The following is a 115,343-nucleotide window of genomic DNA, read 5'->3' on the forward strand; positions in this document are numbered from 1 at the left end:
GCGCTCACCAACAACTGGTGTAACACCCCATACTAGAGACAGACGACGTGCAACAGAATCGTTTGCTGCAACAGCTACGATTGGAGATTGCGGACGATATTTAGAAACGATTTTCGCTGTATAACCACTTTCTGTTGGCGCTACGATTGCACTAGCGTTTAAGTTAAGCGCTGTGTGTACAACAGATTGTCCAATTGCATCTGTAATAGATGGTCCAACTTGCTTGCTGCGCTGTTGTAAAATCTCAGAGTAGTTTAGAGCTTGCTCAGCACGAGAAGCGATTGAATGCATTGTTTGTACAGCTTCAACGGGGTAAGAACCTGCAGCTGTTTCACCAGATAACATAATTGCATCTGTACCATCAAAGATAGCATTGGCAACGTCACTTGCTTCCGCACGAGTCGGGCGCGGGTTGCGTTGCATTGAATCAAGCATTTGTGTAGCTGTAATAACTGGTTTGCCAAGCGCATTACATTGTTTGATTAGATCTTTTTGTACTAATGGTACTTCTTCAGCAGGAATTTCTACTCCTAAGTCACCACGAGCAACCATTAAGCCGTCTGAAACTTCAAGAATTTCTTTGATGTTATCTACGCCTTCTTGGTTTTCGATTTTTGAAATGATTTGAATGTGAGCTGCATTGTGTTTTTCTAGTAGTTCACGAATTTCCAATACATCAGATGCGCGACGCACGAAAGAAGCAGCGATAAAATCAATGCCTTGTTCGATACCGAATACAATATCGTTTGCATCTTTTTCAGTGATACCAGGAAGGTTTACACTTACGTTTGGCACGTTTACACCTTTTTTATTTTTTAATGTACCAGGGTTAAGTACTTTTGTTTTGATTTCACCATCAGTTTTATTGATGTCTAGTACTTCAAGACCGATTAAACCGTCATCTAAAAGGATTTTTGATCCTACGTGTACGTCATCAATTAGACCTGGATATGTAATTGAGAATTTTTCAGTTGTTCCCACTACTTCTGTCATAGACACAATGATTTCAGAGCCTTCTTCTAGCTCAATTGCACCATTTTCCATTGTGTTTGTACGAATTTCAGGTCCTTTTGTATCAAGTAAGATACCTACTGTTTTACCTGTTTGTTTCGCAGCTTCACGAATGTTAACAATACGTGCGCCGTGCTCTTCAAAGTCACCGTGAGAGAAGTTTAGACGACAAACGTTTAAGCCTGAGTTAATTAGTTCAACTAATTTTTCTACACTTTCACTCGCTGGTCCAATAGTACATACAATTTTAGTTTTACGCATTCAAATTTCCTCCTATATATTTACTATTTACTCTTTAGGTAAAGCAAATAGCTATTTCTTTTACTAACCTTTTACTAGCAGGCTGTGAACAAGTATTGTGTTGCCTTACCTTGTCCACCTTGCTTTACGTGTAACTTATGAAATACCTACGTAGCGCTGAATCAAATAGCAAACAAATACACAGCACTTTAACGATGAATTTCTTCATCGTTTGCTTCATATTTTACTATTCCCTGCAATTCATACAGCAATACTTGCTGCCTGGTTTGTCTTATATATCTCACGTTTTAGAGAAAAGACAAACGCTCGCACAGCTGCCAATAACCATAGGAAATTAAAAAAAACACTCTTTTTTCTACTTCTACTTAAAGGTTTTTGCTGTCTATAAAATACCACGAAGAACTTGTAAACACAATAGAGAAGGGCTATACAAACAGCATAAAAACGCGCACCCTTATTTTTCAAGAGTGCACGTTTCTTTATTTTATAGTAATGGCATCGTTTTCAGCTGCAAATTGTCCGATTTTTTTGTATTTTAAATAACGCTCTTCCACTAGCTCGTCTTTTGATAAATTAAGCAGCTCTTTTAATGATTTCTTGATAACGCCCTCCATGTATCCAGCTTGTGCATCGATATCTCGGTGCGCTCCGCCTTTTACCTCTGAAACCACTTCATCTACAATACCAAGTTCTTTCAAATCTGGTGCTGTAATCTTCATCGTTTCAGCTGCTTTTTTCGCAAGAGAAGAATCTTTCCAAAGAATGGCTGCCGCTCCTTCTGGAGAAATAACTGAATACGTGGAGTTCTCAAGCATATGAAGGTGATTTCCTAAACCTAATGCTAAGGCTCCTCCGCTTCCTCCTTCTCCAATCACAATGCAAATAACGGGTACAGTTAAGCCAGCCATTTCGAAAAGGTTTTTCGCAATAGCTTCACTTTGTCCACGTTCTTCTGCCGCTTTCCCTGGATAAGCTCCTTTTGTATCAATAAAGCAAATAATTGGGCGGTTAAATTTCTCCGCTTGCTTCATTAAACGCAGCGCTTTACGGTAGCCTTCTGGATGAGGCATACCAAAATTACGACGAATATTTTCTTTCGTATCTTTACCTCTTTGATGTCCAATCACCGTAACAGGCACGCCATTAAACTTGGCAATTCCTCCTACGATTGCTTCATCATCTCCATAAAAGCGATCTCCATGACACTCTAAAAAGTTTGTAAACAAGCGAGAAATATAATCGAGTGTTGTAGGACGTTCAGGATGACGCGCAATTTGAACACGGTTCCACGGGCTTAGATGGTTGTAAATATCGTTTTCTACTTTTTCTAAGCGATTTTCCAACTTATCAATTTCGCTAGATAAATCCACTTCTGTATTTTTAGCAAACTCTTTAAGCTCTGCAATCTTGTTTCGCAACTCAACAATTGGACGTTCAAATTCTAATTCGCTTACCACTCGATGTCACCTCCTGCTACGTGTATATCTAAAATAGTTGTTAACGTTTCTTTTAAATCATGACGGTCAATAACTCCGTCTAGCTGACCATGCTTCAACAGAAATTCCGACGTCTGAAAATCTTCTGGAAGCTCTTCTCTAATTGTCTGTTCAATAATACGTCTTCCAGCAAAGCCAATTAACGCGCCAGGCTCGGCTAAATTATAATCGCCTAGCGAAGCAAAGCTTGCTGATACTCCTCCTGTAGTAGGATGTGTCATAATCGAAATGATTAAGCCGCCTTCATCACTGAACATTTTAAGAGCTGCGCTAGTTTTAGCCATTTGCATCAAGCTCAGAACACCTTCTTGCATACGTGCACCGCCTGAAGCTGTGAAAATAAGGAATGGAACATGCATTTCCTTCGCTTTTTCAATGGCGCGAGTAATTTTCTCGCCGACTACAGAGCCCATGCTTCCCATACGGAAGTGTGAATCCATAACAGCAACTACTACTTTAATGCCTTCAATATCTCCTTCACCCGTAACAATCGCTTCACTCAAATTAGTTTTCTCACGATCTTTTTCGAGCTTTTCAAGATAATCAGGGAACCCAAGAGGATTTTCTGACGTCATATCTTTGTCGTATTCAACAAACGTTCCGCTGTCGATCAAGCTTTCGATACGCTCTGGTGCTGTCATTTGATGATGATATCCACAGTTTAAGCATACTTTTAAGTTTTTATTTAACTCTTTCGTATACATTATTTTTTTACACTTTTTACACTTGGTCATAATTCCTTCAGGTACATCTTGTCTCATATGCTCAGAAGGAATCGTAGCATATTTTCGTTTTTTTGGAGTTTTTGTGTTTTTTGTAAATAAATCTCGTAACAAGGTGTAACCTCCTTTTGGTTCTTTTCTTTATCATAAGAACCTTTATTCTTCCTCTTCTTCTACTATTTACAAGTTGTGAAAATCCGCCTCAAATACAAATCAAGTGACGGATAGACAAAAATTGGACGAATTGTTCGCTTCACTTTATTAGTTACTATTTACTTTACTAGATGACTGTTTGATTTTGTGTAGAAAGATGGCATGTCTCTTTCGACAAATTCCTTCTTTCACACTTGTTTGTAGCACTGATGGTGAAGATTTAATACAGCTGCTTCATCTTTTTTAGCTAACGCCTCTACTAATTCACTTATCAGAGTGTCGCTTGGCGCTGAGTTTTGTTGAAAAGTTTGAGAAAAACGGCAAATAATCAGCCAGATTCGGTGTAATAGTCGATTAGGCTGCAAAGAAAACAAATAGTCAAACAAGTTCTTCAAACAATCGTCATTCTGCTTTTGAACTGCTTTCGAAACATTGATTTCGTCCTGTTCCGCTAAAACAAAATACAAACAGCTCTTTTCAAGAATATATCTCGTCTGAATTAAATCTGATTTTGTTTTACCGTCTTGTACTAAAAAAGTAGCTAATAAATCAATAAATTGATGATCCCCTACTTCTTTAATAAACGTACCTTCACCTCTTCTAGTTTCAATCAACCCAATTAGCTCTAACGCTCTGAGCGCTTCTCGAACGGAAGAACGTCCTGCGCCTAACCGTTCAGAAAGCTCTCGTTCTGACGGGATTTTATCCCCCGTAGTTAAACGATCGTCTTCCATTAGCTGGCGAATTTGTTTTAGAATTTCTACATATACTTTTGAACGTTCATTCTTCAAGTTTACTACCACTCACTTTACATTACTTTAACAGGCATGCTTGAAGCATCATGCCTGTCAAAGAACAGTTGATGTAACCTTATTCAATAATCGCTAAGCGACGTGTGTTTTCAGCTACGGTTTCTGGCTTTACTTTTATTCGGGCAACCCCTGTTTCCATAGCTGCTTTTGCAACAGCGGCGGCTACTGCCGGAGCCACTCGTGCATCAAATGGACCTGGAATCACATAGTCTGTATTCAAGTCCTCTTCCGTAATTAAATTAGCAATGGCCTCAACTGCAGCCATTTTCATTTTTTCATTAATATGAGTAGCACGCACATCTAGTGCACCTCGGAATATCCCCGGAAACGCTAAGACATTGTTCACTTGATTAGGAAAATCAGAACGTCCGGTGCCGATTACTTTCGCGCCAGCTTTTTTAGCTTCTTCTGGCATAATTTCAGGCACGGGATTTGCCATTGCAAAAATGATTGGGTCTGGATTCATCTTTCCAATCATCTCCGGTGTGAGTGCTCCTTCAACCGAAACTCCAATAAATACGTCAGCTTCTTCTAAAGCATCAGCTAACGTACCTTCTACTTTGCTTCGATTTGTATAGGCTGCAACTTCATCTTTTATACGGTTCATGCCGTGAGGACGCTTGTCATAAATCGTTCCTTTGGAATCACACATAATGATATCGCGCACTCCATAGCTGTATAATAATTTAATAATAGCAATGCCAGCAGCTCCTGCTCCATTCGCTACCACTTTGATTTGTGACATCTTTCTTCCTGTCAGCTTCAGGGCATTAAGAAGACCCGCTACCGTAACAATAGCCGTCCCATGCTGATCATCATGAAAAACCGGGATATTTGTTTCCTTTTTCAACCGCTCTTCAATTTCAAAACAGTTAGGAGCCGCAATATCTTCTAAATTAACGCCTCCAAAAGTAGGTTCTAGCAATTTAACAGTTTCTATAATTTTGTCCACATCTGTCGTGTTTAAACAAATTGGGAATGCATCTACGCCGGCAAAACTTTTAAAAAGGACAGCTTTCCCTTCCATTACTGGCAGAGCAGCTTCAGGACCTATGTTGCCCAAGCCCAATACGGCAGTGCCATCAGATACAACAGCTACCATATTTCCTTTCATCGTATATTCATATACATTGTTTACATCATCATATATTTCTTTGCAAGGTTCTGCTACACCAGGGGAATAAGCAAGGCTTAAATCCTCTGCGTTTCGAACAGGAATTTTGGACTTTGATTCTAGTTTACCTTTGTTAATGCGGTGCATATGCAATGCTTCTTCACGTAAAGACAATGAATTTCACTCCCAATAAACAAAATGATAACAAATACTGCGCCTGAACCATGTTCTTTCCCACACTCATATGATGTTATAAATCTAATTGCATTTCATTTCAAGAAAAACGCATCTAATTCGTATATTTCATAAAAAAACGGTGGTCAGACCACTTTTTTAACTATTTTACCATATAACATCACATGAAATCTGTAAAGACTATATCTTCTTGAACACAACGTGCTTCTCTCCTAGCATTGTTTTTAAAGTTTTTATTAACTCGTCGCTTCGTTCAATAGAATAGTGAACGGGAAGCTTGACCAATTGACGTTCTGCCTCATAATAAATTTTCACGGGGATTTTCCCTCTATGAGACTTAAAATGCTGGTAAATAGTATGAAGCAGCTTTTCTGTACCTTGCTTTGTTTCTATACGTAAGTATAATTCTTCCGACGGTAGTTTTTGAACCGCCTCGCTAGCAGCTTCCGCACGTTGACAAACAATTTGCTGCTGCCCATTTCTTTCATCTATTTTTCCTTGTATCAGTAAAACCTTCCCTTGTTCAAACAGCGGACGATTCTGCTCAAATACCCGAGGAAACGCAACAACTTCTCCTTCTCCACTTTCATCCGTGATGCGTAAAAAGGCCATTTGCTCTCCTTTTTTCGTTCGAATGACGCGAATTTCCAACACAAATACTAAAAGAGAGACCGCTTTTCCTGAAGCGTATTCTCTCATATCGTGAAGAGAAACAACAGAATAAAAGGAATTCAGTGCTTCATACTGAGAAGCAGGGTGGCTTGATAAATAAAAACCTAGCATATCTTTTTCATACTGAAGCCGATCTTCTATTTTCAGCTCCTCTTTTTCCATATATTTAGGCTTTAACGAAAATTCATCTCCAAATCCAAAGTCATCATCTGGGAGTACCAAGCTGGCATGTTCAAATGCTACATCAATCGTTGCTAATAAAGTAGCTCGATTTTCTCTAAACTCATCAAAGCCTCCAGACAGAATCAAAGCTTCAAGGGCCTTTTTATTCACAGCTTTTTGTGAAACACGTGCACAAAAATCAAATAAGTCTTCAAATCTTTTTTTCTTTCGCTCTTCTGTTATTTCCTGCATAGCTGCTGCACCAATATGTTTAATGGCTGCAAGGCTATACCTTATACTTTCACCTTCTACGTTAAACGAATACATGCTCTTGTTAATAGAAGGCGGGAGAACTTGTATTTTTTTTCTTTTTAGTTCATTAATATATTGAGCAATTTTTCCTTCATTTCCAATAACGCTCGTTAATAAAGCTGAAAAGAACTGTAGCGGGTAATGTGCTTTCAAATAAGCTAACTGATAGGCTACCATACTGTAAGCAACGGCATGGCTTCGGTTGAAGCCATAATCAGCAAAGCGCACAATAAGGTCATATACTCGATTAGCAACGGATAGGTCATATCCTTTCTTTTCGCTTCCTTGAACAAAATGAGCTCGTTCACGATCAAGCACTGCACGCTCTTTTTTACTAACTGCTCTTCTCAACAAATCTGCTTCTCCAAGAGAAAAGCCAGCCATTTTTGAAGCAATCTGCATAATTTGCTCTTGATACACGATAACGCCGTGCGTGGATTGTAAAATGTCTTTAAGCGTAGGATGATCATATATGACCTTCTCCACGCCGTGCTTGCGCTTAATATAAGTTGGAATATTTTCCATTGGACCAGGTCTATACAGCGCGTTGACCGCTACGATATCTTCTAGCTCTGTAGGTTTTAATTGCTGAAGCACTCTTCTCATGCCATCTGACTCTAGCTGAAAAATCCCTGTCGTATCTCCTTTGCTCAGCAGTTCAAAAGTTTTTTGATCGTTAAATGGTATATGAGAAAGTGACAGCTTTCGATTCATGTCCCGCTCAATTTTCTTTAAAATATGATCTAAAATGGTTAAGTTGCGCAAACCTAAAAAGTCCATTTTCAAAAGCCCAACGTCTTGCAGAGCTTCCATTGGATATTGAGTTAGATATACATCATCATGTCCTTCTTGTACAGCTACAGACTGCGTCAGAGGCTTCTCACTAATCACAACGCCTGCTGCGTGTGTGGAAGTATGCCTTGGCAGTCCTTCTATCTTCATCGCAATGTTATACCATTGTTTTCTGGCTTCATTTTCAGATAAATAGTCTTGAAGAACTCTTGAATCACGAAGGGCGCTTTTTAACGTTGTACCTGGTTTAGTTGGAATCGCTTTGGACATTTTGTTTAGCGCCTCTTGATCATATCCCATCACTCTCCCTACATCACGTACGGCTGCTTTAGCTGCTAATGTTCCAAACGTAATAATTTGAGCTACATGCAGCGCTCCATATTTTTGAGCCACATACTGAATGACTTGATCTCGTTTGTTATCAGGAAAATCAATATCAATATCAGGCATCGAAATACGTTCAGGGTTTAAAAAGCGCTCAAAGAGAAGCTGATGCTGAATTGGATCAACATTTGTAATTCGTAAGGCGTATGAGACCAGTGAGCCTGCCGCTGAACCACGGCCTGGCCCCGTTAAAATACCGTGTTCATGAGCATAATTCATAAAATCCCATACGATAAGAAAGTAATCACTAAAGCGCATATTTTCAATAATATTCAGCTCATAATCCAAGCGTTCCTCGTATTGTTCCGTGATCACTTGAACTCTTTCTTGCAATCCTTTTTCGCAGAGAGTGCGCAAGTAGGCTGATGATGTAACAGACGGAGGAACAGGGTATTTTGGAATAGACATTACGCCTAGAGAAATTTCGAGCTCGCATCGTCTTGCGATTTTTATACTTTCTTCTATTAAAAAATGCTGATCATGAAAGAGAACTTCCATTTCATGAGGTGATTTGAAATAGTACTCGCTGCTTTCTTCTTGCACCTGTTCACCGCTATGTAATTTCTCTCCGTCTCGAATAGCCGCTAAGCAATCATATGCGTCCCGATCTTCTTTTTTTAAATATTTCACTTGATTCGTCGCAACAAGCGGGACATTTTCTTCAGCAGCAAGCTCCGTTAACTGCTGATTTATCAAAGCTTCATCCTGTCCGTGGCGCTGTATGGATATATACAAAGAGTGCGAATATACTTTTTTAAAGAATTGAAGCACTCGCTTTGCATCTTGAAGCTTGTTTTCTGCTAGCAGAGTTTCTACTTCTCCCGTTACACCAGGTGTAATAGCAATCAGCCCGCTACTGTAATGCTGGAGCCATTTTTTATTTACACCTTGTTTTTCCTTGGTTTGAACTAAACTGCTTAGTTTTAATAGATTTTCATATCCCTTATCATTTTCCGCTAACAGAACTAAAGGGTACGCTCGCTCGCTTTCTTCGTGTTCTAGAATTGATAATGTGAGCCCAATAATTGGCTTGATCCCCGCTTTCACGCAGGCTTTATAAAAAGGAATGACTCCGTACATTACATTTTCATCGGTCAAAGCAATCGCTTCATAGTTCATTTTTTTAGCTATTTCTACAAGTTCATGAATACGAACGGAACTGCTTAGTAAGCTATAAGAACTTTGAAGCTGTAAGTGAACAAAAGGCACAGGACTTCCCACCTTTCTTTAATTCTTTATTTTCATTATAAATTTTGTTGCGGGCGTAGACAAATTACATAACTCTGAACGTTTGTCCATATATATGTAGGAAGCATGAGTTATCAATAAAATAGTAAAGGAGGACGCGTCATGACAAAAGAGCCTTTTATGTCTCTTTTCATTTGGAGTTACTTTACTTCATTAGGTATTATTTTAGGCGGTTCATTAATCGGAGCATTTGCGGGGTTTTTAATTGGAAAATCTCCCCTGTACGTCATGCATACCCTCAGCAATAGCTTAAAAATTTGGGCAATTGTCGGAGCTATCGGAGGAACATTTGATACGTTTTACAGCTTTGAGCGAGGACTCTTTGAAGGAGCCACAAAAGATGTATTCAAACAAATCCTTTTAATTCTATCCGCTATGGGAGGAGCTCAGACTGGGGCTCTGATCATCAAGTGGTTAACTCAGGAGCATTTTGTATGAGGGTACCCAGTGAGCGAATGTTCAAGCGCTCCGACTGGCAGCGTTTTTTTGCCGGTATAGTCATTGGAGCAATTGTCAGCTGGGGAGTGTTTTTAACGATTTATGGCGTTTCAAGAGATAGAGAGCTAGAGGAGATTCGAATTGCTAATGATAAGCTAAAAAAAGCAAATTTGCAAATTAGCGCATGGCAAGAAGATGTAAAAGCATTAAACAAGGAAATGAAGCAGCATTTGATTATTCAAAATGTGAAAGTAAAATTAGTAAACGGCCATCGTTATAAAGTAAACTCTGTGGTTGAATACAATATTCAAAAAAGCGTCGACGAAGAAGCGCAGCACTTAATTGCCCAAGATATTGAAAGTGCGTATCGAAGCAGGGATATCTTAAAAAAAGCAATTGAGAATAAAAAATACGAATTCGATAAAACGATTTATGAAGTTGAAGTTCATCAAATTTATTTTTATACAACGCTCTCGATTGAAGTTCGAATTAAAAAGATGGAAAAAGTACTCTAAAAAGCCGCTGATTTAAAATCAACGGCTTATTTTATAGATTACTTCTGACTGCAGAGCTCTTCTAAATCAAGTAGTAAAGGCTCTACTTCTTCCCATGAATAAATGGAAGCGCCGGACGCAAGAGGATGACCTCCTCCGTTGTATTTTCTAGCAATTGTATTAATGACAAGCTCTTTTGAACGAAGGCGAACACGAATTTGATTTTCTTCTTCCACAAAAAACACCCACGTTTTTACTCCATCAATTTGCCCTAACGAACCGACTAGCTGAGAGGCATCAGCTGGTGTAACATCATATTTGCGAAGAATTTCATTTGGAATTTTCATATGAGCAACTCCTGCTGGAGACATCGTAAAGTTTTGCAGCACATATCCATGTAAGTGAGCGACGTTTTCTTTTGTTTTGTATAACTGATCATATACATCTTTAAAATTGAAACCATATTGAATCAATTCACTTGCATAGCAAAACGTTTTCGGCTTTGTATTTGGAAATAAAAATCGACCCGTATCTCCGACGATACCGCTGAAGATCAGCTTTGCTCCTTCATCATTCAGAGATAACCCCTTTTCTTTTCCTTCCAAGTAAAATTCATAAATCATTTCGCTTGTTGAAGAAGCAGACGTCTCAACCCAAAGCAAATCACCGTAAGGAGTTTGGTTTGGATGGTGATCAATTTTAATGACCATTTTTCCATTTACGTAGCGCTGATCTGATACTCGTGCTTCATTAGCCGTATCACAAACAATGACAAGCGCATCCTCATAGGTCTCATCAGCGATATCATCCATACGGTATAAAAATTTTAATGACTCCGCTTCTTCTCCCGTTACGTATACCTTCTTCTCGGGAAAAGATGTTTTTAACAATTCCGCTAATCCGCACTGAGATCCGTATGCATCTGGATCTGGACGAATGTGCCGGTGAATAATGATGGTGTCAAACTGCTTAATAGCTTCTAATATTTGTGCTTTCATTTTCTCTCTCCTGTCAATACTGTTCTTGTTTTATGTACGTACCACGTGCACTTACATTTCCACAGCGCTGTATCCATATTATTTATTAAATCATATCTCTTCTCTTTTTTAAAAGAAGAATCAATCAATAGTAGAATTTTCTGTCATCGACCTGTAAAATAATAGATACTACTGTAAACACTTTCAACACTAACGGTTACTAGCATCTAGAAACATTACGGATAGAAATACACCGGACTGGAGGGGCGTTTGTGCCATTTTTTATGATTTTAATCGTTGTGTCCTTTGTTTTCTACATGTATTTAAAAGTAAAATACGTACGTTCGAAACGTCCGATGGAACGAAAGTGGATTTCCGCTAAATCGAGTGTTTGCCTCGGTTCTTTCGTGTTATTTTTCGGCATCAATCAATGGTTTATTTACGAAACAAACCTTTCGCTTATCATCGGCATATTATTTGTATTATTCGGTTCAGGCAGTATAATTGCAGGTGTCAAAGCTTATAAGCACTATCAGCCTTATGCAATAAAAGAAGCAGATCAAATGTAAAAAAGGCTGAGGCATAATGAGAGGAATCCAATCTAAAGACGAACAAATGGGAGACATGAGCTGAACCGCTTGAGACACCGCCGTTGATTTCCGTGCAAGACTTCGCTTTCCGCGGGCGGACGCTGAGCCTCCTCGTCGCTTACGCTCCTGCGGGGTCTCATCTATTCCGTTTTTCCCGCAGGAGTCTTCGTCTTGCCCTCCAATCAACGGCTAGAAGAATCTAAACAGGTGAAACCTACGTTTACCCTAACAAAAAAAACGAACCACTCATCAACATGGTTGATAAATGGTTCGTTTTTCACTTCGTCTAACATACTTTTGTCCCAGCTTCTTTTTTATACCCTGTCCAATAACTGAGCCATCATCATCGCTTTTCCTACTACAACTCCGGCGTTGTAGACTTCTACATCTAATTTAGCAAACTTCCGACCAAGTTCTAGCAGCTTAGGGCGAATTTCAATTACACTTTCAATTTGAACCGGCTTAATAAAATAAACGGTGATGTTTTCAATAACCAAATCACCTTTTTTATATAAGCGAAGAACGCAATTGGCAGCTTCCGTCACAATAGTAGTAAAAACTCCGTATGAAATAGTTCCCATATAATTCGTCATTTGCGGCGTTACTTCACAGCGATAGACCGGTGCTTCCTTTGTCTCTTGTACGTCCATAAATTGATTCGTTACAATGTCATCAATGGTTTCTCCTACCTGCGGTTGACGCTGAATCATTTGCAGCGCTTTTAAGACATCTTGACGGCTGATAATGCCTTCTAGTCGGTGGTAATCGTCCACTACAGGCAGCACTTCAATCCCTTCCCATACCATCATATGAGCAGAAGAAGCGACCGATGTTTTCCCGTGAACGGTCATCGGATTTTTCGTCATAACTTTTTCAATTGAAGTGGAAAGATCATATCCAATAACATCTTTTGAGGTGACCATACCATGAACTTTCATATGCTGATCTACTACAGGAAAACGACTGTGGTGCGTTTGATCGTTACAGTCGTGCCATTTTTCAATCGTATCGGTTAACTGCAGGCTAACCGCTTCAGAGACGGGTGTTAAAATATCCTCTACAAGCACAATTTCTTTTTTTATCAGCTGATCATAAATAGCACGATTAATCATCGTTGCAACTGTAAATGTATCATAGCTCGTTGAAATAATAGGAAGCTTAAGATCATCCGCAAGCTTCTTAACCCATTCTTCCGTATCAAAGCCGCCCGTAATTAACACGGCTGCTCCTGCTTCAAGAGCTAATTCATGAGCGTTTACTCGATTCCCTACGATAAGAAGGTTTCCGGCCTCGGTATATCTCATCATAGCATCAAGCTTCATCGCTCCAATAACAAACTTGTTTAACGTTTTATGCAAGCCTTCACGTCCGCCCAGCACTTGTCCATCCACGATGTTTACTACTTCAGCAAACGTGAGCTTTTCAATGTTTTCTTTCTTCTTTCGTTCAATTCGAATGGTTCCAACTCGTTCAATCGTTGAAACATATCCTTTATTTTCCGCGTCTTTTATTGCTCGGTACGCCGTGCCTTCACTGACATTCAGTTCTTTGGCAATTTGGCGCACTGAAATTTTTTCACCAATTGGAAGCGAATCGATATACTGTAAAATTTGCTCATGTTTTGTCGCCACGTGTACTTCACCCTTCTAAAACGTTTTTACGTTTCATATGTCTTTTCTTTTATTATACGGGGGAAGTGAAATGGATTCAATCTAACCTCTTTGACGCAAAGGCTTTCTCGCACTATTTTTTTGAATACCTGCCTTCTTGCGGCGCGGTGTATAAAGCAGTGATGACAAATTGCCTCCAGCTACAAAAAGAGCAAAAGTAAGCCAGCTTATACTAAAAATTCCTTGCAAACTCGAAGTTGTTAACACTAAGTGCGGCATTGCATAGTAAAGCATCCCCCCGCATAGTAAAAGCGATAAAATAACTCGATTTTTTTCCATAGCTCTCCCTCCTTATTATTACTATCGTATGCGGGAGAGTAAAAAAAGCAGAACGCTTCTTTGCAAATAAAAAGAGATTAAGACATATCTGCATCGATTCAATCTAAAGACGAACAAATGTGAGACATGAGCTGAACCGCTTGTGACACCGCAGTTGATTTCCGTGCAAGACTTCGCTTTCCGCGGGCGGTCGGTGAGCCTCCTCGTCGCTTGCACTCCTGTGGGGTCTCACCTATTCCGCTTTTCCCCCAGGAGTATTCGTCTTGCCCTCTAATCAACAGCTAGAAGCCGCTACATATACGAAACCTACGTTCACCATAACAATAAAAAAAGAACGAGTGATCGATATTATCGATTACTCGTTCTTTTTTAACTTTCAACTGAAATCGTTTTGTCCCAGCCTCTATTTAGGATTAAAGTTCCAATCCTTCTCCAGCTTTTAATACTTTTCCTTCAATACCGGATAAAGACTCAACAAATTGATGAGGATCTTGCTTAATTACAGGAAATGTATTGTAGTGAATTGGCACAACAAGCTTTGCCTGCACCCATTCCGCTGCGATAGCCGCATCTTCAGGTCCCATTGTAAAGTTATCTCCAATTGGAAGAAATGCTACGTCAGGCTCATGGCGACCAATTAACTTTAAATCAGAAAATAAAGCCGTATCTCCAGCATGATAAATTGTCTTTCCTTCAATCGTTAAAAGCAAGCCAGCTGGCATTCCTGTATAAATAATTTTCTCATTATTTTCTGTATAACTTGAACCGTGGAAAGCTTGGGTCAATTTCACCGTACCAAAATCAAATGTATAGGCTCCACCTATGCTCATTGGATGTACGTTTAAGCCTTGCCAGCTAAGATATGTAGCTAATTCTGCTACTGCCACAACAAGTGCACCGCTGCGCTTAGCAATTTCCACCGTGTCGCCTACATGATCATTATGGCCATGAGTCAGTAAAATCACATCTGCTTTTACATCTTCAGCATTTAAATCTGTTAATTCATTTCCAGTGATAAACGGGTCAATTAAAATTGTTTTTCCTTTTGTTTCAATTTTAACAACAGAATGTCCATGATAAGAAACGTGCATCATATATTCTCTCCTTTTACACTAACCTTTTCTGTATTCTACCCGTCTGTTTTGGTTACAAAACAAGTGAATACGCGGCTATCATATCACAAACTGCGCAAAAACATGCCTTATTATGCTTGCTCTAATAAAGTTGTTGCATCAGCGTAAGTTAGACCGTGTGCATCTGCTACAGCCGCGTAAGTGACAAACCCATTTAGGGTGTTGATGCCTTGAAGAAGAGAAGGGTTTTTTAAGCACGCTTTTTTATACCCCTGATTTGCTATTTGCAAAGCATAAGGCACCGTTACGTTGGTCAGCGCTAAGGTCGACGTGCGGGGAACAGCTCCTGGCATATTAGCAACAGCATAATGCAAGACCTCATGCTTCGAATAAGTCGGGTTATCGTGAGTGGTAATGCGATCAGTTGTTTCAAAAATTCCACCTTGATCAATGGCAATATCAACTACAACTGACCCTTTTGACATCGTTTGAACCATTTCCTCGGTGACAAGCTTTGGCGCTTTAGCCCCTGGTATGAGAACCGCTCCTATCACTAAATCTGACTCCTTTACAGATTGTGCGATATTGTAGTGATTTGACATTAATGTTGTCACTTCTTTACCAAATAAATCATCCAGCTGGCGAAGGCGATCAGCGTTTAAATCAATTATTGTAACATCAGCCCCTAATCCGACCGCAATTTTAGCAGCGTTGGTTCCCGCTACTCCTCCTCCAATAATTGTTACTTTTCCTCTTTGCACGCCTGGCACTCCACTTAACAAAATCCCTTTGCCACCTTTGGTTTTCTCCAAAAATTGAGCTCCAATTTGAGAAGACATTCTTCCTGCAACTTCGCTCATCGGCGTTAACAGAGGCAAGCTTTTATTTGGAAGCTGTACCGTTTCATAAGCGATACCCACTACCTTTTTATCAATCAATGCTTTCGTTAACGCTTCTTCAGCTGCCAAATGTAAATACGTAAACAAAATAAGTCCTTCACGAAAATATCCGTATTCTTCTGAAATCGGTTCTTTTACTTTCATAACCATTTCAGCATCCCATGCTTCTTTTGCAGTATTTACAATAGAAGCTCCTGCATTTGTGTAATCTTCATCATGGAATCCAGAGCCTTCTCCTGCCTGTGTTTCAATATATACATCATGCCCACCGTTAACTAAAGCTGTAACACCAGCTGGAGTAATAGCCACGCGATTTTCATTGTTTTTCACTTCTTTCGGCACTCCAATTTTCACCTTTATCCCTCTTTTCTTATATCAGTGATTAACTGAAAAAAGAACGCCACACCAAATCCTTTAGAAAACCGGATTTACTATGACGTTACCTTTCGATAGAGCTCAGCATAATCCTGCTTTTCTTAGTTTATATACAGTATATGCATGTAGTTATTCATATAGTTCGTTATCACTCTGTGCTTCTGGATTTTCAACTACAGAAGCCATAGCATCGCCAATAACGCCGCTTGAATAAGAATCCATTAGTTGTCTTGATGTCTCTTTTTCTCCTTCAAAATCATATTCATATACATGCTGCGGATGTTTTTTGTCTTTCATATGTCACTTCTCCTTTTTCACTCTATTTTCTTTACGAATGTGAACTTTATTTCATAATCCCTTACATGATCTTTTCTATTTTCTTCTTAATTGCTCTAGTTATACCATTTATCTCACATCAAAAAACGTCCGCAGAATTTTCTGCGGACGTTTTGAGAACTGTTTTATATTGAAGCTTTTTCATGCAATTCATCTTTAGCTAGCTGAATTGCTTTTTTCACTTGTTCAAACCCTGTTCCTCCCGCGCTGTTGCGGCGATTAACAGCTGTTTTTGGACTTAATACATGGTAGATGTCTTCCTCGAATAAATCTGACGCTTCTTTATATTGCTCGAGCGGCAAATCCATTAGGTAGATATTTTTCTGAATACAAACGAGAACCAGTTTCCCAACCACTTCATGTGCTTCACGAAACGGCATACCTTTTGCAGCAAGATAGTCAGCTAACTCCGTTGCATTTGAAAAATCTTGTTTCGTAGCTTTTTCCATAACATTTGTTTTTACTGTCATTGTTTCAATCATGCCAGCAAAGATCGTTAAGCAGCCTTCAATCGTTGTAACCGTATCGAACATGCCTTCTTTATCTTCTTGTAAGTCTTTGTTGTATGTTAAAGGCGTGCCTTTTAACACAGTCAATAAGCTAAATAAGTGACCATATACTCGTCCTGTTTTACCACGAATTAACTCCGCCATATCAGGATTTTTCTTTTGAGGCATAATACTGCTGCCCGTTGCGTACGTATCGTCCATTTCAATAAATTGAAACTCTTGACTAGACCATAAAATTAACTCTTCACAAAAACGAGATAAATGCATCATTAAAATAGAACTGTTGCTTAAAAACTCTAAAATAAAGTCACGGTCGCTGACAGCATCCATACTGTTTTGATAAATTCCATTAAAGCCTAGAAGCTCCGCGCTGTAATGACGATCAATTGGAAATGTCGTACCAGCTAAAGCTCCTGCTCCTAAAGGAGATAAATCAATACGCTTTAGTGATTCCGCATAACGCTCAGCATCACGCTTAAACATTGAAACATAAGCCATTAGATGATGAGCAAAAGAAACCGGCTGCGCGCGCTGTAAATGTGTGTAGCCTGGAAAAATTGTTTCGACATGCTGATCTGCTTTTGTAAGCAGCACATCTTCTAGATTTTCGATCAGTCCTACAATTTGTTGAACATGCTTTTTTAAATATAAGTGCATATCTGTAGCAACTTGATCATTACGGCTTCGACCCGTATGAAGCTTACCTCCAACCGGACCAATTTCATCAATTAATAGCTTTTCTAAATTCAAATGAATATCTTCATATTGAGCAGAAAATGTTAATTCTTTCTTCTTAGCTTTTTCAAGCAGTGTTTGAAGGCCTTTTTTAATTTGTGACGCTTCATCTCCAGAAAGAATGCTGCATTTCTCAAGCATTGTTACATGTGCTAAACTGCCTTCAATATCTTCTTCTACAAGATGCTGATCAAATGAAATGGACGCACCGAACTCGTCAATCCATTGTTCAGGGCGTTTCGTAAAACGCCCTCCCCAAAGTTTGGTCATACCGTTGTCACCTTCTTTTGATTTACCATGCTGCTCACTTGTGTTGGAAGACCCCATAATGAGATAAAACCAACTGCTGCATTGTGATCAAATTCATCTTCTTTTGTATATGTTGCAAGTTTTTCATTGTATAAAGAATTAGGAGATTTACGTCCCTCTACGATAGCATGCCCTTTAAATAGTTTTACTCTCACTGTTCCGTTCACATATTGCTGCGTGTCTTTTAAGAATGCAAGCAGGGAATTTGTTAATGGAGAGAACCATAAACCTTCATAGATAACTTCTGTTAATTTTTTCTCAATCACTGGTTTGAAGTGCGCTACTTCTTTCACTAATGTTAAATCTTCAAGCTCTTTGTGTGCTTTAATTAATGTCATAGCAGCTGGACACTCATATACTTCACGTGATTTGATTCCCACAAGACGGTTTTCTACATGGTCAATACGTCCCACTCCGTGCTTACCTGCAATTTCATTCAATTCTAGAATTAACTGAGCTAGCGTATAAGATTGACCATTTAATGCTACTGGAACACCTTCAACGAATTCAATTTCTACTACATCGGCTGTGTCCGGAGTATTTTCAAGAGAAGCCGTTAGGTCATATGCTTCTTCAGGTGGAGCTGCCCAAGGATCTTCAAGAACGCCGCACTCGTTACTTCTTCCCCATAAGTTTTGGTCAATTGAAAATGGGCTGTCTAAGTTAATTGGAATTGGAATATTCTTTTCTTTTGCATACTCGATTTCTTCTTCACGAGACCATTTCCAGTCACGAACAGGAGCTAAAACTTCTAAGTGTGGATTTAATGCTTTAATTGATACTTCGAAACGCACTTGGTCATTTCCTTTTCCCGTACATCCATGTGCGACAGCTACTGCATTTTCTTGTTCTGCTACTTCTACAAGCTTTTTAGCGATTAGCGGTCTAGATAGTGCAGATACCAATGGATATTTCCCTTCATATAATGTGTGTGCTTGAAGTGCTGCTAATGCAAATGTATTAGCATATTCTTCTTTTGCATCAATCACATATGACGATACCGCTCCAACTGTTAAGGCTTTTTCTTTAACGAACTTTAAATCTTTTCCTTCGCCTACATCTAAACAGCAAGCTACCACATCGTACCCTTTTTCCTGTAACCATTTAATTGCAACTGATGTATCTAAACCTCCAGAATATGCTAAAACAACTTTTGGATTACTCATTATCTATTCCTCCTACAAATTATATATATATTAATACAACCGTTTTAATTTTTATTCATTTAATCTACTATTACTTTAACAACTTTTTAATCTATTTTCAATAGTTATTCAAAAAAAAGTATATAAATTCACATTTATTTTAATTAAATAAGATAAAAACTCTTAAAATACTATAAAAATGAACACAACTGAATATTTCTAACTTAAACGCTGTGTATATTTATATGCATAAACTAGGTATAAATGATTTATTTTTTCACTTACAGTAGCTCTGGCTTTTATCATTAAGTAAAATGGAGGGAAAGAGGTGAAAAAATGGAGCGCTTTTTTACTTATAACAACAGACTCGGTATAAAAATTCCTGCTCTTGAAAGAGAATGGACATTCTATTCTGAAAAAGTTCAGCAGGATATCCTCCTAACATGGGAATCCATTCGGGGGCAGATTCCAGACAAAATTCAATCTTTAGAAAAGAGTATTAATCAAAAACAAGCAGCGTTAGAAGATGAGACTAATTTTATCCGCTCCTGTGAATTAAATAGCGAGATAGGAGAACTTGCTTCTATTATTAATGATTTGTGGATTTGGTATCGAACAAATGAGGAAATATCAAAAAAGGTTCACGGATAGACAAAAAGACGAGTCTCATGAAAATTAATGAGACTCGTTTTTCTTATCCAGTAAATAGCGGTATTGGTAAAAGCGCTTCGCATAATCTGTCACTTGTTTGGCCATTCGATAATTCATCCCTCCGCCAACCATCATACTCACAATTGGCAAACGATTATAAACTTTTCGCTTCGCAGCAAATATAGCTAGCGTTTTCCCAATTTGCACAACGATTTTTTGCAGCCACGTTTTATCTACAATTTGATCAACACCTTCATAAAAATACGGGTCAAATTCTTGGCTTAGCTCACTCTTTAATTGATGCCATCCCTCAGCCTGAAGGTGTCTAGGTAACGTTGCTGCATGGAAAACTTTTAGCGTTAGCATAAGCTCTGAAGGAGTCTGGATATGATAGCCGTAGCTCATTGCTGCCTGTTGCACCGCTTGAATATTCATGCATAAAACAGCAGGTATATCAATACCGACTAGCAGCGATTGTCCGGTTCCTGAAAGTGCTCCTTGACTCAGCGCATACAACCGAAGCTTGGCCATTTGCTGTTCGCATATATAAGAAAGCTGATCTACTTGAAGGGTATTCATTTCTGACAGATCTGTGATATCTTCTTTGAATACACGGGCGGTTTCAATAATTCGTTTTGTCGCTTGAGTTTGCATTTCCGCACCTTGAATTAATGCAGTTAGCTGAAAGAGTCCCTCATCAATTTTATGTAAATAGGTCTCACGAACAGAAGCAGGAATTAAATTAAGCCCTTTTTCTAACCATTCTTCGTACAATAACTCCATCTCAGTTGCTTCTACGCTCTGTAAGCTCTCTTCCCATTTATAGATTTCTTCTAAAAGCTGTTCTTCGCGATTCGTTAGTATCATCATGTCACCCTTTCAAGAAATAAGTAGTTTTATTTTTATTATAACAAATAATGCATCCGTTACATTTTGCTTCCTATATTATTTCTTTCTTCTATACGTTGTAAACCTTCTTTCAACCGTCAGCTCCTTACGCTATATAAAAAAGCTGATTTCCTAACAAGGAAATCAGCTTTTCGTTAGTTTGCCTGACAATTTATGAGAATTCATGCATTGAAGAGGCACTTTATGAACTTAAATATTCGCTAAACGAGTAACGTCACGTGCAATCATAACTTCTTCGTCTGTAGGAATAACCATAACTTTAACTGGAGAATGAGGGTAGCTAATAAATGCTTCTTCTCCTTGTACACTATTTAAAGCTGGATCCCAATAAACGCCCATGAACTCTAAACCACGAAGAACGCGAGCACGTACAACATCACTGTTTTCTCCAATACCTGCTGTGAAGATGATTGCATCTACACCAGACATACGAGCAGCATAAGAACCGATATATTTATGAATACGGCTAGCAAATACTTCAAGTGCTGTTTCAGCGCGTTCATTGCCTTCAGCGCTTGCTTTGATTAGATCGCGTAGGTCACTAGAAATACCAGATACACCTAAAAGACCACTTTCTTTATTTAATACATTTAATACTTCGTCAGCAGTTTTTCCTGTTTTCTCCATAATAAATGGAATTAATGCAGGGTCAATGTTACCTGAACGAGTTCCCATTGCTACACCAGCTAATGGTGTGAAGCCCATTGATGTATCAATTGACTTGCCGCCTTCAATTGCAGCGATACTTGCACCGTTACCTAAGTGACAAGAGATTAAGCGTAATTGTTCGATTGGACGGCCAAGAAGCTCAGCTGCACGCTCAGAAACATATTTATGAGATGTGCCGTGGAAACCGTATTTACGAACGCCATACTTTTCATAGTACTCGTACGGTAAGCTGTACAAGAATGATTTTTCTGGCATTGTTTGATGGAATGCTGTATCGAAGACTGCTACAGCTGGAACATTTGGAAGAATATCTTGGAACGCTTTAATTCCCACAATGTTTGCTGGGTTGTGAAGCGGTGCTAAATCAGATAAAGCTTCAATTTCCGCTAATGTTTCATCTGTGATTAAAACAGAATCAGCAAATTTCTCTCCGCCGTGTACGACACGGTGACCTACACCAGTGATTTCATCGTATGATTGAATGATGTTTTGAGAAAGTAACTTTTCAACTAAAATTTTAACTGCAACAGCATGGTCAGGGATTTCTGTAATATCCGTTTGTTTTTCACCATTTACCGAGATCGTGAAAACAGCGTTATCTAAACCAATTCGTTCTACTAAACCTTTTGTTAATACCGTCTCACTTGGCATTTCAAATAATTGAAACTTAAGTGAAGAACTGCCGGCGTTGATTGCCATGATTTTTGACATAAAAAAACAGCTCCTTCTTTATTATACGTGCATCATAAACATAACGAACAGAACATAAAAGTGTAATCTCTACAATATTCTATGCATTTCGACACGATTTCTATCCTTATTCATTTAATCATTCACGACAATAGATTTCAAGAGCTATACATCATGAAAACGCTACCGGCAAATATTCATTATTTTCGAAAAAGACTTACTTTTTATTAACGCGAAACCATTGGTCCATTTGAGCCATAATATCACTCATTGCTTCTCGATTACTGAACTTCGGCAAATTCACAAGCAGCGCGTTCTCAGGTGCCGTTACCCCTTCTCCTTGCTTTTGAAGAATGATAATACTCTTAGCAGCCTGCTCTTGTTTGAACATTGAAAGCGGCAGCTGAACGATTCCTTGAACGATTGCTTCCTCTTTTAGCAGCGGCTGTAATAAATGAGACTGTTCAGATTCGAACAAGTTATTTGGAATAAGAGCTACTACGTATCCTCCGTCTTTTACATGGCGCAAGCTTTGTTCAATGAATAAGTGATGAGCATAGGTATGACCTTCTTCAGCTCTTACTTTATAGTCTTTTGCCCCTTCATCGTTTGGATAATAACCAACCGGCAGGTCACAGACAACTAAATCAACAGGATCAATAAAAAGCGGCTGTAAGCTGTCTTGATTAAATAATTGAACGCCGTGCTTCTGTAAGTTTGCATTTACATATGTCAATTGAAGTAATAAATCATCCACATCTACACCGTATACGTGTTCAATTGACGCAGCGTGTGTATTTAAAATGGTTGTTAATAAGTTTCCAGCTCCTACTGCTGGATCTAAAAGCGTATACTTATCTTTTCCTGCCATGAATTTTCCAACTAAGTAGCTAACAAATAGTCCTACAGCATCAGGGGTCATTTGGTGGTTAGGCTGAACTGCTTCTTTCATCCCTTTTAAAATAGCTAGCTGATATGCTTTTCGAATCGTTTCTTTTTCAAAATGATCAAGCGTGATTGAATCGTATTCTTTTTTTAAACGTTTTTTGGTTACCTCATCTAGCTCTTCTTGCAAAATAGTTCCTTGAAACAAGTTTTCTCCCGTTTCAGCTACTGCTTCTAAATATACGCAGTTTAGTTCTTTTCTTAAAATAATAGCTGTTTGATCAATTACACCAAATAGCTTTTCCATACTAGCTAATTGACTCATATTCTGCCTCCTGTGTAATGAAATGATATCTATATAAATGAGTAAACGTCCTATTTGGAACATCATATTTTATCATAAAAGCTTCTTAAAACACAAAGAAGGCGAAAAACATTGTTTTCCGCCTTCTTCCGAACGCCATCGACAATCTTACTTAGCTGTTTTAGCTGCTTCGATTGCTGCTTCGTAGTTCGGATGCTCAGTTACTTCTGGTAAGTACTCAACATACGTTACGTTGTCATTTGAGTCTACTACAAAGATTGAACGAGCCAATAAGCGTAATTCTTGAATAGCTACACCATATGCTTCGCCGAAAGATAAGTCGCGGTGGTCAGATAAAGTTTGAACATTATCAATGCCATTAGCACCACACCAGCGCTTTTGAGCAAACGGTAAATCTACGCTCACTGTTAATACTTTTACGTTATCTAATTTAGCTGCTTCTTCGTTGAAGCGGCGAGTTTGCGCATCACAAACTCCAGTATCAATAGAAGGAACTACACTGATTAGGCGAACAGAACCCTTTGTACTGTCAAGCGTTACTTCTGATAAATCATTTGCTAAAACGGTAAAGTTTGGCGCCTTGTCTCCAACCTTTACTTGATTTCCTAATAATGTTACATCGTTACCTTTAAATTTAGTCACGAATAATTCCTCCTTTAAATAAGTATGTACACTGTTCATATTAGCTTGTCTGTCTCTATATTGCAATTAAATGACATACATAATATAACGCTGTATGCTAGAAAACATGTCCAATAAAAAAGCTTTGCTTGCTTCTTTGAACGTTCAAAGAAGCAAGCAAAGCTTTAGTTTATCCCTACAAATTAAAGTCATTTGCACCGTCATGATGCTGATTTTGTTGATTATGATGATCCTGCTGATGGTTATTTCGCTTGAACATTTGCTGCACGCGTTCAATGGCTTGAGGTGCTGTATCTAAAATCTTTTCGTATAAATGTGTGCTTTCGTTAAGGTGAAGCATTTTAATTCCGTTTCCACTCACAATTAAAAAGGCAATTGGCGTAATTGATACACCGCCACCGCTACCTCCGCCAAATGGATGACCTGATTCTTGCTGATGCTGTCCCGGAGAAGATGGTGCATGCCCTTCTACTCCAAACTCGCTTCCGCCCGCTGCAAAACCAAAACCTACTTTTGAGACCGTTAAAATGACGCTGCCATCAGGTGTTTCTACAGGATCACCAATGATTGTATTAACATCAATCATTTCCTTTAAATTTTCCATAGCTGTCGACATTAAACTTTTAATTGGATGTTCTGCCATTAAGATAACCTCCTTATGTTTTCACAGAGTGTGTCTTGTTCTTATTTGACGACTTCCATCTTTTGCGACGCTTTTTGGACGTATGCCGCCAGTATCTCAAGGTCCGTAAACCTACTAGAATAGCTTGACCAACTCGAAAAGAAATTATGCACTCAAATACCGTTTCTGACCAAAGATGTTGAAATACAGGAGTCACGCTCATGACAGGCATATCTTTTAGTTTCATATAACGGCTGATTATACCGACTATGCCCCCTTTTGCAGACCATACAGCCCCGGTAAGTACGCCTGTTAGCGCAGCATCACCTAAGCCGAAACGGCTGTGCCATCTAATATCCCTTACCGTCACTTTCTGTAAGAAACGACGAAAAATTTTATGAAAACCGACTACCTGTTCAAGGAATTGCTTCGCATTTTCTAACATGCTTAGTCCGTCTTCTACAGAATAATCACTCCATGAATTCTCGTCTTCTTTTCCTTGATCACCCATTCCTTTTTTCTTTTCAACAAGCAAACGTGGAGAATCTTTTTTTACTTTCACTACCGGAATTTCATATGTATAGCGAATAAGACCGAACCAAGCTCTGAGTCTCACTCTGTAATAATCGTTATCTCGGACATGATGAAGCTCTACAAATAGCGTGATTTTTGTCCATACAATAAGTACAATAACAATTAAAAGTGCTAGCAATATCCATAAAAGCCATAGCACATCCTTCACTCCTTCTTAGCTTCACATTATCTCCAAAACAGAGAATATTAAACCTTATGAAAACAATAAAAAGAGGTTGAGACATAACGAAATAAATCCAATCAGCTGCTAGAAAGATCTACATAAATGAAACCTACGTTTACCCTAACAAAAAAAACCGAACCACTAATCAAAAATCTTGATCAGTGGTTCGGTTTTCAATTCGTCTAAATACTTTTGCCCCAGCCTCTTTTTATTATCTGCTTATTGTACCTTCATGTATGACAGTTGTATCTGCGTAGTAATCATGCGCTCCCTGCTTCTTAGGTAAAAACGCAACTAATAAATAGCCAAGTAAAAAAACCGTTTTAGAAATATAACGTCCAACTCCTTCACGAAACAGCACAACAGGCCAAGTTAAGGTGGAGTCTTTCAGCGATACTACTTTAAGCCCAAACACCATCTTTCCAAGCGTTTGTCCAAAATACTTGGTCATTAAAACAAAATAACCATAAAAGATAATAACCGTTACAATCGTATAGGGAGAAAAAAATCCATCTCCTCGAGAAATACCTGCTAAATGGAAAATGGGCTTGATCAGCAGGGAGTTCAAGCTAGCTACCACAGCTAGATCTAAAAGATATGCCCAAAAGCGCATCCAAAAGCCTGCATAATGGAATTCACTACCTATTGGAGTACTTACCGCTGGCTCATGTTTTATATTGTCGTTCGATTCGGTTGAATGAGACTGATTTTCCATGTTCCCACCTCTATTCTGCATATAAATACATCAGACGCGGAGAGCTTGGCTGCGCAAATGTTTTTAACATTGCAGTGACTTGTTCATCTCCACCTATTACTTTTTGCATGCTCATTGAAAGCCAAGAAGGCAGTCCGAATCCTTGATTGTATTGAATTACTTGTGCACCTTTTAACTTATAATCTTTCTCCATTCCCGTTACCGCATCTTCAAAATAGCCTAGTTGATCGACCAGCTTCAGCTCTTTAGCCTGACGTCCATCGTACACTCGTCCATCTGCGATAGAACGCACTTTTTCTTTAGACAAGTGGCGTCCCTCAGAGATAACATTGACGAAACCATCGTACGAGTTGTCTACAAGTGTTTGCATAATTTCTTTTTCTTCTCCGGTCATTTCTCTTGTTGGAGACATAATATCTTTATGAGCCCCGCTTTTAATAACAACAGATTCTACTCCTAGTTTATCAGCCAGCTTGCCGTAGTTAACACTTTGCATAATTACACCTAGTGAACCTGTTAAAGTGTCCGGAATTGCATAGATTTTATTAGCAGCTGTTGAAATATAATAGCCTCCTGAAGCAGCCATTGATCCCATTGAAATATACACTGGCTTTTTCGTTTCTTTCTTCAGCTCTTCAATTTTTTTATGTATTTCAGCACTTTCAACGACGCCGCCGCCCGGTGAATTCACCTTAATAATGACTCCTTTAACTGCCTTATCATTTTTTGCAGCCTCTAGCTGCTTTAAAAATGCTTGGTGGTTATAACCATTTTGGGACATAAGCGGAGAGGAACTGCTTCCTGTATCTTGAATCGTTCCATTGACCTCTAGCACTGCAATTTTCTTAGCTGCATTCCCTTTTTCGATAACTGTTTCTGATAGTTCACTGTCGTCTCCTCCAAATATGCCTGCCAGACCGTCATCTTTTTCTTCTTTGACTGAAAAACCAATATTAACAATCGCAGAAAAAATGAATAAGCAGGCCGCAATTAAAAGAGCAATCCACCTTTTTTTGTTCATGAAAATCCTCCTTTTTAGGTGTCAGAATTAAAAGATTATTCTTTTAATTCTTAAAGCAATAATGCTATAATTATTGTAACAAACTTTTTTTAAAAAGTTTACTTTATCGCTAATATTTTACATATCAGACAAACAAGGGGGAACTATCTATGCCAAATCGTCGCAACGTTTATTTCTTTCATCCAAAAAACCAGGAATCAAAGGCGCTCGTAAGTCCACTTATTGAACTTGCAAAACAATATGACTTTCAAGTAGTAGATCATTTCGACAGCGCTAACATCATTGTAAGTATTGGCGGTGACGGAGCTTTCTTGCAGGCTGTCCGTCAATCTGGCTTTCGAGATGACTGCTTATATGCTGGTGTCACAACTTCAGATCAACTAAGCTTTTACTGCGATTTTCATATCGATGAAACGGATAAAATGATTGAAGCTATTACGACAGAAAATATAGAAGTACGTCGATTTCCCGTTTTACAAACTCAAATTGATCAAGGAACTTCTTTTTATTGCTTAAATGAATGTTCTATTCGATCAGGTGTTATAAAAACACTCAGTCTAGATGTTTTTATTAATGAAAATCACTTTGAAACATTCCGTGGGGATGGGATGATTATTTCAACACCAACAGGCAGTACGGCTTATAATAAATCGGTAAGTGGAGCCGTAGTTGATCCGTTAATTCCTTGTATGCAAGTCAGCGAATTGGCATCGTTAAACAATAATAATTATCGTACATTAGGATCTTCATTCATCCTAAGCGCTGAGCATACGCTCACTTTAAAACTATCCAATGACAACAACCACAGTCCAATTATTGGAATAGATAACGAAGCATTAAATGCACGTCAAGTCGATCAAGTTCAAATACGTTTAAGCGACCGTCAAATTAAAACGGTTAAGCTAAAAGATAACTCTTTCTGGCAACGAGTTAAGCGTACATTTCTATAATAAAAAGCGCCCAAGGGCGCTTTTTATTTTTGATATACAATTTTTCCATTAATAGCAGTCATCTGCACCTGTACCCCTGGAATATCATCTGCAGATATCTCAAACAGATCTTTTTCTAATACGGTAAAATCGGCCACATATCCCTTCTGAACATATCCTTTTTTATGCTCTTGATGAATGGCCTGCGCGCTTCCTAAAGTAAACAGCTGAACAGCTTCAAATACTGTGAGTCGCTCAGAAGGTATGTAAACGACCGAGCTATTTGGAGAAGTTTTTCTAGAAACCGCTGCATGGATCGTTAACATGGGATTGATAGGTTCAATAGGTGCATCCGATCCGCCTGCACACATAACCCCTTCGTCCAATAACGTTTTCCAAGCATAGCAATAATCCAAATGCTCTTCTCCGATTTTTTCAATGACCCATGGAAAATCACTGGCTAAAAACCGAGGCTGAATATCTAGCACAACCGGGAGCTTTTTTACACGATCAACTAAATCTTTTCGTAGAATTTGCGCATGGATGATACGATCTCTTTGCCCTGTTTGAGGAGGATATTGTTCGATGCTTTCCACTACGTATTGAAACGCTAAATCCCCAATCGCATGAATTGCAACGGTCATGCCCAATTCTCTCGCTTTCCTCACTAGCTGCTTTAATTCATCTAGTGATTGAATAGCTACACCTCTTGTAGAAGGGTCGCTTTTGTAAGGAAAGCTTAAAAGCGCAGATTGACTGCCGAGCGAACCATCAGCAAAAATCTTCATTGGCCCTATTTCAATAAAATCGGATGTGTCTTTCTTTTCTTCACAGTATGTATACATATCATCTACAGCTTCATGATGGACAAGTAAATGAGCACGAAACAGCTGCTTTTCTTTATGAATAACGTCTTGGAATGCTTGATATGTACGCAAAAAGCCTCCATAATAATTTAAATCTTCCGTATGTCCACCCGTTAATCCGTGCTGAACACAATCTTTAATGGCTACTGAAAGCGCTTGTCGAATGTATGCTTCTGATACTTGAGGAATATGAGCCGTTACTAATTCTTGCGCTTGATCAGCCAAAAAACCGGTAGGATTTCCAGCTTCATCCCTCTGGATAATACCTCCTTCCGGGTCACGTGTTTCAGCTGTAATCCCGGCTATTTTAAGAGCAGTCCCGTTTACTACTAATCCGTGACGACAGACTCGCTTCAACATAATAGGATGTTCAGTTGAAAGCTGATCAAGATCTTGATACTGAATCAAAGAGGAATCTTCCCACTGATTTTCATCCCACCCTTCTCCAATTACCCATTCTCCTTTTGGCGTACTCTCTACTTTTTTCCGAACGAGCCTTAACACCTCTTCCCGAGAAGTAGCTTGAGACAAATCAAGCCTAAGAAGCTTTTCACCGTGACCAATTAAGTGAAGGTGGCTATCGACAAAGCCCGGATACATTGGGTGTCCTTTGAGGTGTACTTCTTTGTCAATCTCAGCACCCCATTTGATTCTTAGCTCTTCTTCTGCGCCTATATCTTCAATGAATCCTTTTTCAACATATACGCTTTCTACATGCTCACCTTCTTTTAGCATCGTATATATTTTGCCGCCGTAAAATAAAGTCCCCATCGCCAACATCTCCTTTACTTTATAAAGCTTGATCTTGTCTCTATTATACGTGACAAAACAAACAAGACAAAAGAGTGAGGTTTCCCCCACTCTTTTTAGCCATCATTATTTAATTAATATGACTTATTTACCACCAAGTTGTTGCTCAGCCATTTGAACTAAGCGTTTAGTGATTTCTCCACCAACAGATCCGTTAGCGCGAGCTGTTGCTTCTGGTCCAAGATTTACACCGAATTCAGAAGCGATTTCGTATTTCATTTGGTCGATAGCAGCTGCTGAACCAGGAGCTACTAATTTGTTTGTGTTTGCCATGTGTTTTCACCTCCTTGTTGAATATAGATTGTGTCAAAACACATGGCATCATACATTATTTTTTTGGTAATTTTATGAAATTTTACTTTTAAAACAAATCTTCTACGCTGTCTGCGGTATTTGTAGCCGAAGAAGCTGTCATCTCAAGCGTTTCTACATTATTTACCGCTTCTTGAATTAATGTTTCAAAATCATAAAATTGTTCGTATCGATTGATTTTTTCACGCTTTGGCTTAGTTTTTGGTGAGCTTGGCGTAAAAATTGTACAGCAGTCTTCATACGGACGATTCGAAATTTCATGTGTGTCAATTTTACGAGCAATTTCCACAATCTCCGTTTTATCCATTGTCACAAGCGGACGCAAAATTGGCGTATTCGTCACTTCATTAATCGCATACATGCTCTCAACCGTTTGACTAGCTACTTGCCCTAAGCTGTCGCCAGTTACGATAGCTAACGATTCATTTTTTTCACGAATAAGGTCCGTAATTCGAAGCATCATACGGCGTGTAGAGGTCATGGTATAATTCTCTGGAATTTGCTTTTGAATCGCTTGCTGTACAGCTGTAAACGGTACAATGTGAAGCTTTACTTTTTCGTGATAAGCCGTTAATTTTTGCGTTAAATCAATTACTTTTTGCTTAGAACGTTCACTTGTAAAAGGCGGACTATAAAAATGAACCGCTTCTATTTCTAAACCGCGCTTCATAGCTAAGTATCCTGCAACCGGGCTGTCGATTCCTCCAGAAAGCATGAGCATCGCTTTTCCACTCGTACCAACTGGAAGACCCCCTGCTCCGCGATAATCAAAACATGTAATATACGTTGCTTCACTTCTCACTTCTACTCGTACATTTACGCTTGGCTCTTTTACGTTTACCTGTAGATGCTCTGTATTTCGTAGAATATGACTTCCTACTGCATAATTTAATTCGTTTGTATCAAGAGGAAATTGTTTGTACGCTCTTCGAGTAGATACTTTGAACGTTTTTCCTTCTATATCAAATTCTTTCATTGCTTCTAGCGCTGCTTCTTGAATGGCTTCAAGTTCATTTTCAACTTTTAATGCTAAACTAAAACTTTGAATACCAAAGATTTGCTGAAGACGTTCAATGATAGGCTCGTGATTTTCACCATTTAAGTGAATATACATACGGTCTCTTGTGTATTTTACGTGAATGTTTTGGAATGCACTAAGAGCCGTTACAATATTTTTTCTTAGCTGCGCAACAAATTTTTTTCTATTTTGTCCTTTAGTGGAGATTTCTCCGTATCGAATTAAAATATGGTTATATATCATAGTTATTTACCTCATTACTTTCTTTAGATCTTCAATTACTGTGAAAATAGCATTTATAATGGGCGTTACTTCATTATAGTCATTTAATCCTGACAAGCTCAAACGAATGGACTGATCGGCTTCTTCGTAATTTTTACCGATAGCTAAAAGCGTTTTACTTGGCTTTTTTCGTTTTGATGAGCAGGCAGATGTAGTTGATACAAACACTCCTTTTTCTTCAAGAGCGTGAACAAAAACCTCACCTTTAATACCTTGCGCTGTAAAATTTATAATATGGGGAGCTGAATGCTCATTCGGCGTATTAATCGTGATTCTTTCGTGAGCAGAAAGTTTGTCCATCAGTTCTGCTTTTATTTTCTGCATTTTTTGCTGATTCTGAGCTGCATGTTCAAGTGTTAAACGAAGTGCTTTAGCAAATGCTACGATTCCCGGAACATTTTCCGTGCCTGATCGATGCTGCATTTCCTGAGAGCCTCCGCTAAGCAACGGATGAAGCTGAACTCCATTTCGTTTATATAAAATTCCCGTTCCTTTTAAGCCGTGAATTTTGTGTCCTGATAATGTGCATAAATCAATTTTATGATTTGCTAAAGAAAGCGGAACTTTTCCAACCCCCTGCACATGATCGACATGAAAAAGCACCTTCGAATAGTTCGTGAGCATCTGTCCAATTTCTTCAATTGGCTGAATGGTGCCAATTTCATTATTTACATGCATAACAGATACTAAAATGGTTTCATCCGTAATAGCTGATTCAATAGCCGCAGGTGACACAAATCCACTTGAATCTACCGGAACATACGTAACGTTAAATCCTAGTGCTTCTAACTGCTTAAATGGTTCATGAACGGAATCATGTTCAATATTTGTCGTAATGATATGCTGACCTCGGCTTTTATATTGCATCGCTACGCCTTTAATAGCCAAATTATTCCCTTCTGTTCCTCCTGATGTAAAGATAATTTCATTTGACGATACGTGCAGCAATTCTGCTACTTGCTCACGTGAACGGCTCAACAAATTCTCCGCCTGTACGCCAAATTGATGGAGGGACGATGGATTGCCATAATAAGTTGTAGCTACTTTGGTAAAAGATTGTATGACTTCATTATAGGGTTTTGTTGTAGCGCTATTATCTAAATAAATCAAGGATGCGCGCCCCCTTCTTCATTTTTTCGGAACAACGTATTATCATACCACACCTTGGTATTTTTTTAAATTAGGCGTTCCTTTTATTATTAATAAACTATTTAGATTTTTTCAAAAAAACCTATATATGATTCCATAAATGTGGTAGTATGTATCACGTACTTTTAGTTTTTAAAAAGTCAGAAAATTTAATCATCAACATAAGAAACACTAGGAGGCATTATGAAAACCAAAGCACTCACTAACAAAGAAATACTTGCCATCGGTCTTATGCTGTTTGCTCTCTTTTTCGGAGCGGGAAATATGATTTTCCCTCCTTTGCTGGGACAGCAAGCCGGAACACACACTTGGAGTTCCATTATCGGTTTTCTCATTACAGGTGTAGGACTTCCGCTTATGGGGATAATCGCTGTTTCTAAAAGTAATGGAAACTTTACCGAAGTAGCTAAAAAAGTTCACCCTATTTTCGGGATTTCTTTTACTATATTGCTTTACTTAGCAATTGGCCCTTTTTTTGGTATACCCAGAACGGATACGGTAGCGTTTGAAATCGGTGTGACCCCATTTTTATCAGAAAATGCGGTTGCAAGCAAGATTCCTTTAATGGTCTATACCGTTATTTTCTTTGGCCTAACACTTTATTTATCATTGAATCCAACTAAAATTGTTGATCGCATAGGAAAAATTCTAACTCCTTTACTGCTCGCAGTATTAGCTCTTTTAGCTATCAAAAGTTTAATGACACCTATGGGTTCTTTTCAAGAACCTCACGCCAAATATATAGCCTCTCCATTTACGGGCGGCTTTATTGATGGATATTTGACAATGGATACAATTGCAGCTCTCGTATTTGGCATCGTTGTTATCAACAGTATTAAGGAAAAAGGCGTAACGGACGAACGAACACTTGCTTCGGTATGTATCAAAGCCGGGTTGATTGCTGCTGCTGGGTTAGCTATCGTTTATCTTTCTCTCGCGTATGTCGGCGCTTCAAGCGTAGAAGCAATTGGTATGAAAGAAAATGGAGGAGCTATTTTAACAGCTGTAGCTACAACATTATTCGGTTCGTTTGGCACCATTATTTTAGGACTCGCTATTACATTTGCTTGTCTAACGACAGCCATCGGATTAACTTCTGCTTGCGCACGATTTTTCACGCAGCTGGTGCCAAGCATGTCATATAAAACATTTGTTGTCATTTTAATGCTGTTTAGTGCTGTTATTTCAAATGTAGGGCTTACTCAATTAATTTCTATTTCCATACCTATTTTGACCTTTGTATACCCTATTGCCATTACGCTAATTGCTTTATCATTAATTGAAAGAGCCATTTCGTTTGGTCGAGAAGTATATGTGACAGCCGTAATCATTAGCTCGATTCTGAGCATTTTTGACGGGTTAAAAGCAGCAGGAATTATCCTAACAAGCATAGACAATTTTTTCAAAAACTATTTGCCGCTTTATAGCCAAGGCCTTGGCTGGCTTATTCCAACAGTTGCTGCTGCCTTCATAGGCTATATTATTAGTATTGCAAGAGGTACACATCACACAGATAGTATACAAAGAAAAGCGTCATAAAAAAGCTCGTGTCCTTTGGACACGAGCTTTTTAACTCTGTGAAGATACAATACGCTGTATACGATCCAGCGCACCAGGATCTACTTGCTCAATAGCTGCAGATGCCTGTTTTAATGCTTCTTTGTATTCGTAATGACGAAACGCTTCTTCTGCTTCTTCTAAAGACTGTGCAATCGAGTGATGAGTACTTCTATAACGGTTACCGTATTGAATCACTCTTTCAACGAGTCGCGCCTCTTCTAACATTGCCTCTGTTTCATCAAATGTATCCTGAACAAAACCAACAGCATCTTCAAGTAAAGATTGAACAGCTTGAATATTAAGCGGTTTTTCTTTCAGCTTAGCGGTTACTTCATTTAAGATATGAACCGTTTTTTCAAGCTGCACTTTGTATTCTTCAGGAACACCAGGAAGGTTGCTTTTTTGAATAAGGCGTCTTGCTTCAATCAACTGAGATTTCAGTTCTTCTATTTTGTCCTTAGCCGAGAGCTCATCTTTGCGAAGAGCTTGTAGCATATCGCTATAGGATTCCTGAGATTCTTTTAATTGGTTAAGCTGTTTGGAAACGTCTTCGAGTTCTTCTTGGATCACACTGTAGGCTAAATTGTGCTCCGCCACCTTGTCCGAAATATTATAGTACAAGTTAGTCAATCGTTTTAGTTCGCGGTCCATTTTATAATATACGTCTAAATCGCGCTCTTTAAAATGATAGCTTTGCTGTACAAATAGCGTTTCTTCACGAAGTTCACGGTTTCGTTCTTGAAGCATACGAAGGAAGTTAGATACCGTATGAGATTCACGGTTCATTTTATGATAGGAGAAAACCTCATGCTCAAGTGAGTCATATAACTGCTCTAAGCGTTCGTTCACATCATCTAGTTTTGTAATCGCTTCTTCCACATATAATTCTTCAATATCTGCAATAATTTCAGCAGTTTCTTGTTTTAAAAGCTCTACCGTTTCTTCTACTTGCAGATGATCTAACACATATCCCTGCTCACTCATTTCGCGGAACCCGTCAAGCAGTTCGTTGAACTGAACAGGAAGAGTGGTCTGACACTCAACTAACACTTTTGGAATTTGTTCTAAATACGAATCAATAGCTGTTAAATCAGTTTTTAATTGAAGAACAATCTCACGTGCTTGAAGATAGTTTCCGTTAATCGTCTCTTCCTCGTATTTTTTAAACTGCTCTTTAGATGTATTAATTGCGTATTCTAACGTTTTTTCAGCATTTCCATAGGAATACCGATGTGCGAGCAATTTTTTCTTCACGTGGCGGTGAAGCTGATTTAATTCCTCAATATCATATCGATTATCTTGTTCGCTACCAATTAAATTTTGAAGTTCAGTAAGTATGTTTTCAATATCTATCTTGGTTTGTTCTAAGGCTTGATCAATATGTATAGATAACTGCTTCGCTTTTTTAAACCGGTATTTATCTGCTGCTTCTTCCGTTTCAAACAGTTCTTTATCAATTTTCGGGAGATTAGTTGATATAATTTCATCCCACTGCTCACGCCAACGTTCAAATAGCTCTTCAGTTTGACCTGTCATGTTCAATTCTTTTACTTTTGAAATTTCCTCTGCAACTGGCGTATTTGCTAATTCGACTTTGATCGTTTCCAGGCGATCAATTTCTTGATAAATCTTTTTACGTGAAAACATTCCGTACACAACTAATCCGATAATAAGTATGATTAGTGCTATAATGAATTCCATACTAAGCCCCCTTACAGTGCGTTCTACATGACAAGTTTCTTATTTATAAAAAGGGTGAATTTAATCCTTTAAATTTTTTTGCGTCAATGTTTTTATGATACCATGTAAAGTCCAACTTTTGAGCAAAAAATTAAATTTTTTTATACAAAATATTGGCATGGAGTCACTTTGTGTCGTTACAATGGAAAAAGAAGAAAAAAGGAGGCATTTTTTATGAAAGTTGACAAACATATTCATACTCCATTTTGCCCACACGGTTCACCTGATTCATTGCAACAATATGTTGAACAGGCGATTTCCCTGAACTTTGGCGAGATTTCGTTTACAGAGCATGCTCCATTACCAAAAAGCTTCAGTGATCCGACGCCTGATCGCGACAGCGGAATGGATCCTGACAAACTTGATCGCTACATTCAAAACGTACAGCAAGTTAAAAAAGAATTTGAGCGCGATATTCGTATCAATGTCGGATTGGAAGTTGACTTTATTGAAGGATTTGAACAAGAAACAACAGATTTCTTAAACGAGTATGGTCCTTGTCTCGATGACAGCATCCTTTCTGTCCATTTCTTAAAACATGAAGAAGGATATGACTGCCTAGATTTTAGCGCTGACGTATTTGCACATATTGTACAGAAGTTTGGCAGCGTAAGCAAAGTATATGATAAGTATTACAACACGGTATTACGCTCTGTACAGGCCAATTTAGGCGTTTATAAGCCTAAGCGCATTGGTCATATGACACTCATACATAAATTTCAAGCTCAATTTCCATATGAAGACACACTTTCCCCTATTATTTTATCAATACTCGATGAAATAAAAATGAAAGATCTGGCTTTGGATTATAATGGTGCAGGATTGTTTAAGCCTTTGTGCAAGGAAGCGTATCCAGCTCCCTTTGTCGTAAAAGCAGCCCAACAGAAAAAAATCCCTCTCGTATATGGGTCAGACGCCCACTGTGCGAAGGATTTAGGCCAAGGCTATAGAGAGCTTCATTTAAGATAATTGAACGCGAAGTTTGTTTGTCCGTTCATATGGCAAACATACCGTTGTGTGCACCCATCGCTCAAGCTCAATCGCATATTGCTGAACAAAATACGGTTCGTGAGGCAATATATGAAGAACTTCACTTAGGTACTGAGGATGAAGATAAGGCATAGACAGCATGCCCTTAAGCTCAATGATTGTAAAGGAAACGTGCAGCTTTCGAAACTCCTTTTCTTTCATCCCTCTTTCAAGGATTGTTTTTAAGTAGTATTTTTCCTTGGTTAAATACGTAGTCATAACTTCTCGAATTAAAATCGTGTCAAGAGAGATTTCTCTATATACGAGCCGGGCAATATGCCTATTTTCGTGCTGGTAATGTAAGATAGCTCGAATCATTACGATCATACTTTCTGTTGAAGACAGCTTTTTCATTTCTTGGAATGCTTGCTCCAACACCCCAATATAACCTTCAAAATAAGAAATCACTAAACTTTCAAGCAATCCTTCTTTGCTATGAAAATAATATGAAATATTCGCTACGTTCACTTTCGCTTTTCCTGCAATCTCGCGCACCGACGTACCATCAAAACCTTTTACGTTAAAAAGAGAAACGGCCGCATCAATAATTTTCTCTTTCGTTTTTGACTGTACAGCCATCTATCTACACCTCATTTCGATTTATTTTTACAAAACACATATGATTGCAAAATTGTGTAGAAATCGTTACAGTATTTAAAAAGGATTTTAGTAGCCTCTCTACATAATTCGTGATAGGCTTTTTAGTTCCTGTAATCTTTTATCGACAAAGTAGCGTTAAAACTGACGTTTCCTGATAAAAATTCATTAAATCTTATGTTGAATGGAGGAGAATACATTGTTTAATGTCGAAAACTACAGCGGCTCAAAACAAAAGGATTATGAATTAGTAATTAAGCAATTACGCGCCTTATTAGAAGGAGAAAGCAATACGATTGCTAATCTAGCAAATGCTTCAGCTTTGCTAAATCAATTTTTAAATGAAGTAAACTGGGTAGGTTTTTATTTAATGGAAGACGGAGAGTTAGTGCTTGGACCTTTCCAGGGACTGCCGGCTTGCGTTCGTATTCCACTTGGAAAAGGCGTATGCGGTACAGCAGCTCAAAATCAAAAAACAGAGCGAATCGAAGATGTTCACGCCTTCCCTGGCCACATTGCATGTGATGCCGCTTCTCAATCTGAAATCGTTGTACCAATTGTAAAAGACGGTCAGCTTTTAGGTGTTCTTGATATTGACAGTCCAATCAAAAATCGCTTTGATGAAATCGATCAACAGTATCTTGAAGAATTCATAAAAGAACTTACTTCTTTTCTTTAAATATGAATAAGCAAAAAAAACCGCTGCAAATCAGCGGTTTTTGCTTATTAAACAAACGTTTGATTAGCCTATCGCTACCTTTTTCTTATGTTCTTTCTTCTCCCTTTATATTTCAAATGAATATATCCTTTCTTTTACATTCTTTTAATCTTCAATCTTCCTTGACTTTATACGAGGAAACACCTATAATACTCGTTGTGTGAAATATTGCAGCTTATACAATCTTCTTTATGTTTTTTCATTTTGTTCCTCATTAAAAGATTGTTTTACAGAAGTAGCAATCCTTTTAACAAGATGGTGTATCGTGTAACTCTCTGCTGCTAGAGCGATGGTACATGAAAACAAAATGAGCATATCGCTAGAATGTGTCTGTTTTTGTTTTGCATAAAATAAAAACACAAACAAGGAGGAGTCATCATGGCTCGTTATACAGGTCCAAGTTGGAAAATCTCTCGTCGCTTAGGTCTTTCTCTAAGTGGTACAGGTAAAGAATTAGAAAAACGCCCTTACGCTCCAGGTCCACACGGCCCAGGTCAACGTAAGAAAATTTCTGAGTACGGTTTACAATTACAAGAAAAGCAAAAATTACGCCACATGTATGGTGTAACTGAGCGTCAATTCCGTAACTTATTCGTTGCTGCTGGTAAATTAACTGGTAAGCACGGTGAGAACTTCATGATTCTTTTAGAAGCTCGTCTTGATAACTTAGTATACCGTATGGGTCTTGCACGCACTCGTCGTCAAGCTCGTCAATTAGTTAACCACGGTCACGTTTTAGTTGATGGTAAACGCGTTGACATCCCATCTTACCGTGTACAACCTGGTCAAGTGATCGGTGTTCGCGAAAAATCACGCAACCTTTCAATCGTGAAAGAAGCGCTTGAAGTTAACAACTTCGTACCAGACTACTTAACAGTAGACGCTGAGAAATTAGAAGGTACATTCACTCGCTTACCTGAGCGTTCTGAATTATCTGCTGAAATCAACGAAGCACTAATCGTAGAGTTCTACTCTCGTTAATAGTAAAAAGCCGTTCCTTATGGAGCGGCTTTTTTACTGTCTATATATAAAAAAAGGCCTTTCGGCCTTTTTTTATGCGTATTGAATAAGCGTATATTTTTTCTTACCTCGACGAATCACTGTGAATTGACCTTCAATACGGTCGTCTGCACCTACTGTTTTTTGTAAATCTTGCTCGCGCTCACCATTTAAGTAAATTGCACCGTTTGAAATATCTTCACGTGCTTGACGTTTAGAAGGAGAAATTTTGCTTTCTACAAGTAAATCAATTAAACCAATATCTTCACCTGTATGCGTGTAAGAAGGAACGTCCTTGAATCCTTGCTTAATTTCTTCTGCTGTTAACTCTGAAATGGTTCCACTAAATAAGGCTTGTGAAATACGAATGGCTTGCGAAAGAGCTTCTTCACCGTGTACAAGCGTAGTCATAGCTGCCGCTAGTGCTTTTTGTGCTTCGCGTTTTTCAGGAGCTTCTTTTGCAGACGCTTCTAATTCATTAATTTCTTCGTGCGATAAGAATGTAAAGTATTTTAAATACTTTATAACATCGCGATCATCTGTATTAATCCAGAATTGGTAGAATTCGTACGGACTTGTTTTTTCAGCGTCTAACCAAATTGCTCCGCCCTCTGTTTTACCGAACTTCGTGCCGTCTGCTTTTGTTACAAGCGGAACTGTTAATCCAAATGCTTTGGCATCTTCTTCTGATTTACGAATTAATTCTAAGCCAGCCGTAATATTTCCCCATTGGTCGCTGCCGCCAATTTGAAGCTTACAGTTATATGTTTGGTATAAATTCAAGAAATCGTATGACTGTAAAATCATGTAGCTAAATTCCGTAAATGAAATGCCTGATTCGATACGAGATTGAACAGAATCCTTTGCCATCATATAGTTAATACCAAAGTTTTTACCGATATCTCGTAGGAATGTAATAACATCTAACTTGCCAATCCAGTCATAGTTATTCGCAATAACTGCTGCATTTTCACCTTCTTCGAAATCTAAGAAGCGTGAAAGCTGACCTTTAATACGCTCACTAAACAGCGCAACCGTTTCTTTTTCGTTTAACGTACGCTCTGCTTTTTTACCGCTTGGATCTCCAATAAGACCCGTACCTCCACCAACTAATGCAATTGGTTGGTGTCCAGCTTGTTGAAAGCGACGCAAAATTAAAACAGGAAGCATGTGCCCGATGTGAAGGCTGTCGGCTGTCGGGTCGAACCCGCAGTATAAACGAACAGACTCTTTACTCAAAAGTTCACTTAAACCTTTTTCATCCGTTTGTTGGTTAATGAGCCCTCGAAACTCAAGATCTTGTAAAATATCCATGTTATATATTCTCTCCTTTATCTAATTGCTCGTTACAATTTGTTGAACAACATAAAAAACGCCCCTTCTTAAAAAAGAAGGGACGAAAATATCGCGGTACCACCCTATTTGGAAATGAATTATTTCCCACTTAAATGATGTAACGGTCTACCCGTCTTTTGCTACTGTAAGTTCACAAAAGATGCTCAAGGACGTATTTCATATTTGTCTATGTACTGATTTTCAGCAACCATCAGCTCTCTTAAACAGGGAGACAAGTATTACTTCTTCCTATCACTGCAGTTTATTTTATTTAAAAGTTTACACCCCACAATTATGAATGATTTCATTTTAAAATTCAAGTCCAAAAAAAAGTTCAAACAGCTGGCTGTTTGAACTTTATAAAAATCACTTATTTTCCCTACAAAGATTGAAACGTTTACTCCTTAGTCTTCCATAGTCGACAAATCGCCCGTTGGCAAATCTAATTCCCACGCTTTTAAAACGCGACGCATAATTTTACCGCTTCGTGTTTTAGGTAGCTTATCTTTAAACTCGATTTCACGCGGAGCTGCATGAGCAGCTAACCCTTTTTTCACAAATTGACGAATATCTTCAATCAGTTCATCTGAAGATTCATACCCATCTCTAAGTGCGATAAATGCTTTAATAATTTCCCCGCGAACAGGATCAGGCTTACCAATAACACCCGCTTCTGCTACAGCAGGGTGTTCAACAAGCTTACTTTCTACTTCAAATGGACCCACGCGTTCTCCTGCCGTCATAATAACATCATCGATTCGGCCTTGGAACCAAAAATAACCGTCTTCATCCATATACGCCGAATCACCTGATACGTACCAATCACCTGGCATAAAATAGGACTCATACTTTTCTTTGTTGTTCCAAATCGTATGCATCATAGATGGCCAGCCTTTTTTAATTGCTAAATTACCCATTCGATAAGGTGGAAGCTCTTGTCCTTGATCGTCAACGATTGCTGCTTGTACACCTGGAATTGGTTTCCCCATAGATCCTGGCTTAATTTTCATAGACGGATAATTACAAATCGTCTGACCACCAGTTTCAGTCATCCACCACGTATCGTGAATACGTTTTTGGAACACCTTCATTCCCCAGCGTACCACTTCAGGATTTAACGGTTCTCCCACACTTAATACATGTCTGAGATTGCTTAAATCATAGCGTTTAACTAAGTCATCACCAGCACCCATTAGCATACGAAATGCTGTAGGTGCACTGTACCAAACCGTTACGCCAAAATCTTCAAGTGCTTGATACCATGCATCTGGACTAAATCGTCCTCCTACAATCACATTCGTTGCTCCAGCAAGCCAAGGACCAAAAATCCCATAGGAAGTCCCCGTTACCCAACCGGGATCTGCTGTACACCAATACACATCGTCATCTTTTAAGTCGAGCACCCACTTAGCAGTTTGATAGTGCTGAAGCATGGCGTTGTGAACGTGAAGCACGCCTTTTGGTTTGCCAGTTGAACCTGATGTATAATGAAGCAGCATACCATCTGTTCTATCTACCCACTCAATTTCCACCTCTTTATTCGCCGCTTCTAGTCGCTTCAGAAAATCTAGTTGAATGCCTTCTTCTTCTACATTTTCCCCTACAAGGAGAATGTGTTTTAAAGCTGGCAAATCTTTCACCGGAACACGGCTCAGCAATTCAGGCGTTGTAATTAACACTTTTGCATCACTGTCTTGCAAACGATCTTTTACTGCACCTTCCATGAACGCTTCAAATAAAGGTCCAACAATAGCGCCAAGCTTCACCGCTCCTAACAAGGCAAAATAAAGTTCCGGAGAGCGAGGCATAAAGATAAACACGCGATCCCCCTTCTCTACGTCTGCTTGTTTTAGCACGTTTGCGGCTTTGTTTGACCATTCTTTCATTTCTTTAAATGTATATTTTTCATTGCGCTGCGCATCTCGATAATAAAGCGCAACTTTATTTTTACGCGTAGAGTTTGCGTGCTTATCAATTGCTTCATAAGCTGCATTTAATTTACCTGTTTCATGCCATGAAAATTCCTTCTCCACTTGTGACCACTCAAAGGTTTGATACGTTTTATCGTAGTCCTGTAAGTTGTATACCCCTTCAATTACAGGAAGCGCTTCCACCTTCATCACAAACTCCCCCTTATGTATAAAATTTACAAACCTATTATATAACAAAGATAGACTTTTCACAATTTTATAAAAATTATTTGTCGGAATTAGGATAATAGTCTCCCTTGTTATATGACAACCTTTAATATAAACGTGTCGAATTAACAAGAAAATCTTCTAATTTTCTATTCTATCTTTTTTAAAAAACTCCTTTTCTTTTATTTAATTTTTTGAAAACGCTTTAATCTAGAGTTTTTTTTGTATTATAATACAGATAAGACTGCTTGAAGGTGGTGATTCATGTGAAACATTCCCAAACATACAATATGAAAGAAGTAAAAACAGCTGTTGGAGCGATTGTTATTGAAGGACCTGTCTCCTCACATACCTTGCAACAACTTGATTTTCATGAGCAACTAACGGCATTTCGTCCACCTGAACAGCAAAAAGAAGCATTGATTGAGATTGCCAACTTGCCTGAAGGTAGAATTATTATTGCTCGCCATCATCATACAATCATTGGTTATGTAACCTTTTTATATCCCGATCCTCTAGAACGATGGTCGGAAGGAAATATGGAGAATTTAATCGAATTAGGAGCTATAGAGGTAGCCGCTCCGTTTCGTAGCTATTCTATTGGAAAAAACTTGCTTATCGTATCTATGATGGATGATGCAATGGAAGATTATATTATCATTACGACAGAATACTACTGGCATTGGGACTTAAAAGGAACAGGGCTAAACGTGTGGGATTACCGCAAAATCATGGAGAAGATGATGAATAGAGGCGGACTAACGTGGTTTGCCACCGATGACCCTGAGATTAGCTCTCATCCTGCTAACTGTTTGATGGTAAGAATCGGGAGCAGAGTCCCTCAAGAAAGCATGCAAGAATTTGATAGCTTGCGCTTTCGAAATCGCTTTATGTATTAGCTAACCTTTAAGAAAAGGAGCTGGGTTTGATGATTGTTGAAGAGATGATGAAAACGGATCTCGTTACCTTAACCCCCGACCATACGATTGCTGAAGCTATGAAACTTTTAGATACACATAAGATTAGACATATTCCCATCGTTAATGACCTTCATCATGTAGTTGGCATCATTTCTGATCGAGACGTAAGAGATGCAAGTCCATCTATTTTAGATAATACTTATACATCTGCTCTTCTATCCGAACCCGTGAGGATGATTATGCAAACAGAAGTCATTACAGCTCACCCTCTTGATTTTGTTGAAGAAATTGCAAGCATTTTTTATGAACATCAAATCGGTTGTATTCCCGTCACAAAAAATAAGCGTTTAGTAGGCGTTGTGACTGAAAGAGATCTATTACATACGTTTATTCAGCTTACCGGCACTAATAAACCTGGTTCACAAATTGAAATAAAAGTAGAAAACAAGGCTGGCGTGCTCGCTGAAGTTACATCCCTCTTTAGTTCAAAGAGGACAAACATCTTAAGCGTACTTGTCTACCCTGATATAGATGAAAGATATAAGATCCTTGTGCTTCGTATTCAAGCTATCAATCCATTGGTTAGTATAAATACATTAAAAGAAAATGGCTATGAGGTGCTATGGCCTAAATTACCGGAGATGACGTAATGACTAGTAATGCTGTATTTATTTATTCAGATGATATTCTTTCGTACAAATTCAGCAATAATCATCCGTTTAACCAGCTTCGTGTTCAACTAACATATGAACTGTTACGGGAATTTGGCGCTTTAGGCAATCAAGATATTGTATTACCGCGAATGGCATCTGATGAAGAACTTCAGCTTGTCCATGATACTAGCTATATTCAAGCGGTAAAATTAGCAGGAAGCGGCGAGCTTTCTGTTGAAAAAGCAGCGGATTTTGGCCTAGGAACAGAAGATACACCTATGTTTCCTAACATGCATGAAGCCAGTGCATTTTTAGTTGGGGGTACCCTTACTGCTGTAGATTATGTTATGACTGGAAAAGCTAAGCATGCTCTGAATTTAGGAGGCGGATTGCACCATGGCTTTCGAGGAAAAGCTTCTGGCTTTTGCATTTACAATGACAGCGCGGTAGCCATTAAATATATGCAGCAAAAGTACAATGCGCGCGTTCTCTACGTCGATACAGATGCTCATCACGGTGACGGCGTGCAATGGACATTTTATGACGACCCTTCCGTTTGTACTCTTTCCATTCATGAAACGGGACGCTACTTGTTTCCAGGCACAGGAAACGTTAACGAACGCGGGCACAGTGAAGGCTATGGTTATTCATTTAATGTGCCTGTTGATGCTTATACCGAAGATGAGTCTTGGCTCGACGTTTATAAGACCTCTTTAAAAGAGGTAGCTGCTTTTTTTAAACCAGATGTTATCTTGACACAAAATGGAGCCGATTCTCATTATTACGATCCGCTCACTCATTTATGCGGCACCACGAAGATATACCGTGAAATTCCTAAAATTGCTCATGAAATTGCCCATGAATACTGCCAGGGAAGATGGATTGCCGTTGGCGGAGGAGGCTATGATATTTGGCGGGTTGTTCCTCGAGCTTGGTCATTTATTTGGCTTGAAATGATTGAACGAAAGGCAGAAGGTATGCTTCCTCTGTCATGGCTTGAAAAATGGACAAAAATATCTCCTCACCCCGTTTGCACGCAGTGGGATGATGAACTCAATATCTATCAGCCAATTCCAAGAAAACCAGAAATAACAGAAAAAAACGCTCAAACTCTTGAGCGCGCTCTTTATCCTATTCGTTCTCATACATCTCATTCTTAAAAAAAGGCTATACAAGCGTATGGCCTTTTTCACTGTGCTTCGGGATCTGAAATAATAATTTCGACGCGTCTATTTTTTTGTAGATTGTCATTAGACGTATTCGGAACAAGCGGCTTTGTATCTCCGTATCCAATTGCTTCAAAGCGCTTAGCAGAAAGAGAAAAGTGGTTCGTTAAATAACGTATGACGCCGCTAGCACGCGCTGCCGATAGTTCCCAATTAGATGGATAACGATAGGTGTGAATAGGTCGATTATCGGTATGACCTTCTACTTTAATATCATTTGGAATAGTACTGAATAACCTTCCTAATTCATCCAGGAAAGGGGTACCTTTCTTCAAAATGTCTGCCTGTCCTGTTTCAAACAGCACCTGTTCTTGTAAAATAAGCACAACTCCGCGTTCATCTCGCTTAGCAGTAATAAAGTGCTGAAGCTTATTTTCCTTCAGGTAGTCCTGCACTTTCGCTAAAATGTTATCCAGCTTTTGAGACTGCTGGCTCTTTTCTACAGAAGCTACAGAACTACTGCTTGTAAGCGAATTGACAACGGTCTGAAACTTTTGATTATCAACGCTAGACATTGAAAATAGTAAAATAAAAAAAACTAATATTAACGTCACCAAATCAGCAAATGTTACCATCCATTTTGGCGACTGTGCCGAATACCTTTTTCTTCTACGCTTCACGAACGTGCTCTCTCTTTTCTTCCAGCTTTCGTTTTTCAACAGGGGCAAATACTTTTAGCTTTGCTTGCACAAAGCGAGAATTTTGACCCGCCTGCAAGCCGATGACACCTTCAATAATCACTTCTTTAACAAAAAGCTCATGCTCTGTTTTACCAGCTAATTTAGCTGCGATTGGCTGAAAAAACAAGTTTGAAAGCAGCGCCCCGTAGAAAGTCGTTAAAAGAGCAATTGCCATGTTAGGCCCAAGCGATGAAGGGGTATTAAGGCTTTTAAGCATTAGCACTAGCCCAACAAGCGTCCCAATCATTCCCCAAGCGGGGGCATAATCGCCTGCTTTTTCAAACATACTTCGACCTCTCGCATGTCTTTCTTCTACTGCAGCTATTTCAGCTTCAAGCAGCTCTCGAATCATTTCTGGTTCTACTCCATCAATGGCTAGCAAAATACCTTTTTTCACAAATGAATCATCGATTTGTTCAAGCTCTGCTTCTAACGATAGAAGTCCTTCTCGACGCGCTTTTTCCGATAAATGTACAAATGTTCCTACAATTTCTTCTACGTTTATTTCTTTCGATTGAAACGCTTGTTTCCCTACTCTTCCCATATTTTTTAATTGTTTTAAAGGAAAGCTCACGCACAGCGTACCAAAAACGCCTCCCAATACAATTAAAATCGATGGTACATCAATAAAAGCTAAAAAACCGCTCATTCCTCCACTTGAAATAACCCCAAACACAACCATAGAGATACCAATTAGTATCCCTATAGGTGTGAGCATATCAATTTTTTTCATATTCTATCTCCCCGTGTCTGAACTTTGGATTCGTTCTTATTCATTCACAGGTATTATTTTGTTGATTGTCTGAACTCGATGCGGTGAGGAAGCTGTACAATGCTGCTATCTACCGTTTCTTTGTTCATGTATTTCGTTAAGAGACGCATCGCTACTGCACCAATATCATACATCGGCTGTACAACAGATGTTAACTGAGGACGAACCATTGTTGAAAGTCTTGTGTTATCAAAACCGATAACTTCTAGATCGTTTGGTACATTCAACCCGCGATCTTGTGCCCCGTGAATAACGCCTAATGCCATTTCATCCGTTCCAACGAAAATAGCAGTTGGCTTTTCATCTTCTTCTAATAGTTTTTCAACTGCTTCAATACCTGAATCGTACGTGTAGTCTCCTTCTACAATATAAGAATCGCGTACAGGCAATCCGCTTTCAGTAAGAGCACGCTTGTACCCTTTTACTTTTTTCGCATGATTGATTGGTTCTTCTAGCGTACCTGAAACGAATGCAATATTTTTATGACCGCTGTCAATTAGTGATTGCACTGCATCAAAAGCTGCTTGTTCATAATCAATAGTTACAGATGGGATTTGGTTAGTTGATTCGATTGATGCTGCAAGTACAACTGGAACCGGTGATTTTTTTAGTTCTTCTACGTGTTCTTCCGTTACATTCCCACTCATGAAGATGATTCCGTCTACTTGTTTACCAAGCATGTTATTTAAAAGATGAAGTTCTTTATCTTGATTTTGATCGGAGTTACTTAAGATGATATTATACTTGTACATTGTTGCAATATCTTCGATTCCACGCGCTAACTCTGCATAGAAAATATTTGAAATATCAGGAATGATAACTCCTACTGTCGTTGTTTTTTTACTTGCTAATCCACGCGCTACTGCGTTCGGACGATAGCCTAGTCTTTCAATTGTTTCTAATACTTTTTTTCTAGTTGATGGTTTTACATTCGGATTTCCGTTTACCACACGAGAAACCGTTGCCATCGACACGCTTGCTTCCCTTGCTACATCATAAATTGTTACGTTCACAACAAACACTCCTTATCGAAAAACATTTCGTTTATTTTATCCTTATTTCATTTCTTGTATTTACGTATATAAATCCATCTTCCTTTATAGAATGGCTATTTCTAGCTCCTTCACTCTTACATACAGCTTAGATACCCTGTATGCATCTAAATCATTCCTGTTATGCCCTTATTATTACGTGGCAAAGACAATTTTACCAGTTTATATGTAACAATGTAAAAGACGGTGTATAGTAAGTAAATAAAAAAAGTGACTCGCGAATTTATATCATATGCAATCACAGAATGATAGCGAATATCTGTAACTACTATACGATACTATGTGCTTCATCGCAACGTATTTACCGCCTTTTTCCGACAAGTTTCACGAGAATTTCATAAATTCTTGTTTTTTGGATTTGCACTTATTCTTTCCTATTTTGACAAAAGTTATCGACTGTTTTCAAAATACGTGATAATTTCGCTTATCTTTATTATAACGAAAGGCAAACAAGCTTGAAACCATTAAGTGCCTCAAACTTGTCATAAAAGTATACGAATTTTTCATTTTTACGTTTTTTTATAAATTTAAGTTACATATAGGTTTTAACTGCTTCATAAATTCTGTAAATTGCGGGATATCCATTTGCTGAGCTGAGTCAGAAAGTGCTACCGCAGGATCGGGATGAACTTCTGCCATAATTCCATCCGCACCAATGGCAAGAGCCGCTTTAGCCGTTGGAACAAGTAAATCTCGTCTTCCCGTTGAATGCGTGACGTCGACTAAAACAGGTAAATGAGTTTCTTGCTTTAAAATAGGAACAGCTGAAATATCCAGGGTATTTCTCGTTGCTCGCTCATACGTACGAATTCCTCGTTCACACAAAATCAGCTGATCATTTCCTTTTGAAACAATGTATTCAGCAGCATTAATAAACTCATCAATCGTAGCGGCTAAGCCTCGCTTTAATAAGACAGGCTTCTTCACTGCACCAGCTTCTTTTAATAGCTCAAAATTTTGCATATTACGAGCACCAATTTGAATCACATCTACATATTCTACAGCTGTTTCAATATCAGCGGGGTCGACAATTTCACTAATAACGGCTAAATCATATTCGTCAGCTACTCTTTTTAAAATTTGCAGTCCTTCTAAGCCAAGGCCTTGAAAATCATAAGGAGATGTTCTTGGCTTGTAGGCTCCGCCTCTAAGCATCCGCACACCCTGCTGCTTCACGGCTTTTGCTACGGCTGCTACTTGCTCATAGCTTTCAACGGAACAAGGTCCTGCTACAAAACGCTGAAGTCCGTCACCAATTGTTTCTCCTTTTACCGTAACGATTGTATTTTCCGGCTTCTTTTTACGGGATACAAGAAGTGCTTTACGATGATCATCTTCTTGAAGCTCTAAATGAGCTTTGAAAATCTCTTTGAAAATATGTTGAAGCGTCGACGTTTGAAACGGTCCTTCATTCTTGCTTAAAATCGAGTCAAGCATTGCTCGTTCACGAACAGGATCAAACCGTTTAGTTGACTGCATTCCTTTTAACTTTCCTATTTCTTGAACAAGCTCTCCTCGCTCATTAATAAGCTTTAACAGTTTCATATTTACTTCGTCAATTTGAGATCGCAAATGCTGAAGATCTGAATTAGTCATGTACGTCCACCCTTTCACTGATTTTAAAAAATCCGTTTAGCAGGGTTACTACATAAGATGATAGATGATGGAGGATATATGTAAGGGGCTTCTCTGCTTTTATGTGCTAAACTACATCTATTGTACGAAAAAGTGGATGAAACCGCAATCAGCTTATAAAAAAAGAGGTTGAAACATAGCTACATCGCTCCAATCTAAAGAGTACCAAATGGGATAAATAAGCTCCTATAGATTGGTTGTTACAGAGAGGTTGATTTCCGTGCAAGACTTCGCTTTCCGCGGGCGACTGGTGAGCCTCCTCGTCACCTACGCTCTTGCGGGGTCTCACCTGTTCCGCTTTTCCCGCAGGAGTCTTCGTCTTGCCCTCCAATCAACAGCTAGAGGCCGCTACATATATGAAACCTACGTTCACTCTACCAATAAAAAAATCCGAACGATTGATCGTTCGGATTTTCCTTTAACTAACATATTTTTTTCGATTAATGAGCTACGTTTTTCGCTAATTCTTCTTCGTTAATGTTCCAGTGAGAAGCATGCCACTTCACTTTTCCATCTTCAAACAGAAGCGCTTGAGGTGATTCATGCTTCACTTCATACATCTCAGCGATATAGTTAGATACATCACGTGAATCTTGAACATGAAGATAATAAGAAGGAATGTCTTCATGACTAGAAGCAAATGCTGAAAATGCCTCATGACCCGCTGCACTAATTGGACACGTTGTGCTGTGTTTTAAAAATAAAAAGCGATTGTTTTCCTTTACAACTTTTTCGAACTCTTCAACTGTTGAAATTTTTTTCATTTTTTTCACCCTTTCTGTACTTACTCTTAAGTTTACATGGTTTGACCGTTTCCATACAAAAAGAGTGCTCAGCTTTGTGTATGATGCTACTAAATTCATTTATAAGGTGGAGTTTTTTTCTGCAATGAAACGATTATTTACTTGCTGTTATTCAACTTAATTTACATACAAAAAAAGCGTTCACCCTATAGGATAAACGCTTTTGATTCCTTATTATGAGCGTGGCACTGTGCTTTCCACTTCATCTAGTGCTTTTTGAGCTTCTGTTAGCTTCTGCTGAACGTCTTCGTTGCTTTGAGACTCAACTTCATCAGCAAGCACTTCTAAGCTTGTTGGCGGTAATGCTTCGTGTTCAGGATCTACTTTACGGAAGTTTTTCACCTTGTCCACTACTTGTGAAGATTGCTCAGACAGTGTTTGTGATAAACCAGCCGTTTTTTCTTTAGCCGTTTGAGCAAACCCTTGTCCTTTTTCAACAGCGCTGTTTTTCGCTTGCTCCGTTTTTAAACGAACGTAAGCTGCCTGCTCATTTAAATCAGAACGGAACTCTTTACCTGATTTTGGAGCAAGTAATAATGCCGTCGCAGCTCCTACAACTCCTCCGATCACTGTTCCTAATAAAAAGTCTTTATTTGAAGTATTGTTTGATTTGTTTGGTTTGTTTGACATATTCTTCTCCTCCTCTAAAATTCACTTTTATGAAAATGAACGTGAGCGTTGAACCGCTTTTTCTTCCTTAACAGGAACGACGGGTTCTACGCTTGTTTGTTTCTGTTTTCTTGATTTTACACGTTCCCATACGTCTAATGCAACATTGCTCCATTGAACGACTTGAGCAACAGTTTCTTTATTTTCTTCTACTTTCTCTGAAACGCTTGATGACACGCTTTTAATAGACTTATTTAGGTCTTGGATTGAGTCACCTACGCCTTTAACAGAATCCACCACTGTGTTCAGCGCTTCGGATTTACGCTGAATATCTTCAGCTAACAGATTAGTCTTATGTAAAAGTGCAGTTGTTTCAGTAGTGATTCCTGTCATTTGCTTTTCTACACCGTCTAAAGTACCTGCCACTGAATTTAATGTGTGCTGAACGGATTTCAATGTTTTGGACACGGAAACCACCAGGTAAAAAATCGCAATGGCAACAATAGCAGCGCTTAAGTAAAGAATAATAACCATCTGTGCAAGGCACCTCCTATTTTCATCTCTCTTGTTATAACTACTTTCCCAATTTTATAAACAATTAAACCTTCTATTCCCTATAGACTCTTTAACTTTACCATATTCTCTCTGCTTTTATTCATAAAAAGGGAAGATTGCTACATTATTTCGCGATATATGAGTTATTTCCCTTCCTAAAGAAAAAAAGGATTTTAAAGCATAAAAACAAACAAAATAAGCTCAGTGGGGTACAATAGAAAGTGAATCACCAATCATTGTTATTTTAAGGAGGCACTATTTATGAAAGACCCTAGAATTGCAACATTAGCTAAAAACTTAATTAATTATTCTGTTCGCCTTCAAAAAGGAGAAAAAGTATTAATCGAAAACTTTGGACTTCAGCGCGAACTTGTGACAGCACTTGTAGATGAAGCGTACAAGGCCGGTGGCTATCCGTTTGTACTGCTAAAAGATCATTCGGTAGACCGAGCTCTTTTAAACGGTGCACAAGAAGAGCAGTTCAATATGATGGCAGACTTCGAAGCAAATGTGATGAAAGAAATGGATGCTTATATTGGCTTGCGTTCTGGTTCAAACATTTTTGAACAATCAGATGTTCCAGCAGATAAAATGAAAATCCAAGGGAATACGATCGGTAAAAAAGTACATAGAGAAATTCGCGTTCCAAAAACAAAATGGGTTGTTCTTCGCTATCCAAACGATTCAATGGCGCAACTTGCTAAAATGAGTACAGAAGCATTTGAAGATTTTTATTTCGATGTATGCAACTTAGACTATGGCAAAATGAGCAAAGCGATGGATGCTTTAGTTGAGCTGATGAACCGTACGGACAAAGTGCGTTTAACAGGTGAGAATACGGACTTAACGTTCTCTATTAAAGATATTCCTGCAGTGAAGTGTGCCGGAGAAATGAATATTCCGGACGGTGAAGTATACACGGCTCCTGTACGTGATTCTGTAAACGGAACAATTTCTTATAACACTCCTTCTAACTATCAAGGCTTTACGTTTGAGAATGTATCCTTAACATTTAAAAACGGTAAGATTGTTGAAGCAACCGCTAATGATACAGAACGCATCAACGGCATTTTTGATACGGATGAAGGCGCTCGTTTTGTTGGCGAATTTGCGATTGGCGTAAATCCGTATATTCAACATCCAATGCAAGACATTTTATTTGATGAAAAAATTGACGGAAGCTTCCACTTCACTCCTGGCGAGTGCTACGAAGATGCATATAATGGAAACAAGTCAAATATTCACTGGGATATGGTGATGATTCAGCGTCCGGAATACGGCGGCGGTGAGATTTATTTCGATGACGTGTTGATTCGTAAAGACGGGCTATTTGTCATTGAGGAATTAAAAGCGCTAAATCCTGAAAATTTAAAATGAGTTTTGAAATAAAAAAAGGCACTCAGGAGAGTGCCTTTTTTTTATGATACGGTTTGCTGATATAGTTTTTCAAACTTTTGAATGTCTCCAGCACCCATAAATACTAATACAGCTTCATTATGGTCTTTTAACGATTCAATTGTTTCTTCATTAATTAATTCAGCTCCGCTGATTTTGCTTCGTAGATCTTCAATTGATAATTTACCTTGATGCTCACGAGCTGATCCAAAAATGTCACATAGATATACTTTATCAGCGTGCTGTAGGCTTGCTGCAAAGTCCTCTAAGAACGTTTGTGTACGCGTAAAAGTATGCGGTTGGAAAACAGCCACAACTTCACGGTTTGGATACTTTTGACGAGCAGCTGAAATCGTTGCATTAATTTCCGTTGGATGGTGTGCATAATCATCGATTAGCACTTGTTTGCCAACGTTCTTTTCACTGAAACGACGCTTTACACCTTGATATGTTTTAAAACGCTCTTGCAGCACAGCAACGTCAATTTCTTCATAATGACAAAGTGCAATAACAGAAAGTGCATTTAAGATGTTATGGTCGCCATACCCTGGAATTTCAAATGATGCGTGGAATGTATTACGAACGAACACATCAAATGTTGTCCCTGTTGTGCTTTTTACGATATTACGTGCTTGGAAATCATTTTCTTCGCCTAATCCGTAATAAAGAACAGGTACCTTCGCTTGAATTTGCTGCAGATGTTCATCGTCACCACAGGCAATAATTCCTTTTTTGACTTGAAGTGCCATCTCTTGAAACGCGCTGAATACATCATCGATATTGGCAAAATAATCAGGGTGATCAAAATCAATATTCGTCATAATTGCATAGTCTGGCGTATAAGATAAGAAGTGGCGGCGATACTCACATGCCTCAAACGCAAAATACTTGCTGTCTTTTACACCTTTACCCGTACCGTCTCCAATTAAATATGAAGTAGGTTCAGCTCCTTGAATCACATGCGCTAACATACCCGTTGTGGATGTTTTTCCGTGTGCTCCTGTTACGGCTACACTCGTATACTGTTTCATAAAGTCACCTAAGAAACGGTGATAGCGTACAAGCTTGACTCCTTCTTTTGAAGCTGCTTCTGCAATTTCTTCATGCGTATCAGGAAAAGCATTTCCTGCAATTACAGTCATGCCGTCTTTAATATTATTTTTATCAAATGGTAAAACAGGAATTCCCTGCTGCTCTAGTGCTTTTTGCGTAAAAATTTCTTTTTCAATATCCGATCCTTGAACTTGAAAGCCCATATCGTTTAGGATTTGCGCAAGCGCACTCATTCCTGTTCCTTTAATACCTACAAAATGGTAAACTGTCATATAAAGAACCTCCAACATTCGTCTATCTGTAAGACAGTATATGACGGTTATCTAGAATTGCTCTTACAAACGTATATAAATGTCGTTTGATTGCTGATTTCACGATAACATTCGTACATTATATCACTTCTTATAACATAACTCCATGACTCCATTTCTACTCTCTTCCCTTGCGAAACGGCCTTTTATTTTGGCTTCATCACATAGTATATAGCCTGCTGTTTTAAAAACGAGCGCCATGTCATTGCATTTTTTTTGTCATTATATTGCGTTACTAACTGTTCAATGCGTTGTTTATGTCCTAAAAAGAAAGAGTCAATTAACACGTCATATCCGATTGATTTTATTTTTCGAATCCAAATTACTTGTTGTTCCTCTAAATTTGCAAATCTTCCTCTTACATCTTTGATGATAACCTGCTCATTTGTCAATGGGGTATATCCTTTTAAGAAAAACGAATTAGGTACTTTAGACACAATAATTGGCTCTAGTACACTCGTCAAAAAAAAGGCTCCTTGAATCAAAAACGACTCTGTTTTCTGCTTCGCCTGATCAGCTAAAAAAAGCTGCAGCAAGGTTTTCCCCTGAATGGTTACATATTCAAATGCAAACCACTGAAAAAATAATTGTTCATGGGAATCAGACAGAGGCGCCTCATGAGGCAAGTTTACTAACTCTTTAAATAAATGTGAAGCCCGCACTTTTTCTCGTATATTCGTATAGCGGTTCACAAAAAAGAAATAGTGATTGTAAAAGTCGCAAATAGCATTATCAGACTGAAGCTGCTTTTGTTCACGAATTTCATTAAAGTTAATCAGTTCATGATTTTCTTCTGTCATTACTCTTCACTCGTACTCTAATTATTTTGGTTTGTCCTCTTTAAACGCCTTCAGCTCATATGTTTCTGCTGGTGAGAAATGATAGCAAACTATCACATGCTAAAAAAGCAACACACACATTATCCTTACATATAGTAAATCATTTTACTAGTTCTGACAAACCTTTTCCTTTTTTTCTTGATGGATTTCTTCCAAAATCTCTACTCAAATTCTGTATAAACGAACTTAAAGCAGGAAAAAAAGAGGCGACGGATACAGTGACAGAGCCTTAGCTCACACAATGCTGTATCCTGCTGATTTTGCATAGCCTCTTTTTTAACCTACATGTAAAAAAACAGCTTAAAATGTAGAAGTGGCTGTTTGACTTTCCATTTCCTGAAGCTCGTTTTCGGTAATGAGCACATCTCTCGGCTTGCTTCCTCTTGCTTCTGAAATAATTCCTTGCTGCTCCATCATATCAATTAGGCGCGCTGCGCGATTGTAGCCCATTCGGAAGCGTCTTTGCAGACTGGAAGTAGATGCACCGCCTTGATCTAGCACAAACTCGCATGCTTCATAGAAAAGCTCATCTTCTTCATTTGAAGCAAAGCTTTGCTGCTTTTTCAACAAATCTTCTTGATCAAATAAGTATGTTGGCTTCATTTGTTTTTTGACATGATCTACAACGCGGTCAATTTCTTCATCTGAAACAAAGTTCCCTTGAATTCGAACGCTTTTAGAAGAGCCGTTTTCAAGAAGCAGCATATCACCTTTACCTAGTAGCTTCTCTGCTCCCCCTGTGTCGATAATTGTACGTGAATCAACTTGCGAAGAAACCGAAAATGCAATACGCGTTGGCACATTCGCTTTAATTAAGCCTGTAATCACATCTACGGAAGGACGCTGCGTTGCAAGCAATAAGTGAATGCCACACGCTCTTGCCTTTTGTGCAATACGGCAAATAGCTTCCTCTACTTCCCCAGGAGATACCATCATTAAGTCGGCAAGCTCATCAATAATAATAACTAGATATGGCAGCTCCCCGCTTTTTTCATTATGTTCTTTTACACGTTCGTTGTATTTTGTAATGTCACGTACGCCCGCATGTGCAAACAATTCATAACGGCGCTCCATTTCCTCTACTGCCCATTTTAAAGCTGTAGTAGCTGCTTTAGCATCCGTGATAACCGGGCTGACTAAATGCGGAATACCGTTGTAAGGAGCTAGCTCAACCATTTTAGGGTCAATTAACATAAGCTTGACTTCGTGTGGCGCAGCTTTATAAAGCAAGCTAACGATAATAGTATTAATACACACGCTTTTACCAGACCCGGTCGCTCCGGCAATCAAACCGTGAGGCATTTTATTCAAGTCAGTCACAACCGGCGTTCCTGAAATATCTAACCCTAACGCCACCGTTAAAGGAGAGTTATCTTTTCTAAAAGAAGGATGCCTCAAAATTTCACGAATTAACACCGGCTTACTTTGACGATTTGGCACTTCAATTCCAATCGTATTTTTCCCTGGAATTGGCGCTTCAATTCGGATATCCCGCGCGGCTAGGCTCAGTTTAATATCATCTGTTAAATTCGTAATTTTGTTCACTTTCACACCGGGTTCAGGATGTACTTCAAATCTGGTCACGGTAGGACCTTGCGTGACGTTTACGACCTTAGCTCGAACGTTAAAGTTTTTTAATGTCATATCCAAAAGCTCACGCTGCTCATCCGCCCATTGATTATCTTCTTCAATAGCAGCTGGAGGAATGTTAAGCAAGTTCATTCCAGGAAATGTATAAGGAGAAGAAGCCTTTACATTTACAGGTTCTTCAGCTTTTAACGAAGCCTGTGGAACCGCTTCTTTGGTTTTTTCACCGTGAACTTCTTCTTGCCTACTTACTTCCGTTTTTTTTTGCAGAGATTGTGGCTCCTGCTTTTGGTGGGAAGTCTGTGACGGCTGACTTTTTTCACGAGAGCCGTTCTCCATCTTCGTGCGGTCTTTTTTCAGCATCATCACGTTAAAAGGCACTAATCGCTTACCGCGAGCTCGTTCAGCATTTCCTGGCTGTTCTGCAGGTACAAGAGGTTCTACAGCTGACTCTTGCTGTACTTGTTCTTGTAACTCTTGACTTTCCTGCTTACTGCTCTCTTCCTCTTTTATGACTGAATTTTCAAGCTCTTGGTGAACAACAGCCGAGGCTGCTTCTGGTTGCCATTCATCAGCTGCGGGTTGTGATGAATTTAAACTTTCAGAATTCACCTCATGTTCTGCTTCCATATGAACCCTGTGTGTTGGCTCTTCTAGAATGACGTCACTTTCTTTCTCAGCAGCTGGAGCTTCTTCTTTCTTTCTAGGCTTTAATGCTTCTACTTCTTCTGTTGCTTGTAAAAGCGCTTCGCCTTCGCCTCTCAACGTTTCTACTTCCATCTCTTCAGCTTCACTGCTCAGCTCTGGTTGGAGAGAAACTGATGATTCAAACGAGCGAATTTCCTCTGAAATTGGAGCTTCATTAGCTGCTTTCGATTCTTCCGCTAAGTCCCAGTCAATATTTTTTCCTTGTCCCACTAACGGTTCGACCGCGTGTGATTCTTCAAAAGCTGGAACCTCTTCCTGTTCTTTTACAGCTACTGAAAAACTTGTCTTTTCTTCAGAAAATGATAGCTTCTCTTTTTGATTTTCCTCATATTGCTTCCACTGAGCAAAACGCTGAGAAGACAGTTGCATCATTTCTTCTGTTTCTTGAATCGGTGCTTCTTCGGCTATAGGCTTAGAAACTGGTTTTCTTAACGGCTCTACAACAGCTGTATTCATCGCTCGTCGGTAAATTTCATCTTCAAACGCTGCTTTTGATAACTGTGTACTCGGAAGCTCATATTCTACTACTTCTTCACTTCCGTTTTGTACAACATTAGAAGGCCGCTTATTAAACCCATAGACAGGTGAAGGAATTTCAGTCGGACGAAACGGACGTTTTCTTACTTGCGGAACCGCTTCTTTCTTTTCAGATACCGTTTTTAACGGCTGAGATACTGACTTAGGCTGCGTTAGCGCCGACTTGCGAACAGGCTCTTGATAAAACGGAGCCGGTGCCTTTTTTGCTACAGGCCTTGGTTCATTTTTAGGAGCTGCTGCCTTTTTTACTTCTCTCGTATCATCAATTAAAGGGAAACGAAACGTTCCTTTTGGGTATTGATAAGCTACTTTTGTATGAACATCTTGCTGCTCTTCACTGTAATTCCGCTTTTGCGTTCTGGCCGAGTGTGGAACAGAAGGTTTTGGCGCTGCTTTCATCACTGGCTTTTGATGAACTGACTGCATTTGTTTAGGCTTAGGAGCCTTCTTTTTAGGAATTGTTTTTTCTCTATTTAAAGGGTATTCTTCCGTTGTATTTCCATGTTCGTCTACAACGATTTCTTTCACTTCGTATCCTAGTAAATAATCCATTACTTTTCGTACAAAACCCATTTTTATCACTCTTTCTATCAGACTATCTTACTTCGTTTAGCCTCTTATATCGCAGTGCTGCGACATCTACAAAAAGCTATCCATGCATCCTTTATTTACCTTTGGCCTCAAAGTATTCTCTGAGATGGATATATATACTATCTTTTCATTTATCATTCTATCACGTATGCTTGAACTCTTACTATAAAATCTACTATTTTGCTTCCCTTATTTATACAGTAAAATTCCTCTTTGCAAAAATATTTTTTCGCGTCTAGTTAGCACTCATAATTAAACGCGAAAAAAGCCACTAGTATATACTAGTGGCTTTTAATTTTATCAAACCTTTTTAAGAATTGACAATTGCTTTTCAGCAACTGTAACGCTTTGAAATATACGTGTAAAAAAACATCATGCTTTTGCCCTATAAATTAGTATGGCACTCTGCTTTTATGCTTGAAAAGGTTGACCTACTTCATATTTGTCTTCAAGTACTAAAATCCCTTTTTCTTGAGGAGCGTTCGGAAGCGCCAGCTCTTTAGCAGAGCAAATCATACCTGAAGAAGGTACACCGCGCAGCTCTGCATCTTTAATGATCATACCGCTTGGCATAACCGCTCCTACTTTTGCTACCACGACTTTTTGACCTGCGTCTACATTTGGTGCTCCGCATACAATTTGAAGTGTTTCTGTGCCAACGTCTACTTTACAGATGTTCAGCTTATCTGCATTTGGATGCTTTTCTTTTTCTTGAACATATCCCACTACAAATTTAGGAGATAAATCCACTTCAAGTTTACCTTCAAAACCGCTTTCGCTAAGTACACGATTTACTTCTTCCACCATTTCTTCTGTTAATTCAAGAGAACCATTTCCCTCTACTTTTAACTTAGAAGAAGCATGAAAGATGTTATAGCCAGCTGTTGTATTTGATTTTTGATCAAAGATACGCACAACGTCGCCTTTTGTTTCAAACGTGCGATTTTCAATTGCGATATCTTCTAGCTTGACGATTAACGTATCACCGATACCTTCTTTATTATAAAAAAGATTCATAATTAATCCCGTCCTTTACTGCGATTTTTTCCTAGAATAAAAATAGGTTCTAGCTCACCGTTTTCGTATAAAAATGAAAGAGCTGTGATGGGTACACGTCCACTTGCAAAAAAGCTCATGGTCATTTGCGCAAGAATATCATAACCCGTTTCGTTTTGGATATCAGCTAGAATCAGCACATCTTGATGCGGTACTGCTACAGCCATTGTGCCCGAAACACTAGAAGCAAAATCTTGCAAAAATGCCTCGTTAAGAATTCGGCTTGCATCGTATCCATCGTTTTGATTTACAAAATAAAAGTCATTGCCTGCTACCGTATCTTTTTTATGTGAAATCGGCAAAGAGCGAAGATTAAATTTAGCCATTTCCCGCACTGCGGATAGATCTAAATTTTCCTTACGAATTAGTTTCTCATCTAATAGACGATATGTATTGCCTAAATCAAGCGCATAATAAATGCGCGTTTCAGCTGTATGTTCATCATAAATCAACGGCACGTCTTCATTCGATTTATCCGGAAAAGACGTTGAGCGAATAACTGGATAAATGCGCTTTTCTTTTCCCGTTACCTGCTGTTCATCGTTCATAACACGAAGAGCTTCTTTTATATAATATACCATTTCATCTAGAGCCGCTTCCTTTTTTTCTTCCCATTTTGCAATTAGCCCAGGTAAAGAAATAGTTACACCTTTTTTCGTTTCCTGATGTTCAACGCGCAGCGTATCTTTTTCACGATCAAATAAAAATGACCAATCCGCACCCGTTAATCGCTCTTCTAGTAGTTTTCTCATCTTTTGACTATTCATTTTCGCCATATTTACGCCTCCTTTTCTCATTTTTATGTATGAAGACTGATAGCTGTAGATCGCTATCAGTCTTCACTTGATTTATGCATTTAAGCCGTTAATAAACTCTTCAATTTCTTCTTTTGTTTTACGGTCTTTGCTGACAAAACGCCCTGTTTCTTCTCCGTTGCTGTAACCAACAAAGCTTGGAATTCCAAAGATGCTTAATTCTGCACAAAGATCGATAAAGTCGTCGCGGTCGACATAGTGAAATGTATACTCGCTATGATTCGCCTCAATTTCTGGAAGCACAGGCTCGATTACTCGGCAATCTGGGCACCAGTCTGCTGAAAACATCATGATATGTTTTCCTTCTTTAATGATTTCTTTATATTGTTCAATTGTTTGCATTTTTTCCATTTTTCTTTCCTCCACTTTTTCTTTTACTTTCGTATTTAAACGGCTAAAGCCCTATACATTATTTAATCCTTCTACATCAAAACATAGTATATGAGTTGTTGCAACTATCATACACTGATGCTTTTCTATTATAAAGGGTTACAAAGAAATTTCCTATTGAACAGCTTGATTTTTCCTAAAATCAAGCTGTCCTTTTAGCATTAAAACAACCTGATAAAACATAGCGGTCCGATCTAAATTTCCATTGGTGAAAATACCGATTGCTCCTTCTTTTTTTCGAATATTCTTTTGGTTTGTATACACTTCCATAGCTTCGGCTAATTCTTTTTTATCATAACGAAGCATACCAGCTACCGCTTCAGGAAGCAGAATACGAGCCCCTCCACCTAAAATCGGTTCAAGGTCCTTAGAGGTAACAAGACTTCCCCAGTTGCAAAGGAACAAGCCATGAGGTGTTTCCTGCACCCCTCCTTCAAGCCCAATGCCAATATCAGCACCTGTCTTTTTGATAGCAGCACGCGCGCGGTTAATCGCTCCTTGGATGGTTTCTTCATCAGAAAAAGGCTGTGGCGACACCCCGGACTCCACGGCTACCTCTACATATGTAAAAGTATCTCCAAATACTTTTTTTACTGCATTTACTTTTGTTGGATTTTTCGTTCCGATTGCAATTTTCATTTTTTTCTCCTGTCATTACTAAACAAAGCAACCGCAAAAGCAGCTGCTTTGTTATTTTTTATCCGTTTTGCTTAATCGTATCGAGCGTTGTTTGGTCTGTAGAACGTACAAGTTTGACTAGTAATTCTTTTGCGGCTGCATAGTCATCTACATGAATCATAGACGCATGAGTATGAATATAACGTGAACATACGCCGATTACCGCAGAAGGAACTCCATTATTAGAAGTATGAACGCGCCCTGCATCCGTACCTCCTGGAGAAACGAAGTATTGATAAGGGATGCTGTTTGTCTCAGCTGTATCTAAAATAAATTCTCTCATTCCCCTATGTGTGACCATCGTACGGTCAAAGATACGAAGTAATACGCCTTTTCCTAATTGTCCAAATGCATTTTTATCGCCTGATGTATCGTTAGCAGGACTAGCATCTAGTGCATAAAACACATCCGGTTTAATCATATTTGCAGCTGATTGAGCACCGCGAAGCCCTACTTCTTCTTGAACAGTAGCTCCGGAATATAAAATATTTGGCAATTTTTCATTTTTTACTTCTTTTAATAATTCAATCGCAAGTCCGCACCCATAGCGATTATCCCATGCTTTCGCCAGTATTTTTTTTTCATTTGCCATTGGGGTAAACGGACAAATCGGTACAATTTGATCGCCAGGACGAATGCCCATTTCTGCTACTTCCAGCTTGCTATCTGCGCCCACATCAATCATCATATTTTTAATGGCCATTGGCTTGTTGCGCTGTGATTCGTCTAATAAATGGGGAGGGATGGAAGCAATTACGCCGGTGATAGGACCTTTTTTTGTAACAACATGGACGCGTTGAGCTAGCAGTACTTGACTCCACCATCCTCCTAGAGTTTGAAAACGAAGCATTCCTTTATCTGTTACAGACGTAACCATAAATCCTACTTCGTCCATATGTCCTGCCACCATTACTTTAGGACCTTTTTCTTCATTATAGCGAACGCCGAATAAACTTCCTAACCCATCCTGAATGACTTCATCTACAAGGGGTTCAATTTGCGAGCGCATAAATGAACGTACTTGATGTTCGTTTCCAGCGGCACCTGGTAACTCCGTTAATGTTTTAAATAAAGATAGCGTTTCATTGTTCATATATACTCTCCTTTATGTATCATTTTCTTTATTGTATCGAAAACCGGAAATAGTTGCTAGTTCCGTCCTTCTCTTCTATGACTCAACTTAACAAAGCATTCGACAATTTGATATAATGATGAAAACATATCCTTAAAAAGCAGGTGAATAACGTGAAATGGACTCAACTAATAGCAGGAGCTGCAGTCGGGTTTGCAAGCGCTTATATTATTCAAAAAAGAAAGTCGTCAATTTCCTCATCGGAAGCCCTTACGATTGTTAAAAGCGCTTTTAAACAAAATGGGGCAATCGACGGCTCATGGATTGAAACAACGACTAAAGTCATTCAAAAACATGGTCTCTCTTTTTATGGTTATACAGGTGGAATTATCAGAACACGTGATGCGAAACAGGAACATTACGAGTTTTTCATTGATAAAAAAAGCGGTGCTATTATTGAATTGACGCTGAATGCATCCGTTTAATTTCGTCAACTATTTCTCCTTTATTATCCCATTTTACAGCTCGATAAAAAGCATCATGATAAAAACTTAGCCAAGCTTGATGCTCATAGGCATAAGCTAGCCACTGCTGCTTTTGTTCAATCGAAGTCATTGGATAATCATCATATGCCATTACCCATAAGACATTTTGATGTGCATGTGTCGGCAAAAGATCGCCCATGTGCACTAAGATGTCATTGTTTCCTTTTAATACAACTACAGCATGACCATCGCTGTGACCGCCGGTATGATGAACCGTTACTCCAGGCACAATTTCATCTTTGTCGCTAAATGTTATTACTTGATGCTGAATAAATTCCCAATTTTGTTTCCAATACGTATTTTTTGAACGTATATTAGGATTTCTCATTTCATTCCACTCGATTTCACTAACAAAAATTCTTGCATTTGGAAAAGCAGAGGAAAAATGTCCGTTGCTACATTTTGTTAAGCCTGACACATGATCAAAGTGAAGATGCGTCATGATGACGTGAGTAATATCTTCGCATGTGAACCCTAACTTTTGTAAATCTTCAGGAATAAATGATTCTTCTGTTACACCAAAATGACGCTTTTTTTTCTCATCCAACATACCATTCCCTATGCCTGCATCAATTAACATGAGGTGTTTTTCAGTTTGAACCAGCAAAGGATCAGTCCTCATTGGAATTCGATTTCCCTCTGAGGTAGGATACTTTTTTGTCCAAAGCTCTTTTGGAACAACACCAAACATTGCTCCTCCGTCTAAATGGTTATTCCCTCCACGAAGCCATGTCACTTTTAATTCGCCTATTGTTAACGTTTCCATTTTACACCTCCATTATATTCCTTTTTATTTTATCACTATCTCCTTCTCTTTTTGAACAAAAAAAGACTGAGGAACTCAGTCTTTTTCGTTCAGGTATTTTACTTCACAGCGGTAAATGCGGCTGCCTTTTTGTGAAAATTTCTCTTCATATTCCGTCATAACATTGCCTTCAAAATCGCTTTTATGCAAATCTAAGCTCACGTATTTAAGAAGAAGCCCATATTCTGAAAAGCTTGTCAATGAATATTCAAATAGCCCTTGATTATCCGTTTTAAAGTGAATTTCTCCACCATCAACCAGCAGGTTTTCATACATGCTCAAGAACGTTTTGTATGTTAAACGGCGCTTGGCATGTCTCTTTTTCGGCCATGGATCAGAAAAATTGAGATAAACGCGATCCACGTCATTTTTTGCAAAAAACTCGCTAAGATGGTTAGCATCTACATTCAACAGCTTTAAATTTGGAAGCTCTTCTTCAATCAATCGTTCTAGAGCACTTAAGATGACACTTTCATACATTTCAATTCCAATATAGTTGATATGCGGATTTTGTTTAGCCATCCCTACTAAAAATTGGCCTTTTCCTGTTCCTACTTCAATATGAAGAGGATTTTCGTTTCCAAAAACCTCTTTCCAGTTCCCTTTATACTCTGCTGGGTTTGGAACCACGTATTGGGGATTTTCAGCTATTTTATCTTTTGCCCAAGGTTTGTTTCGTAATCTCATGTTGCACCTCTTTAAAGTATTTTGACGCATTGAAAATGTCGGTTATTCGAAACAACCGACATTCACATGCATAATTGTGTTTAGATAGAAAAAAATAAGAGCATCATACGAGAAAGGATGATGCTTAATGCCTTTAAATGCCGAACACCAAATGAATATATTAAAAGATATTTTATCTAATCATCAAAGTGATTGCTGCGGAACGGTTGCGGAATGTGAACAGGTTGAACGTTTAATTCAATCAATGTTAGCTAAAGGATATGCTAGCACGGACGTACAAGCAACACTACAAAACGTGTATAAATACACGCAAGATGCAAAAAGTGCTGCTCATTTAGACGAACATATTCAAACCAATCAACAAAATTTATCACAATGGGTCCAAGAACTATCTACCTTGTCATAATCTTTGCTACTGTGCTTGAATGTCGTTGAAGAGCAACATCCGAAGATATTCAAGCCAGTAATTCATTTCAGAATGTTCATTTTTCGAACGATGCCATTCAATGAATAAAATGGTTTGACTTATCACATACCACTTCATTCTCTTTTTCAAGTTCTCGGTTAGTTCAACCCCATAGTGCTCAAGCCATTCTTCCCACTGAGATGGATTGATGTACCAATAAAGCAATAAACCTAAATCAATAGCAGGATCTGCAATCATCGCTCCGTCCCAGTCGATTAAATATAGCTGCGTATTCTCTCCAAGCATCCAGTTATTGTGGTTCACATCACAGTGACACACAACATATTTATCTGTCTGAACGGACGGAAGCTCTGCTTGTAAATAACTGATTCCCTGCTCTACAATACTCTCTTTTTGAAGTCGCTCGTCCACATTCTCTACAATATCGGCTAGCACGTCTTCGGGAAGAAGCGGTGTTTTCCCCAACCTTTTCAACATATCTAATAACTCGTTTGAATGATGAATTTTACTAAGCAATTCTGTCACTCGACTCGAATTCATATCTTTTGGTTTTAATTCTCGACCATCTAGCCAGTGCTGAGCTGTGATCACATCTCCATTTTCCATTCGTCTTGTCCACACGAGCTTCGGTACAATTCCTTCAGCTGACAATACTGCTAAAAAAGGTGATGAATTACGCTTTAAAAAAAGCTTTCGGTCTTGAAATTTTGCAAAATAAGCTTCTCCTGTCGCTCCGCCAGCAGGAGTAATTTCCCATTCGCTTCCTAATATATCTTCCAACCAATTCACCTTCAATTTCAACACACACATTTCGTTTAAAAATTTCACTCAATAAAGCAATCTATTAAGACATCATGACGTTATTTTCTTAGTAAATAAAAAAGACGGCTATTGAGGATATGTATCAATAGCCATCCTTTATAAATATTATCTCCATCATACTTTTTTCGTCAAGTGGTTGAAGACAATAATTACGTTTGAAATAAAATAAGAACGCTAAGCTTTGAAACGTTTATAGCATTATCCTCTATAGTAGGATACCCATTTTTATATACTTTACAATGATCAAGCGCTATTTTCCATGGTCCTTCTGGCAAAACTACTTTTTCTTCCATTAGGCCTTGATTAAAAAACACGATAATATTCTTCCATGGACCGTAAGCTAATACGTTTGATAAGCAATAGCCAATAACCGATTGCGGCGTGTTTAGAAAAGAGACATGCTGCCTAATCGCTGAAGCATTCCCCAAGCGAAATGCACCGTGCTGTTTGCGAATACGAATCAGCTCTTGAACCCAATTCACATCAGGAGAAAATTTGATCCGTCGATTCCAATCAAGTGCGTTAATATCATCGGGTGAATTATAGCTGTTTTCTACGCCTTGTTTAGTGCGGTAAAACTCTTGACCACTATGAAGAAACGGTATGCCTTGCGAAAGAAGTACAATAGCAGTAGCAAGGCGGTGACGACTTCTACGAGTGTCTTCGTCTTCTTCTCCATTTGAATTCGCTAACTTATCCCACAGCGTATGATTATCATGTGATTCAACGTAATTAACTGATTGTGCTGGATTTATAAATAAAGCCCGACTGTCTTCTTTATCCAGAATGCTCCCCGCTATCACAGATTGCACTGCCTCTTTTTGATGAATATTTCCGCTGATAAAACCTTTTTCATACACATCAAACGTGCTTCCTTTTACAGAATCTCGAAAACGGTCATTAAAATAGCCGATTTGAGGCGTTTGGCGGGCATTCGCCATAATTGCTTTTTGATTGTAAGGAAGAGGAGTATTTAAATCCCAACCTTCGCCAAACACCAAAATAGTAGAATCAATTTCATTTATTTTTTCCCGAATGATGTTCATCGTTTCTATATCTAAAATCCCCATGAGGTCAAAGCGAAACCCATCAACTCCGTACTCTTTTATCCAAAACAATACCGAATCGATAATAAACTTTTGCGCCATTTTCTGTTCAGACGCAAAATCATTTCCTACTCCCGTCCCGTTCGAAGGCATCCCAAACTCATCGTGTCGAAAATAATAGCCCGGAACAATTTTTTCAAAAGGTGATTCCTCTCGTACAAATACGTGATTATAAACTACATCTATAATAACACGGAATCCCTGTTGATGAAGTGTTGATATTAATTGCTTTACTTCAGCGATACGAGTGGTAGGGTTCGAAGGGTCAGCAGAGTAGCTTCCTTCCGGCACATTAAACAACAATGGATTGTACCCCCAATTGTAAGAAGCATGAGGATTTAATTCATCCACTCCGCCAAAGTCGTTAATAGGAAGAAATTCAAGGTGGGTCACTCCTAGCTCTTTTAAATAATGAAGACCTGTTGTTTTGCCTGGCTGCCCGCTTGATTCAATAACAGCTAGGTACGTACCTTGTTTTTCTATTCCGCTTGAAGGATGAATAGAAAAGTCTCGAACGTGCATTTCGTAAATAATGGCATCCGTTGGCTGAAGGAAAGGCGGCTTTTCATGGAGATGAACATAGGCTTTATGAAGGTTTATCAGAACTCCGTATTCACTATTTGCTGTAGCTGCAACGGCATAAGGATCCACCGCTTCATTTGTCCGGCCGTTTACATCAATTAAAAATCGATAATAATACCCTTCTTTATCTAAGGGAAGTTCCTTTTGCCATACGCCTTTTCTTTGACGATCCATGACGTACAGCTCTTCTTCCCTGCTGTTCGCGTGTATTAATTTTAAAACTACTGCTGATGCAGTAGGAGCCCAGATTTTCACCGTAATATGATCTGAATAAAAGACCGCACCCAAATCTTTTTGATTATAATAAAATTTTTCATCAAACTCTTTAGTTCGTATAACAGCCCCTACCTGCAGCGGAACTTTCTCCCCGTAGTTATCACAGATAACGTACGAATGTCCAATTTCTACGATACCTTCAACCTTGCCTTCATATTTAATAAAACCTTCTAATTCATGTACGTTTTCAATAGAGATGGTCTCATGCATTTGTGTACTTGTAATCACAAAAGAATCAATTTGACCTTCATGATAAGAAGTTGGAACTAAAAGAGTAATACGATCTATTTGATCTAAATAAGCCTGAAACCTATTATCATCAGTCATCCTTTTCTCCTCCTTATGCCAATTATCTCTTTAGTAGCATTATATGTAGCAAACGCAAAAACGAAAGCACTTTCATAGCATCAGTGTTCGTATTATTCACCTGCTTCGAATTCCCGGTCAAAATAAATACTCTGGCTGTGTTCAAGCAAGACTTGAGCTGCTTTCATCTGATTAAACTTTAAAGGCGCTTTAGACTTCCGAAGTTCATAAAACCACTCTTCATACTTTCTAGCATCTACAAATTCAACCTGATAAGGCTCCGCAGCGTAATCAATGTATCCATTTCTACTCAGTAATATTTTCTTTACGTTACGTTCAATATCGTGAGTACGATAGATGCTCCGGACAATTTGCTCCGTTCGATTTAACCCAATTAAAGGATTTAATATCTTTTTTTGATCTCTTCCTCTTAACTCTTTCCAAAAATTCTCTTTTGAATACTGAAAAACAGCGCTTTTATATGTTTCTATTAAACAAATACAGAGGGTTTCCGTTGGAGTAACAATAATGATATCTCCTTCTACCGGAGCTTTATTAATCAGGAAAACAGGCTTGTACATCACGAGATACGTATCAGGAAAGCGCTGAATAAAATAACGGAGAGCTTCATCATGGTAATATTTACGATCTGCTTGTGAAAACTCAAATAAAGTGGATGTGGCCCATTTCATTTGAAAATCAAATACATTTTCTAAAAACAATATTTTCAAGTCTTCCGCTGTTTGTGGAAGAGTTGTAAACCTCAATAGCTCTTGATTTTCCGCGCTATCGCTAGAGAACGCTTCTTCCACTTCACACGTTTCTTTTTTTCTTGTAAACCGCTCTTTTGCTTTTTGCAAAAATGAACGTTGAGCTTTTGTTTCTTCTTGTACAGGCGGCTCATGTAATAGCCCTTCTTCAAATAATTGCTTTGCTTTCTTCCAATTATGCTTTTTTAAGTGATTAAACTGAGACGTGTAGTGATAAACGTCTTTTTCATAACGGGAAATATAATCTTGCACCTTAAGTAGCTGCGCCACGTTTACATCAATCCCCTAATTTTAAAATTCCTCTAAAACTTTGTTCACCGATGATTTCTCTATTATCATCGGCGTTTTCTTTCCTTTGATAAGAGTGATTTTTAAATAACCTCTCTCCATGCTTGTATGTTCATATGCTACTGTGACTGCAAGGAAAAAGATAGTATTTTTTTATATTTAGGCTTGCTAGCAGGATGAACTTCAAAAAGGGCAAACGAACTTACTTGAAACTGTTCTTCAATCGACGTTTGCTTTAACTGTTCTTCCAAAAGTCCGGCTTCCCCTCCCCACTTCTTTGCAATCGTAATATGAGGACGATAAGGACGTTTTTCGTATAAGCCGCTTAGATCTCCCCATAAGGCCTGTATATCCCTTTGCAGATTCATAAGCTTATCATTTGGCCTAAGGCTTACATAAAGCACTCTAGGCTTGTTATACGCACCGAACACATCGTACTGACCTGTCTGCAGTGAAAAACTTGAATGACGGGAAGCTACTTCTTTTAAGCGGGTAATCAGCTTTTCCTTTTTGTCACCTAAAAACCCTAAAAATTGTAGCGTTATATGATAATCGTCAGGGTATGTCCATTGTTTGAAAGGAAAAGGTATTAATTCCTTCGCCCAATTTTCTGCCTGATGTGCAATGGATACAGGCACGTTGATTCCAATAAAATAGTGTTTATCGCCTTTCATCAAGTCCCTCCTTTTCTTTTCATTATCTTTCCCCAATTTGTCATGTTCAAAAAGAGCTAGATTTATTTTAAAGGTTTTCTGGATAAAATAGAGAGGTTTTTCTGAAAATTTGTCGTGTGCTTAAAAAATAAGAATTTGTGTTATCATAGAAACAATACAGAGAATTTTTATAAGAAAAGGATGAGAAAAATGAAAGTTGTTAACAATATGGCTGATTTGATTGGCGAGACACCTCTTGTTAAGTTGAATCGTCTTCAACCTGCAGATGGAGCATCCGTTTACTTAAAACTAGAATTTTTTAATCCGAGCCGTAGTGTAAAAGACCGTGCTGCTTTTAATATGATCGTGGAAGCTGAAAAAGCAGGCTTGCTCAATGAAAATTCTACTATTATTGAACCAACGAGCGGAAATACAGGTATTGGCTTAGCTATGAATGCAGCGGCAAGAGGTTATCGTTCTATTTTAGTCATGCCAGATACCATGACTCAAGAACGAATTAACTTGTTAAAAGCGTATGGTGCTGAAGTTATTCTAACACCGGGTGATGAGAAAATGCCTGGAGCAATCCGCAAGGCAGAAGAGCTTACAAAAGAAATTCCAAATGCATTTATGCCCATGCAGTTTGAAAATAATGCAAACCCTGACGCTCATCGAAAAACGACTGCTAAGGAAATTATCGAGGCAATGAACGAGTTAGGCAAAGACCTATCTGCTTTTGTCGCTACTGCTGGAACAGGCGGAACGATTACAGGAACCGGTGAAGTCCTAAGAGAAAACTACCCAAATATGACCGTTCATGTTGTGGAACCAGCTGGGTCTCCTGTACTATCTGGAGGAAGACCTGGAAAGCACAAGCTTGTAGGAACAAGCCCTGGATTTATTCCTGATACGCTTAACGTAGATGTTTACGACGAAATTTTAAAAATTAAAGATGAACAAGCCTACGATATTACGCGACGCCTGGCTTCTGAAGAAGGAATTTTAGTCGGTCCTTCATCTGGCGCTGCGTGCTATGCTGCTATCGAGGTAGCCAAAAAATTATCTCCTGATCAAGTGGTCGTATGTATTGCTTGCGATACAGGTGAACGTTATTTATCAAGCGACCTATTCTCATTTGAATAATAAAAAAGCGAACGCAAAGGCGTTCGCTTTTTATTTAGCTAATTCGTAAATAGCTTGTGCATAGATAGCTGTTGCACGAAGTAAATCTTCAATTACCATGTACTCGTCTTTTTCGTGCGCTACTTCTTCACGGCCTGGGAAAAGAGGTCCAAATGCCACACCAGCTTCTAATGCTCTGGCATATGTTCCTCCTCCAATTGAAATAAGTGTAGGTTCTTCATTTGTTTGTTCTTGGTAAACTTTTTGAAGCGTTTGAATAAGCTCATGTTTTTGATCGACGTGATGTGGTTTAGAATCTGTAAAATGTTTGATGGTCATTTGATAAGATTCACTTTTTTCTTTAATCGTATCAATAATATCGTCAATATGAGCTGATACAGGATAGCGAATGTTTAAACCAAAGTGCCCCGCTTCTTCTTGATTGTAAGACATGATTCCAACATTTATCGTTAAATCACCCGTGACCTCATCTTTGCGATTTAAGCCCATTTTTTCTCCTAGTGAATCTTGGACTAAATACGCATTTGCATAACCTACAAACTGATTAGCTTGTTCATCAAGTTCTAATGTGTGTAAAAAGCGAAGAAGTGTAAGTCCAGCATTTTTCCCTTTATCAGGCACGCTGCCATGTGCTGAAACTCCTTCTAAAGTAAGTGTATACGCACCGCTCTTTTCGGTTATTGAACCTTTTAAAGACTGATCTTTTAAAAATTGATCATATTTATTTTTAATATCCGTTTCACTATGGAATTCAAGAACAGCTGTTGCAAGATCAGGAACCATATTGTAGCGTCGCCCAGAGACAAATGATGTAAGCTGGACACTTCCCTTTGTTCCTTCAATTGGCTGCTGGCGAATTTCTACATCTGTAATGCCTTTTTCAGCGTAAATTATAGGAAAATCTGCATCCGGCGCAAATCCCATAGTTGGCATCTCTTCATGGTTGAAGTAGTGATCCACACATCTCCAGTCACTTTCTTCATCCGTTCCAATAATCATTCGAACCCGCTTAGATAGAGGAAGCCCTAAATCTTTCACAATTTTCATCGCATAATAAGCAGCCATCGTCGGTCCTTTGTCGTCGATTGCTCCTCTAGCAAAAATTTTCCCGTCTTTTATTTCACCGCCGTATGGATCAACCGACCACCCGTCTCCTTCAGGAACAACGTCTACGTGACAAAGAATGCCAAGAAGGTCTTTCCCTTCTCCTGCTTCAATATGGCCTGCATATCCGTCTACGTTCTTGACGGAAAACCCGTCATTTTTTCCTTTATTTAAGAGAAAGTGAAGCGCCTGAGCAATTCCAGGTCCGAATGGCTCTTCTTGTTTTTCTGTGCTTGTCAAAACACTTTTAATTTGTAGAAAACGCTGCGTCTCAGCTAGAATCTCAGCTTCTCTTTTTTGAACTTCCTCTTTCCAATTAATTGCCGTCATCTGTTTGTCTCCTTTTCCTGCTTTTACAGATTGTATCTATCATTACTATTGGTAATTTTAACTTTATCATACCTTTATATAGAAAGAAATAATTGTCTCTTTCCTTTCATATCAAAGGTTTACAGAGTCAAAATTCCGGGAAATAATTTGTAGGCACAATCGATCAAAACGAATTCTATTTGTTTATTGTTTACATATACTATAAAAAACGTGCAAATAGAGGAAGGAGATGTTACGAAAGGATTACATATTTATATCATTTTTTGTAAATATTGTGTTAATTTGCGTTTTCTCTTTTATTTTTCTGTCGATTTTGTGTACAATAAGGATAAGGACTGAAATAGTGCTTGACATCTCAGAGTTATAAAGAAGTTGTGCCTTACGAAAAACGAATAAGGAAGTGGTTTTTTGAAACCTTCAACTAATCGAATGCTAACTCGTATCAAATCGGTCTATATGTTCATTTGTAAAAATGGAACAGTTACAACGCAAGAGCTCGTAGACGAATTTGGTATTACACCAAGAACCATTCAGCGTGACTTGAATGTGTTAGCATATAATGATTTAGTTCGCAGCCCAAGTCGCGGTACATGGACGACTACGCAAAAGAAGGTCAAGATGTCATCCTAGTAAGTTTATTTCAAGGGTAGTAAGTGATTTATATATAGAGATAAAATTCTACGCAGTAGAAAGTCAAGACTTGGACGAGTGCATAGTCCCCCGCTCCATTTGCACGTCAAGCAGAGTTGGTACTCGTTTAAGTGCTTTAACGTGAAATGTTTCACTTGTCTAATAAAGTGGACAAAAAAAGGAACCATTTTAGACTTAGGTTCCTTTTTCTTTCGCCTCTTCTTAGGCATTTGATTTTTGCAATAAAGCTAGTTCTTCTTCCGTTAACTCCCTATACTCTCCTAAATCTAACGACTCGTCTAATAGCAAGGCTCCCATAGATAAACGTTTTAAATACGTTACTTTTTTTCCTCTTGCTTCAAACATACGCTTCACTTGATGAAATTTCCCTTCAACGATCGTTAATTCAATTTCTGATTCCATACCGCTTGTTAGTATCTTTAACTCTGCTGGTTTTGTTACATATCCATCATCAAGAGTGACGCCTTGTCTAAATGCTTCAGCATCTTCTTCAGTCACCGGTGCATTAATTTTTGCAAAATACGTTTTAGGAACGTGCTTTCTAGGAGATAGCAGCTGATGCGCAAGCTGACCGTCATTCGTCAGCAGCAAGAGCCCTTCTGTATCTTTGTCTAAACGCCCTACCGGAAATGGCTCATACACAGCATCGTCAAGTTCAAGTAAGTCCAAAACTGTTTCATGAAGAGAATCTTCTGTCGCTGATATGACGCCTTGCGGCTTATGAAGCATAAAGTAAACAAATTCTCGGTAAGAAACGGCCTCGCCATGCACAGTTATTTCTTGTTCATCTGGATTAACGTGGACCTTAGCATCTTTAACCGCTGTACCGTCTACCTTAACAGCTCCAGTCTTCAAAAGACCTTTAACTTCTTTTCGGCTTCCGTACCCAATGGTAGAAAGCAATTTATCCAAACGCATGTAATATCCTCCTTTTTTTGAAAAGAAGATGACTCTAACGAGTCATCTTCTTAGGCACTGCGCTGTTTATTTCGGCGCAGTATCTTTCGTTCAATTGCACCTGTTACCCTCGCTCCCATTACTTTTTCAAGCAGGCTTGAACGATAGGTAATAATAAAGTAAATAAGGCCGCCTACTGCTGCTCCTATAATCGTAATAACAGTGGCAGAGAATCGTCCTGGCTCTGTAAACAGACCAATCACTGCTGCGACAATTTTTACGCTGATTCCCATAATCGCAACAAAAATGAGAATAAGCACAGAGCGTTTTATAAACTCACTGTAGTTGTATTTTGCGTGTTTTTGAATAAGCGCAAACATATAAACAAGAGATACGATATAGCCTAGTGCTGTCGCTAAAACTGAACCAATCTCGTGGAACATAAGAATAAATGGAACGTTCACGACAATTTTCACAATCAATCCAAATAATAGACTTAAAACAGCATATTTTTGTTTGTTGATTCCTTGTAAAATAGCTCCATTAACCGTGAAAAATGAGAACAATAAAGCTACTGGTGCATAGTAAAGCAAGACATTTCCACCCGCATCCGATGCATCTGTTCCAAAGAAAAACGTATACGCTGGGCCAGCCAAAGCCATTAATCCTACAGATGCTGGCAGCACAAGAAACATAATCGTTTGATATGTTTGATCAATTTGCTTTTGCAGTACGTTATAATCTTTATTCACAAAGGAACGTGTAATCGTTGGTACAAGAGTCAAACCGAACGCAGTAGCTAATGAAACAGGAATCATCACAAGCTTTGGAACATAAGACTGAACAATTCCGTTCATTGACTCTGCTATTTCTTTTTGTCCAGCCGCTACCATCGCACGGTTAAACGTGAATTGATCCACATACTGATAAAGCGGAATAGCTAAGCTGACAAAGACATATGGCAATGAATACGTAAGCAGCTCTTTAAAGATGGATACGGTAGAAATACGCGTCGGCGTTACCGTCTGCTCATTCACCATTTTATCGAGATGTGGCTTTCGTTTTTTCCAGTACCAAATTAATACGGCCAGTCCAGCAAGAGCTCCTACAAAAGCCCCCATCGTAGCAAATCCAACGGCTAGTGCAAGACTTCCATGGACAACTTTGATGACGATATAGGTAGATGCCAATAAAAAGACAACCCGCACAAGCTGTTCAACTACCTGTGAAACGGCTGTTGGCCCCATAGACTGGTGACCTTGGAAAAATCCCCGCATTAAACTCATCATCGGTACTACAATTAACGCAACACTAACCATTCGCATAACCATTACTACATCTTCTAAGGAGTTATTTAAATCAGAACCTCCCAGTGTAATTCTAGACATAACAGGAGCTAACGAATATAAAAGTAAAAATGCAAGTATTCCTGTGACAAGCATTAATTTCATGCCGGCCCGGTACATTCTTCTACTCGTATAGTAATCACCGAGTGCATTATATTTTGATACAAATTTCGATACGGCCATTGGCATACCGGCTGTAGCAATACTTAAATAAATAGCATATTGGTTATATCCGTAACCAAACAGTGCTCCCCCTACGGTTCCAACAAGGATCGCAAATGGAAATAAATAAATCATTCCCAAGATTCGGGATACATAGGTGCCAAGCGTCAGCACAAAGGTCCCTCTTAACAATTTTGAATCAGACATACGTTTGCCTCCGATACTTAATGTTACATACTGATAATAATGATAGAATTGAAAAGAAGCAAGTGACAGTATACACTAAGAAAGGTCTTATACTCACTCGCACTCGTCAACAAACTAAAAAAACAAAGACTATAGCCCATTTTATCCAATGTTGAGAGATTTGTCAGTGAACAAACTAAAATTTTTTAAGAATAGACAGGTTGGTGAAAGTATGATATATGATGTAGTCGTAATCGGAGGAGGACCTTCTGGTTTGATGGCATCGATTGCAGCTGGTGAGTCAGGTGCAAACGTATTATTAATTGATAAAGGCAATAAACTTGGACGAAAGCTGGCCATTTCTGGAGGCGGACGCTGTAACGTAACAAACCGCCTTCCGATTGATGAACTTATTAAACACATTCCAGGAAACGGACGCTTTTTATACAGTGCGTTTTCTGTTTTTAATAACGAAGATATCATCTCTTATTTTGAAGGCCTTGGAATTAAATTAAAAGAAGAAGATCACGGGCGTATGTTTCCGGTCAGCAATAAAGCGCAATCTGTTGTTGACGCATTAATTAGTGAACTTCACCGTCTTCGTGTGACAATTCGCACAAACACAGCCGTTAAACGCGTAAACTATGAGAATAACACGGTGAAAGAAGTAGTGCTTCAAAACGGAGAAGCAATCCAAACGAAAAGCGTTGTGATTGCAGTAGGCGGAAAATCAGTGCCTCATACGGGTTCAACAGGAGACGGCTATCAATGGGCAAAAGATGCAGGTCATAAAATTACGGAGCTTTATCCCACAGAAGTTCCTATTACATCTAGCGAACACTTTATTAAAACCAAGACGCTTCAAGGTCTATCGCTTCGCAGTGTAGGACTAAGCGTGCTTAATAAAAAAGGCAAGCCTGTCATTACTCATCAAATGGATATGATTTTCACTCACTTTGGGATCTCTGGCCCTGCCGCTCTTCGCTGCAGCCAATATGTTGTTAAAGAGTTAAAGAAACAAAAAAGCAACACTGTTCAAATGTCTCTTGATTTATTTCCTAGCCAAAACGAAGAAGATATTTTCCAAAAATTAGCCAAAATGACAAAAGAAGAGCCGAAAAAAGCGATTAAAAATGTCTTAAAAGGTTTTGTATCTGAACGCTATCTATTATTTTTACTTGAGCAAGCAGACATTGATAGCCAAGCTCTAGCGGGACAGCTTCAGCATGAGAAACTGAGAGAGTTCTCGAGAATGTGCAAACGATTTGAATTTGCTGTAAACGGCACGCTTTCTCTAGAAAAAGCATTCGTCACGGGAGGCGGCGTATCCGTTAAAGAAATTCACCCAAAGGAAATGTCTTCGAAATTTATGCAAGGTCTTTACTTCTGCGGGGAAATTCTTGATATCCACGGATATACTGGAGGATACAATATCACTTCTGCCCTTGTAACAGGCCGTTTGGCTGGCAGTAATGCAGGAGAATTTGCAACAAGCCTAGCATAATATGCTAGGCTTTATACATAACCATGGCTGAAAAACAGTACACCTGCTCATCACGATCAACATCCACTGTCACTTGATACTTAATATCAACGACGTCTTCATCCTCTAATTTCCGTAAAAATCGATTCACCGCAAATTCTAAATCTTTTTCATGCTCTTTATCAAACATTTTCACTTGTATCACAGCTTCTACCACCTTGTCCTATCAAATTTGTTTCAATCAGAATGGACTGCTTCTCTCAATGATGGCTTTCGTACTGATTTTCAACTTCTTCCTACCTCTATTTTTATGAAGACTTTTATAGATTTAGTCATCATTTGTTTTGCTACTATCATTTTAGTCGGATGGCAGAAGTTTAATTCAAAAAAAAAAAGCGCCTGTCAAAGGCGCTTTTTCTTATTTATTAACCGTTTTTCCTTCCCACTCTAACATACCGCCAACCATATTTGTTACTTTATAACCTTGTTCTTGAAGGTAGTAACATACGTTTTCACTGCGGCGTCCAGAACGGCAAATGAAAATATATTCTTTGTCTTTATCGAAATAATCCACATTAGTTGGAATATCATTCATGCGAATGTGTTTAGCAGTTGGAATCATTCCTTCTGCTACTTCCTCATCTTCGCGCACATCAACTAAATGAAGCTCTTCTCCATTTTCAACGCGTTTTTGAAGCTCTTCAGGCGTAATCACTTTTACTTCTTCCATCTTCGTCATTCCTCTCTATTCTTTCATTCAGCTTGCTATCGCTATTGTAGCAAATTCAAATACCTTTATGCCACTAAATAAGAAAAGCTTAAGCAGCAGCCTACCTAAGCTTTTCCAATCGTAGTTAAAGGTTTAACTAAGGGCCTGATGTCAACCCTGAAAGGGGGACATCAGACGCTTAGGTCTAGAACAGACCCCCTGACTTCTCTTTAGTCAGGGGGTCTGTTCTACATCAATACTTAATTAGCTACGATGTTTACTAATTTACCAGGCACAGCAATCACTTTGCGCACTGTCTTACCTTCAATGAACTCTTGAACATCTTCATTAGCCATTGCAATATCTTGAAGCTCTTCACGAGATGCTTCAGCAGGTACGTTTAATTTTGCACGTACTTTACCGTTAATTTGAACGACAATTTCCACTTCATCATCTACAAGTTTCGCTTCATCAAACGCAGGCCAAGCCTCATATGAAATTGTATCTTCGTGACCTAGTTTGCTCCATAATTCCTCAGTCGTATGAGGACAAATTGGTGCTAATAGCTTCACAAATCCTTCTACGTATTGCTTTGGCAGCACGTCAACTTTGTATGCGTCGTTGATGAATACCATAAGTTGAGAGATACCTGTATTAAAACGAAGGCCTTCGTAATCTTCCGTTACTTTTTTCACCGTTTGGTGATATACGCGTTCGAGTGTAGTGTCATTGCTTTCTTGAACCTTGCTGCTTAATTCACCGTTATCGTCAACAAGTAAGCGCCATACACGATCTAAGAAACGGCGTGCACCATCAAGCCCTTTTGTTGACCAAGCAATTGATGCATCTAAAGGTCCCATGAACATTTCGTAAAGGCGAAGCGTATCTGCACCGTGGCTTTCTACGATTTCGTCTGGATTTACAACGTTACCTTTTGACTTACTCATTTTTTCATTGTTTTCTCCAAGAATCATACCTTGGTTAAACAGTTTCTGGAACGGCTCTTTTGTTGGAACTACGCCGATATCATATAAAAACTTATGCCAGAAACGAGCATACAATAGATGAAGAACAGCGTGTTCAGCTCCACCTATATAAATATCAACCGGCAACCATTCTTTTAATTTGTCTGCATCTGCTAACGCTTCACTGTTTGTCGGATCAATGTAGCGTAAGTAATACCAGCAGCTGCCTGCCCATTGAGGCATTGTATTTGTTTCGCGGCGCCCTTTTTTGCCCGTTTCCGGATCTACAACGTTCACCCAGTCATCAATGTTTGCTAATGGAGATTCACCTGTACCTGACGGCTTGATTTCAGTTGTTTTTGGTAAAACAAGCGGAAGCTGATCTTCAGGAACTGCAGTTGTTGTGCCATCTTCCCAATGAATAACAGGAATCGGTTCACCCCAGTAGCGCTGACGGCTGAATAACCAGTCACGCAGACGGTATGTTACTTGTTTTTCACCTTTTTCATTTGCTTGAAGCCACTGAATCATATTTGAAATTGCTTCTTCTTTATCTAGACCATTTAAGAATTCTGAATTAACGTGCTCGCCGTCGCCTGTATAAGCTTCTTTCGAAACGTCTCCACCCGCTACTACTTCTTTAATCGGCAGTTCAAATTTAACAGCAAACTCATAATCACGCTCATCATGAGCGGGAACAGCCATAATTGCACCTGTACCATAGCTCATTAGAACATAGTCAGCAATCCAAATTGGCATTCTCTCGCCGTTTACAGGGTTAATTGCATAAGCACCGGTAAATACGCCTGTTTTGTCTTTAGCTAAGTCTGTACGTTCTAAATCGCTTTTGCTTTTAATTTGATCTAAGTACGCTTCTACCGCTTCTTTTTGTTCGGCTGTTGTAATTTTTTCTACAAACGGATGTTCAGGCGCTAAAACGGCATACGTTGCCCCAAACAGCGTATCAGGACGCGTTGTAAACACAGTAAATGTGTCATCATATCCGTCGATTGTGAAGTGAACGTGAGCTCCTTCAGAGCGACCAATCCAGTTGCGCTGCATTTCTTTAATACTTTCTGGCCAATCAAGCTCATCTAAATCTTCTAGTAAACGATCTGCGTAAGCTGTGATTTTAAGCATCCACTGCTTCATTGGACGACGCTCAACCGGATGTCCCCCACGCTCACTTTTGCCGTCAATAACTTCTTCGTTCGCAAGTACTGTTCCTAGAGCAGGACACCAGTTAACAGCTACTTCATCCACGTAAGCTAAGCCCTTTTTATATAGCTGTAAGAAAATCCACTGCGTCCATTTGTAGTAGTTTGGATCAGTTGTATTAATTTCTCGCTCCCAATCGTAAGAGAAACCTAACGATTTGATTTGACGACGGAAATTATTAATGTTAAGTTCAGTGAATTCAGCCGGGTCGTTTCCTGTATCTAATGCATACTGTTCAGCAGGTAGTCCGAATGCATCCCATCCCATCGGATGAAGCACATTGTATCCTTGCATACGCTTCATACGAGATAAAATGTCCGTTGCTGTATAACCTTCTGGATGCCCAACGTGTAAACCCGCCCCAGATGGATAAGGGAACATATCTAATGCGTAAAACTTACGCTTTCCTTCATCTTCTGTTGTTCTAAATGTTTTATTTTCTTCCCAAACTTTTTGCCATTTTTGTTCGATCTTTTCATGATTAAAAGCCATACATAATCCTCCTTGTACGCTCCAGCTGTATTTAATTAAACTAAAAAACCCCTCATCCCTCAAACAAAGGGACGAGAGGTTGAATAAACTTCCCGCGGTACCACCCAAATTAGCACAATTATGTACTCACTCATTTTCCTTAACGCGGATAGACGGTAAATGTTACTTTCCTTCACATTTACAACTCCAAGGTGAGTTCATGAACGCTCGTTTGCTGACTCGCACCACCCGTCAGCTCTCTTAGCTCGCTTCGTTCATTACTATTCCTTATCATAGTTTTTACATCATACTACCTTGTATTGTAAATAATATGTTCGTAAACTGCAAGTTGTTCAACGGATTTTGTAAAAGTTTCTACACTGCAGCACTGCTTTGTTGCTAAATCTTCTCTTTCATTCTTATATATGAACAACTTCTCCCAAAAACATACATCCACGGCCAAACAAAAAAGACAGTGAGACATAACTAAATCAATCCAATTTAAAGACGAACAAATAGGATAAATGCGCTAGTATGAATCTCTTGGTTACACCGCTGTTGATTTCCGTGCAAGACTTCTCTTTCCGCGGGCAGCCAATGAGCCTCCTCGTTGCATACACTCATGCGGGATCTCACCTATTTCAGGAGTCTTTGTCTTACCCTCCACTCCACAGCTCGAAGCACCTAAACAAATGAAACCTACGTTCACCATAAACATAAAAAAATCCGAACGATTCGTCGTTCGGATCTTCCTTCACCTAAAATACTTTTATTCCAGTCTCTACTTTCTTTAGCGGCTATTATTAAATGCCAAATCCAAAAGAAAACAGGATAATCGCAAGTACAAGACCAACAAGCGGAACAATTACCGTCATAGCGGCAACTGATCCATACGCATCTTTATGAGTTTCTCCGCAAATAGAATTAATTGTGGTGACGACATAACCATTATGAGGCAATGAATCTAATACTCCAGAGGAAATAGCTACTACGCGATGGAGAGCTTCTGGATTTACACCAGCATCTAGATAGTGAGGGGCTAAAATTGGCAGTGCAATCGCCTGACCTCCTGAAGCCGAACCTGTCATCCCCGCGATAACACTCACCGCAATAGCTCCCCCAATTAACGGACTTCCTGGAATATGCGTCATGGCATCTACAGCTACTCCAAACGCGGGAACAGCCTTAGCAACCCCTCCAAAACCTACTACAGCGGCTGTATTCCCAATCGCAATTAACGCACCCAAGGTTCCTTCTGAAGCTGCATTCCAAAATCCTTTAAAATGCTTTCGGTTCACAATATAAGTGACAATGATACCACTTAAAAGTGCGACAATCAACGCAGATTGCTGAAGTGGCTTATGAAGTGCAAAAGAAATAATGAGCACGACCACAAGGGGAAGCAAACTTAATAACGGATTAGGAAGAGACTGATTTTCCGTTACTGCTGGATCTTTCTCGCGTGATACAAAACGCTCTCCATTTTTAACTGCTTTTGAAATCAAGCGCTTTAACCACCAGTAGCCGAATACAGCCATCACTACCGCTACAACTAAACTAACTTCCCATCCTGCATACGGACTAGTCTTCAAATATTCAATTGGAATCCAGTTTTGGATTTCAGGCGATCCAGCCGAGGTCATCGTAAACGTAACGGAACCGAATGCTAAAGCAGCAGGGATAAATCGCCTCGGCAAATCAGCCTGTTTGAATAAGCTTAAAGCCATTGGATAGACAGAGAATGCTACTACAAACAGACTGACTCCTCCGTATGTTAAGACCGCACAGGCAAGTACAATCGCCAACACTGCTCTTTTCATTCCTAGTTTACTGACAATCCAGCGAGAAACACTATCAGCGGCCCCGCTGTCTTCCATTACTTTTCCAAAGACGGCGCCCAATAGAAACATTAAATACCAAGAAGCAATAAATCCTGTGAAACCAGACATGTAATTTCCAACAAAATTTGCTTCTCCTTCTTTCACCAGCTGTGGAAATAAAGGCATTCCGCTTGTTAACGCAACAACTAAAGCACTGAGCGGACCTGCTATAAATAAATTCATGCCTCTCATCGTTAGTACAATGAGCAGCAATAACCCTCCAATTAATCCAATCATACTAAGCATGTTTAGCCCCCCATGAAGTCATATAATTAGAAAACGCTTACATATTTACAGGTATATACTCCTTTCTTTGCTTGTCACAACCCTTACTATATTATTAAAGGAATACCGAAGACATTCCTACGTTTATTCAGCAGTCAAAAATAAAACCACCTCTATTTATTTAGAGATGGTTAGTGAACGCTGACGTTTTTCTTTTAATTTATAATCGTATATCCATGTTGTACACATGCTGAATAGCAATAGCCCAATTAATAAATAGCACAGCGTAGACATATTAAACGCATCGAAAATAACGCCTCCAAAGAGAGGACCAATCATTTTACCTGCAGTAGCCATGCTGTTAACTACGCCTTGATAAAATCCCTCTTTTCCAGATGGAGCCAACTGACTTGCAACAGCTGGAATGGCTGGCCAAACGAACATTTCTCCAATTGTTAACACAACCATTGCTGTTAAGAACTGCGGAAATGTTGTAGCATTCACCACGATAACAAAAGAAGCCACAAAAATAACCGTTCCAATTAGGACCTGTACTTTTAACGTTTTTGCTACTTTTTGAATGATGGGTACGATCAAAGGCTGACCGACTACAATTAAAATCCCGTTAATCGTCCAAAGCAAACTGTAGCTAGAAAGAGGTATATTCAGCTCACGCGTATGCGTAGCAATCGTTGTTTGCCACTGAACATACGCAACCCAGCATAAGACATACCCCGTACATAAAATAAGAAGAGCAGTCAGCTTCGTTTTATGCCCAATGCTTCCTGCTTCATTAAGGACATTCGTTTGTCCAACGGTAACCGAAATATGACGATATGAAAAAATAGCAATAAGCAGAAAAATAACGTATAAAATTGTATTAGCTAAGAAAATATACGTAAATGAATAAGACGCTACAATGCCCCCTACCGCGGCGCCAATAGCTACTCCTGCATTTTGAGCAACGTACATCGCATTAAATGCTTTTCTTCCGCCTTGTGGCCAAACGGACCCTGCCATTGCATACATAGATGGAAACACAATACCAGATCCAAACCCTACAACAACCAAGAGAACAACGTATGTAGGCCAACCATGGAAAAACACGAGTCCCACTAATGCAATAAGAGTAATAATAATTCCTGATAAAATGGATTTATATCCTCCTATTTTGTCAAAAAGCGTTCCTCCAAGCAAATTTCCTACTACGCTTGCAGCAGAATTCAGCATAAGAACCACTCCTGCTACGGATAATGACTTTCCTAAATGTTCATTTATATAAATTGTATTGAGAGGCCATAAAAATGAAGCTCCCGTTACGTTTACAAGCATACCAATAATCAAAAACCAAAGTGATTTGGGCATTGATCTCCCCCCCTATCTATTCGAATGCCAACGTACATTCTAGTCTTTTCTTAAAGGGTTCGCAATGCTTTTACATATAGACAATTTATTTGAAATTCGCTGACTATTTAAAAAGGTGATTTCACATGACAATATCATGCAAAATCACCTTTTTACCGCTTACTTTTGCTTCGAACGAACCGGCTGTGCACGCTTGCTGTTTCGTGCTTTTAATTCTTTTACCGGATCAAAATCTTTTCCTAGCTCAATGTCATTACTGTTGATCCCGTTTTTTGTTTTTTGTTCCGGATTATTTTGATTTGAACGCGTTGCCATAAAATCCTCTCCTTAATGCTGAGTTGTGATCAATTTATTTTGCAGCTGCTGAACTTGCAGGCGCATGCGATATAGCTGCTCTCTTTGCTGTGCATTTGCACTGTGAGAAAACTCTTCAATTTCTTTATAAGCATTTTCTAATTTTTCCTGTGCTTTTGTATATTCAGTGTCGTTATAATGTTCTTGCTTCATGCCTTCCTGCAACTGACCTTGTCCAAAGCGAATAGCATCTTCACACTGTTGCATAAGTTGATCCACTGCTTGACGAGTTGTCATTCTCTATTCCTCCTATTCGTTCATTTCTGTCTTATTTTGCGCAACTTTACTTCCCTTTACGACAAGAAGAACCTGTTAAATATAAGCATCCTTAAATTTGTTTGGCACTTTTTCACGTTTTTGATACAATTTGTTGATGTATATTGCATGTAAAAAGGAGGTTGCTGATTTGAATCAGACAAACCCATTTCCGTATAAATCTGAAAACAAACGTTATCATACCTGGAATTACCACTTACGTAACCACTTTGGCCATAAGGTATTTAAAGTAGCCTTAGATGGAGGATTTGATTGTCCAAACAGAGACGGCACGGTAGCTCACGGCGGCTGTACGTTTTGCAGTGCTGCCGGTTCGGGGGATTTTGCCGGAAACAGAGCAGATGACCTTGTGACACAATTTAATGAAATCCGTGAAAAAATGCATCATAAATGGAAAGACGGAAAATACGTTGCTTACTTTCAAGCATTTACTAATACTCATGCTCCTGTCGAGGAGCTTCGTGAAAAATATGAAGCTGTCTTAAAGCTTCCCGGAGTTGTTGGGCTTTCTATCGCCACGCGCCCTGACTGTCTCCCCGACGATGTGGTGGAGTACTTGGCTGAATTAAATGAACGAACTTATCTATGGGTAGAGCTTGGACTGCAAACTGTTCATGAACGAACTTCACTGCTTATCAACCGGGCACACGATCATCAATGCTATGTAGATGGCGTAGCAAAGCTTCGAAAACACGGTATTCGCGTTTGTTCTCACATCATTAATGGTTTGCCTTTAGAAACACCTGAGATGATGATGGAAACGGTACGGGAAGTAGCAAAATTAGACGTTCAAGGAATTAAGATTCATCTGCTTCATTTACTAAAAGGAACTCCTATGGTCAAACAGTATGAAAAGGGCCTTGTTGAATTTCTTTCATTTGAAGAATATGTAAAGCTTGTATGCGATCAGCTCGAAGTAATCCCTCCTGAGATGATTGTTCATCGTATTACAGGCGATGGACCGATAGACCTCATGGTTGGACCGATGTGGAGCGTAAATAAGTGGAGCGTATTAAATGCCATTGATCAAGAGCTCGAACGTCGCCAAAGCTATCAAGGAAAATATTATGAAAAAGAGTTGATGGAAAGATGAAAATAGAACGTATCCTGCCTTTTGCCCGCACGTTGCTCACTAATGCTGTGGCGGAAGGAGATGTCGCGATCGATGCTACAGCAGGAAATGGACATGATACATTGTTCTTAGCCAACTTAGTCGGAGATACAGGTCATGTATATGGATTTGACATTCAGCCCCAAGCCATTCAAGCAACTCAGCAGCGACTGACAGAACATCATGTAGAAAAACGAGTCACGCTTATCCAAGAAAGCCATAGCAATATAAACATGCTTCCCCACTCTATTAATGGACGAGTCACAGGAGCTGTCTTTAATTTAGGTTATTTACCAGGTGGAGATAAAGACATCGTCACCACTTCTGAAACAACAATCTCTGCAATTGAGCAGTTACTTGATTTGCTAGCACCTGAAGGAGTGATTGTGCTCGTTATTTATCATGGACACGAACAAGGGAAACAAGAAAGAGACGATTTACTAACGTATGTCCAAAACCTTGATCAAAAAAACGTTCATGTTTTACAATATCGCTTCATGAATCAGCAAAACAACCCTCCCTTCATCATTGCTATTGAAAAAAGATAAGCCGCATATGGCTTATCTTTTTAACATTCGGTACAAGCGTCCGTTGATATAGAAAAAGTAGCTGAGTGCTCCCCCCGCTTTGATTAATCTACGTGCATTCACATGGACGTGTTTTTGTGCCCGGACTTTTTGATCGGACAAATAAACGCCCAAGAGGCCCTTATAAATAAAGCAGTGAAAGTGATAATCTGGCAGTTTTTTAGCATACTCATCCGCTTTTACGACAAAATGCAAAAAACGATCCATCATTTGCTGATAATGAGGATAATAAAAACAAAAGTTCAAATCTCCTCCTGCTTTATCTTCTTCTTGGTCAATTAAATAATCGAGTAAAATATGTAAGCCTTGAATATAAGGAAAATATCCTGCTTTTATTTTCTGCGTCATTTCTTCGGTCATCTCTTCTTGAAAGCTATAAGCGACCAAACAAAAAATGCCTAACGTTGAACCAGAGCACGCTGAAAATTCATACCACTCCATTTCAGGAACACTGTGCCGGTGAGCATCGAACCAATTCTCTAATCGTGGAACTCTTTCCTTGATTTCAACATGCTTATGTATTTGCAAATCACAATAATAATTAGCTAGTTCTAATAAATGTGAAGAGACTATATGGTAATTACAAGCTTTTCGTAAGGACTGCTGACAAGTCTGGACAAGTCCGGCTAAGTATCCTCCGTCATCTTTATCCGTTCGAAAACGATAGTAATCGCCAAGGGGTGCATGAGGAGTCAACGCATCTGGCATCGATTCATGTAAGGCGGCAAAATCTTTAGGGTCAAGCGAATTGCTGCGGTCACATAAGTTGTCTAAGTAATCGCTGATTGTTTGGTAGGCAACAATAAATTTTATGCATTCCACCATGTTTTCTTTCGCTAAAATCGATAGGATACCGCCTCCTTCACAATGAAAAGTTTTTGTATCGATACTTGCCAATGCTTGAGTACGCAATTCTTTATTAGGAATCTCTTTTGCCCGTTCGCGCCAATAATTGAGCTCATGATGAACGACAGGAAACACTTCTCGATAAATTTTTCTCATTAATGAAATAGGACGAGACGGAATCTTCATTTATTTTCACCTCAACTTCTTACAGCACTCATTAAATGTGAAGATCAACAAAGCTTTTTGCATATGTAAAAACGTATTCTCTTTCAGGCTCATTAAAGATTTCGTGGTACAACTGAGACCATTCTTTGTAGATTTTTTCACTTAGTTCTATTTCATCAAACCACTGCCTAACAATCAGCTTTTCAATAATTTTGTCTTCTCCTGCCTGCATCACAAGAAGCGGGACATCAGGCAACCGATCGATATCTTTAAAAGCTAAGTTAACAGCTTGGATCAATTCCCGGTACCACCTTACAGAAACTTTTGTAACATACAGTGAGTCGTTTTCATCTTCATCTCGAACTTCTTGGTTTCTTGTTGCTTTTTCAACAGTGAGGCCTAAATCAAAAAGTTTGTTCGGCATAACTTTATTTAATCCTTTAGATAACATATCTAAATAAGCTGGTACTTGCTCTTTTAATCCTAAACAAGGTGAGGAAAGAATCGCACCCCATATAGGGAGATTTTTTGTCTGCAGCGTACGAATAACCGCCAGTCCTCCCATACTGTGACCTAACAGGAAAATAGGCAAATCATATTTTTGCGCTTCACGTACCCATTCTTCCACTTCATATACATATTCATCAAAGGATAGGATATGTCCTCTTCTTCTTGTTGTTAAGCCTTGGCCAGGAAGGTCTCCCATAATTACGTGCATTCCAACCGAACGCCACATCTCAATCAGCCAGCGATAGCGTCCGTGATGCTCCGCTGCTCCATGGACCATGACAATAACGCCTTTTGGATTTACTGCTTCCCATTTATGCATTTGAGTTACTCCTTCTTCCTTTTTTTGTTTACCTGCTTAAAAAACCTTTGTACACTTACATTAGAAGATTTACTACTTTTTTTCAACTAATAAAGGGAGATGATTTGATGATTTATCCGTATAAAGAAAAAATGCCTACCATTGCACCCAGCTGCTTCATCGCAGACTATGTCACGATTACTGGAGATGTCACCATCGGTGAAGAAAGCAGCATTTGGTTTAACACTGTTATTAGAGGAGATGTTTCACCTACGATTATTGGTAAACGAGTAAATATACAAGATCAATCAACACTCCATCAAAGCCCAAATGCTCCTTTGCTTATTGAGGATGATGTGACAGTAGGACATCAAGTTATTTTACATAGCTCCATCATCCGCAAACGCGCACTCATTGGCATGGGTTCTATTATTTTAGACGGTGCGGAAATTGGTGAAGGTGCTTTTATCGGTGCTGGAAGCTTAGTGCCTCCCGGTAAAAAAATACCGCCTAATACTCTTGCACTCGGCCGACCTGCTAAAGTGATCCGCACTCTGACAGAAGAGGATTTAAAAGATATGCAGCGCATTCGTACAGAATATGTAGAAAAAGGTCAGTATTATAAGTCTATTAAGAAATCTGATTCTTCATTATAAAGGGAACGTTCCCTCAGAAAGTCATACTGAGGGAATTTTTTTAGTATCTCCACAAACTCTCCAATCATGTTCTATTCTCTCCACAATTGTAAAGAAATTTCCATATTAATTTACATCGTTTTAGTACTGCCTCCACAATTAAAGATTAAACTGAATAATAAAGACGTATTTATTGAAAAGGGAGCGACTCTATGAAAGCCAAGTTAATTCAGTATGTATACGATGCCGAATGCCGATTATTCAAAAGCGTCAACCAACATTTTGATCGAAAGCACTTAAATAGATTTTTGCGTTTACTAACTCACGCCGGCGGAGCCACGTTTACCATTGTGATAGCGTGCTTGCTGCTATTTCTGCATCCTTCATCCGTCGCTTACGCTTGTGCGTTTTCTCTAGCCGTTAGTCATATTCCAGTCGCCATTGCTAAAAAACTATATCCGAGAAAACGACCTTATATTCAATTAAAACATACAAAAGTGTTAGAAAATCCATTAAAAGATCATTCATTTCCATCTGGACATACAACAGCTATTTTTTCGTTGGTTACCCCTCTTATGATTGTTTATCCAGCCTTCGCTGCTGTTCTTTTGCCTCTTGCAGTAACGGTAGGAATTTCAAGAATTTATCTCGGTCTGCACTATCCGACGGATGTCATGGTAGGTCTGATACTGGGCATCTTTTCAGGTGCTGTTTCACTGAACATATTTTTAACCTAATTGATAGGAGGAGTACTAATGAGAATTGCTTTATTTACGGATACATTTGCTCCAGAAGTTAACGGAGCTGCTAAAACACTTTATCAATTTACTCAGTATGTCAAATCAAAGCAAATTCCCATCCAGGTATTTGCTCCTGAATTTGCTCATGATCAGTCATTTTCAACGTATGTTCACCGTTCGCCCAGCATGCCGTTTTTCCTTTATCCAAACAGCCGCTTTTCATTGCCAAACGTTCTAAAAATTAAAAAGCAGCTGCGGGAATTCAATCCTTCTATTATTCATTTGGCCACTCCTTTTACAATGGGGCTTTGCGGCTCCTATTACGGGAAAAGATTAGGTGTTCCTCTTGTCGGCTCTTATCATACCAATTTTGATGATTATTTATCTCACTATGAACTTGAAAAAATGCGTGTACCATTGCAAAAATATATGAAATGGTTTTATAAACCTGTACAAAAAATATTCGCTCCCTCCGAAGTGACCAAACAGCAGCTAGAAGAACAAGGGTTTCACAACGTAGCTATTTGGTCGCGAGGGGTGAATCACAAATTGTTTCACCCCCACTATGACCGCTTTGATATTCGTATTAAATATAATATTAAAAAACCCTACATTTTAACTTATGTAGGAAGATTAGCTAAAGAAAAGAACGCTGATTTTTTAATGAAAATCGCACGATCTCTACCCGATCATATCCGCCATCAAATTCACTGGGTTATTGTGGGAGACGGCCCTTTAAAAGAGCAAATGCAGCAGCAAGCATCTGAGCATATGACATTTACAGGCTTCCTTGAAGGTAAGCAACTTGCTCATATCTATTCATCATCTGATTTGTTTGTTTTTCCTTCAGAAACAGAAACCTTCGGAAATGTTGTACTGGAGTCTCTTGCTTCTGGAACTCCTGTAGTGGCAGCAAATGCAGGAGGCGTTAAACAGATGGTTCAGCACGGGCGAAACGGCTACCTTTGCAAACCTCACTCCTTAGAAGAATTCAGTTCGGCTATTACAGATTTACTCGATGATTTGCATCAGCGGCTTCACTTTGGCCATGCAGCGAGACAATATGCTCTTACTCAATCATGGGACGCCATTTTTCAGCATTTGCTTTCAGAATATGAAGGTGTCGTAGAAAAATCTGCTGCAGGTATTCAGTGGGCATAAAAAAAAATCTCCGTTTTCACGGAGATTTTTTTTATTATTTAGCTAAAGCTTGAGTTTTTAATGCTTCCGCTTTGTCTGTGAACTCCCAAGGAAGCTCTACATCCGTACGACCAAAGTGGCCGTAAGCTGCTGTTTGCTTATAAATTGGGCGACGTAAATCAAGCATTTTAATGATGCCTGCTGGACGTAGGTCAAAGTTTTTGCGTACTACGTCTACTAGTACTTCTTCAGAAACTTTTCCTGTACCGAATGTATCAATTGAAATAGATACTGGCTGTGCAACACCAATTGCATATGCTAGTTGTACTTCACATTTATCAGCAAGATCAGCTGCTACAATGTTTTTCGCAACATAACGAGCTGCATAAGCTGCTGAACGGTCTACTTTTGTTGCGTCCTTACCAGAGAATGCACCGCCGCCGTGACGAGCATATCCGCCGTAAGTATCAACGATAATTTTACGACCAGTTAAACCAGCATCTCCTTGAGGACCGCCGATTACGAAACGTCCTGTTGGGTTAATGAAATACTTTGTATTTTCATCAATTAACTCGTTTGGAACAACTGGATTAATAACATATTCTTTTAAGTTACGCTGAATTTGCTCTAACGTTACTTCTGGGTGATGCTGAGTTGAAATAACAATTGTATCGATGCGAACAGGTTTGTTGTTTTCATCATATTCAACTGTTACTTGTGTTTTACCATCCGGGCGAAGGTAAGGAAGAATTTCTTCTTTACGTACTTCTGTTAGACGGCGAGCAAGTTTATGAGCTAATGAAATTGGAAGAGGCATTAATTCTTTTGTTTCGTTACATGCGTAACCAAACATTAACCCTTGGTCTCCAGCTCCGATTGCTTCGATTTCTTCATCTGACATTTGACCTTCACGTGCTTCTAACGCTTGGTCTACACCAGCAGCGATATCAGCTGACTGCTCGTCGATAGATGTTAATACTGCACAAGTTTCAGCATCAAATCCGTATTTTGCACGAGTATAGCCAATTCCTTTAATTGTTTCACGAACTGTTTTAGGAATATCCACGTAAGTAGAAGTTGTAATTTCACCACTTACTAAAACTAAACCAGTTGTTACGCTTGTTTCACAAGCAACACGAGCATTTGGATCCTTTGCTAGGATAGCATCAAGAATTGAGTCAGAAATTTGGTCACAAATTTTATCGGGATGTCCCTCTGTAACAGATTCTGACGTGAACAGACGACGTTGTGTTGACATCAGTTTTCCTCCTTATAAATACGATACATTGTGATACGGTACTCATTCCCTTATTTTCATTACACGTTAAAAAATATAAAAAAACCTTTCCTTGTATCGAGGAAAGGTATCAAATTCTACATAAGCCTTTCACTCTTATCGATCAAGGTTGTGCCCTTGCATCAGGTTAGCACCTTATCGTCTACACAAAAAAATGACGATGGTTGCTGGGTTTCATAGGGCCTGTCCCTCCACCAGCTCGGGATAAGAGAGTATCCGTTCAAGGACATATAATACATGAAAAAGCGCTTCACTGTCAACAACATTCAAATGGAAATCATCTCTTTATGTTTGAATCTGTTTTAATGTAACATACTCAAATTCTGAAATAGTACACCTTATTAAGAATCATCACTAAGTTTGGTTAATATGACAGATCAAAATGAGGCTTTCACTTAAAATAGCCTCACTTTTTTCGCTTCTAGCACATATACATGTGTCTAAAATAGGTATAACGTACATTTTTTTATAATGCACAAACATTTTTAGTTAAATAGTATAGAATAATTAAATAAATGTGTTATACTAATTATAAATTTCAAACATTAATGAATAAATAATAGCTAAAAAAGGAAGGTAGTGCACATGAGTACTGTTGATATGTCTATCGAATTAAATGGTTTGCTTCAATTAAAAACAACAAAACATCAATTATCTGTTCCACAACTTGTTGAAAAAATTCTAGCTCGACGCGAAGGAACGCTGACTTCTACAGGTGCTGTGTCAGTCGAAACCGGAAAATATACAGGTCGCTCTCCTTTAGATAAATTTATTGTAAGCGATGCTGTATCTTCAAAAACGGTTGAATGGGGACCTGTCAATCAGCCAATTTCTGCTCAGCGATTCGATGCGCTATACAAAAAAGTCTTAACCCACTTAAAGAAGCAGAATGAACTTTTTGTTTTTAATGGATATGCTGGAGCTGATAAAAAGTATCAGTTACCAATTCAAGTAGTTAATGAATTTGCATGGCACAACCTATTCGCTCAGCAGTTATTCATTCGCCCTTCAGCCGAACCAAAAACAAATGATGATGTGAAGCCGTTTACAATTGTAGCAGCTCCAACGTTCAAAGCTGATCCTGAAACAGACGGGACGAATTCTGAAACCTTCATTATTCTTTCGTTAGAGCGACGAATTGTGCTAATTGGAGGAACTGAATACGCTGGTGAAATGAAAAAATCTATTTTCTCAGTGATGAACTTCTTGCTTCCTCAAAACAATATTCTATCTATGCACTGTTCTGCTAACGTAGGAGAAGAAGGTGACGTTGCATTATTCTTTGGTTTATCTGGAACGGGTAAAACAACGCTTTCTGCTGATGCAAACCGTCGTTTAATCGGAGATGACGAGCACGGTTGGTCAAGCTCTGGTGTATTTAATATTGAAGGAGGATGCTACGCGAAGTGCATTCAGCTTTCTGAAGAAAAAGAACCGCAAATTTTCAATGCAATTCGCTTCGGCGCCGTACTAGAAAATGTAGTGTTAAATCAAAATACGAAAGTAGCAGATTACAATGATAATAGTTTAACAGAGAATACTCGTGCCGCTTATTCAATTGACTCTATTGATAATACGGTATTGCCAAGCGTTGCTGGGCATCCTACAGCTATTGTCTTTTTAACTGCTGATGCTTTCGGCGTCTTACCTCCAATCAGCAAGCTTACAAAAGAACAAGCGATGTACCATTTTCTGAGCGGATATACTAGTAAGTTAGCTGGAACAGAGCGCGGCGTAACATCGCCACAGGCTACTTTCTCTACATGCTTTGGTGAGCCTTTCTTACCTCTTGCTCCAACAACTTATGCAGAAATGCTAGGAAAGAAAATCGATGAACATAATGTAAATGTCTACCTTGTAAATACTGGATGGACCGGCGGTGAATACGGCGTAGGTGAACGAATGAAGTTAAGCTACACTCGAGCTATGGTTCAAGCAGCCCTTGAAGGAGAACTAGCTAATACCGAAACAGTAACAGATGCTATTTTTGGTTTATCGATTCCAACTCATGTTCCGGGAGTTCCTGATGAAGTGCTTCAGCCTTCTAAAGCATGGAACGATGCAACAGCTTATAACCAAAAAGCAACTGAGCTTGCTGCTAAATTCAAAGCTAATTTCAAGCGTTTTAATGATGTAGCATCTGACATTTCAACATTAGGCGGACCTAGAGTCTAATAAAAAACCGATCGTCTTATAGACGATCGGTTTTTTAATTAGTCGAATGTAATTTTGTCAGTTCATATGTGACAATAGTTTTTTCCTGCGCCATTTCTACCTTACGCACAACAGCAGTTCCAATACATTCTCCATTTTTCGTTTTGTGAATGTTTAATGGAATATCTAACGGATACAAGCGATATCCTTTTTTCTCAATTTGAAAAATGTTATCCGTTACACGCTTTTCGTTGCCTTTTGTCACAATCATTGTATTTAATTCTAGCGGCATACCCATTTTTTTCTCACTCCTCACTGTTATTCTACTTGTTTTCTCTATCGTAGCATATCTTTTATTGCGCTTTCATCCACTTCGTTAACTTCTTCACCGTTTCTCGGTTTTCTTTTGGTGGAAAAGCATGTGGAAAGTTTTCGAAGTACCAGCTGGTAACTTTTTTATTGGACTTCTTTAGTTTAGATTCGAGCTGATAGGAATGATCAACCGACACGTTTTTATCTTCTAAACCATGAATAAGCAAGACCGGCGGCTCGACGAGATGAGCACGGTTCAAAGGTGTCCTCCATTCGTATCTTTCAGGATATTTAGAAGGAGTTCCTCCAATCACCCGCTTCATCATTCTTCTTAAATCTTCTCTTTCTTCATATGTCAGCACCATATCCGTGACGCCTCCCCATAACACAAGAGAACGGCTGTCATTTTTTTCAATGGCTGTGAGTAAAGCCATCACTCCCCCTCTTGAAAACCCAAAAATATGAATGCGGTCATGGTGGACGTTAGGGAGCTGTTTCAGTAAATCGTAAGCAGCAAAAGCATCGTAACGATCATCTCCTGCAAAATCTTCGTTTCCTTCGCCTCCTTGATTTCCCCTATAGAATGGAGCCATCACAATAAAACCTTGAGAAGCAAATTGAATGAGTCGAGCAGGACGAACCGTTCCTACGTTCTTAATACCTCCTCTCAAGTATAAAAAGCCGTCATACATTCCTTGTTCTTTTGGTTCCGCGAGCATCCCTTTAATTTTAAGTCCTTGACATGCATATGTAATTATCCAAAGCGCCACGCGAGGGTTAGGTGACGGAAAACGCTGTTTATGTAGAATTGTTCCATCCTTCATTTTTTTCCTCCATTCTTTATATAACTGGCCTGTTTTTCACCCGGCAACCTATATCGGCAATCGTTGAACTATACTTCTTTGATTTTCCACACGATTATATAGGCACTCACCTTCTTCCACTTCCTTACATACATTATCATAAAATATTTTATTATTTTAAGGAGGTTTGCTTTATGAAACCAATCAAATGGCTTTTTTCTTTGCTTGCTATTATGATTTTACTCATTCCACTAATTAGCTGCAGCAAAACAACATCTGTACAAACGGTTCGTGTCGGCGAAGTAACTCGCTCTATCTTTTATGCTCCCCAGTACGTCGCTATTTCAAAAGGTTTTTTTGAAGAAGAAGGACTAAAGGTAGATTTAAAAACAACGTGGGGCGGAGATAAGACAATGACGTCACTTTTATCTGATGGCATCGACGTTGCCTTAGTCGGCTCGGAAACTTCAATCTACGTATATGCACAGGGTTCTAGTGATCCCGTCATCAACTTTGCACAGCTAACCCAAACCGATGGAACATTTCTAGTAGCGCGTAAAAAGGTCGATCAATTCTCATGGGATCAGCTTAAAGGCAAAACGTTTCTTGGTCAACGTAAAGGCGGCATGCCGCAAATGGTAGGGGAATATGTGTTGAAACAGCATAATATTGATCCTAAAAAAGATGTAAAACTCGTTCAAAACATTGATTTTGCTAACGTTGCGAATGCTTTTGCTTCTGGTACTGGAGATTACGTTCAATTATTTGAGCCAACGGCTAGTATTTTAGAGAAACAAGGAAAAGGACATATCGTTGCTTCCTTCGGAAAAGAATCAGGAACAGTTCCTTATACAACATTTATGGCCAAAGAAAGCTATTTAAAAGATAACCCTGAAGCAGCAGCTAAATTTACTCGAGCTATTTACAAAGCACAAAAATGGGTGAATACACATAGCACAGATGAAATTGCTGAAGTGGTTGCGCCGTATTTTGAAGATACACCTAAAGAAACGCTGAAAACGGTTATTGACCGCTATAAATCCCAAAAATCCTTTGCAACTAACCCTTTATTAGATCAAAAAGAGTGGGATCATTTACAAAAAATCATGGACGAATCTGGAGAACTTCCAAGACACATCGATCACAGCAAGCTAGTCAACACAAAATTCGCAAAAGATGCAATGAGTGAGTAATATGACAAAACTTCACATTCAAGATGTTCAGCATATGTATCTTACGACAAAGTCTGCTACCACTGCACTTGAACATATTAATTTGTCTATTGAAGAAGGAGAATTTGTTTCCTTTCTCGGCCCAAGCGGATGTGGAAAAACGACGCTTCTATCGATTATTGCCGGCTTGATTGAACCATCGTCCGGCTCTGTCACAATAGACGGTGAAAATATCGGAACATCAGTCCCGAACATAGGTTATATGCTTCAACAAGATTATTTGTTTCCGTGGAAAACCATTAAAGAAAATATTTTACTTGGGCTTGAAATTCGCGGACAGCTAACAGATAAAACAGAGAGTAAAGCACTTTTACTTCTAAAAGAAATTGGTTTACAGGGCGTAGATGACCTATATCCGCACCAGTTATCCGGAGGCATGAGACAACGCGTCGCTTTAGTCCGAACACTTGCGATTGACCCTGCTATTTTACTCTTGGATGAACCTTTTTCAGCACTTGATTTTCAAACAAAACTCAAGCTTGAAGAACTTGTCTCCAAAACACTGATGACTTATCAAAAAACGGCCGTTTTGGTCACGCACGATATCGGCGAAGCCATTGCTATGAGCAGCCGAATCTTTTTATTCTCAGCCAAGCCGGGGAAGATCGCAAAAACATTTACGGTTCCTTCTATTTTACGAACCCTTTCTCCGTTTGAAGCACGCCAGCACCCTGTCTATAACGATTTATTTATGGACATATGGAAGGAGCTTGATCAACTTGAAACCCACTAGCTCCCTAAATACTCTTCACGAAAGCTACCTTCGCAAGGTCCGCGGCGAAAAACGATTAGTACTGAGCGTGCAGATGATCATTTTCTTAGCCTTTTTTAGCTTCTGGGAACTAGCTTCTCGTTTAAAGTGGATTGATCCTTTAATTTTCAGTTCCCCTACTAAAGTATGGCATTTATTTTTAATTAAACTTGCCGACGGCTCGCTAGCAGAACATATTGGTTTTACATTATTTGAAACGGTTCTTGGCTTCATTCTAGGCACATTGCTAGGTATTTTACTTGCAACGGCCCTTTGGTATTCAACTAGGCTTGCAAACATATTAGACCCTTACCTCGTTATTTTAAACGCCATGCCCAAAGTAGCGCTGGGCCCTATTTTAATAGTAGCGATCGGTCCAGGATTTTTCTCAATTTTAACGATGGGAGCGATTATATCCGTTATTATTACATCCATCGTCGTTTACACAGCCTTTAAAGAAGTTGATCCAAACTATATTAAATTACTAAAAAGCTTCGGTGCAACGAAAACCCGCTGTTTTAAAGAAGCAATTCTGCCAGCTTCCATGCCTGCCATTATTTCCACATTTAAAGTAAATGTCGGCTTATCTTGGGTAGGCGTCATCGTAGGAGAATTTTTAGTTTCTTCAAAAGGGCTTGGGTATATGATTATTTATGGTTTCCAAGTTTTCAACTTTACTCTTGTTCTTCTCAGCTTATTGTTAATTGCCATTTTCGCTACGATTATGTACCAAGGCGTTGCTTATTTAGAAAAGAAATTGATCCGACGCTCATAAAAAAATCCCCCCGTACAAACGGGGGGATTTTTATTAATACGATGCTTTTACAAAAATGTTCGCTTTACATATTTCATTACATATTGTAAAACATTATCTTTCATGATGAAGCTGTATGCATCATCTTGTTGAATACCCGAAGGTAGTTCATCAATCATTACTGGACCATCTGTTTCCATGTAGTCTTCTTTTTCAATTACATTTCCAATAGTAGCAAAATAAATGTTTTTAATAATGGTCTTTCCTTTACTTACTACTTTGTACTGACCAATATAAGTTAAAGAAGAGACTTCTCCGCCTGTTTCTTCAAATACTTCTCGAACCGCTGCTTCTTCTGGTACTTCATTGCCTTCTAGTTTTCCTCCGGGAAATTCTAAACCTCGTTTTGAGTGATTCGTTAGCAACCATTGATTTTCATACCTGCATACGACCCAAACATGACGTGGAGTTTTCGAGAATGGATTTTTTTCAAATGATAAAAATACTTGATTATGATATGCATCCTTAAATGTGTACATGGTCGACTCAAACTCCATTTGATTTTTCCCTTATTTTATCATACATTACGCCCATACCTGATAAGAAAAGTATGCTCGTACTTTTTTTCTTTGCTTTTTACCCCTTACTCCGTTCTATCTGAAGATAAAATATTCATCTGTTTGATATGTGATTTTGTTTCATCGTCTCCCAGCTGATAAAGCATGGCATATATGTCAACTGTTGTTTTATCGTACATATCATTTTGAGAATCATGATGATATTCTAGATACGGAATATGTGATCGCCAAAAGCTTGACCAATCGCTTGAAGCGCGCTGATCTAAATAGGTTCTCAGCTGCTCCACTTCTTCATCTGTTGCTTCAATCGCATAATTCCAATCTGAAGCAGTATTTGACTGATTGATTTCCCCTGAACTCAGAGATACATAATATTTTTTTGTCATGAAAGATATTCAGCTCCTTCTTTCTAGTGCCAACTTATCTTTCTTATGTGTATCTTATTCTTTTTTTATACACTCTACGATTTAAAGCGGTCTTTTAAAATCGCTATTGCTTTTTTTAACGGCTCTGGAATGGGAACCCCTACAATTCTTGCGTTTTCTGTAATTGAGATCATTTCGTTTAAAATATAGAACAAAATAGCTCCATCTCGAATAATATGACCGTTTTCCCAAAATACAGAATCGATAAAGTTTGCTACAGCAATCATGGCAAAAATAAAAATCTTTTTGGCAATTCCTTTAAAACCTACTTTGCTAGATAAACGTTTATTTATAAAAGCTGCAATTGTACCCGTCAAGTAATCCATTGCCACTAATGCTACTAAAGCCATTAGTAAATAGTCCCACTCTCCAAATAAAAAAAAAGCCAGTGAACCTAAACTTGAGATTATCAAGACAGAAAGCTTCTGCATATCCACTTTTTTCACCCTTTCAGCAGTCATAAGCAGTCATATCCCTACAGTATATGCCGGTGAAAAAAAAGTGTTCGTCCATCTTATCATAAAAAAACCTGCGAGTACTCGCAGGTTTTACTTACTTGCCTAGGAATGATTTTAACATCCACGTATGCTTTTCTAAGCTTTGATGAATGGCTAACAGCATGTCTCCTGTTGTTTCGTCGCCCGCTTCACCGGCTGCATCCATTCCTTCTTTTAATTCAGCAGTTAGCGTATCAAAATCGCTTACTAAAGAAGCAACCATATCTTTAGCCGTTTCGCTTCCATCCGCTTCTTTAATAGAAGAAAGTTCTAACGATTCTTTCATTGTTGCCACAGGTTTTCCTTCTAATGCTAAAAGGCGTTCTGCAAGGTCATCAATAATTGTAGCTGTTTCCGTATACAGCTCTTCAAACTTTTCATGAAGAGTGAAGAATTGTTCACCTTTTACGTACCAGTGAAAGTTATGAAGTTTTATGTACATTACACTAAAGTTTGCCACTTGTTTATTAACGATTTCATTTACATTTGCTGCCATGTTTTTCGCTCCTTTGTGAACTCTTTGTATAGTATAGTTGTACCCTTTTTTAGTTGATTAAAACATTTTTTTCATAAAAAGAGACATTTCCCTTTCTTTAATCATTTATCTTTTCCAAATAAAATAAGCAGCCCCGCGGACTGCTTATTTTTAGCCAAATACTTTTTCTAAATCTTCTTTGTCCTGTTCTAACCAGAACTTCATCAAGCGTTTTGCTCCTTCTAAATCGTGAAGTTTCGCTTGACCGCACTGCTTTTCGTTTGCTGCTGGAATTTCAGTAATATTAATTGCATCTTTTAACGTATCGTCTAACAAGTCAATAATTTCACGTACAGTTGGCTCGCCGCTCACTACTAAGTAGTACCCAGTTTGACATCCCATAGGCGAAATATCAATAATATCAAAGTGATCATATTTTTCTACATGAGTACGAATGTTAAAAGCTAATAAATGCTCTAACGTATGAATAACGTCGGGCTTCATTGCTTGTTTGTTTGGCTGGCAAAAACGAATATCGAATTTATTTACAACACCGTCGCTTCCCACTTTGTGAACACCGCAGTGTCTTACGTAAGGTGCTTTAACCGCATTATGATCTAGCTCAAAACTTTCTACTGATGGCATAATACCACTCCTTTTTTCTTCTTTCACCTATCATAACATGCAATTCCGATATATTTCATCCATTTAATAACCTTTATTTCTTTTAGTTGCTTTTTATTCCTTCTATCCCTTATAGTATGAGCAAACACGAAAGAAAGAACGTGATAATAAATGATTGCAAAGCTTTTGCTTTTACTTATAAAAGGGTATCAAAAAGGAATTTCACCTTTTCTTCCGGCAAGATGCCGCTTTTACCCTACTTGCTCACAGTACGGAGTTGAATCCATTAAACGTTTTGGTGCCGTAAAGGGATCTTATTTGACTGTAAAGCGCATTTTAAAATGCCACCCTTTCCATCCGGGTGGCATTGATGAAGTACCTGAGAAAAAATCACACTAAGCTTTAGTTGTTTTCGATTGCTTCGTACCCATTTACAACAACATCTAGCTTTCCTGTATTTGGATCAATAACTAGTCCATGTACAGGAGTATCTTTTGAAAATAGAGGGTGGTTACGGATTGTCTCTACACTATGCTGAACAGTCTCTTCTACTGAATCAAAACCTGTTAACCATTGTTTCAAGTCCATAGAATATTCAATGGTATTAATCACTTCATCTGAGATGCCTTTTGCTCTTACTTTCTCTAAAAAAGGTTCCGCCTGAAGTTTACCTGCTCCGCAGTCATGGTGACCAATTACACATACCTCATCGGCTTGAAGCTCGTACACAGCTACTAAAATGCTTCGCATAATACTTCCAAATGGATGTGAAACAAGTGCTCCTGCGTTTTTAACAATTTTCACATCTCCGTTACGCAGATTTAAAGCGTGCGGAAGCAATTCTACCAATCTTGTGTCCATACACGATAAAATAACCATCTTTTTATCAGGGAATTTGCTTGTTTCGTAAAGTTCGTACTTCTTTTCTTCTACAAATTTTTTGTTGAATTCTAAAACATCTTGTAATAAGCTCATTTGCTGTCTTCTCCTTCATAAAAAAATTCTTTCTTGTATTATAATACTTTTTCCTATAAGATGAAAAGTGTTAAATCGTAATCATTATTATTTATAAACAAGAAAGTAGGTTATAACAGTGAAAAAAATTCCCGTTACCGTTTTAAGCGGATACCTTGGTTCAGGTAAAACAACGCTTTTGAACCATATTTTAAAAAATAAAGAAGGTTCAAAGGTCGCGGTTATTGTCAATGACATGAGCGAAGTAAATATTGATGCAGACTTAGTTAAACAAGGCGGGTTTTCTCGAACAGAAGAAAAGCTAGTTGAAATGCAAAATGGCTGTATTTGCTGTACGCTTCGAGATGATCTAATGAAAGAGGTAGAACGCCTAGCTGATAATGGTGATATTGATTATATTGTCATTGAATCTTCCGGAATTAGCGAACCTATCCCTGTGGCTCAAACATTTACTTATATTGATGAAGAGCTTGGCATTGATTTAACTCAGAAATGTTCATTAGATACAATGGTCACTGTAGTAGATGCCAATCGCTTTTGGGAAGACTTTTCATCCGGCGAAAGCTTATTAGATCGCAAAGAAGGAACGGATGAAAACGATACAAGAGAAGTAGTTGATTTATTAATCGATCAAATTGAATTTGCAAACGTCATTTTGTTAAACAAAGTTGATTTGTTAACAAAAGACGATGCAGATGAGCTGCAAGCTGTTCTTCACAAATTAAACCCAGAGGCCATTGTTATCCAAACCGTTAATAGTGAGGTAAAACTTGAGTCTGTACTTCATACCGACTTATTCGACTTTGAAAAAGCTAGTCAAGGAGCCGGGTGGATTAAAGAATTAAATGAAGAACACCATACGCCTGAAACAGAAGAGTTTGGTATTTCTTCTTTTGTATATAGAAGGAATCGTCCCCTTCATCCTGAACGTTTTATGAAATGGTTAGAGAATTGGCCGGTTGATATTGTACGTGCAAAAGGATTTTTCTGGCTTCCTTCACGCAACCATATGGCAGGACTTCTTTCTCAAGCAGGTACGTCTATTATGATTCAAGGAGCGGGTGAATGGGTGGCGACGTACACAGCAGAGGAAAGAGAACAAACCTTAAAAGAAGAGCCTGAATTACGAGCAAAATGGGATGAACAATTTGGAGATCGTATTAACGAGCTTGTGTTTATTGGTATTGATATGAATAAAGCTGAAATAATTGAAACTTTAGACCGCTGTTTGCTGACAAATGAGGAAATGAATCAGGATTGGGCTACTTTCAAAGATCCTCTTCCGAAGTTTACAGTAAGTGCGTAATTTTTTAGTTTTCAAATCGTAATAATTACGATATAATAACATAGGTCATAAATGGTTACGATACGAACGGAAGGAGCAACATAATGAAATTCAAACCACTTTTAATGGTGCTGGCATTAGGAATTGGAACAGCCCTTGCAGGGTGCAGTTCAAGCAGTGCAAATAACGCATCTGATAATAAAAACAAAAAATTAGAAGTTTACACAACAATTTATCCTTTACAGGACTTCACTGAAAAAATCGGTGGAAAATATGTAGAAGCTAAAAGTATTTTACCAACTGGTGTAGATGCGCACTCATTTGAACCTACCACAAAAACAATGGTCAAAATCGCAAATGCGGACGCATTCGTTTACTCAGGAATTGGGCTTGAAGGTTTTGCAGATAAAGCACAGTCTACACTTAAAAATGAAGATGTCGCTTTAGTAGAAGCTGCAAAAGGAATTGAACTAGCAAAGAGTTCTGAAGATGAGCATGCACACGAAGACGAAGACGAACATGCACATGAAGAAGAGCATAACCACGGAGATACAGACCCTCACGTTTGGCTTGATCCTGTTTTAGCTATTCAATTAGCAGAAAATATTAAGAATGAACTTATTGAATTAAAACCAGATAAAAAAGCAGAGTTTGAAAAGAACTTCCAAGCGTTAAAGACTCAGCTTGAAGATGTAGACCAAGAGCTAAAAACAACGATTGGCGACGCACCTCATAAAGAAATTTTAGTATCACATGCAGCCTATGGCTACTGGGAAAAACGATACGGCTTAAAGCAAATTAGCGTAGCGGGTTTATCTCCTACAAATGAGCCGTCTCAAAAACAATTAGAAAACATCGTAAAACAGGCAAAAAAAGACCATATCAAATACTTTATCTTTGACCAAAATTTAAAGCCTAAAGTGTCTACGCTTGTAAAAAATGAAGTGGGAGCTCAAGCTTTAACCCTTCATAACTTAGAGTCATTAACGAAAAACGATGTTAAAAATAAAGAAGATTATTTCTCCATTATGCAACACAACATTGATACGCTGAAAAAAGCATTATATTAATAAAAAAACTAGCCTCCCGGCTAGTTTTTTTATTGTAATTTATATTTTTGCTTAAAGCGTTCTACACGGCCGCCTTTATCAGCAAATTTTTGTTTTCCTGTATAAAATGGATGTGTATCCGAACTGATTTCAACTTTTAAAAGCGGATATGTGTTGCCATCTTCCCATTGAACGGTCTCATTTGATTGTTTTGTAGATCCTGATAAAAATGATGTTCCGCTATTTGTATCCATAAATACAACTTTACGATAGTCTGGATGAATATTTGTTTTCATTAAATATCTCTCCTTTAAAACAATATATATTTATTATAATCGTAATGATTACTATTTTCAAGTGATATGTTTTACCAATTCTGATGCATAAAGTGTGGTAAAAAGTGGACAATAAGGTTTATCAATACTTTACTGGAAAGGTTGAAAATGAATGGATCATTTAGTTACTGCACGTTCAATGTTTGGTCTGAACATGGGAGTACATATCATCTTTGCTACTCTTGGCGTCGGCATTCCTCTCATGATTTTATTGGCTGAAATTCTTTACTACAAAACAAAAGATAAAGATTATGAACTTATGGCACAGCGTTGGACAAAAGGAGCTGCTGTCCTGCTTGGAGTCGCTATTCCTACGGGAACGATTGCTGGTGTACAATTAGCGTTGCTTTGGCCGGGTTTTATGGAAATCGTAGGAAAAGTGATGGCTCTTCCTTTTCAAATTGAAATTTATGCTTTCTTTATTGAGGCTCTTTTTCTCTCTATTTACGTATACGCAGCGGACCGTATTTCTCGAAAAATGAGGATTATCAGTCTAATTTTAGTAGCAATAGGAGCTCTTGCCTCTGCCGTTTTAATTACAAACGTGCACGCATTTGAAGGAACACCTGCTGGCTTTCGAATTTTAAATGGCGAAATTGTAAGCGTAGATCCTTGGGCAGCTTTCTTTAATCCGAGTTTCTTTGTAACGTCCGGCCACGTAGCCGTTTCTGCTTATACAACTGGAGGCTTTGTCATTGCTTCAGTCGCTGCCTTTAAAATGCTTCGTGCGCGAAAACATAATCCAAGAGAATATAAATTTCATCATAAAGCGTTGATGATGGGATTAGTAATTGGCGGGATTTTTTCTTTTGTAACAGCTTTGAATGGACATGAATCGATGCAAAAAGTATACGAATATCAACCCGAAAAACTTGCAGCAGCTGAAGGTCTATTTGAAACGCAAGATCATGCGCCATTAGCTTTAGGCGGATTTACAGATGAAGAAGAACAGCGAGTTAAATACGGAATTGAGTTTCCATGGATGCTTAGCTTCTTGTCAGGTAATAGCTTTGACACAGTGATTACTGGGCTCAATGACTTTCCGAGGGATTATTGGCCGCCGCTTTTTGTGCATACCTTGTTTAACGGTATGGTCATTATCGGATCGATTTTAATTTTAGTAGCGCTAGTGGGCGTTGTTTGGTACAAATTTTTAAAGAAGAAAAGCTTCCCTAAGATTTTTATGTGGGCATTTGTCGCAACGGGTCCTCTCGCTATCATGGGCATTGAATTCGGCTGGATTTTTGCATGTACAGGAAGACAGCCTTGGGTCATTTACCGCATTATGCGTACATCAGAGGCGGTTACCACTTCTGCTAATTTGCATATTCTATTTTTTTTATTTTTGCTTGTTTATATCGTACTCGTGGCCGCAGTCGCCCTTGTACTGGTGTTTTATTTCAGAAGAAATCCGCTTTCTAAAGAGCTTGCTGCGCAAGCAGATTAAAAAGGATGTGAGAATATGGGTGATTCATTACTAGCAATTACTGTAATATGGGGCTTCATTTTTATCTATGCCGTAATGGGAACGATGGACTTTGGAGCTGGTTTTTGGTCGATGGTATATATTAACCGTACGAAAACAAATGCTACAGATGTAGCAAACAGATATCTATCGCCGACGTGGGAAGTAACCAATGTATTTATCGTTGCGATTGTTGTTGCGCTGTTTAGTTTTTTTCCTCGAGCTACATTTACGCTTGGAACAGTGCTACTAGTACCGGGAAGTATCATTTTACTTCTCTTATCTATTCGAAGCGGATTTTTAGTGTTTTCACATTATGCTAGCAGCTTCAAATATCGGAGAGCGTTGGTTTATGTATCCGGTATATCTGGCGTATTAATTCCTGCTTTTTTAATCGCCGTACTGCCAGTAAGTCAAGGTGGATTTATTGATGTAATTGACGGGACGCAGCGATTAAATTTAGCAAGAGTGTTTTCAAGTCCGCACGTCTATTCATTTATTGGTTTTGCCATTACCTCTTCCCTGTTTCTTTCGTCTCTTTTATTAGCAGATTACTCGAAGTCATCTGACGAAATGGAAGCTTATGCGGTCTATCGGCGCGATGCGCTCATTACAGGACCTCTTTCACTGCTAATGGCTATCTTTATTATGATTACAATGCAATCAGAAGCAAGCTGGTTATATGATAAAATGATGCAGTTTAAGCCCCTTCTTTACGGATCTGTAGGTCTATTTGTAGTAGCTGGTATTGCTCTGCTGCTGCCTTCTCAAAAAGGAAAAGGAATGCCTCGTTTAGCCGTGGTATCAATCGTCCTTCAATATTTCTTAGCAAGTTACGTATACGGACGAAGTCATTTACCGTATGTCGTGTATCCAAACGTAACGATTGAGAATGGATTTACACATCCCGATGCGTTTCATTCGTTATTTATTGTGTATATTGTTGGCTTTGCGATTTTATTTCCTGGATTCTTTTATTTCTGGCGTCTATTTATGAAAGATAATAAAGAATACAGCAAAAAGAAGCCATATTAAAAAACCCGGTCAGCACTTGACCGGGTTTTCTTATGAAGTAGCAGATTTTTCCACTACTTCAGCAAAGTCTTTAGCGAATACCTTACATTTTTCTACATCTTCTCCAAAGGGAGAGAGCTCGATTTTCAAACCAGGAACAGCTATATTTCCGTTGCGTCTCTTTATTTTTTCTTCAATTAAATCAACTGCTCCGCAAAAAACATCATATGATGAATCACCTGAACCAAATACAGCCATCTGCTTTTGACTGAGATCTATATCATCCATTTCATCATAAAGATCTAAAAAATCATCTGGCAGCTCTCCATCTCCCCACGTATAAGCTCCAAAGATAATAGATTCTGCGGACACAAGGTCAGAAGCATCAATATCATATACTTCTGCTCGTTTCACATGCAATCCATGCTTGAGTAATTCTTCTTCAATCAAATCGGCTATCGCTTCTGTGTTGCCTGACATACTCGCATAAGCTAGTAAGATTTCCTTCATGTAAATGACGCTCCTTTACACCAGCAGTGTTGGCCGCACATCCCCTTCTTCCCAACATTCTTGCTTAAGAGGACAGTTTTTACACTCACTGGATGCATAATTCTTTTGAAAATGTTTTGGTTCCATTAAGACACTTTTGACAATATGTAGTTGAAGTATGGCTTTTTTATAATCGCCTGGTGTAATATGATAAGTTGTTGTTTCTCCGGTTAATAATGAATAAAAACGAATTTGTTCAGGAACCTTTTTAAAAGCTTGTCTCGAAAAAACGATAATAAAGTCTTTCATTGCGTTCTTCACTTCTTCATGGTCATCTAGAATGAATTTTGTTACCGTATAAGACTTCTCTGTCCATGCAGCAAAATCAATGGTTAGAGAAAGGTTGCTTTGAATTTCTTCTACATAAACGCTGTATTTCTCAAACACAAAAAGCGGTAGCTCCACATGTGTTTTCTCGCCTAAAAACCTCAGTAAATAATCGCTTACTTTAGCTAACACATCGTAATAGTGAATGGGTGATGAAAACATATTTGGCTTTAGGCGCCAATATTTTTCAATAAGCTGTAAAACATAGAGGTTTGAGCGATACTCAACTGGCTTGCTATAGTATGTTTTAATGATTTGATGGACAGTTACTTGAACATGCTGTTTCCAATCTATAGATGTCTTTTTCAAAAGCAGCTGCTGCTGATAAAATTTGTACGGACATCGAATAAATTGTTCGATGTGGTCGTTAGAGAGTGTCTTTATGTGCACTTTTATCGGTTCCACCTATGTCTCACCACCCTAATTGAAATTCATTCTCAATAATGATTAAAAATTAAATCATGAAATTTGCTCAATCACTTTACGAATAGCACTCCATGAATGTTTGACGAAATAAATCGGTTTTTTTTGTTTTTTTGCTTTCTCTTTAATGACTTTTGCCATATTGTGATTAATAAAATCCGTAATAACTAATACAAACCCAATATGTTCGGGTATTTCTCGCTTCACCATATTGCTTTTACGGCCATCTAAATGAATTACTTCATTAAATCCTTCTCCCGCTAAACGATCTGTAATATGCTTTAACCTGTCTCCTCCTACAACCATAACTGATGACATGTTTGTTCCCTCCCAATTAATTATTCATTTAATGATTTGACAACAACCTGTATTCTTTACTATATACACAGTTTAATTGAGAATGATTCTCTTTGTCAATGTTTAATTGATAAAAATTCTCAATTAAAATGAAAGTCTACCACCTTTCTTATAAGTTAGTTGAATTTTGACCATACTATAGCTATCACATACAAAGGAGGGTTAACGTTGGAACAAAACATTCTTTGTGAAGTAAATAACTGTCACTTTTGGAAAAATGGAAATCACTGCAGCGCAGAAGAAATTTACGTGGTAAGTCATAGCGGAAAACATGCAGCAAGCAGTTATGAAACAGACTGTAAAACGTTCAAGCCAACTGAAGCATAACCCGCAAAAGGACAGCCTCTGGGTTGTCTTTTTTCTCTCTTCAAGATCATAAAAAAGGAGACTAGTATGAAAACTGAACAACTGATTCATTTTTTTAAAGAAGAAGCCATAAAAGCAAATGAACAAACCTTTCCAATCTATGTACAATCGTTTACTCATTTATGGACATACAAATGGGGAACACTTGAAAACATTCCAGAAGAAATTGATGACTTAATTACTACACGTGCGTTAGAACTTGGACTTATTCACTTAAAAAAAGCTGACTAATCAATAAGAAAATTAGTCAGCTTTTGTGTTTATAGATCATCAAATCCATTCGCATCTGATGCTTTTGTATATTGTCGTGATTTCTGTTCAAAGAAATCCGTTTTCCCTAAATCTACCTCTTGATAAGCAATAATCCAACGAAGAGGATTTTCAATCGGTGCTTCTGGGAAAGCAGCTCGACCGAAGCCTAACTGATTACAGCGTTTATTAGCCATGTATTCAATATACTGCTGCAGCTCTTTCATCGTGATGCCGTCGAATTTTTCTCCGATAACAGATTCCGCCCATTCAATTTCAAGACGAGCTGCCTCTTGGAACGTTTCAACTACAAACGTTTCTAGCTCCTCCGTACGATAAGCTGGATTTTCATTTAGTACTTCCTTGAAAATCTTTTCAAATAACCCAACATGAAGCTGTTCATCACGATTGATATAGTTAATCATAGTAGATGTCGCCACCATCTTTTGATTTCTCGCAAGATTATAGAAGAACGCAAATCCGCTATAGAAGAAGAGACCTTCTAAAATAACATCATATACCATAGACTTTAAAAAGTTTTCAACCGTTGCTTCTTCGCTAAATGCTTTATATCCGTTTGTAATAAAGTCATTTCTAGCGCGAAGCTTTTCGTCTGTGCGCCAGTATTCAAATACTTCATCTTGTTTTCCTTTTGGTACAAGACTTGATAAAACATATGAATACGAATGATTATGAACCACTTCTTGCTGCGCTAAAATAATCATTAGAGCATTAATCGAAGAATCGGTTACATAGTCAGCTACTTTGCTAGCATAATCTGATTGAATACTGTCCAGTAGCGCCAGCAAGCCAATAATTTTTAAAAAGCTCTCTTGTTCGTCAGCCGTTAACTGAGGGAACTGCTTAATATCTTGACCCATATTAATTTCAAACGGCGTCCAGAAGTTAGCTAGCATACGCTTGTATTTAGGGAACGCCCATGAAAATCGGACGTCATCCCAGTTTAAAATATTTGAGCTCTTGCCGTTGATGATTCCTGTCGAACGGTTCGGAGCTGTTTCGTTCATTAATTCTCGTTTTAACATGCTTGTCATCAATTATTCACTCCTTTTAACTATGACAGCTTTCACATTCTTCAATGACTTCACTTGATGTTGAACGTACGTAGTAGGTCGTTTTTAACTTTTCTTTCCATGCCGTCATATGAAGATCCAGCAGCTCTTTTGCTCGGATATCATTTTGCACATATAAGTTGAATGAAATGGATTGATCAATATGGCGCTGGCGCTTGGCGTTTTGCTTAATGCTCCAGTGCTGATCAATTAAATAAACGGACTTATAATACCAGTTTGTTGCTGGTGATAAATCTGGTGCCGTCACCGGGATTTTATAGTTTTTCTTTTCCTCTGAATAAAACTTACGGAAAATCGGATCAATACTCGCAGTAGAACCCGCGATAATAGATGTTGATGAATTAGGTGCTACAGCCATTAAGTATCCATTTCTTATCCCATTGTTTTGAACTTCGTTACGCAGTTCACTCCACGCTTCGCTTGTGTATTTACGTGTTTCAAAATAAGCGCCTGACTCAAAATCTGAGCCTTTAAATAATGGATATGCGCCTTTTTCTTTAGCTAAGTTCATGCTTGCCTGTACGGTTAAGTAAGCAATTTGCTCATACAATTCATCGCAATATGCTACCGCTTCATCTGTTTCCCATGCTATTTTCTTTAAGGCAAGCAAGTGGTTCCAACCAAATGTCCCAAGCCCTACTGCGCGGTATTTTTGGTTTGTTAGTTTTGCTTGAAGTACCGGCAAATCATTTAACTCAATAACGTTATCAAGCATGCGTACTTGAATTGGAATTAAACGTTCAAGCACATCTTCAGTTACGGCTCTCGCTAAGTTAATAGAAGAAAGATTACATACAACAAAATCGCCCGGATTCTTTGTAATAATAATTTTTCCGTCTTCCGTAATTTCCTCCGTTACGACCGTTGTGCTTTGATTTTGCGTAATTTCTGTACATAAGTTGCTGCAGTAGATCATGCCCTCGTGGCGGTTTTGATTAGCTCTGTTAACCGTATCACGATAGAACATATAAGGCGTTCCAGTTTCAAGCTGCGAAAGCATAATGCGCTTGAAAATTTCAATAGCAGGTACTGTTTCTCTTGAAAGCTGTTCATTATTTACACACTCAGCGTAACGAGTGCGGAACGAACCGCTGCCTTCTTCTTCATCATAAAAATCTTCTAACGAGTAGCCCATCAGCGTACGAACTTCGTGAGGATCGAATAAGTGCCAGTCTTCACGTGCTTCTACTTTTTCCATAAACAAATCTGGCAAACATACGCCAGTGAATAAATCATGCGTGCGCTGACGTTCGTCACCATTGTTCAAACGCGCGTCTAAGAATGAAAAGATGTCTTTATGCCATACGTCTAAATATACGGCAATAGCTCCTTGTTGTTGACCTAGCTGATCGACACTTACAGCCGTATTATTTAGCTGTTTCATCCATGGAATTGTTCCTGATGATACGCCTTTAAAACCTTTTATATCACTTCCTCGGCTTCTAATATGACCGAGGTAGACACCAATTCCGCCTCCATTTTTACTAAGCGTGGCCAAATCTGTATTGCTATCATAAATACCGCGTAAGCTGTCATCAATCGTATCAATAAAGCAGCTAGATAGCTGTCCATAGCTCTTTCCTGCGTTTGAAAGTGTTGGTGTGGCAACCGTCATATATAGACTAGAAAGCGCCCAGTACGCTTCTTTTACTAATGCTGTTCGATTTTCTTTCTTTTCTTGAGACATCAGCGTCATAGCAATGATAAGAAAACGTTCTTGCGGTAATTCGTATACGCGCTTATCATGTGATGTCGCTAAATAGCGATCTGCTAATGTCAGCAATCCAATGTATGTAAATAAACGATCGCGTTCAGGAATAATGACTGAGGCAATTTCATTAATTTCTTCTTCTGTATATGTTTTTAATAGCTGTTTATTATAAATGCCGATTTTTGTTAGTTCTTGAATAAGCTGATAAAACGAACCGTACTTCTCTTTTTTATCGTAACCTCGGTTGTCCGCTGCTTTTCGATATAGTTCGTTTAAGTAGACGTCTGCCGCTACGTACGTCCAATCTGGTTCTTCCATTGAAATACGCTCTAAGGCTGCTAAAATTAGGACGTTTGCAACCTTTTCGTCCGTCATATTTTCCTTTACTGTAACAGTTTGAATAACCTTTTCCTCATACAAAGAAAAATCAAGCTGCGTAAATTCTTTTTTTAAACGTTCAATATATGCAGTTAATTCATGTAGAATTGTAGGCTTTAATGTATTCACCATAAAGATGGCTCCTCTCTTCACTTCAAAATAAAAAAATCGCTCACCGTACCTCGGTGAGCGAATAGAACGAAGATAGAAGAAGACACTAAGTCTTTTCTCAATCCTCGCTCTACCCTCTCACCTCCCGAAGAAGATAAAACGACATAAAAAAGGCAGGTCTCCTGACTTATGCTTCTTTTTACTTTAAGGCCTTCCCATGATGTTTAATCACAGTGGATCTCCTTATTTCATCAGCATTCACAGTTGCGGGGACAGCTTTGGATTTTCACCAAATTCCCTTTTAAGTCTTTTTATCAGACACCTTTTTCACTGGAAAACACAAAATATAGTATTTTATTATCAATTTCAAAACAACATATTGTGTTATGTTATAAACACATTATATAGGACAACTTAGAAAACTATCAACCTATTTTCAAAAATAATTTTGTTTTTTACGATAAAATCCTTCGACTTTTTTCATCAAACTATTCCATCATAACATGTTTTGACACGCTTGATGGAACAATGTGCTCTTTTTAAAAAATTTGTCTTATTTTTCTACTAAACATTGACAACCTCAATAAAAAAACCGTTTTTCATAAAAAACGGTTTTTACTTATTTGTATTCTTTTTCAAATGCTGTGATTGTTTTGATAAACTTTTTATCAATATCGTATCCTATCCCCGGTTTTTCCTTCACCTTTATTACTCCGGCTTCTACCTCTACTTCGGGCTTAATAATATCTTTTTCCCAATAGCGAGACGACGCAGAAATGTCACCTGGTATCGTGAAAGAAGGCAGTGTGGCAAGGGCAATGTTATGAGCTCGTGAAATCCCGGCTTCTAACATTCCTCCAACCCAAAGCCTTACACCGTGCTGGGCGCATAAATCATGAATTTGCTTTGCTACGGACAGTCCGCCAACTCGACCGATTTTCACATTGATAATCTTGCAGCTTTTTTGTTCGATTGCATGACGTGCATCTTCATAGCTCACAATACTTTCATCTAAGCAAATCGGCGTCTTCATTTGCTTTTGTAACAATCGATGATCAAGGATATCATCAGAACTTAACGGCTGTTCAATCATCATTAAATTCAATTCATCTAGTTTCTTCAATGAATCACTATCGCTTAACGTATAGGCTGAATTGGCATCAGCCATAAGAGGAATGCTTGGAAATTCATCTCGAATTTGTTTCAGTAGCTCATAGTCGGCACCCGGCTTAATTTTCACTTTAAAGCGCTTATAACCATCTTTCATGTACGTCTTTATTTGTTCTTTCATGATGGAAATATCATTTAAGCCAACTACCACGCCAGCTTCTACAGCAGGCCTTACTCCGCCAATTACTTCAGCTAACGGCTTATTTTGCCGCTTTGCATACAAATCCCATACAGCACAGTCCAAAGCTGCTTTAGCCATGTTGTTCCGCTTTAGAGGTTTGAATAACTTTTGAACATCCTCTGGTTTTTGAAGCTGCTGATGAAGAAGCGAAGGAATTAAAAAATCCTCTAACATATGAAAACATGTCTGAATCGTTTCTTCCGTATACCAAGGAGATGAAAAAGCAACGACTTCTCCCCACCCTGTAAATCCTTTTTCATCTTCTACTTCAAGCAAAATCAATTCTCGATCCTGCACTGTACCATAGCTTGTTGAAAAAGGAGAAAGAAGCTTCATGTCAATTTTATAAAGATGTACTTTTTTTATAATCATCGATTAGCTTCCTTTCTGTATGAACGATGATAGCTTCCGGCGTATGATTTTATTAGAAGCCGTTCGCGGCAGCTCCTCTACTCGAACGAAATACTTTGGAAGTTTGTACTTTGCTAAAAATTGTTGAATGTGTAAAGATAATTCTTCATCTGAAACGTTCTCGTTTACAACAATACATGCAGCTGGCACTTGTCCCCATTTTTCATCAGCTACTCCCGTTACACCGGCCTCTTTAACAGCGGGATGCTTCAACAAAACATTTTCAATTTCAGCTGGATATACATTTTCCCCACCTGAAATAATAAGGTCCGAACGTCTGTCTAATACATATAGAAATCCTTCTTCATCCACTTTCCCAACATCTCCTGTATAGAACCAACCTTGTTGAATTGCTTTTTTAGTAGCCTCAGGTTTATTTAAATATCCTTTTGTAACATTTGGACCTTTAACGATGATCTCTCCTGCTTCCCGTGTTTCATTTCCATTCTCATCTACAATTTTCATCTCACACGGAAATAATGGTTTACCTGCTGAGCCAAGTTTTCGCAAACTGTCTTCAGGTGAAAGCGTAACGAACTGTGAAGATGTTTCTGTCATTCCATACGTTTGATAAACAGGAATTTCTTTATTCACACAAGCCTCTAAAATAGTAAGCGGTGCGGGTCCCCCTCCTAAAAGCATACAGCGAAATGTATTTGGATATTTACGTTCAGCTAATTCATCCAGCATATTCGACAGCATGGAAGTGACAACCGAAATAATTGTTACTCCTTTGTTTTCAATTGCTTCATTCACCGCTCTTGCTTCAAATCGTTCTTCTAAAATGATTTTCATTCCGTAAAAGACGCTTCGCATTAAAATGGATAAGCCGCTAATATGAAATAAAGGAACCGCTATAAGCCAGCAGTCTTTTTCATTTAATCCTAAATTAAGCGCTGAACCAACGGAACTCCACCAATGATTTCCATATGTCTGCAGCACTCCTTTTGGATTACCTGTTGTTCCAGACGTATACATAATGGTGAACGTCTCCTCGAGATTCCACGTTTTCTGAAAATACGTTTCTGTTTCTGGAGAACTTTTTAAAGAAGATGAAAGAAGCTGAGTAATGGAACTTTGGAACTCTCTCGTTAAAAATGCTTCATCCGTAACAAGCAACGACACGTTTGCATCTGTTAGCTGATAATTGATTTCGTCATTTGTCAAACGCGTATTGACGAGCAGTACCCGAGCGCCAATATAAGAAACCGCATGTAAAATCTCAATAAACTCCACGCTATTTTTCATGCATAAAGCAATGGTATCACCTTGCTTTACACCGTTAAACGAAAGCTGCTGCGCTACTTTTTGAACACGTTTATGAAGCTCTTGAAAAGTAAGCGACGTTTGCGGTGTTTCTACCGCCACTCGATTTGGCGTCAAATATGCTCTTTGCATAAGCCCATTAGGAATCGTTTGGCCACTCATAAATTTCTCTCCTTTTTATACTAATTAACTA

At 38.7% G+C, this 115,343-nt stretch carries 116 protein-coding genes, 2 riboswitches and 2 other annotated features (1 of these 120 only partly in view); of the genes, 34 read left to right on the top strand and 82 right to left on the bottom strand.

Translation table 11 applies throughout. The annotated features are described in order from the left end of the window. The 6 genes from pyk to dnaE all read right to left on the bottom strand — a co-directional run. Positions 1–1,272, bottom strand: the 5' portion of a protein-coding gene (gene pyk / locus ACO1DI_RS08525; RefSeq protein WP_014458040.1) for a pyruvate kinase. It extends 489 nt beyond the left edge of the window; only the first 1,272 of its 1,761 coding nucleotides appear in the window; it begins with the start codon at positions 1,270–1,272; the stop codon falls past the left edge of the window. A 479-nt stretch (positions 1,273–1,751) separates the two neighbouring features. Beyond that, positions 1,752–2,729, bottom strand: a complete 978-nt coding sequence (gene accA / locus ACO1DI_RS08530) for an acetyl-CoA carboxylase carboxyl transferase subunit alpha (RefSeq protein WP_014458039.1) — start codon at positions 2,727–2,729, stop codon at positions 1,752–1,754. Continuing rightward, positions 2,723–3,604, bottom strand: coding sequence for an acetyl-CoA carboxylase, carboxyltransferase subunit beta (accD, locus tag ACO1DI_RS08535; protein WP_013059451.1), 882 nt, complete (start codon positions 3,602–3,604; stop codon positions 2,723–2,725). The genes accA and accD overlap by 7 nt, the downstream gene beginning before the upstream one ends. A gap of 227 nt (positions 3,605–3,831) precedes the next feature. Then, the gene (locus ACO1DI_RS08540; protein ID WP_258873864.1) at positions 3,832–4,446 is read right to left on the bottom strand and encodes a FadR/GntR family transcriptional regulator; all 615 of its coding nucleotides are present in this window, start codon (positions 4,444–4,446) and stop codon (positions 3,832–3,834) included. Positions 4,447–4,513: 67 nt separating this feature from the next. Further along, positions 4,514–5,743: an NAD(P)-dependent malic enzyme gene (locus ACO1DI_RS08545; protein WP_014458037.1), complete on the bottom strand. Its 1,230-nt coding sequence runs from the start codon at positions 5,741–5,743 to the stop codon at positions 4,514–4,516. A 201-nt stretch (positions 5,744–5,944) separates the two neighbouring features. Then, positions 5,945–9,295 (bottom strand): DNA polymerase III subunit alpha, encoded by a 3,351-nt coding sequence (gene dnaE, locus ACO1DI_RS08550; protein ID WP_423145198.1) that lies wholly within the window; start codon positions 9,293–9,295, stop codon positions 5,945–5,947. 141 nt (positions 9,296–9,436) lie between these two features. On the opposite strand from dnaE, the gene ACO1DI_RS08555 reads away from it, so the two are divergent. After that, complete coding sequence (locus ACO1DI_RS08555) at positions 9,437–9,772, top strand: YtrH family sporulation protein (protein WP_013059455.1); 336 nt, start codon at positions 9,437–9,439, stop codon at positions 9,770–9,772. Continuing rightward, entirely contained in the window at positions 9,769–10,287 is a 519-nt protein-coding gene (gene ytrI, locus ACO1DI_RS08560) for a sporulation membrane protein YtrI (RefSeq protein WP_014458035.1), read from the top strand. Before ACO1DI_RS08555 ends, ytrI begins: the two co-directional genes overlap by 4 nt. Before the next feature lie 38 nt (positions 10,288–10,325). On the opposite strand, the gene ACO1DI_RS08565 is transcribed toward ytrI, so the two are convergent. Then, positions 10,326–11,264, bottom strand: coding sequence for a DHH family phosphoesterase (locus tag ACO1DI_RS08565; RefSeq protein ID WP_014458034.1), 939 nt, complete (start codon positions 11,262–11,264; stop codon positions 10,326–10,328). Positions 11,265–11,515: 251 nt separating this feature from the next. Between ACO1DI_RS08565 and ACO1DI_RS08570 the strand changes: the two genes are divergently transcribed. Next, positions 11,516–11,812, top strand: a complete 297-nt coding sequence (locus tag ACO1DI_RS08570; protein WP_042991853.1) for a YtpI family protein — start codon at positions 11,516–11,518, stop codon at positions 11,810–11,812. Here ACO1DI_RS08570 and ACO1DI_RS08575 read toward each other — a convergent pair. The 9 genes from ACO1DI_RS08575 to ACO1DI_RS08615 all read right to left on the bottom strand — a co-directional run bounded on the left by ACO1DI_RS08575 (position 11,735) and on the right by ACO1DI_RS08615 (position 19,184). After that, positions 11,735–12,019: a hypothetical protein gene (locus tag ACO1DI_RS08575; RefSeq protein ID WP_423145199.1), complete on the bottom strand. Its 285-nt coding sequence runs from the start codon at positions 12,017–12,019 to the stop codon at positions 11,735–11,737. The genes ACO1DI_RS08570 and ACO1DI_RS08575 overlap by 78 nt on opposite strands. Positions 12,020–12,147: 128 nt before the next feature. Next, positions 12,148–13,464 (bottom strand): DRTGG domain-containing protein, encoded by a 1,317-nt coding sequence (locus ACO1DI_RS08580; protein ID WP_423145200.1) that lies wholly within the window; start codon positions 13,462–13,464, stop codon positions 12,148–12,150. Positions 13,465–13,545: 81 nt separating this feature from the next. After that, entirely contained in the window at positions 13,546–13,782 is a 237-nt protein-coding gene (locus tag ACO1DI_RS08585) for a hypothetical protein (protein ID WP_182420486.1), read from the bottom strand. 98 nt (positions 13,783–13,880) lie between these two features. Beyond that, the gene (locus tag ACO1DI_RS08590) at positions 13,881–14,060 is read right to left on the bottom strand and encodes a hypothetical protein (RefSeq protein WP_181170530.1); all 180 of its coding nucleotides are present in this window, start codon (positions 14,058–14,060) and stop codon (positions 13,881–13,883) included. 135 nt (positions 14,061–14,195) lie between these two features. Further along, the gene (locus ACO1DI_RS08595; protein ID WP_042992411.1) at positions 14,196–14,873 is read right to left on the bottom strand and encodes a metal-dependent hydrolase; all 678 of its coding nucleotides are present in this window, start codon (positions 14,871–14,873) and stop codon (positions 14,196–14,198) included. Between the two features lie 113 nt (positions 14,874–14,986). Beyond that, the gene (gene ald / locus ACO1DI_RS08600) at positions 14,987–16,108 is read right to left on the bottom strand and encodes an alanine dehydrogenase (protein ID WP_014458028.1); all 1,122 of its coding nucleotides are present in this window, start codon (positions 16,106–16,108) and stop codon (positions 14,987–14,989) included. A gap of 150 nt (positions 16,109–16,258) precedes the next feature. Next, complete coding sequence (locus tag ACO1DI_RS08605) at positions 16,259–16,426, bottom strand: hypothetical protein (RefSeq protein WP_013059463.1); 168 nt, start codon at positions 16,424–16,426, stop codon at positions 16,259–16,261. A 164-nt stretch (positions 16,427–16,590) separates the two neighbouring features. Further along, entirely contained in the window at positions 16,591–17,979 is a 1,389-nt protein-coding gene (argH, locus tag ACO1DI_RS08610; protein ID WP_014458026.1) for an argininosuccinate lyase, read from the bottom strand. After that, a complete protein-coding gene (locus ACO1DI_RS08615; RefSeq protein ID WP_033579611.1) occupies positions 17,976–19,184 on the bottom strand; it encodes an argininosuccinate synthase in 1,209 nt (402 codons plus the stop codon). Before ACO1DI_RS08615 ends, argH begins: the two co-directional genes overlap by 4 nt. A gap of 315 nt (positions 19,185–19,499) precedes the next feature. Between ACO1DI_RS08615 and ACO1DI_RS08620 the strand changes: the two genes are divergently transcribed. Next, positions 19,500–19,814 carry a hypothetical protein gene (locus ACO1DI_RS08620; RefSeq protein ID WP_014458024.1) on the top strand — a complete coding sequence of 105 codons (315 nt, stop codon included), beginning with the start codon at positions 19,500–19,502 and terminating at the stop codon, positions 19,812–19,814. A gap of 24 nt (positions 19,815–19,838) precedes the next feature. On the opposite strand, the gene ACO1DI_RS08625 is transcribed toward ACO1DI_RS08620, so the two are convergent. The 8 genes from ACO1DI_RS08625 to sppA form a co-directional block, all read right to left on the bottom strand. Continuing rightward, a complete protein-coding gene (locus ACO1DI_RS08625) occupies positions 19,839–20,684 on the bottom strand; it encodes an EcsC family protein (protein ID WP_243555896.1) in 846 nt (281 codons plus the stop codon). A 228-nt stretch (positions 20,685–20,912) separates the two neighbouring features. Beyond that, positions 20,913–22,103 (bottom strand): acetate kinase, encoded by a 1,191-nt coding sequence (locus ACO1DI_RS08630; protein WP_013059468.1) that lies wholly within the window; start codon positions 22,101–22,103, stop codon positions 20,913–20,915. A gap of 196 nt (positions 22,104–22,299) precedes the next feature. Further along, a complete protein-coding gene (locus ACO1DI_RS08635; RefSeq protein WP_033579609.1) occupies positions 22,300–23,292 on the bottom strand; it encodes a class I SAM-dependent methyltransferase in 993 nt (330 codons plus the stop codon). 147 nt (positions 23,293–23,439) lie between these two features. Next, on the bottom strand, positions 23,440–23,934 hold the full coding sequence (gene tpx / locus ACO1DI_RS08640) for a thiol peroxidase (protein ID WP_013059470.1): 495 nt from the start codon (positions 23,932–23,934) through the stop codon (positions 23,440–23,442). Between the two features lie 175 nt (positions 23,935–24,109). Continuing rightward, on the bottom strand, positions 24,110–24,577 hold the full coding sequence (gene ytfJ, locus ACO1DI_RS08645) for a GerW family sporulation protein (RefSeq protein ID WP_014458021.1): 468 nt from the start codon (positions 24,575–24,577) through the stop codon (positions 24,110–24,112). Positions 24,578–24,590: 13 nt separating this feature from the next. Continuing rightward, on the bottom strand, positions 24,591–25,289 hold the full coding sequence (locus ACO1DI_RS08650) for a DUF2953 domain-containing protein (protein WP_014458020.1): 699 nt from the start codon (positions 25,287–25,289) through the stop codon (positions 24,591–24,593). Positions 25,290–25,524: 235 nt separating this feature from the next. After that, entirely contained in the window at positions 25,525–26,028 is a 504-nt protein-coding gene (locus tag ACO1DI_RS08655) for an RDD family protein (protein WP_013059473.1), read from the bottom strand. 10 nt (positions 26,029–26,038) lie between these two features. Then, positions 26,039–27,049 (bottom strand): signal peptide peptidase SppA, encoded by a 1,011-nt coding sequence (gene sppA / locus ACO1DI_RS08660; protein ID WP_014458019.1) that lies wholly within the window; start codon positions 27,047–27,049, stop codon positions 26,039–26,041. A gap of 149 nt (positions 27,050–27,198) precedes the next feature. On the opposite strand from sppA, the gene ACO1DI_RS08665 reads away from it, so the two are divergent. Further along, positions 27,199–27,999, top strand: a complete 801-nt coding sequence (locus tag ACO1DI_RS08665) for an NAD kinase (protein ID WP_014458018.1) — start codon at positions 27,199–27,201, stop codon at positions 27,997–27,999. Between the two features lie 23 nt (positions 28,000–28,022). Here the strand turns inward: ACO1DI_RS08665 and ACO1DI_RS08670 are convergent, their stop codons facing one another. The 4 genes from ACO1DI_RS08670 to ACO1DI_RS08685 all read right to left on the bottom strand — a co-directional run bounded on the left by ACO1DI_RS08670 (position 28,023) and on the right by ACO1DI_RS08685 (position 32,376). Further along, positions 28,023–29,615, bottom strand: coding sequence for an amidohydrolase (locus ACO1DI_RS08670; RefSeq protein ID WP_140451770.1), 1,593 nt, complete (start codon positions 29,613–29,615; stop codon positions 28,023–28,025). Positions 29,616–29,738: 123 nt separating this feature from the next. Beyond that, positions 29,739–29,927 (bottom strand): alpha/beta-type small acid-soluble spore protein, encoded by a 189-nt coding sequence (locus ACO1DI_RS08675; RefSeq protein WP_013059477.1) that lies wholly within the window; start codon positions 29,925–29,927, stop codon positions 29,739–29,741. 88 nt (positions 29,928–30,015) lie between these two features. Continuing rightward, complete coding sequence (gene thiI, locus ACO1DI_RS08680; protein ID WP_014458016.1) at positions 30,016–31,227, bottom strand: tRNA uracil 4-sulfurtransferase ThiI; 1,212 nt, start codon at positions 31,225–31,227, stop codon at positions 30,016–30,018. Between the two features lie 6 nt (positions 31,228–31,233). Continuing rightward, complete coding sequence (locus ACO1DI_RS08685; protein ID WP_014458015.1) at positions 31,234–32,376, bottom strand: cysteine desulfurase family protein; 1,143 nt, start codon at positions 32,374–32,376, stop codon at positions 31,234–31,236. A gap of 222 nt (positions 32,377–32,598) precedes the next feature. On the opposite strand from ACO1DI_RS08685, the gene brnQ reads away from it, so the two are divergent. Next, on the top strand, positions 32,599–33,954 hold the full coding sequence (brnQ, locus tag ACO1DI_RS08690) for a branched-chain amino acid transport system II carrier protein (RefSeq protein ID WP_014458014.1): 1,356 nt from the start codon (positions 32,599–32,601) through the stop codon (positions 33,952–33,954). Between the two features lie 30 nt (positions 33,955–33,984). On the opposite strand, the gene ezrA is transcribed toward brnQ, so the two are convergent. Continuing rightward, entirely contained in the window at positions 33,985–35,676 is a 1,692-nt protein-coding gene (gene ezrA, locus ACO1DI_RS08695) for a septation ring formation regulator EzrA (RefSeq protein WP_013059480.1), read from the bottom strand. Positions 35,677–35,889: 213 nt separating this feature from the next. Between ezrA and hisJ the strand changes: the two genes are divergently transcribed. After that, entirely contained in the window at positions 35,890–36,684 is a 795-nt protein-coding gene (gene hisJ, locus ACO1DI_RS08700; RefSeq protein WP_014458013.1) for a histidinol-phosphatase HisJ, read from the top strand. Here the strand turns inward: hisJ and refZ are convergent. Further along, positions 36,676–37,323: a forespore capture DNA-binding protein RefZ gene (gene refZ, locus ACO1DI_RS08705; protein ID WP_014458012.1), complete on the bottom strand. Its 648-nt coding sequence runs from the start codon at positions 37,321–37,323 to the stop codon at positions 36,676–36,678. The two genes, hisJ and refZ, sit on opposite strands and share 9 nt — an antisense overlap. 217 nt (positions 37,324–37,540) lie before the next feature. Between refZ and ACO1DI_RS08710 the strand changes: the two genes are divergently transcribed. Continuing rightward, positions 37,541–38,020, top strand: coding sequence for a GAF domain-containing protein (locus ACO1DI_RS08710; RefSeq protein ID WP_423145201.1), 480 nt, complete (start codon positions 37,541–37,543; stop codon positions 38,018–38,020). A gap of 417 nt (positions 38,021–38,437) precedes the next feature. After that, on the top strand, positions 38,438–39,040 hold the full coding sequence (gene rpsD / locus ACO1DI_RS08715; RefSeq protein WP_013059485.1) for a 30S ribosomal protein S4: 603 nt from the start codon (positions 38,438–38,440) through the stop codon (positions 39,038–39,040). 72 nt (positions 39,041–39,112) lie between these two features. On the opposite strand, the gene tyrS is transcribed toward rpsD, so the two are convergent. Together tyrS and acsA are read right to left on the bottom strand one after the other, a co-directional pair. Then, positions 39,113–40,372 carry a tyrosine--tRNA ligase gene (gene tyrS / locus ACO1DI_RS08720; protein WP_014458010.1) on the bottom strand — a complete coding sequence of 420 codons (1,260 nt, stop codon included), beginning with the start codon at positions 40,370–40,372 and terminating at the stop codon, positions 39,113–39,115. A gap of 75 nt (positions 40,373–40,447) precedes the next feature. After that, positions 40,448–40,658, bottom strand: a binding site (T-box leader). 139 nt (positions 40,659–40,797) lie between these two features. Next, positions 40,798–42,513, bottom strand: a complete 1,716-nt coding sequence (gene acsA, locus ACO1DI_RS08725; protein ID WP_042991850.1) for an acetate--CoA ligase — start codon at positions 42,511–42,513, stop codon at positions 40,798–40,800. Positions 42,514–42,797: 284 nt separating this feature from the next. Here acsA and ACO1DI_RS08730 point away from each other — a divergent pair, with 284 nt between their 5' ends. Genes ACO1DI_RS08730 through ACO1DI_RS08740 form a run of 3 tightly spaced genes read left to right on the top strand, consistent with a single transcriptional unit; the run spans position 42,798 to position 45,264 of the window. Beyond that, positions 42,798–43,430: a GNAT family N-acetyltransferase gene (locus ACO1DI_RS08730; RefSeq protein WP_014458008.1), complete on the top strand. Its 633-nt coding sequence runs from the start codon at positions 42,798–42,800 to the stop codon at positions 43,428–43,430. 29 nt (positions 43,431–43,459) lie between these two features. Further along, positions 43,460–44,101, top strand: a complete 642-nt coding sequence (locus ACO1DI_RS08735) for an acetoin utilization AcuB family protein (RefSeq protein WP_182420492.1) — start codon at positions 43,460–43,462, stop codon at positions 44,099–44,101. Further along, positions 44,101–45,264, top strand: coding sequence for an acetoin utilization protein AcuC (locus tag ACO1DI_RS08740; protein ID WP_014458006.1), 1,164 nt, complete (start codon positions 44,101–44,103; stop codon positions 45,262–45,264). Before ACO1DI_RS08735 ends, ACO1DI_RS08740 begins: the two co-directional genes overlap by 1 nt. Positions 45,265–45,293: 29 nt before the next feature. Here ACO1DI_RS08740 and motS read toward each other — a convergent pair whose 3' ends face one another. From motS to ACO1DI_RS08775, 7 genes are all read right to left on the bottom strand, one after another. Further along, a complete protein-coding gene (gene motS / locus ACO1DI_RS08745; protein ID WP_182420493.1) occupies positions 45,294–45,950 on the bottom strand; it encodes a flagellar motor protein MotS in 657 nt (218 codons plus the stop codon). Further along, positions 45,940–46,743, bottom strand: a complete 804-nt coding sequence (motP, locus tag ACO1DI_RS08750; RefSeq protein ID WP_014458004.1) for a flagellar motor protein MotP — start codon at positions 46,741–46,743, stop codon at positions 45,940–45,942. The genes motS and motP overlap by 11 nt, the downstream gene beginning before the upstream one ends. Before the next feature lie 53 nt (positions 46,744–46,796). Further along, positions 46,797–47,795: a catabolite control protein A gene (gene ccpA, locus ACO1DI_RS08755; RefSeq protein ID WP_013059493.1), complete on the bottom strand. Its 999-nt coding sequence runs from the start codon at positions 47,793–47,795 to the stop codon at positions 46,797–46,799. Positions 47,796–48,353: 558 nt separating this feature from the next. Next, positions 48,354–49,430 (bottom strand): bifunctional 3-deoxy-7-phosphoheptulonate synthase/chorismate mutase, encoded by a 1,077-nt coding sequence (locus ACO1DI_RS08760; protein ID WP_014458001.1) that lies wholly within the window; start codon positions 49,428–49,430, stop codon positions 48,354–48,356. Between the two features lie 479 nt (positions 49,431–49,909). After that, the gene (gene ytxJ / locus ACO1DI_RS08765) at positions 49,910–50,233 is read right to left on the bottom strand and encodes a bacillithiol system redox-active protein YtxJ (protein ID WP_423145202.1); all 324 of its coding nucleotides are present in this window, start codon (positions 50,231–50,233) and stop codon (positions 49,910–49,912) included. Positions 50,234–50,446: 213 nt separating this feature from the next. Beyond that, the gene (locus tag ACO1DI_RS08770; protein WP_014457999.1) at positions 50,447–50,902 is read right to left on the bottom strand and encodes a YtxH domain-containing protein; all 456 of its coding nucleotides are present in this window, start codon (positions 50,900–50,902) and stop codon (positions 50,447–50,449) included. Positions 50,903–50,929: 27 nt separating this feature from the next. Further along, positions 50,930–51,415, bottom strand: a complete 486-nt coding sequence (locus ACO1DI_RS08775; protein WP_014457998.1) for a DUF948 domain-containing protein — start codon at positions 51,413–51,415, stop codon at positions 50,930–50,932. Between the two features lie 282 nt (positions 51,416–51,697). Here ACO1DI_RS08775 and ACO1DI_RS08780 point away from each other — a divergent pair, with 282 nt between their 5' ends. Further along, positions 51,698–52,813, top strand: coding sequence for an aminopeptidase (locus ACO1DI_RS08780; protein ID WP_014457997.1), 1,116 nt, complete (start codon positions 51,698–51,700; stop codon positions 52,811–52,813). Between the two features lie 41 nt (positions 52,814–52,854). Here the strand turns inward: ACO1DI_RS08780 and murC are convergent, their stop codons facing one another. From murC to ACO1DI_RS08820, 8 genes are all read right to left on the bottom strand, one after another. Further along, positions 52,855–54,156 (bottom strand): UDP-N-acetylmuramate--L-alanine ligase, encoded by a 1,302-nt coding sequence (murC, locus tag ACO1DI_RS08785; protein WP_013059499.1) that lies wholly within the window; start codon positions 54,154–54,156, stop codon positions 52,855–52,857. 185 nt (positions 54,157–54,341) lie between these two features. After that, on the bottom strand, positions 54,342–54,995 hold the full coding sequence (locus ACO1DI_RS08790) for a nicotinate phosphoribosyltransferase (RefSeq protein WP_182420497.1): 654 nt from the start codon (positions 54,993–54,995) through the stop codon (positions 54,342–54,344). A 339-nt stretch (positions 54,996–55,334) separates the two neighbouring features. Then, positions 55,335–58,439 (bottom strand): DNA translocase FtsK, encoded by a 3,105-nt coding sequence (locus tag ACO1DI_RS08795; protein ID WP_182420498.1) that lies wholly within the window; start codon positions 58,437–58,439, stop codon positions 55,335–55,337. Between the two features lie 429 nt (positions 58,440–58,868). Further along, positions 58,869–59,474 (bottom strand): YtpR family tRNA-binding protein, encoded by a 606-nt coding sequence (gene ytpR, locus ACO1DI_RS08800; RefSeq protein WP_013085234.1) that lies wholly within the window; start codon positions 59,472–59,474, stop codon positions 58,869–58,871. A 2-nt stretch (positions 59,475–59,476) separates the two neighbouring features. Then, on the bottom strand, positions 59,477–60,289 hold the full coding sequence (locus ACO1DI_RS08805; protein ID WP_014457994.1) for a DUF1444 domain-containing protein: 813 nt from the start codon (positions 60,287–60,289) through the stop codon (positions 59,477–59,479). A gap of 72 nt (positions 60,290–60,361) precedes the next feature. Then, a complete protein-coding gene (locus ACO1DI_RS08810) occupies positions 60,362–60,679 on the bottom strand; it encodes a thioredoxin family protein (RefSeq protein ID WP_013059504.1) in 318 nt (105 codons plus the stop codon). Between the two features lie 153 nt (positions 60,680–60,832). After that, positions 60,833–61,357: a DUF84 family protein gene (locus tag ACO1DI_RS08815; RefSeq protein ID WP_014457993.1), complete on the bottom strand. Its 525-nt coding sequence runs from the start codon at positions 61,355–61,357 to the stop codon at positions 60,833–60,835. A 58-nt stretch (positions 61,358–61,415) separates the two neighbouring features. After that, entirely contained in the window at positions 61,416–62,489 is a 1,074-nt protein-coding gene (locus ACO1DI_RS08820; RefSeq protein ID WP_014457992.1) for a M42 family metallopeptidase, read from the bottom strand. A 152-nt stretch (positions 62,490–62,641) separates the two neighbouring features. Between ACO1DI_RS08820 and ACO1DI_RS08825 the strand changes: the two genes are divergently transcribed. Then, positions 62,642–62,953 carry a PepSY domain-containing protein gene (locus tag ACO1DI_RS08825; RefSeq protein ID WP_014457991.1) on the top strand — a complete coding sequence of 104 codons (312 nt, stop codon included), beginning with the start codon at positions 62,642–62,644 and terminating at the stop codon, positions 62,951–62,953. Here the strand turns inward: ACO1DI_RS08825 and ACO1DI_RS08830 are convergent. Then, a complete protein-coding gene (locus ACO1DI_RS08830) occupies positions 62,922–63,779 on the bottom strand; it encodes a YtnP family quorum-quenching lactonase (protein WP_014457990.1) in 858 nt (285 codons plus the stop codon). The two genes, ACO1DI_RS08825 and ACO1DI_RS08830, sit on opposite strands and share 32 nt — an antisense overlap. Positions 63,780–63,854: 75 nt before the next feature. Further along, on the bottom strand, positions 63,855–64,505 hold the full coding sequence (gene trmB / locus ACO1DI_RS08835) for a tRNA (guanosine(46)-N7)-methyltransferase TrmB (protein ID WP_014457989.1): 651 nt from the start codon (positions 64,503–64,505) through the stop codon (positions 63,855–63,857). Between the two features lie 127 nt (positions 64,506–64,632). Here trmB and ACO1DI_RS08840 point away from each other — a divergent pair, with 127 nt between their 5' ends. After that, positions 64,633–64,911 carry a YtzH-like family protein gene (locus ACO1DI_RS08840; RefSeq protein ID WP_013059510.1) on the top strand — a complete coding sequence of 93 codons (279 nt, stop codon included), beginning with the start codon at positions 64,633–64,635 and terminating at the stop codon, positions 64,909–64,911. 6 nt (positions 64,912–64,917) lie between these two features. On the opposite strand, the gene ACO1DI_RS08845 is transcribed toward ACO1DI_RS08840, so the two are convergent. From ACO1DI_RS08845 to thpR, 4 genes are all read right to left on the bottom strand, one after another. Beyond that, the gene (locus tag ACO1DI_RS08845) at positions 64,918–65,712 is read right to left on the bottom strand and encodes a phosphotransferase family protein (protein ID WP_042991849.1); all 795 of its coding nucleotides are present in this window, start codon (positions 65,710–65,712) and stop codon (positions 64,918–64,920) included. Between the two features lie 191 nt (positions 65,713–65,903). Further along, on the bottom strand, positions 65,904–68,045 hold the full coding sequence (pulA, locus tag ACO1DI_RS08850) for a type I pullulanase (RefSeq protein WP_014457987.1): 2,142 nt from the start codon (positions 68,043–68,045) through the stop codon (positions 65,904–65,906). Between the two features lie 92 nt (positions 68,046–68,137). Next, entirely contained in the window at positions 68,138–69,064 is a 927-nt protein-coding gene (locus ACO1DI_RS08855) for a hypothetical protein (protein ID WP_014457986.1), read from the bottom strand. Between the two features lie 137 nt (positions 69,065–69,201). Further along, a complete protein-coding gene (gene thpR / locus ACO1DI_RS08860; protein ID WP_014457985.1) occupies positions 69,202–69,756 on the bottom strand; it encodes an RNA 2',3'-cyclic phosphodiesterase in 555 nt (184 codons plus the stop codon). 189 nt (positions 69,757–69,945) lie between these two features. On the opposite strand from thpR, the gene cysK reads away from it, so the two are divergent. Then, positions 69,946–70,878: a cysteine synthase A gene (gene cysK / locus ACO1DI_RS08865; RefSeq protein WP_014457984.1), complete on the top strand. Its 933-nt coding sequence runs from the start codon at positions 69,946–69,948 to the stop codon at positions 70,876–70,878. 30 nt (positions 70,879–70,908) lie between these two features. Here cysK and pepV read toward each other — a convergent pair whose 3' ends face one another. Beyond that, complete coding sequence (pepV, locus tag ACO1DI_RS08870) at positions 70,909–72,312, bottom strand: dipeptidase PepV (RefSeq protein ID WP_014457983.1); 1,404 nt, start codon at positions 72,310–72,312, stop codon at positions 70,909–70,911. A 408-nt stretch (positions 72,313–72,720) separates the two neighbouring features. Here pepV and ACO1DI_RS08875 point away from each other — a divergent pair, with 408 nt between their 5' ends. Then, positions 72,721–72,942 (top strand): DeoR family transcriptional regulator, encoded by a 222-nt coding sequence (locus ACO1DI_RS08875; RefSeq protein WP_013059517.1) that lies wholly within the window; start codon positions 72,721–72,723, stop codon positions 72,940–72,942. Positions 72,943–73,164: 222 nt separating this feature from the next. Here ACO1DI_RS08875 and ACO1DI_RS08880 read toward each other — a convergent pair whose 3' ends face one another. Beyond that, positions 73,165–73,881: a pseudouridine synthase gene (locus ACO1DI_RS08880; RefSeq protein ID WP_014457981.1), complete on the bottom strand. Its 717-nt coding sequence runs from the start codon at positions 73,879–73,881 to the stop codon at positions 73,165–73,167. A 50-nt stretch (positions 73,882–73,931) separates the two neighbouring features. Continuing rightward, a complete protein-coding gene (locus tag ACO1DI_RS08885; protein WP_014457980.1) occupies positions 73,932–75,575 on the bottom strand; it encodes a putative polysaccharide biosynthesis protein in 1,644 nt (547 codons plus the stop codon). 211 nt (positions 75,576–75,786) lie between these two features. Between ACO1DI_RS08885 and ACO1DI_RS08890 the strand changes: the two genes are divergently transcribed. After that, on the top strand, positions 75,787–77,058 hold the full coding sequence (locus ACO1DI_RS08890) for an NAD(P)/FAD-dependent oxidoreductase (RefSeq protein ID WP_014457979.1): 1,272 nt from the start codon (positions 75,787–75,789) through the stop codon (positions 77,056–77,058). Positions 77,059–77,062: 4 nt separating this feature from the next. On the opposite strand, the gene ACO1DI_RS08895 is transcribed toward ACO1DI_RS08890, so the two are convergent. From ACO1DI_RS08895 to ACO1DI_RS08925, 7 genes are all read right to left on the bottom strand, one after another. Then, positions 77,063–77,242 (bottom strand): sporulation protein Cse60, encoded by a 180-nt coding sequence (locus tag ACO1DI_RS08895; protein WP_013059521.1) that lies wholly within the window; start codon positions 77,240–77,242, stop codon positions 77,063–77,065. Positions 77,243–77,455: 213 nt separating this feature from the next. Then, positions 77,456–77,767, bottom strand: a complete 312-nt coding sequence (locus ACO1DI_RS08900; RefSeq protein WP_014457977.1) for a rhodanese-like domain-containing protein — start codon at positions 77,765–77,767, stop codon at positions 77,456–77,458. 239 nt (positions 77,768–78,006) lie between these two features. Beyond that, positions 78,007–80,421: a leucine--tRNA ligase gene (gene leuS, locus ACO1DI_RS08905; RefSeq protein WP_243550034.1), complete on the bottom strand. Its 2,415-nt coding sequence runs from the start codon at positions 80,419–80,421 to the stop codon at positions 78,007–78,009. Positions 80,422–80,485: 64 nt separating this feature from the next. After that, positions 80,486–80,704 (bottom strand) — a binding site (T-box leader). 499 nt (positions 80,705–81,203) lie between these two features. Further along, positions 81,204–82,526 (bottom strand): GntP family permease, encoded by a 1,323-nt coding sequence (locus ACO1DI_RS08910; RefSeq protein WP_014457974.1) that lies wholly within the window; start codon positions 82,524–82,526, stop codon positions 81,204–81,206. A gap of 156 nt (positions 82,527–82,682) precedes the next feature. Beyond that, on the bottom strand, positions 82,683–83,870 hold the full coding sequence (locus ACO1DI_RS08915; protein ID WP_029319939.1) for an MDR family MFS transporter: 1,188 nt from the start codon (positions 83,868–83,870) through the stop codon (positions 82,683–82,685). A gap of 159 nt (positions 83,871–84,029) precedes the next feature. Beyond that, on the bottom strand, positions 84,030–84,185 hold the full coding sequence (locus ACO1DI_RS08920) for a hypothetical protein (RefSeq protein ID WP_013059527.1): 156 nt from the start codon (positions 84,183–84,185) through the stop codon (positions 84,030–84,032). Positions 84,186–84,197: 12 nt separating this feature from the next. Then, entirely contained in the window at positions 84,198–84,461 is a 264-nt protein-coding gene (locus ACO1DI_RS08925; protein WP_013059528.1) for a YtzC family protein, read from the bottom strand. A gap of 169 nt (positions 84,462–84,630) precedes the next feature. Here ACO1DI_RS08925 and ACO1DI_RS08930 point away from each other — a divergent pair, with 169 nt between their 5' ends. Next, on the top strand, positions 84,631–85,593 hold the full coding sequence (locus tag ACO1DI_RS08930) for a TIGR01212 family radical SAM protein (protein ID WP_014457972.1): 963 nt from the start codon (positions 84,631–84,633) through the stop codon (positions 85,591–85,593). Continuing rightward, the gene (locus ACO1DI_RS08935; RefSeq protein WP_115655002.1) at positions 85,590–86,159 is read left to right on the top strand and encodes a class I SAM-dependent methyltransferase; all 570 of its coding nucleotides are present in this window, start codon (positions 85,590–85,592) and stop codon (positions 86,157–86,159) included. Before ACO1DI_RS08930 ends, ACO1DI_RS08935 begins: the two co-directional genes overlap by 4 nt. A gap of 12 nt (positions 86,160–86,171) precedes the next feature. Here ACO1DI_RS08935 and ACO1DI_RS08940 read toward each other — a convergent pair whose 3' ends face one another. Beyond that, positions 86,172–87,230 carry a tetraprenyl-beta-curcumene synthase family protein gene (locus ACO1DI_RS08940; RefSeq protein WP_014457970.1) on the bottom strand — a complete coding sequence of 353 codons (1,059 nt, stop codon included), beginning with the start codon at positions 87,228–87,230 and terminating at the stop codon, positions 86,172–86,174. Positions 87,231–87,261: 31 nt separating this feature from the next. Beyond that, positions 87,262–88,038 (bottom strand): alpha/beta fold hydrolase, encoded by a 777-nt coding sequence (locus tag ACO1DI_RS08945; protein WP_013059532.1) that lies wholly within the window; start codon positions 88,036–88,038, stop codon positions 87,262–87,264. Positions 88,039–88,145: 107 nt separating this feature from the next. Between ACO1DI_RS08945 and ACO1DI_RS08950 the strand changes: the two genes are divergently transcribed. The 3 genes from ACO1DI_RS08950 (at position 88,146) to ACO1DI_RS08960 (ending at position 90,553) form a co-directional block, all read left to right on the top strand. Beyond that, complete coding sequence (locus tag ACO1DI_RS08950; protein ID WP_014457969.1) at positions 88,146–88,673, top strand: gamma carbonic anhydrase family protein; 528 nt, start codon at positions 88,146–88,148, stop codon at positions 88,671–88,673. 191 nt (positions 88,674–88,864) lie between these two features. Then, positions 88,865–89,389 carry a phosphatase PAP2 family protein gene (locus tag ACO1DI_RS08955; RefSeq protein WP_014457968.1) on the top strand — a complete coding sequence of 175 codons (525 nt, stop codon included), beginning with the start codon at positions 88,865–88,867 and terminating at the stop codon, positions 89,387–89,389. An 18-nt stretch (positions 89,390–89,407) separates the two neighbouring features. Continuing rightward, entirely contained in the window at positions 89,408–90,553 is a 1,146-nt protein-coding gene (locus tag ACO1DI_RS08960; RefSeq protein ID WP_243550036.1) for a glycosyltransferase family 4 protein, read from the top strand. A gap of 34 nt (positions 90,554–90,587) precedes the next feature. On the opposite strand, the gene metK is transcribed toward ACO1DI_RS08960, so the two are convergent. Continuing rightward, the gene (gene metK / locus ACO1DI_RS08965) at positions 90,588–91,790 is read right to left on the bottom strand and encodes a methionine adenosyltransferase (RefSeq protein ID WP_013059536.1); all 1,203 of its coding nucleotides are present in this window, start codon (positions 91,788–91,790) and stop codon (positions 90,588–90,590) included. A gap of 132 nt (positions 91,791–91,922) precedes the next feature. Continuing rightward, positions 91,923–92,040: riboswitch (SAM riboswitch) on the bottom strand. Positions 92,041–92,414: 374 nt separating this feature from the next. Between metK and pckA the strand changes: the two genes are divergently transcribed. Beyond that, the gene (gene pckA / locus ACO1DI_RS08970; RefSeq protein WP_115655004.1) at positions 92,415–94,004 is read left to right on the top strand and encodes a phosphoenolpyruvate carboxykinase (ATP); all 1,590 of its coding nucleotides are present in this window, start codon (positions 92,415–92,417) and stop codon (positions 94,002–94,004) included. Between the two features lie 34 nt (positions 94,005–94,038). On the opposite strand, the gene ACO1DI_RS08975 is transcribed toward pckA, so the two are convergent. Together ACO1DI_RS08975 and ACO1DI_RS08980 are read right to left on the bottom strand one after the other, a co-directional pair. Beyond that, the gene (locus ACO1DI_RS08975; protein WP_014457964.1) at positions 94,039–94,281 is read right to left on the bottom strand and encodes a DUF2584 domain-containing protein; all 243 of its coding nucleotides are present in this window, start codon (positions 94,279–94,281) and stop codon (positions 94,039–94,041) included. 55 nt (positions 94,282–94,336) lie between these two features. After that, the gene (locus ACO1DI_RS08980; protein ID WP_014457963.1) at positions 94,337–95,119 is read right to left on the bottom strand and encodes an alpha/beta hydrolase family protein; all 783 of its coding nucleotides are present in this window, start codon (positions 95,117–95,119) and stop codon (positions 94,337–94,339) included. A gap of 173 nt (positions 95,120–95,292) precedes the next feature. Here ACO1DI_RS08980 and ACO1DI_RS08985 point away from each other — a divergent pair, with 173 nt between their 5' ends. From ACO1DI_RS08985 to ACO1DI_RS08995, 3 genes are read left to right on the top strand one after another with little or no spacing between them, the layout of a single operon-like run. Then, positions 95,293–96,291: an ABC transporter substrate-binding protein gene (locus ACO1DI_RS08985; RefSeq protein WP_014457962.1), complete on the top strand. Its 999-nt coding sequence runs from the start codon at positions 95,293–95,295 to the stop codon at positions 96,289–96,291. Position 96,292: 1 nt separating this feature from the next. Further along, complete coding sequence (locus tag ACO1DI_RS08990; protein WP_115655006.1) at positions 96,293–97,063, top strand: ABC transporter ATP-binding protein; 771 nt, start codon at positions 96,293–96,295, stop codon at positions 97,061–97,063. Continuing rightward, entirely contained in the window at positions 97,050–97,856 is an 807-nt protein-coding gene (locus ACO1DI_RS08995; protein WP_042991846.1) for an ABC transporter permease, read from the top strand. Before ACO1DI_RS08990 ends, ACO1DI_RS08995 begins: the two co-directional genes overlap by 14 nt. 47 nt (positions 97,857–97,903) lie before the next feature. Here the strand turns inward: ACO1DI_RS08995 and ytkD are convergent, their stop codons facing one another. The 5 genes from ytkD to ACO1DI_RS09020 all read right to left on the bottom strand — a co-directional run bounded on the left by ytkD (position 97,904) and on the right by ACO1DI_RS09020 (position 100,455). Then, a complete protein-coding gene (gene ytkD, locus ACO1DI_RS09000; RefSeq protein ID WP_014457959.1) occupies positions 97,904–98,374 on the bottom strand; it encodes an RNA deprotection pyrophosphohydrolase in 471 nt (156 codons plus the stop codon). Positions 98,375–98,478: 104 nt separating this feature from the next. After that, entirely contained in the window at positions 98,479–98,799 is a 321-nt protein-coding gene (locus ACO1DI_RS09005) for a hypothetical protein (protein ID WP_033579584.1), read from the bottom strand. Between the two features lie 74 nt (positions 98,800–98,873). Then, positions 98,874–99,299: a phage holin family protein gene (locus ACO1DI_RS09010; protein WP_014457957.1), complete on the bottom strand. Its 426-nt coding sequence runs from the start codon at positions 99,297–99,299 to the stop codon at positions 98,874–98,876. 91 nt (positions 99,300–99,390) lie between these two features. Continuing rightward, positions 99,391–99,831: a Dps family protein gene (locus ACO1DI_RS09015; RefSeq protein ID WP_013059546.1), complete on the bottom strand. Its 441-nt coding sequence runs from the start codon at positions 99,829–99,831 to the stop codon at positions 99,391–99,393. A gap of 150 nt (positions 99,832–99,981) precedes the next feature. Next, positions 99,982–100,455, bottom strand: a complete 474-nt coding sequence (locus tag ACO1DI_RS09020; RefSeq protein ID WP_013059547.1) for an S-ribosylhomocysteine lyase — start codon at positions 100,453–100,455, stop codon at positions 99,982–99,984. 150 nt (positions 100,456–100,605) lie between these two features. Between ACO1DI_RS09020 and yidD the strand changes: the two genes are divergently transcribed. Beyond that, complete coding sequence (yidD, locus tag ACO1DI_RS09025; protein WP_013059548.1) at positions 100,606–100,833, top strand: membrane protein insertion efficiency factor YidD; 228 nt, start codon at positions 100,606–100,608, stop codon at positions 100,831–100,833. Positions 100,834–100,836: 3 nt separating this feature from the next. Here yidD and ACO1DI_RS09030 read toward each other — a convergent pair whose 3' ends face one another. Further along, positions 100,837–101,409, bottom strand: coding sequence for a beta-class carbonic anhydrase (locus ACO1DI_RS09030; RefSeq protein WP_014457956.1), 573 nt, complete (start codon positions 101,407–101,409; stop codon positions 100,837–100,839). A 118-nt stretch (positions 101,410–101,527) separates the two neighbouring features. Here ACO1DI_RS09030 and ACO1DI_RS09035 point away from each other — a divergent pair, with 118 nt between their 5' ends. After that, positions 101,528–102,715 carry a GTP-binding protein gene (locus tag ACO1DI_RS09035; protein ID WP_226554855.1) on the top strand — a complete coding sequence of 396 codons (1,188 nt, stop codon included), beginning with the start codon at positions 101,528–101,530 and terminating at the stop codon, positions 102,713–102,715. A gap of 83 nt (positions 102,716–102,798) precedes the next feature. Further along, complete coding sequence (locus ACO1DI_RS09040; protein ID WP_115655007.1) at positions 102,799–103,764, top strand: metal ABC transporter substrate-binding protein; 966 nt, start codon at positions 102,799–102,801, stop codon at positions 103,762–103,764. A gap of 29 nt (positions 103,765–103,793) precedes the next feature. Here ACO1DI_RS09040 and ACO1DI_RS09045 read toward each other — a convergent pair whose 3' ends face one another. Then, positions 103,794–104,039: a type B 50S ribosomal protein L31 gene (locus ACO1DI_RS09045; RefSeq protein WP_013059552.1), complete on the bottom strand. Its 246-nt coding sequence runs from the start codon at positions 104,037–104,039 to the stop codon at positions 103,794–103,796. A gap of 151 nt (positions 104,040–104,190) precedes the next feature. Between ACO1DI_RS09045 and ACO1DI_RS09050 the strand changes: the two genes are divergently transcribed. Both ACO1DI_RS09050 and ACO1DI_RS09055 read left to right on the top strand, forming a co-directional pair. After that, positions 104,191–105,525, top strand: coding sequence for a cytochrome ubiquinol oxidase subunit I (locus ACO1DI_RS09050; protein WP_014457952.1), 1,335 nt, complete (start codon positions 104,191–104,193; stop codon positions 105,523–105,525). 15 nt (positions 105,526–105,540) lie between these two features. Beyond that, on the top strand, positions 105,541–106,578 hold the full coding sequence (locus ACO1DI_RS09055) for a cytochrome d ubiquinol oxidase subunit II (protein ID WP_014457951.1): 1,038 nt from the start codon (positions 105,541–105,543) through the stop codon (positions 106,576–106,578). 30 nt (positions 106,579–106,608) lie between these two features. Here ACO1DI_RS09055 and ACO1DI_RS09060 read toward each other — a convergent pair whose 3' ends face one another. From ACO1DI_RS09060 to ACO1DI_RS09070, 3 genes are read right to left on the bottom strand one after another with little or no spacing between them, the layout of a single operon-like run. After that, entirely contained in the window at positions 106,609–107,067 is a 459-nt protein-coding gene (locus tag ACO1DI_RS09060; RefSeq protein WP_221779470.1) for a flavodoxin, read from the bottom strand. 15 nt (positions 107,068–107,082) lie between these two features. Beyond that, on the bottom strand, positions 107,083–107,838 hold the full coding sequence (locus tag ACO1DI_RS09065) for a hypothetical protein (RefSeq protein WP_226554854.1): 756 nt from the start codon (positions 107,836–107,838) through the stop codon (positions 107,083–107,085). Positions 107,839–107,892: 54 nt separating this feature from the next. Beyond that, positions 107,893–108,174, bottom strand: coding sequence for a DUF2325 domain-containing protein (locus ACO1DI_RS09070; protein WP_013059557.1), 282 nt, complete (start codon positions 108,172–108,174; stop codon positions 107,893–107,895). A gap of 207 nt (positions 108,175–108,381) precedes the next feature. On the opposite strand from ACO1DI_RS09070, the gene ACO1DI_RS09075 reads away from it, so the two are divergent. Together ACO1DI_RS09075 and ACO1DI_RS09080 are read left to right on the top strand one after the other, a co-directional pair. Beyond that, positions 108,382–108,540 carry a DUF1540 domain-containing protein gene (locus tag ACO1DI_RS09075; RefSeq protein ID WP_013059558.1) on the top strand — a complete coding sequence of 53 codons (159 nt, stop codon included), beginning with the start codon at positions 108,382–108,384 and terminating at the stop codon, positions 108,538–108,540. A 66-nt stretch (positions 108,541–108,606) separates the two neighbouring features. Continuing rightward, positions 108,607–108,810: a hypothetical protein gene (locus tag ACO1DI_RS09080; protein WP_013059559.1), complete on the top strand. Its 204-nt coding sequence runs from the start codon at positions 108,607–108,609 to the stop codon at positions 108,808–108,810. A gap of 29 nt (positions 108,811–108,839) precedes the next feature. Here ACO1DI_RS09080 and ACO1DI_RS09085 read toward each other — a convergent pair whose 3' ends face one another. From ACO1DI_RS09085 to ACO1DI_RS09100, 4 genes are all read right to left on the bottom strand, one after another. Then, positions 108,840–109,883 (bottom strand): ribonucleotide-diphosphate reductase subunit beta, encoded by a 1,044-nt coding sequence (locus ACO1DI_RS09085; protein ID WP_013059560.1) that lies wholly within the window; start codon positions 109,881–109,883, stop codon positions 108,840–108,842. A 16-nt stretch (positions 109,884–109,899) separates the two neighbouring features. Beyond that, positions 109,900–112,143, bottom strand: a complete 2,244-nt coding sequence (locus ACO1DI_RS09090) for a ribonucleoside-diphosphate reductase subunit alpha (RefSeq protein ID WP_423145203.1) — start codon at positions 112,141–112,143, stop codon at positions 109,900–109,902. Positions 112,144–112,277: 134 nt separating this feature from the next. After that, positions 112,278–112,463: riboswitch (cobalamin riboswitch) on the bottom strand. Between the two features lie 278 nt (positions 112,464–112,741). Next, positions 112,742–113,845 (bottom strand): o-succinylbenzoate synthase, encoded by a 1,104-nt coding sequence (menC, locus tag ACO1DI_RS09095; RefSeq protein ID WP_014457945.1) that lies wholly within the window; start codon positions 113,843–113,845, stop codon positions 112,742–112,744. A 3-nt stretch (positions 113,846–113,848) separates the two neighbouring features. Beyond that, positions 113,849–115,312, bottom strand: a complete 1,464-nt coding sequence (locus tag ACO1DI_RS09100; RefSeq protein WP_014457944.1) for an o-succinylbenzoate--CoA ligase — start codon at positions 115,310–115,312, stop codon at positions 113,849–113,851. Positions 115,313–115,343: the final 31 nt, after the last annotated feature.

The sequence above is a fragment of the Priestia sp. 40 genome (assembly GCF_049368575.1).
Classification (GTDB): domain Bacteria; phylum Bacillota; class Bacilli; order Bacillales; family Bacillaceae_H; genus Priestia; species Priestia zanthoxyli.

Bases quoted from the DNA above. Each gene is read 5' to 3' on its own strand.
- ACO1DI_RS08555 (WP_013059455.1), top strand. From the start codon at position 9,437: ATGACAAAAGAGCCTTTTATGTCTCTTTTCATTTGGAGTTACTTTACT.
- ytrI (WP_014458035.1), top strand. From the start codon at position 9,769: ATGAGGGTACCCAGTGAGCGAATGTTCAAGCGCTCCGACTGGCAGCGT.
- ACO1DI_RS08565 (WP_014458034.1), bottom strand. From the start codon at position 11,264: ATGAAAGCACAAATATTAGAAGCTATTAAGCAGTTTGACACCATCATT.
- ACO1DI_RS08585 (WP_182420486.1), bottom strand. From the start codon at position 13,782: ATGGAAAAAAATCGAGTTATTTTATCGCTTTTACTATGCGGGGGGATG.
- ACO1DI_RS08595 (WP_042992411.1), bottom strand. From the start codon at position 14,873: ATGCACGTTTCTTATCATGGACATTCTGTTGTTAAAATTGAAACAAAA.
- ACO1DI_RS08605 (WP_013059463.1), bottom strand. From the start codon at position 16,426: ATGAAAGACAAAAAACATCCGCAGCATGTATATGAATATGATTTTGAA.
- argH (WP_014458026.1), bottom strand. From the start codon at position 17,979: ATGACCAAACTTTGGGGAGGGCGTTTTACGAAACGCCCTGAACAATGG.
- ACO1DI_RS08615 (WP_033579611.1), bottom strand. From the start codon at position 19,184: ATGAGTAATCCAAAAGTTGTTTTAGCATATTCTGGAGGTTTAGATACA.
- ACO1DI_RS08620 (WP_014458024.1), top strand. From the start codon at position 19,500: ATGGAGCGCTTTTTTACTTATAACAACAGACTCGGTATAAAAATTCCT.
- ACO1DI_RS08625 (WP_243555896.1), bottom strand. From the start codon at position 20,684: ATGATGATACTAACGAATCGCGAAGAACAGCTTTTAGAAGAAATCTAT.
- ACO1DI_RS08630 (WP_013059468.1), bottom strand. From the start codon at position 22,103: ATGTCAAAAATCATGGCAATCAACGCCGGCAGTTCTTCACTTAAGTTT.
- ACO1DI_RS08635 (WP_033579609.1), bottom strand. From the start codon at position 23,292: ATGAGTCAATTAGCTAGTATGGAAAAGCTATTTGGTGTAATTGATCAA.
- ytfJ (WP_014458021.1), bottom strand. From the start codon at position 24,577: ATGGCAGAACATCCAATTAAAAGTTTAATGTCGACAGCTATGGAAAAT.
- ACO1DI_RS08655 (WP_013059473.1), bottom strand. From the start codon at position 26,028: ATGGAAAATCAGTCTCATTCAACCGAATCGAACGACAATATAAAACAT.
- sppA (WP_014458019.1), bottom strand. From the start codon at position 27,049: ATGAACAAAAAAAGGTGGATTGCTCTTTTAATTGCGGCCTGCTTATTC.
- ACO1DI_RS08665 (WP_014458018.1), top strand. From the start codon at position 27,199: ATGCCAAATCGTCGCAACGTTTATTTCTTTCATCCAAAAAACCAGGAA.
- ACO1DI_RS08670 (WP_140451770.1), bottom strand. From the start codon at position 29,615: ATGGGGACTTTATTTTACGGCGGCAAAATATATACGATGCTAAAAGAA.
- ACO1DI_RS08675 (WP_013059477.1), bottom strand. From the start codon at position 29,927: ATGGCAAACACAAACAAATTAGTAGCTCCTGGTTCAGCAGCTGCTATC.
- thiI (WP_014458016.1), bottom strand. From the start codon at position 31,227: ATGATATATAACCATATTTTAATTCGATACGGAGAAATCTCCACTAAA.
- brnQ (WP_014458014.1), top strand. From the start codon at position 32,599: ATGAAAACCAAAGCACTCACTAACAAAGAAATACTTGCCATCGGTCTT.
- ezrA (WP_013059480.1), bottom strand. From the start codon at position 35,676: ATGGAATTCATTATAGCACTAATCATACTTATTATCGGATTAGTTGTG.
- hisJ (WP_014458013.1), top strand. From the start codon at position 35,890: ATGAAAGTTGACAAACATATTCATACTCCATTTTGCCCACACGGTTCA.
- refZ (WP_014458012.1), bottom strand. From the start codon at position 37,323: ATGGCTGTACAGTCAAAAACGAAAGAGAAAATTATTGATGCGGCCGTT.
- rpsD (WP_013059485.1), top strand. From the start codon at position 38,438: ATGGCTCGTTATACAGGTCCAAGTTGGAAAATCTCTCGTCGCTTAGGT.
- tyrS (WP_014458010.1), bottom strand. From the start codon at position 40,372: ATGGATATTTTACAAGATCTTGAGTTTCGAGGGCTCATTAACCAACAA.
- acsA (WP_042991850.1), bottom strand. From the start codon at position 42,513: ATGAAGGTGGAAGCGCTTCCTGTAATTGAAGGGGTATACAACTTACAG.
- ACO1DI_RS08735 (WP_182420492.1), top strand. From the start codon at position 43,460: ATGATTGTTGAAGAGATGATGAAAACGGATCTCGTTACCTTAACCCCC.
- ACO1DI_RS08740 (WP_014458006.1), top strand. From the start codon at position 44,101: ATGACTAGTAATGCTGTATTTATTTATTCAGATGATATTCTTTCGTAC.
- motP (WP_014458004.1), bottom strand. From the start codon at position 46,743: ATGAAAAAAATTGATATGCTCACACCTATAGGGATACTAATTGGTATC.
- ACO1DI_RS08760 (WP_014458001.1), bottom strand. From the start codon at position 49,430: ATGACTAATTCAGATCTTCAGCATTTGCGATCTCAAATTGACGAAGTA.
- ytxJ (WP_423145202.1), bottom strand. From the start codon at position 50,233: ATGAAAAAAATTTCAACAGTTGAAGAGTTCGAAAAAGTTGTAAAGGAA.
- ACO1DI_RS08770 (WP_014457999.1), bottom strand. From the start codon at position 50,902: ATGTCAAACAAACCAAACAAATCAAACAATACTTCAAATAAAGACTTT.
- ACO1DI_RS08775 (WP_014457998.1), bottom strand. From the start codon at position 51,415: ATGGTTATTATTCTTTACTTAAGCGCTGCTATTGTTGCCATTGCGATT.
- ACO1DI_RS08780 (WP_014457997.1), top strand. From the start codon at position 51,698: ATGAAAGACCCTAGAATTGCAACATTAGCTAAAAACTTAATTAATTAT.
- murC (WP_013059499.1), bottom strand. From the start codon at position 54,156: ATGACAGTTTACCATTTTGTAGGTATTAAAGGAACAGGAATGAGTGCG.
- ACO1DI_RS08790 (WP_182420497.1), bottom strand. From the start codon at position 54,995: ATGACAGAAGAAAATCATGAACTGATTAACTTTAATGAAATTCGTGAA.
- ACO1DI_RS08795 (WP_182420498.1), bottom strand. From the start codon at position 58,439: ATGGGTTTTGTACGAAAAGTAATGGATTATTTACTAGGATACGAAGTG.
- ytpR (WP_013085234.1), bottom strand. From the start codon at position 59,474: ATGAATCTTTTTTATAATAAAGAAGGTATCGGTGATACGTTAATCGTC.
- ACO1DI_RS08805 (WP_014457994.1), bottom strand. From the start codon at position 60,289: ATGGCGAAAATGAATAGTCAAAAGATGAGAAAACTACTAGAAGAGCGA.
- ACO1DI_RS08810 (WP_013059504.1), bottom strand. From the start codon at position 60,679: ATGGAAAAAATGCAAACAATTGAACAATATAAAGAAATCATTAAAGAA.
- ACO1DI_RS08815 (WP_014457993.1), bottom strand. From the start codon at position 61,357: ATGAAAATTGCAATCGGAACGAAAAATCCAACAAAAGTAAATGCAGTA.
- ACO1DI_RS08820 (WP_014457992.1), bottom strand. From the start codon at position 62,489: ATGAACAATGAAACGCTATCTTTATTTAAAACATTAACGGAGTTACCA.
- ACO1DI_RS08830 (WP_014457990.1), bottom strand. From the start codon at position 63,779: ATGGAAACGTTAACAATAGGCGAATTAAAAGTGACATGGCTTCGTGGA.
- trmB (WP_014457989.1), bottom strand. From the start codon at position 64,505: ATGAGATTACGAAACAAACCTTGGGCAAAAGATAAAATAGCTGAAAAT.
- ACO1DI_RS08840 (WP_013059510.1), top strand. From the start codon at position 64,633: ATGCCTTTAAATGCCGAACACCAAATGAATATATTAAAAGATATTTTA.
- pulA (WP_014457987.1), bottom strand. From the start codon at position 68,045: ATGACTGATGATAATAGGTTTCAGGCTTATTTAGATCAAATAGATCGT.
- thpR (WP_014457985.1), bottom strand. From the start codon at position 69,756: ATGAAAGGCGATAAACACTATTTTATTGGAATCAACGTGCCTGTATCC.
- cysK (WP_014457984.1), top strand. From the start codon at position 69,946: ATGAAAGTTGTTAACAATATGGCTGATTTGATTGGCGAGACACCTCTT.
- pepV (WP_014457983.1), bottom strand. From the start codon at position 72,312: ATGACGGCAATTAATTGGAAAGAGGAAGTTCAAAAAAGAGAAGCTGAG.
- ACO1DI_RS08880 (WP_014457981.1), bottom strand. From the start codon at position 73,881: ATGCGTTTGGATAAATTGCTTTCTACCATTGGGTACGGAAGCCGAAAA.
- ACO1DI_RS08885 (WP_014457980.1), bottom strand. From the start codon at position 75,575: ATGTCTGATTCAAAATTGTTAAGAGGGACCTTTGTGCTGACGCTTGGC.
- ACO1DI_RS08890 (WP_014457979.1), top strand. From the start codon at position 75,787: ATGATATATGATGTAGTCGTAATCGGAGGAGGACCTTCTGGTTTGATG.
- ACO1DI_RS08900 (WP_014457977.1), bottom strand. From the start codon at position 77,767: ATGGAAGAAGTAAAAGTGATTACGCCTGAAGAGCTTCAAAAACGCGTT.
- leuS (WP_243550034.1), bottom strand. From the start codon at position 80,421: ATGGCTTTTAATCATGAAAAGATCGAACAAAAATGGCAAAAAGTTTGG.
- ACO1DI_RS08910 (WP_014457974.1), bottom strand. From the start codon at position 82,526: ATGCTTAGTATGATTGGATTAATTGGAGGGTTATTGCTGCTCATTGTA.
- ACO1DI_RS08915 (WP_029319939.1), bottom strand. From the start codon at position 83,870: ATGCCCAAATCACTTTGGTTTTTGATTATTGGTATGCTTGTAAACGTA.
- ACO1DI_RS08920 (WP_013059527.1), bottom strand. From the start codon at position 84,185: ATGGCAACGCGTTCAAATCAAAATAATCCGGAACAAAAAACAAAAAAC.
- ACO1DI_RS08925 (WP_013059528.1), bottom strand. From the start codon at position 84,461: ATGACAACTCGTCAAGCAGTGGATCAACTTATGCAACAGTGTGAAGAT.
- ACO1DI_RS08935 (WP_115655002.1), top strand. From the start codon at position 85,590: ATGAAAATAGAACGTATCCTGCCTTTTGCCCGCACGTTGCTCACTAAT.
- ACO1DI_RS08940 (WP_014457970.1), bottom strand. From the start codon at position 87,230: ATGAAGATTCCGTCTCGTCCTATTTCATTAATGAGAAAAATTTATCGA.
- ACO1DI_RS08945 (WP_013059532.1), bottom strand. From the start codon at position 88,038: ATGCATAAATGGGAAGCAGTAAATCCAAAAGGCGTTATTGTCATGGTC.
- ACO1DI_RS08950 (WP_014457969.1), top strand. From the start codon at position 88,146: ATGATTTATCCGTATAAAGAAAAAATGCCTACCATTGCACCCAGCTGC.
- ACO1DI_RS08955 (WP_014457968.1), top strand. From the start codon at position 88,865: ATGAAAGCCAAGTTAATTCAGTATGTATACGATGCCGAATGCCGATTA.
- ACO1DI_RS08960 (WP_243550036.1), top strand. From the start codon at position 89,408: ATGAGAATTGCTTTATTTACGGATACATTTGCTCCAGAAGTTAACGGA.
- metK (WP_013059536.1), bottom strand. From the start codon at position 91,790: ATGTCAACACAACGTCGTCTGTTCACGTCAGAATCTGTTACAGAGGGA.
- pckA (WP_115655004.1), top strand. From the start codon at position 92,415: ATGAGTACTGTTGATATGTCTATCGAATTAAATGGTTTGCTTCAATTA.
- ACO1DI_RS08975 (WP_014457964.1), bottom strand. From the start codon at position 94,281: ATGGGTATGCCGCTAGAATTAAATACAATGATTGTGACAAAAGGCAAC.
- ACO1DI_RS08980 (WP_014457963.1), bottom strand. From the start codon at position 95,119: ATGAAGGATGGAACAATTCTACATAAACAGCGTTTTCCGTCACCTAAC.
- ACO1DI_RS08985 (WP_014457962.1), top strand. From the start codon at position 95,293: ATGAAACCAATCAAATGGCTTTTTTCTTTGCTTGCTATTATGATTTTA.
- ACO1DI_RS08990 (WP_115655006.1), top strand. From the start codon at position 96,293: ATGACAAAACTTCACATTCAAGATGTTCAGCATATGTATCTTACGACA.
- ytkD (WP_014457959.1), bottom strand. From the start codon at position 98,374: ATGTACACATTTAAGGATGCATATCATAATCAAGTATTTTTATCATTT.
- ACO1DI_RS09005 (WP_033579584.1), bottom strand. From the start codon at position 98,799: ATGACAAAAAAATATTATGTATCTCTGAGTTCAGGGGAAATCAATCAG.
- ACO1DI_RS09010 (WP_014457957.1), bottom strand. From the start codon at position 99,299: ATGACTGCTGAAAGGGTGAAAAAAGTGGATATGCAGAAGCTTTCTGTC.
- ACO1DI_RS09015 (WP_013059546.1), bottom strand. From the start codon at position 99,831: ATGGCAGCAAATGTAAATGAAATCGTTAATAAACAAGTGGCAAACTTT.
- ACO1DI_RS09020 (WP_013059547.1), bottom strand. From the start codon at position 100,455: ATGCCATCAGTAGAAAGTTTTGAGCTAGATCATAATGCGGTTAAAGCA.
- yidD (WP_013059548.1), top strand. From the start codon at position 100,606: ATGATTGCAAAGCTTTTGCTTTTACTTATAAAAGGGTATCAAAAAGGA.
- ACO1DI_RS09030 (WP_014457956.1), bottom strand. From the start codon at position 101,409: ATGAGCTTATTACAAGATGTTTTAGAATTCAACAAAAAATTTGTAGAA.
- ACO1DI_RS09040 (WP_115655007.1), top strand. From the start codon at position 102,799: ATGAAATTCAAACCACTTTTAATGGTGCTGGCATTAGGAATTGGAACA.
- ACO1DI_RS09045 (WP_013059552.1), bottom strand. From the start codon at position 104,039: ATGAAAACAAATATTCATCCAGACTATCGTAAAGTTGTATTTATGGAT.
- ACO1DI_RS09050 (WP_014457952.1), top strand. From the start codon at position 104,191: ATGGATCATTTAGTTACTGCACGTTCAATGTTTGGTCTGAACATGGGA.
- ACO1DI_RS09055 (WP_014457951.1), top strand. From the start codon at position 105,541: ATGGGTGATTCATTACTAGCAATTACTGTAATATGGGGCTTCATTTTT.
- ACO1DI_RS09060 (WP_221779470.1), bottom strand. From the start codon at position 107,067: ATGAAGGAAATCTTACTAGCTTATGCGAGTATGTCAGGCAACACAGAA.
- ACO1DI_RS09070 (WP_013059557.1), bottom strand. From the start codon at position 108,174: ATGTCATCAGTTATGGTTGTAGGAGGAGACAGGTTAAAGCATATTACA.
- ACO1DI_RS09080 (WP_013059559.1), top strand. From the start codon at position 108,607: ATGAAAACTGAACAACTGATTCATTTTTTTAAAGAAGAAGCCATAAAA.
- ACO1DI_RS09085 (WP_013059560.1), bottom strand. From the start codon at position 109,883: ATGACAAGCATGTTAAAACGAGAATTAATGAACGAAACAGCTCCGAAC.
- ACO1DI_RS09090 (WP_423145203.1), bottom strand. From the start codon at position 112,143: ATGGTGAATACATTAAAGCCTACAATTCTACATGAATTAACTGCATAT.
- menC (WP_014457945.1), bottom strand. From the start codon at position 113,845: ATGATTATAAAAAAAGTACATCTTTATAAAATTGACATGAAGCTTCTT.
- ACO1DI_RS09100 (WP_014457944.1), bottom strand. From the start codon at position 115,312: ATGAGTGGCCAAACGATTCCTAATGGGCTTATGCAAAGAGCATATTTG.